The sequence below is a fragment of the Arthrobacter sp. A5 genome (assembly GCF_051131705.1).
Lineage (GTDB): Bacteria > Actinomycetota > Actinomycetes > Actinomycetales > Micrococcaceae > Arthrobacter_M.
Genome location: NZ_CP180316.1, coordinates 3,080,783 through 3,196,125, shown reverse-complemented (window position 1 = coordinate 3,196,125; position 115,343 = coordinate 3,080,783). Strand labels below are relative to the sequence as shown.

Sequence of the window (115,343 nt, the reverse complement as noted above, 5' to 3'; positions counted from 1 at the left end):
GGCGGTGTCGGCGATTTCATCCATCGCGGTGCCGTGGTAGCCGTTGGCGACGAAGACTTCCTGGGCGGCGGCCAACAGCTGGGCGCGCCGTTCATCGCGGGGGAGCCGGGCCAGCCGCGGGCGACCGCCGGCCCGTTGCGGGCCATGAGGATCCTGGGTCATGCCGTGGCGCCTTTCCGGTTCGCGCCCCACCGGAGCGTATCGATCCACTCTACCGGCCGGTAATATGACTGCGCTCACGCCAAGGGCATAGATTAATGTTTATGGTACCAACATTGCGGGCAAGCACCGCGCAGCGCAGTTCCGATTCCCCGGCCCTCCCAGCCCTGGTGGAGCCCGGTCCGGAACTGAGCCGGACGGAAATTGAGCGGTATTCGAGACACCTGATCATCCCCGAGATCGGCACCGAGGGGCAGCGTCGGCTGAAGAATGCCCGTGTTCTGGTGATCGGGGCCGGCGGTCTGGGCTCGCCGGCACTGCTGTATCTGGCCGCCGCCGGCGTGGGGACCATCGGGATCGTGGACGACGACGACGTGGACCTGAGCAATCTGCAGCGGCAGGTGATCCACTCGGTCGCCGATGTGGGCCGAAGCAAACTCGAATCCGCCAGGGATTCCATTGCGGCGTTGAATCCGCTGGTGAACGTGCGGCTGCATCCGCTCCGGCTGGATTCATCCAACGCGCTGGAAATGTTTGCCGATTACGATCTGATTCTGGACGGCGCGGACAACTTCGCCACCCGCTATCTGGTTAACGACGCCGCTGCGCTGCAGGGCAAACCCTATGTTTGGGGCTCCATCCTGCGCTTCGATGGACAGGTCAGCGTCTTTTGGGAGAAGTTCGGCCCCAGCTACCGTGACCTGTACCCGGAGCCGCCGGCCGCAGGATCCGTCCCCTCCTGCGCCGAGGGCGGGGTGTTCGGGATGCTCTGCGCCGCCGTCGGCTCCATGATGGTGATCGAAGCCGTGAAGCTGATCACCGGCGTAGGCCGTTCCCTGCTCGGCCGCCTTTTGATTTTTGACGCCCTGGGCTCCAGCTGGCGGGAAATCAGCATTTCCAAGGACCCGGACGCGGTGCCCGTGGCCGGCCTCGTGGACTATGCGGACTTCTGCGGTGTACCGGCGGCCGCGGCCGGGACAGACACAACGGACACCATTTCGGCCCGCGGTCTCGCGGCACGGCTTGCCGCCCGGGATCGCGGAGAAGACGGTTTTGAGCTCATCGATGTCCGCGAGCCGGGAGAATTCGGCATCGTGCGCATCCCCGGATCCGTGCTGATCCCGCTGGCCGGGATCCAGACCGGCAGCGCGCTGCCACGGATCGCGCGCGACGTGCCGCTGGTGCTGCACTGTAAGTCCGGCGCCCGCTCGGCCCAGGCGCTGGCGAGCCTGCAGGCGGCCGGTTACGACGACGTCGTCCATTTGGATGGCGGCATACTCGCCTGGGTGCGGGACGTGGAACCGGACAAACCCGTCTACTGACCGGTCACTGACCCCTAACTGACTCTTGACTGACCCGTTACCAGGCTGCCGATCGACCTGAGGTGCTCATTTTGCAGCTAGGGAGAGCCGATTGCCCCAGAATACGCACCCATATTCGACGATGCCCAGAACAGGAAGAGCTTATGGACACCTCCGCAGAACATGTCACCTCGGCAGAACAAATGACATTGCAGCATAAGATCAACTCCGGCTTCGGGGCACGCTCCACCGCGGAGGAGGTGCTTCAAGGCCTTGACCTGGAGGGAACCACCGCGATGGTGACGGGCGGTTATTCAGGACTGGGGCTGGAAACCACGAAGGCGCTGGCCGCGGCGGGTGCATGGGTGGTGGTTCCGGCCCGCCGGCCGGATCATGCTCAGGAGGTCCTCGGCTCCGCCGGCCTTTATCCGGACCGGGTGGCCGTTGATGCCCTGGATCTGGCGGATCAGCACAGCGTAAAAGACTTCAGCGCCCGCTTTCTGGATTCCGGGCGCAGCCTGGACATCCTGATCAACAACGCGGCCATCATGGACAGCGCGGAAAAACGCGTGGTTTCGGGCTGGGAGTCGCAGTTCGCCACCAACCCTTTGGGCCATTACACCTTGACCAATCTGCTGTGGCCGGCCCTGACCGCCGGCGGCGGTGCGCGTGTCGTCGCGTTGTCCTCCACCGGGCACAAGCTCTCCGGTATCCGGTTCGACGATCCGCAGTTCAACACCGGCTATGACAAATGGCAGGCGTATGGACAGGCCAAGACGGCGGACAGTCTCTTTGCCGTCTGGCTGGACCGGCGCGGACGCGGCGCGGGGGTGCGGGCCTTCGCCGCACATCCGGGCGGCATCATGACCGAACTGCAGCGCCACTTGCCCCGTGAAGAGATGATTGCCGCCGGTTGGTTGGATGCGCAGGGCAAAGTCGATCCGCGGTTTAAATCACCGGAGCAGGGCGCCGCGACTTCCATCTGGGCCGCCACGGCGCCCGTGCTGGCGGAGATGGGTGGAGTCTACTGCGAGGACTGTGATATCGCCGAGCCGACCGACCCGGATTCGCCCACGTCCCGGCTGGCCGGCGTCGATGCGCACGCAGTGGACCCGGATGCCGCGGCCAGGCTCTGGGATCTTTCCGCGGAGCTCACCGGCATTAACGTGTTCGCTTAGGTGTCGCTGCTCTCCGCGGACGGCTGGACGGACACGCTGGTCGGTGCGATCACCCGAGGAGCGCCGCTGGATCCCGCCGGCCCCGTGCTGATAATGATTCTGGCCGCCGCCGTGGTACTGGCGGTCCCCGGTATTGTGTGGCGGCACTTCGGCATTTATGTCACGGTGGTCCACGAACTCGGCCACGCCTTTGCCGCGCTGCTGACCGGGCAGCGGCTGACCGGCATTCGGATCCGGTCCGACCAGTCCGGAACGACGCATACCCTCGCGCGGGGACGGTGGCCGGCGGTCTGGTCCGGCTTCTGGGGCTATCCCGCGCCGGCCGCGGTTGGCGCAGCGCTGGTGCTCGCCGCGTTGACCGGCTGGCAGAGCGCGGCACTCCTAGCGGGCGCCGTTGTCATGCTGCTGTCCCTGCTCTTTGTCCGCAACTGGTTCGGCGCCCTGGCCGTGCTGGTCTGCGCCGCGGTATCCGTGGCGCTGCTGTACCTGGCGGACGGGCGTGTCCAGGGCCATGTGCTGCTGGTGCTCGGCGCGGCGCTGCTGCTGGGAGCCGTGCTGGCCTGGTTCAACGTCATCGCGGTGCACCTGACGCGGCGGAACCGGCTGGCTTCCTCGGACGCGTACCTTTTGTACCGGCGGACGGGGATTCCGTCCGTCGTGTGGCTGCTGCTGATGGGCACGGTGATCGCGGCATGCGCGTGGGCCGCGGTCACCGCAGTGCTGATAGCGGGCTGAGAGGGGCACCGCTCCCCGACAACGGGGCCGAGCCGCGACAATCCGCTCCGCGTAAGCGGGGCCGAGGCCGGGGCCATGAGAACGGCGCCTGATTGGGCTGCGAAAAGGCCGGCCGGGGCCGTGAGAACGGCGCCGGATTGGGCTGCGAAACTGTGGCCGGACCGCGGGGACGGGGCCGGACCGCGAGAACGGTGCTGGGCAACTGCGTTTTCGCGGGGCAACTGCGTTCTCGGCGGGGAGGCGTGGGCCGGTACAGCGGGGCCGGGCACCGGACGGAGTTCAGGCCGTGTCGGCCGAGCGGTCAACCGGGCATTCGAGCGGAGAAACGGCAGCCGGCTGATCCACCGTGATGCCAAAAAGAGCCTCGAGGCCGGCCAGGTAGCTGTCCTGCTCGCCGGCGGCCGCCAATTCGCGGGCCCGGACCGTCGGGATATGCAGCAGCGACTTGACCATCCGGCGCATCGCGAATTCCACTTCCTCTGCCGCGGCGGTGCAGCCGTGCTGGGCACGTACGCGGGCGATCTCGGTATCCAGCACGCCCATGGTGTGTCGGCGCAGTGCCACGATGGCGCTGTCCATGGAGCGGACGCTCTGCTGATCTTCGAAGCTGCGGGCGGCCTCGGCAACGATGCTGCTGGCGTGCGCCATCGATTCCGTCTGCTCCGTCGGTGCGGCCAGCCGGACGGATTCGAGCGTCAGCAGTTCGACGCCGTCCAGTTCCGCCACGGCCGGATCGAAGTCGTGGGTCAGCGCCAGATCAACAATGACCAGCGGGCGCGCCAAACGGCGGCGCAGGCGGGCAATTTCTGCCGCGTCGACGCGATGGTCCGATCCACTGCAGCCGATCAGGATGTCCGCGGCGGCGACGGCGCCCTGGAGACTCTCGGCTGTCAGCGCGGTCCCGCCGCGCGTTGCGACGAAAGCCGCTGCCCGGCCGGAGGAGGAGAAGACCGAGATGTCCCGGCAACCGCGTTCGGTGAGCCTGGCCATGGTGGCGCCGGCGTAGGCTCCGGTGCCGAAAATGACGGCCCGTGAGCCGGAGAAGTCCCCGCCGGTACCCTCCCGGCTGACCCAGTCGCCGGCGGCATGGGTCCCTCCGTCAGCGGCAGGGGTCCCGCCATCAGCGGTAAGGCGTGCGGCGGACATGGCCGGCCGTGCGTCGCCGAGTTCGGCAGCCAGATCCAGTGCCACCGAGACGATGGAGAGCCCACGGCTGCCCAGCGCGGTCCGCGCGCCAACATCTTTGGCGGCCTTGGAGGCGGACTGAAACAGCCGGACCAGGGCGGGGCTGGCGGTCGAATCCTGCTGGGCGCCGGTCAGGGCGCGCCGGACCTGGCCGGCAATTTCGCGTTCACCGACGACGGCGGAATCCAGTCCCGCGCTGACGGCAAACAAGTGCCGGCTCACGGCCGGTCCGCTGCGCGTTTCGAACGCACGGGAGACGGTGTGTTCGGAGAGCCCGCTGGTCTCGCTGATCCGGCTGATGACCGCGGAACGTGCCGCTTCGACGTCGTCGTCCGTCTTTGTCTCGGCGTAAATCTCATACCGGTTACAGGTCGCAAGCGCCACCGCGCCGAGGATTTGGGGGTGGCTATCGAGCACGGACAAAGGGACCTCGGAGGCGCCGGCGCTCAGGCGGGCAACTGTCTCGAGGTCAATATCGGCGTGCGACGCAACAAGGGAGAATAGGACCACAACCCCTCCATAGTACCGACTTCTTGGCCAGATAGAACAAGCAAGGGGAGCCATAGCTGAATTCTGACCGGTGATCTTCGTTACCTCGGACGGATACAGCCCGGCGCCCGCGCACGGTCCTGGCGCGGTTTTGACGCCATGCGGCCGGATGACCGGCCGCCGTTGCCTCCCCGAAGCCGGAGCCGGAGCCTGGGCCTGGGGCTGGGGCTGGGCCTGGGGCGGCAGTTGGGATGGGAGCCGGAACCAGCACAGCGGCACTGCGGTTATCCAATTGGGCAGATCTTCGGCAGAATCAGAGCCATGACACTTAGCCAGACACATCCGCTGATGGATGGCCGCACCGCCGATTCGCCGCTGATCACCGCCTACCGCGGGGGGAAGCCGTCGCGGCGGCCGGTGTGGTTCATGCGCCAGGCCGGGCGTTCACTGCCTGAATACCGGGCGCTGCGCAAGGGCGTGGCGATGCTGGAGTCCTGCCTGAACCCTGAACTGGCCTCGGAGATCACCGTGCAGCCGGTCCGGCGGCACGACGTGGACGCAGGCATCTTTTTCTCCGACATCGTCATCCCGCTTAAGCTGGCGGGCGTCGGCGTCGACATTGTCCCGGGCGTGGGTCCGGTGCTGGATGCGCCGATCCGCACGGCCGCGGATGTGGGCGCCCTGCCCACGCTGACCGACGAAGCGCTGGAGCCGATCCGCGAGGCCGTCCGGCTGACGGTGGCCCAGCTCGGAAAGACGCCGCTGGTCGGCTTTGCCGGGGCGCCGTTCACGCTGGCCGCGTACATGGTGGAGGGCAAACCCTCGCGGGATCATCTGGGCCCGCGCACCATGATGCATGTGGATCCGGCTGCCTGGCAAGCACTGACCCGGTGGGCGGCAGACGCGTCCGGGATGTTCCTGCGCGCCCAGCTGGAAGCCGGGGCCAGCGCCGGCCAGCTCTTCGACTCCTGGGCAGGTTCGCTGGGGCTGGCCGATTACACCCGCTACGTGGCCCCCGCGTCCTCACGTGCACTGGATCATGTGCGCGATCTGGGGGCGCCGCTGATCCACTTCGGTACGGGGACATCCGAGCTGCTCGGGGCCATGCACGACGTCGGGGTGGACGTGATCGGGGTGGACTACCGATTGCCGCTGGATGAAGCCAACCGCCGGCTGGGCGGAAAGGTGCCGCTGCAGGGCAACATCGATCCGGCTCTGCTGTCCGCGCCCTGGGAGGTGCTCGAAGCCCACGTGCGCGAGGTCATCACTGCCGGTGCCGCCGCGCCCGGGCACGTGCTGAACCTGGGGCACGGTGTGCCACCGGAGACGGATCCGGCCGTCCTTACCCGGGTCGTGGAACTGATCCACTCGATCCAGCCGTGATGTCGGCAGGGGAGCCACAGTCACGGCCGCAGCCGCGTCCACGATCGAAGCCGCGCGCGGTCGTCGTCGGCGGCGGAATCTCCGGACTGGTGGCGGCCCGTGACCTCGCCGCGGCCGGCCATCGGGTCACCGTGCTGGAAGCCGGGCACGCCTTCGGGGGCTGCGTGGGCTCGCACGGGGTGGCAGGCCTGCTGCTGGACAGCGGCGCGGAGTCTTTTGCCACGCGTTCGACGGCGGTCGCAGACCTGGCGGCCGACCTCGGGCTGGGCGGCAGCATCGTCTCGCCCGACCCCGCCGGCGCCTGGGTGCAGTTGCCGGACGGCCCGTTGCCGCTGCCCAGGACCGGAGTACTGGGAATTCCTGCCGATCCGCACGCGCCGGAAGTCCGCCGGGCGCTCGGTTTCGCCGGTTCTCTGCGCGCAGCGCTGGATGCCCGGCTGCCCGCGTCGGTGGGGACGACGGCGGAAGAGTGCAGCGTTGCGGCGCTGGTGCGGGCCAGGATGGGCCGGAAGGTGCTGGAGCGTCTTGTGGCCCCGGTGGTGGGCGGCGTGCATTCCGCGGATCCTGAACTGATCGACGTGGACGTGGTGGCGCCTGGGCTGCGCAAGGGGATCCTGCAGCATGGTTCACTGGCCGCCGCGGTGTCGGCCCAGCGTGCATCCGCCAAGGCTGGATCCGCGGTGGGCGGGCTTGCCGGCGGGATGTTCACGCTGGTCTCCGCCCTGACGGCGGCCTTGCGGCAGGCCGGGGTGGAACTGCATGTGGGGCATCCGGTGACTGCGATTTCGCGCAATGCGCCGGCGGAATCTGTTACGAAAGCGCGGGGCGGGGCCAATAGATCGTTTGCCGCAGGAGCGTGGACCGTGTCGGCCGGGGACTGGACCACTCAGGCGGATGTTCTGGTGGTGGCCACCGACGGACCGGCGGCTGTGCGTTTGCTGGGGCCAGCCGTTCCCGCACTCGCCGAACACGCTCCGGCTGCCGGGCCGGATGTGCGGTTGGTGACGCTGGTGCTGGATTTGCCGGAGCTGGACACGAAACCCCGCGGCACGGGCATTCTGGTGGCCCCGCAGACCTCTGGCATCCGGGCAAAGGCGCTGACGCATGCCACCGCAAAGTGGCAATGGCTGGCCGATCTCGCCGGCCCCGGTAGGCATGTCCTCCGGCTCTCCTACGGCCGCGCCGGGACGGAACCCGCAATGCCGAGTCCTGCCGGGCCGAGCCGCGCCGGGACGGAACCCGCCACCGATGAGGAGCTGCTCGCCGCAGCACTCGCAGACGCGTCCACCCTGCTAAGTCAGACGGTCAGCCGCGGCGTGCTGGTGGACTGGGACGTGGTCCGGTGGCCCGGTTCATTGCCGTTTGCCGCCGTCGGGCACCGCAAAGAGGTGGCCGAGGTCCGCGCCATTGCGCGGCGGCAACCCGGGCTGCTGCTGCTCGGCGGCTGGCTGGCCGGGAATGGCCTGTCCGCCGTGGTGATGGATGCCCGAGCCGCGGTGGCGCTCCTGCTGTCGGACTGATGCAGCCGCACTTCGAAGACGGCCACCACTAGGCTTCGTGGCCTGTGAGTTTCGCAACTTCTACCGGCTGTAGAGGTCGTCGGTTTCAACTTTCGGGTCCGGAGGGGCAAACTGGTAACCATGAGCCACACTTCTGCGGAATCTGTCACTAAAACTTCTGATCCGGAAACGTTCGATACGACGCCGGTTACGAGTCCGTTTACCCTCTGGACGGTCTTCAAACGCGTTGGGCTGCCGGGTGCGGGCAGCGAACAGCGCGTCGCCGCTTTTGAAGAACTGGTAGCCGGCTTGGCAACAGAGCACATCACCTTGCGCGGGGCCTACGACGTCTCCGCCATGCGCAGCGACGCCGACGTGATGATCTGGCTGATCGGTCCCAGCGCGGACGGACTCCAACAGGCCGTCCGGCAGATCCGCCGGAGCGATCTGTTCACCGGTACGGAGATTGCCTGGTCGGCTATGGGCGTGCACCGCGAGGCTGAGTTCGCCAAGAACCATGCCCCGTCCTACATGTCCAAGACAGAGCCCAAGGACTGGGTCTGTGTGTACCCGTTCGTCCGCTCCTACGAGTGGTACATCCTCCCCCCGGAGGAGCGCGGCAAGATGCTGCGCGACCACGGCATGCTGGGCCGGGATTTTCCGGGAGTACTGTCCAACACCGTCTCGTCCTTCGCCCTCGGTGACTGGGAATGGATCCTGGGACTGGAAGCCGACGACGTGCTGGACCTGGTTGATCTGATGCGCCATCTGCGCGCTACGGAGGCCCGCACGCATGTCCGCGAAGAAATCCCGTTCTACACCGGCCGCCGGATCAGTGCCGGCCAAATTGCCGAGGTTTTGCGATGACGCAGGAGGCAAAGGGGGCCGTTTCCGTAGTGAATCCGGTCACCGAGGCCGGCCGGAAGGCACCGAGGAACTACGACGCCGTCCTGCTCGCCTCGTTCGGCGGACCGGAAGGCCAGGATGACGTGATTCCGTTCCTGCGCAACGTCACGCGCGGACGCGGCATTCCGGATGAGCGCCTCGAAGAGGTCAGCCAGCATTACCGCGCCAATGGCGGCATCAGCCCAATCAACGCGCAGAACCGCGTGCTGAAAACGGATCTGGAAGCCGAGCTCGCCTCCCGGGGCATCGGCCTGCCGGTGTTGTGGGGCAACCGGAACTGGGCGCCTTATATCGCGGACACACTGCAGGAAGCCTACGACGCCGGCCACCGCCGGCTGCTGATGATCACCACCAGCGCCTATTCCTGTTACTCCAGCTGCCGGCAGTACCGGGAGGACATCGGCGTCGCGCTGACCGACACCGGGCTCGACGGCAGGCTGGCCGTGGACAAGGTCCGCCAGTATTTTGACCACCCCGGTTTTGTGGAGCCCTTTATTGAAGGTACCGCCGCGGGACTGGCCAAGGTGCGTGCCGATCTGGCCGCAGCTGGCACCCCTGATGCGCCGGTGCACGTCCTTTTTTCCACGCACTCCATTCCATTGCGCGATGCGGAGGCGGCCGGACGCTCCGAGGATGAGCCACGCCGCTTTGCCGAGGGCTCCGCTTATGTGGCCCAGCACCTGGCCAACGGAGCCGAGGTAATAAAGCGGGCTGATGCCGTCACCGGTGCGGCCGCACCCACCCCGTGGTCACTCGTCTACCAGTCCCGGTCCGGCGCGGCGCACGTTCCGTGGCTGGAACCGGATATCAATGATGCGTTGGACGAGCTGGCCGGGCAGGGCGTCAAGGGCGTGGTGGTAGTGCCGTTGGGCTTCGTCACGGACCACATGGAGGTTGTCTGGGATCTGGACACCGAAGCCAAAGAGACCTGCGAAAGACTGGGACTGGCCTTTGACCGCGTCCCGACACCGGGCACACACCGGAAATTCATCGCCGGTCTGGCGGATCTGATCTGCGAACGGACCATGGCGAACTACATCACGGACCGTCCGGCCATGACGGATCTCGGACCGTGGTACGACGTCTGCCGGCCGGGCTGCTGCGCTAACTTCCGCGGGGAAACGCCCAGCATCGCCGGCGCGGACAGCACCGTTGGACGGTAGCCGGGTGGACACGGTAAAAGTAGGCACCCGGGCGAGCAGGCTGGCGCTGACCCAGACGCAGCAGACCGCTGACAGGCTCGCCGCCGTCGGAGGTTTTGCCGTCGAGCTGGTGCACGTAAAGACCGACGGCGACGTCCTGACCGGACCGCTGTCGCAGATGGGCGGCACCGGAGTTTTTGTGACCGCGCTCCGTGACGCGCTGTTGACCGGACGCTGCGACGTTGCCGTGCATTCGCTCAAGGACCTCCCGACAGGGGCCGCGGAGGGGCTCAAATTAGCGGCAATACCCGTTCGTGAGGATGCCCGGGACGCCCTGTGTGCGCGCGCCGGACTGACGTTCGATGACCTTCCCGCAGGCGCGAAGGTGGGGACAGGCTCGCCGCGCCGTGCGGCCCAGCTGCGCGCCGCACGGCCGGATCTTCAGATCGTCGATATCCGCGGCAACGTCGATACCAGACTGGGTCGCGTCGCAGGGCTGCCGGGTAACGCCGACGTACCCATTCTGGAGGGCAAATCCGGCGACCTGGACGCTGTCGTGCTGGCGGCAGCCGGGCTTGGACGAATCGACAGGCTTGATGTGGTCAGCGAGTTCTTCAGTCCCGACATCATGCTCCCGGCGGCGGGGCAGGGCGCGCTGGCCGTCGAGTGCCGCAGGGCCGATGCCCCCGGAAGCTTTGGTCCGGTGACCGGAACCGCCAGCGGTGTGCCCGGAGAGTTGGCGCGGGCATTGGCCGCGCTGGACGACCGCGACACCCGGCTCGCCGTCACTGCCGAACGGGCTCTGTTGGAGCGCCTTGAGGCCGGCTGCAGTGCTCCGGTCGGGGCCCTCGCGCTCCGGAAGGGCAGCATGTTGTATTTGGACGCGGTGGTCTGTGCCGTGGACGGCACGGCATCCGTGCGCCGGAAAAAGGCAACCGACGGCCTTACCGAAGTCGGTGCCACGCTGCTCGGCATCGATCTGGCCGAGGAACTGTTGGCCCACGGCGCCGGGGATCTGGCCGACCTGGCCGGCAGCGGGAAATGATTCCGCGGGAACAGGCACCGCGGTCAGGTATGTCGGCCGGCTCCGCTCTGGGCGGACTCCGGGTCGCCATTACACGGAGCCCTGACCGCGCGGACGCGCTGGTACATGCCCTGCAGGACCAAGGGGCCGTCCCGTTCCTGGTGCCTCTGATCGATTTTGAGCTTGCCCCCGATCAGGACTCGTTGTCAGGGCGCCTCGCGGCGCTGGCGGCCGGGGAGTACGACTGGCTATTGGTCAGCAGCATTACCACGGTGCGCGCGCTGAAGCAGTGGTGTGCCGAACGCGGAACCGAGCTGCCGGCGCTGGTCCCGGCCGGGACACGGGTTGCCACCATCGGGCCTACGTCGCGACGGGTGCTGGAGGCCGAGGGACTTACCGTGCAGCTGGCCCCTGAGGACGTGCAGTCCGCTGCCGGTCTGGTGGCCTTGTGGCCGGCCGGAGCGGCACGGGTCCTGCTGCCGCATTCCAACCTCGCCGACCCGGCCCTGGCGGCCGGCATGAGCCGGGGCGGGGCCGCGGTCGACTCGGTCACGGCATACGTGACGGTTGACTACCCGGCCCGGACGGAGCAGCGGCTCACCGCCGTGCTGGCTTCCGGTCAACCAGGCGCCGCGGCGCCGGTCAATGGCCTCGTCAATAACGGTACGGCCTGCGACGGCCGGGCCAGTTACCGTGCGCCCGCCCCAGCGCTGACGCCGGCGCAAGCGAAGGTGCTGATCAGCGGCGGCGGGCTTGACGCCGTCGTCGCCGCGTCAGCAAGCGCGGCCCGGAGCATTGCCCGCCAGCTCGCGCCGCTGCCCCAGCGATGTCTGCTGGTCGCCATCGGCGAACCGACCCGTGACGAAGCTGTCCGGCTGGGCCTTGCCGTCGCGGCCACGGCGAAGAAACCAACGCCGGCCGGAATTGTGGAAGCGCTGGTACAGGCCGTGAAAGACGCCGCGGCCACCGAGCCGGCCGTCCGCGCATCCGTAACCGCGGCTGCCGATCCGAAGGAGTCCTCATGAGTTTCCCCCACCACCGTCCGCGCCGGCTGCGCGCCACCAACGCGCTTCGCCGCCTCACGACCGAATTCCGGCTGGATCCGGCCGAGCTGATTCTGCCCGCCTTTATCCGCGAGGGTCTGAACAATCCGTTGCCCATCAACTCCATGCCGGGCGTGGTCCAACACAGTACCGAATCGCTGAAGCGTGCGGCGGTCCAAGCCGTGGAGCACGGGGTGGGCGGGATCATGCTCTTCGGCGTACCCGCCGAGCGCGATGCCACCGGCTCCGCCTCGCTGGACCCGGACGGCGTGTTGAACAAGGCCATCCGCGATGTCCATGCGGAGGTCGGCGATGATCTGGTGGTCATGAGCGATCTCTGTCTGGACGAGTTCACCGATCACGGCCACTGCGGCGTGCTTAACGCGTCCGGCGGCGTGGATAACGATGCCACGCTGGAAATTTATGCGGACATGGCCGTGGCACAGGCGCGGGCCGGTGCTCAGGTGCTGGCGCCGTCGGGCATGATGGACGGTCAGGTAGCGGTCATCCGGCAGGCGCTGGACGCCGCCGGATTCGAGGAAACGTCCGTGCTGGCGTACGCCGCGAAGTACGCGTCGGCGTTCTACGGTCCCTTCCGGGAAGCCGTTGATTCCCAACTGACCGGGGACCGGCGGACCTATCAGATGGATCCGGGTAACCGGCGGGAGGCCCTGCTGGAGGTAAAGTTGGACCTCGCCGAGGGCGCTGACATGGTGATGGTGAAACCGGCCATGAGCTATCTGGATATTTTGGCCGACGTGGCCGCGATGTCCCCGGTTCCGGTCTCCGCCTATCAGGTGTCCGGCGAATACGCGATGATCGAAGCCGCGGCCGCGAACGGCTGGATCGACAGGCGCCGCGCCATCGAGGAATCCGTGCTCAGCATCAGGCGGGCCGGCGCTTCCATGGTCCTGACCTACTGGGCCACCGAACTGGCCGGCTGGCTGAAAAACCCCTAAGCCCCTCACGGCCTGAAAGAATGGACCTATGATCAGCACAGACATTTCAGCTTCACTCTTCGACCGGGCCAAGTCCCTGATGCCCGGCGGCGTCAATTCCCCGGTACGCGCCTTCGGCTCGGTGGGCGGGACGCCGCGTTTCATGGTGTCCGCCAAGGGCGCCCATCTCACGGACGCGGACGGACGCGACTATGTGGACCTGGTCTGCTCCTGGGGGCCGGCCCTGCTGGGACACGCCCACCCGGACGTTCTGGCGGCGGTGCATGCCGCCGTCGACCGCGGACTGAGCTTCGGGGCCTCGACGCCGGCCGAGGCGGAACTGGCGTCGCTGGTGCAGCAGCGCGTGCCCGCCGTCGAACGGCTACGCATGGTCTCCACCGGTACCGAGGCGACCATGACGGCGGTCCGGCTGGCCCGCGGGTTCACCGGACGTAACCTGATCATCAAGTTCGCCGGCTGCTACCACGGGCATCTGGACTCGTTGCTGGCCGCCGCGGGCTCCGGCCTGGCCACCCTGGCGCTGCCCGGCTCGGCCGGCGTCACCGCTGCCACCGCCGCGGAAACGCTGGTGCTGCCTTACAACGATCTGGGCGCCGTTGAGGCGGCCTTTGCCCGGCATGGTCACAGCATTGCCGCGGTCATCACGGAGGCCGCGCCGGCCAATATGGGCGTGGTGGCTCCGGGCGAGGGCTTCAACGCCGGGTTGTCCCGGATCACCGCCGGGCATGGCGCGCTGCTGATCCTCGACGAGGTGCTGACCGGATTCCGCACCGGACCGGCCGGCTACTGGGGGCTGACCGGCGGAGCGCTTGGCGGGACGTCCGGGGCGCCGGTCGGGGGGACAACAGGGAGCTCAACAGCTTCGGGTCCGGAGTGGACGCCGGACCTGTTTACCTTTGGCAAAGTGATCGGTGGGGGACTCCCGACGGCGGCGCTGGGCGGCCGCGCGGAGGTCATGGACTACCTGGCACCGGTGGGACCGGTCTACCAGGCGGGCACCCTCTCCGGGAATCCGGTGGCCATGGCAGCCGGTGTCGCCACGCTGACCGCGGCGACGGCGGACGTCTATGCAACCGTAGATGCACGGTCGATGGAGCTGTCCTCGGCGCTGTCCCAGGCTTTGAGCACGGCCGGAGTGGACCACAGCATCCAACGCGCCGGCAGCCTCTTCTCCGTCGCCTTCGGCACGTCCGAACGGGGCGTGCACAACTACGAGGACGCCCAGGGACAGGAGACGTTCCGTTACGCGCCGTTCTTCCACGCGATGCTGGACGCCGGTGTCTATCTGCCGCCGTCGGTCTTTGAGGCGTGGTTCCTTTCCGCGGCGCACGATGACGCGGCGATGAACCGTATCGTGGACGCGCTTCCTGCTGCGGCGAAGGCCGCCGCAGCCGCCTAACTAGGACGCCGGCCGGGTACACCCGGCCGGATGCCGCTGAAATGGACCGGTGCCGTGGGAATCTCCACGGCACCGGTCCATTTGTCTGGCATTATGCCGTCCCGGGATGGCTGCCCACCGGTTCTCGGACTACAGAACGTCGGAGAGGAAGCCCCGCAGCCGGTCCGTCTCGGGGGCGGTGAAGAGCTGATCAGGGGATCCGGTCTCCACCACGACGCCGGCGTCCATGAAAGTCACCGTATCCGAGACATTGCGGCAGAAGCCCATCTCGTGGGTCACAACCACCATTGTCATACCCGACTTCGCCAAATCTGCCATCAACGCGAGGACCCCCTTGACCAGCTCCGGATCCAGGGCCGACGTGGCCTCGTCGAAGAACATGACTTCCGGCTGCATCGCCAGCGCACGGGCAATGGCCACGCGCTGCTGTTGGCCGCCGGAGAGGTTGGCGGGGCGTGCGTCGGCCTTGTGCCGAAGCCCGACAAGGTCGAGCTGTTCCAGCGCTTGGACGCGTGCCTGATCTTTGGGGACTTTGCGCAGCTTCCGCAAGGCCATCGAGACATTTTCCACCACGGTCTTGTGCTGGAAGAGGTTGAATTGCTGGAAAACCATGCCGATCCGCTGGCGCAGCTGGTCCGGATTCTCCGTCAGGACGGACTTCCCGTCGAGCAGGATGTCACCCTGATCGGGTTCGATGAGCCGGTTCATCACGCGCAGCAGTGTGGATTTTCCGGAGCCGGAGGGGCCGATCACCGAGGCGGTGGTGCCCTTTTCAACGTGCAGATCAATCCCCCGCAGCACGTGGTTGGGGCCGAAGGACAGGTGCAGATTCTTGCCGGTCAGAGTGCCGGAGCTGATCTCAGCCATGGTTACGCGCCCTTTCCGACGACGGCGGCGGCTTCATCGGGCTGGAGTTTCTCCGGCCGGCCGGTGCGGAGCCTGTTGTCGATGAAGTTCACCAGATGGGTCAGCGGTACCGTCAGCACCAGGTAAAGGATGCCGGCGGCCACCAGGGGAGAGAGGTTTCCGGAGTTGGCGGCCGCATCATTGCCGACCCGGAAGATCTCGCGCTGACTGGCCAACAGACCAAGCAGATAGATCAGCGACGAGTCTTTAATTAGGGAGATCATCTGGTTGACCAGCGCCGGCAGCACGCGCCGGATACCCTGCGGCACCACGACCAGCTGCATGGAAGTCCCATAGCTGAACCCCAGGGCACGGGATGCTTCCAGCTGCCCCTTCTCCACGCTTTGAATACCCGATCGGAAGATCTCACCTATGTAGGCGGCCGCCATCAGGGAGAGCGCCAGAACACCTAACGGGAACGGATTGGTGGAGCCGGTAAGCTGGCGGACGGAGGGGCCCAGACCGATGCCGATCAGCAGGATCGTCACGATGGCAGGCAGACCGCGGAAAATGTCCGTGTAGATCCGTGCGATCCATCGCCACAAGGGATTGCGCGAGATGCCCATGATCGCCAGGATCATGCCCAGGACGGACCCGATAATGCCGGCCGAAACAGCCAGAATCAATGTATTGGGCAAACCAACCGTGAGCAGGTTGGGCACTACGGCGCCCATGGCCTTCCAGTCAAAGAATGTTTTGAGAAGTTGCTCAAATGCGTCCATAATCGGCCCTACGGGAGGGTGACTGCCTTGCTGCCGGGCTTCCACGTCTTCGGGGTCTCGCGGGTCGGGTACCACTCCTTGACCAGCTTGGACCAGGTCCCGTCGGTGATCACAGCGTCCAGGCCGGAGTTCAGGGCGTCGATGAGAGCCTGGTTCTTGGAGTTCACCGCGTAGGCGGTGAAGTTCTGGGTGTTAATGACGGTCTCCGCAATCACGGTGCCGTCGCCGTCCTTGACCTGGCCGGTTGCCTGCTGGGAGGGCGCAACCCACGCGTCAACCTGGCCGTTCTTCAGATTGGCGTACAGGGAATTGTAGTCATTGAAGCGCACCGGCTCGATCTTGAGCGTATTCGTGACGTAATCATCCTGGATCGACCCTTGGACAACGCCGATGCGATCGTCCTTGGTCAGGTCCTTGAATGACTTAATTCTGGAGTCGGTCTTGGCGACGACGGCCATGTAGCCGAAGTCGTAGCCGTTGGTGAAGCCCACGTTCTCACGGCGTTTGTCGGTGGTGGAGATGGAGGAGGATCCAACGTCGAACTGCTTGTTCTGCACCTGGGCCAACAGGGCGGAGAAATCCGTGGAGGCAAACTCGACCTTCAGCCCTAGCTTATCCCCGACGGCGCGAAGCAGCTCGTTGTCGAAACCGGTGAACTTGCCGGACTTGTCCAGGAAAATGTTCGGCGGGGCATCAGAGAGTGTGCCGACGCGCAGGGTGCCGTCAGTGATCAGTCCCAGCGCGGACTTGTCGATCTGGTCCAGCGGCGTCACGGTTTTCGTCGTGTACTTGTCCAGAGCCTGCTGGTCGCTGCCGGCCAAGGCATCGGTGGGCGAGGAGCCGCTGTCAGCGCTGCCACCGCAGGCGGAGAGTGAGACGGCCAGGGCGACGGCGACTGGAACGGTGGTTAACCACTTGAGGGCTTTGGTTTTCATCCGGCAATCACTTTCATAGAGGTCCGTACCGCAGGGCACGGCGGGAGGGGAATTCGGGTGGGCAGGGAGCCGGTGTGCTGGCGTGCAATAAGCGCCTTAGCAGAAACTCAACTTGCCGAACTAAATTATGTCATCCGGGTTGATTCGCAAGCCGGAATGCACAAGTGACGCCAATCATCGCTGTTCAACGAAGATAATTTGGTCACTCCTCCTACCCGACCTTCGGTTGCGGGGCTGGTGCGGCGCGGAGTGAATTCCTGCTGGCACTCGGTGGCCCCGCAGCCTTTATCGGGTCGTGTGAGATATGTCCCAATAACCGCCGGTGCGAATCGTCGGCGCGGATCGCTAGGGGAGCAGCGGCCAGTGTCCCTCGATAACGGCCGCCGGATTCTTCCGGCGCAGATAGCTCTGAAAGTCCGCCGCCTGGGCGGCGGCCCAGCCAACCTGGGAAGCGTGCAGCGCAGCGGCTTCGAGCCGCAGCTCGGGAAAGCGGAGTGCCAGCGCATCCGCGAGCCGGATGGTGGCAAGCGCATCGGCGGCGGAGGTGTGCGCGTCCTTAAGGCGGACGCCATACTCCGCGCACAGCGCCCCCAATGTCCGGCTGCCCTTACGGTATTTGTGCACCTGTTTGTTGCAGATGTACGGATCAATGACCGGCAAGGCACCGATCGGCAGCACGTTGTGACGGACGGATTCGCGGGCCAGAACGGTGAAGTCATAGCAGGCGTTAAACGCGATGACGGGGATACCGGCGGCGAATAGCCCCGTGAGCACCTGGGCCACCTCCGTTGCCGCCCGGGCGGCCGGAATGCCGTGCGTTCGGGCCCGCTCCGTCGTCACCCCGTGAATCGCCGTTACTTCAGCCGGAATCTCGATGCCGGGATCGGCAAGCCACTCGTGCTCGGCCGTCACCGTCCCGCCGCCGTCGACCACCACAATCGAAGCGGTGACCAGCCGCGCCTCGCGCGGATCGCGGCCGGTTGTCTCGACGTCGAACGCTGCCCTGGGGAGTGTGTGCCAACTGCTCATAAATCCACCGTACCGGCCGGCACCGACACTTCTTTCAACGCCCGCCGTGGGGTGCGACTCCCGTTTTGCCGCCATTGCGTCGCATCCTCCCGTTAGGCTGGAGAATATGCGTGCCGAGTTCATAAATGCGGTGCTGGAAGTGGTGGACCTTATTCCCTCCGGTGCCGTCCTCTCCTATGGAGATATTGCCGTGCTGCTGGACGACGGCGGCCCGCGGCAGGTGGGGTCCGTCATGTCCCATTACGGCAGTTCAGTGCCTTGGTGGCGGGTGGTAAGGGCCGGCGGCCAGCCGCCGGTCTGCCACGACGCGCGCGCTCTGGAGCACTACCGCGCGGAGGCGACGGCGCTGAAAGGGAGTGGGGGCTCCGGCGACGCGCGGACGGCTGGCGAGTCCCGGGCCGAGGAGGGCTGGCGGGTGGACATCGGCGCGGCACGCTGGCAGCCTTCCAACGACGATTTTGTGCTGCTCGACGGCATCCGGGACCGGTTGGCGGCGGGTAAAATGCCTGAGGCTCGGAAAATGTCAGAGCCTCATGATGAAGTTGTTTCATGATGCAGACGCCACTTCTCGAGCTGGTGCGCCCGGCCGCGGTTTCGGTTCAGGCGCCGGAACTCAGCGCCGACCAGGCGGCGGTGGTCGGGCTGGCGTCGGGAACCGGCCCCGTGCTGATCTGGGGTGCGCCGGGGACCGGTAAATCGACCGTGCTGGTGGAAGCGGCCGTCAAACGGATAGAGGCCGACGGCGTCGACCCCGCGGGTGTGCTGCTGCTGGGTCCCTCGCGGCTGGCCGCATCCGGGCTGCGCGACCGCCTGAGCGCCCGGCTGGACCGGAGCCTGAGCACCTCTCCGGCCCGCACCTGGGCTTCTTACGCCTTTGATGTGCTGCGCCGCGCGAAGGTGGAGGGCCGGTTGCCGCATCTGGAGCGGGCACCGAAGCTGCTCAGCGGCCCTGAGCAGGACCTGATCATCAAGGAACTGCTGGACGGTCACAGGCTGGGGATCGGCCGGGCACCGGCATGGCCGGAGGATCTGCGGGAGGCGCTCGGCACCCGCGGTTTCCGGCAGGAAATCCGGCAGCTTTTTGACCGCGTGATCGAGTACGGACTGGCACCGGAGGAGTTGGCCGCCCTGGGTGTGTCGAACGGCCGGCAGGACTGGATTGCCGCCGCGGACCTGTATGGCGAATACCGGGATGTTGTGGACTGGGGCAAGTCGGGCTCCTTTGACCCCGCCGGCATCATCACAGCCGTCATCGGGCTCTTCGAATCGGATACGGAGTATCTCGACCGGGAGCGGGACCGCCTGCAGCTGATCCTGGTGGACGATATCCAGGAAGCGAACCAGGCCGTGCACCGTCTGCTCGAGCTGCTGGGCCGGGGCAAGGACGTCCTGATCACAGGCTGCCCGGACACCGTGGTGCAGGGCTTCCGTGGTGCGCGTCCGGACCTCGCAGGGAAGATCCGCGAGCGTCTGGCCGGCAGTGGGGGCGTCACGGAGGCCGTGCTGAGCACCTCGCATCGCCTGAATCCGGAACTGGCGCGGGCTTGGGGGGCTGTTGCCGAGCGGATTTCGCTCAGCAGGGGAGGCCATAAGGCGCGGATCCTTCAGGGGAAGCCGGGTCCCGGGAGGTGTCCTGCTGCCGATGCGGATACTGACACCGGTCCGGATGCGGGCCCGTACGCACGTACGCATGCGGGCGTGCGCGAGCCGACGGAGTCTGCGGCGGCTCTGACCGCACACCTGGTGGCCTCGGAGATCCATGAACTTCGGTTGGTGGCGGAACGAATTCTTGATCTGCAGCATTATGGGAAGCGACGGCTCGCAGACATCGCCGTGATCGTCCGGACCGGTTCCCAGCTGGCGCAGCTGCAGCGTTATTTGAGCGGCCAGGGTATTTCCGTCAAGGTGCCGGTGGCGGAGAATGCCGTCCGCGACGAAGCAGCAGTGCAGCCGCTGCTGGATGCCTTCCGCGTGGTGCTGGACCCGGAGCGCCTTGATGCCGAGCTGGCGGTCTCCCTGCTGACCTCTCGGCTGGGCAGGTCAACGGCGATCAGCCTGCGCCGGCTTCGCCAGGCGCTACGGCGGGAAGAGCTGATCGGTGGCAGTGGCCGGGCCAGCGATAGTTTACTGATCGAGGCGCTGCTGCATCCGGCCGCGCTCTCCCAGCTTGGCTGGGAAGGGAAGAACGCTGCCCGGATGGGCCGGATGCTGGCCGCCGGGCAAAAGGCTTTGGAGGATCCCGGGGCCAATGCGGAAACGGTTCTGTGGGCCCTCTGGGAGGAATCCGGCTGCTCCGATTACTGGGCGGCGCAGGCCCTGGCCGGCGGTCCGGCGGGCATACGTGCCGATCGGGATCTGGACGCCATCATGGCACTCTTCCAGACAGCCGAGCGCTACGTGGATCAACTGCCGGGATCAAGTCCGCGGCAGTTCTTGGAGTACCTGCTGAATCAGGAACTGCCGATGGACACGCTGGCGGCCCGGGCCCAGCGCAGCGACGCGGTGGAAATCCTCACACCGGCCAGTGCAGCCGGGCGCGAATGGCCGGTGGTGATCGTGGCCGGGCTGCAGGAAGGCATCTGGCCCAATACACGTCTGCGCGGTGAATTGCTGGGCAGTCAGCTGCTCGTGGATGTACTGGAGCGCGGTGCGGCGGCGGCCCACCAGCTGGGCCCCGCCGCCCGGTTGCGGGAGATCCGCTATGACGAATTGCGCAGCTTCTCCACCGCCATTTCCCGCGCAAGCGAACGGCTGATCTGTACGGCGGCGTCCTCCGCGGATCTCCAGCCGTCGCAGTTCCTGGACATCGTTGCGCCGTGGGAGCCGCGGCCCGGCAGCAGCATGCAGACCCGCCCGGTGGAACAGGTCAGCCGGCCCATGACGCTGCGCTCGCTGGTGGCGGAACTGCGCCAGGAATCGGAGACAGCTGCGGATCCGGAAGCAGCCAGGGTGCTGGCCGTCCTCACCGAGGCCCGAGCGCCCGGCGCATCACCGGAGACGTGGTGGGGACTCGCACCGCTGACGTCCGAGGCCGCCATTGTGCCGGGCGATGAACCGGTCAACGTCTCACCTTCCCGGATGGAGGCGGTACTGAAGTCTCCGCTCAACTGGTTTATCCAGGCCGCAGGTGGAGAGGCCGCGACCGACTTTGCCCGCAGCCTGGGCACCCTGGTGCACTCGATTGCCCAGGAACACCCCGATGCGGGCGGCCATCAATACATTGCCGAACTTCAGCGCCGCTGGCCAACTTTGGGGATGAAAGACACATGGGAGGGAAAGCTGGACCTTAAACGCGCGGAGGAAATGGTCCGCAAACTGGCCCTCTATGTCATTCAGATGCGCTCCGAGGGACGCAGCCTGCTGGCTGTGGAACAGGACTTCAGCGTGGACATTCCTGCAGACGACATTTTTACTGAGGCACCACCCGCGGGAGACCCGCCGGCAGTCAGCACTGCCGCCACGGACCCGGGGGCCGCAGACGACGTGCGGCAGCGAATGGTCAGGCTCCGCGGTCAGGTGGACCGGCTGGAAATTGATGGCGAGGGAAACCTCGTGATCATCGATCTTAAGACTGGACGGCGCAAGCCGAAAGCTGCCGAGCTGGCCGATCATCCGCAGCTCGGTGCCTACCAGGCCGCCGTGGCTGCCGGCGCCTTTACCGGACTGGACGGCGTTCCCGCAGGCGCGGGCACCGGCGGGGCCCGGCTGGCCCAATTGGGGGACGGTACCAGATCGCTGAACGTGCAGGAGCAGGAGTCCTTGGAGGCCAAGGCCGACTGGGCGACCCCGCTGGTCCGCAGGGCCGCAGGCCTGATGTCCGGATCCACCTTCATGGCAATCCATGATCCCAAGGGCGGCAGCTTCAACGGCAGCTGCCCGGTCCCCGAAGTCTGCCCCCTTTGCAGTGCAGGAAAGCAGATCACCGAATGAGCACCGACCTCACTGAAGTCCCCAACAGCCCGAGCGGAGTCACCACCGGTCCAAGCAGCACCGATGCTGGGAGCAGGCCCGCTGCTGGGAGCAGCCCCGAGGTCGGGGGCCGCACAAATGCCGGGAGTGGCACCGGTGCAACCTATTCCACAGGCGCTGCGGCGGTCGCGGGCAGCGGGGTTCCGGAAAAGACGGACATCTCGCCATATGAGCTCGCCGAACTGCTGGGCCAGTTTCCACCCACCGACGAACAGGCCGTCATTATCGCGTCGCCGCTGGAGCCGTTGCTGGTGATCGCCGGGGCCGGGTCAGGGAAGACCACCACGATGGCCGACCGGGTTGTCTGGCTGGTGGCCAACGGTTACGTTCTGCCGGAGGAAATCCTGGGCGTGACATTCACGCGTAAGGCAGCGGGTGAACTTGCTGGGCGGATCCGCCGCCAGTTGACAAAGCTTGCCGCACTGTCGCGGTCAGGGAAAATTGCGGACTCCGGTGCCGCTGCTGGGGATGCACTCGAGCCGAAGGTCTCCACTTATCATTCCTATGCCAGCGGCATCGTCACCGATTACGGTCTTCGGCTGGGGATTGAGCGCGATGCGGTGGTACTCGGAGCCGCCGAATCCTGGCAGCTGGCCAGTCAGGTGGTCGAAGGCTATGACGGCGCCTATGAGCATTTTTCCGCCGCCAAGTCGACTCTGGTCAAAGCCGTGATGGATCTGGCCGGTGAATGTGCCGAACACCTGCAGGACCCGGAATTTGTCCGTGCCATGGTGAAGGCCTACGCAGACCAGTTGGCTGCCATGCCCTATCTGGACGGGAAGATCCGGGCCTCGACCAAGGGGGTAACGGATCTGATCGATGTGCTGCGGACCCGGGGAAGTGTCGCGGAGATGGTCGGGCGGTACGCGGCCGCCAAGCGCAACCGCAACGCCCTCGATTATGGAGACCTGGTGGCGCTCGCGGCCCGGATTGCCGATCAGGTGCCGCAGGCAGTAGAGCTGGAGCGGCAGCGGTTTAAGGTGGTGTTGCTGGACGAATTCCAGGACACCTCGCACGCCCAGCTCCAGCTGTTCGCCAAGCTTTTCGGCGGTGGCCATCCGGTGACAGCGGTCGGGGATCCGCACCAATCCATCTACGGCTTCCGCGGGGCATCGGCCGGCCAGCTCTTCCGTTTCCCGGACATATTCCGTAGGGCCGGGGGTGGGTCCGCGGCAACGGCGGAACTGACAACGGCGTGGCGGAATTCCATCAATATCCTCAACGCAGCCAATGTCATGTCCGAGGTGCTGAATTCGGCCCAGCGCCGCCGGGCGGCCAGCCGCCGGGCCACCGTCAGCCGGGTCCCGGGGCCTGCGGTGAGCGTATCCCCGCTGCGGCAGAAGACCGACGCCGGGGTGGGCAGGGTGCTGTTGGCGCGTTACGCCACCGTGGTGGACGAGGCGGACGCGGTCGCCGAGAGCATTCTGGAACAGAAGGACTTCCGCAGCGTCCGAAGCCCGGCGGCCGGCCGGAGCCCGGCCGCGGCGGAACAAGAGCCGACGACGGTAGCCGTTCTGTGCCGCCGTCGTGCGCAGTTCGCTCCGCTGCAGACTGCCCTTGAATCGAATGGAATCCCCTACGAGATCGTGGGCCTCGGCGGCCTGCTGGGGACTCCCGAGATCGTGGATCTGGTCGCAACCTTGCGGGTGCTGGCCGATCCGGGTCGTTCCGACTCGCTGATGCGGCTGCTCACCGGGGCGCGCTGGCGGCTTGGCCCGGCGGATTTGATGGCGCTGGCAGACTGGTCCCGATATCTGGCCCGGCAGCGCGAATACGGTGCAAGTCCCGCTGCGGGACCGGACGCCCCGGATGTACCGGACGCAGCGGACGCAGGAACGGATCGGCGGGACAAATTGGCTCAGGAGGGGACCCCGCAGGAGGATGTGACTGTTGAACTTGACCTGGTGGACGGCTCCAGCCTGGTCGAGGGGCTGGACCAACTGAAACGCGATTTCTGGCCCGAACGGCTTAACCGCACCCTGACAGATGCCGGTTTGGCACGGCTGCTGGCACTGCGGGACGAACTCCGCTACCTGCGCGGCTTTGTCGGCGATGACCTGACCACCTTGCTGGGGGAGGTGGAGCGGACCATGCTGCTGGACATCGAGCTCGCGGCCAAGCCGAATTCCAGCATCCACCATGCGCGCCGTAACCTCGACGCCTTTCAGGATGCGGCAGCCGACTTCATGCAGGCCGCCGAGCGGGTGGACCTGATGGCCTTTCTGGGCTGGCTCGAAACGGCTGAATCCGAGGAAGGCGGACTGGAAATGACTCAGCCCGAGGTCAACCTGGATGCCGTCCAGCTGCTGACCGTCCATGCCTCCAAAGGACTGGAATGGGACGTCGTCTACGTTCCCGGACTTAATGAGGGCGCTTTCCCCAGCGGCAAGGCGGACCGCTGGTCGCAGGGAGCGGCATCCTTGCCGTGGCCGCTCCGCGGGGACCGGGACGACCTGCCGGAATGGGATCTGTCCTGGCCGGATCAGAAGGGCTGGCTGGACAGCGAGAAGCTCTATGCGGAGGATGTCAAGGCCCACGGTGAAGAGGAGGAACGGCGTCTCGCGTATGTGGCCTTTACCCGCGCCAAGAACTTCCTGATGTGCTCCTCCACGGCATGGAGCGCCGGGCGCGCCAAACCGGCCGGTGCGTCCGCCTTCCTGACCGAGCTGCTGCCACTGACAAAGCTGCATCCGGCTCAGGCTGTCCTGGGCCCCTGGTTGGCGGACTGTGAACCCGGCGAAGAGAACCCGCTGACGGCGGGACTGGAAACCGCGCAGTGGCCCTATGACCCGCTGGAAGGTCCGGACATCCAGGGCCGCCCGGGGTCAGCACGGAAGGCTGGCCGGCGTCGCGCGGTCGAGGCGTCCGCGAGCGCCGTCATGCTGGAGCTGCACACCCTCGCGGACCACTCGCCCGGGAGAGACTCTCGTCTGCGGACGGCGGATTTTCTGGCGCGGAATCCACGTTGGGGCAAGGAAGCCGCTCTGTTGCTGGCGCAGCGCCGGCTCGCGTCGGATGTGGAGCGGGTGGAGCTGCCGGCCCACATCTCAGCGTCCCTGCTCGTTGATCTCGGGGACGACGCGGCCGCGGTGACGCGGGCCCTGCGCCGGCCCGTTCCGCGCAAGCCCGGAATGGCCGCACGGAAAGGCACGGCGTTCCACGCCTGGGTGGAGGAATTCTTCGGTCAGGCCGGTCAGCTGGACCTCGATGAGGTCCCTGGCGCGGACAGCCATGTCGATGAAGCTTATGGGCTGGGCGACATGCAGGAAACCTTCCGGGCATCCGCCTGGGGGCACCGCACACCGGAAACGCTGGAGGTGCCCGTCGAGACGCGGGTCGGAGACGTTGTAGTCCGCGGGCGGATCGATGCGGTGTTCCGAGACGACGACGGCGCCTGGGACCTGATCGATTGGAAGACCGGGCGGGTTCCGTCCGCCACTGGGCTGGGCGCCCGTTCCGTGCAGCTGGCCGTCTACCGGTTGGCGTGGGCCAGGCTCAAGGGGGTCCCCGTGCAGGACGTCCGGGCGGCGTTCTATTACGTGGGGCAGGATAAACTGATCCGCCCGCACGATCTGGCGGGCGAGGCCGAGCTGGAACGCATCGTCAGCTCGGCCTATACGGCCGATGGCTCAGACTGAATGCAGTGGAATAACCTTCATCGCGGTGGTGCTGGTGTCTTCGGCGCTGGTCTTTTCGGCGCTGGTGCCTTCCGGTGTGCCGACGGCGGTATCCCCGGCGGCTGAACCGGGAAGGACGGTGGCAGCGTCGCCGTCATCGCCCGGCTTAGCATCCTCTCTTCTGTCCTGTCCGTTGCCCGGGCTGGGAGCAGGGGCCGTGGCCGTGTCCGTCCCGGAGACAGCGTCGGCCGGAACGGGTTCCACACTGATACTCGCCGCTGGGATCGTAGCTCCGGCGATTTTTCCCACTGTCACCTTGTGGCTGGCCTCGGCGTTGCTGCTCACCTCGGCAACACCGGCGCTACCGGCGGCGTCGTCGTCGTCGTCGTCGTCGTCGTCGTGACGACCATCCGTCTCCTTTGCGTTGGATGCGGGTACCGACCCCGTGACGGGCGCGGTTCCCGTGGCCGGCGTGGCAGGAATCTCGGGTTCGGTGCTGATCGGCTGGCCACCGAACGTCGCGATATCGTTTTCCAGCGTACGGAGCATCTCCTCCGCCTCCGCCACCATCCGGGAGTCGTTGGCGGCGACCCCCTTGACCAGCCACTGCGCCAAGGCAAATTCGGCGGAAAGGGCCGCCCGTCGCAGCAGGTGACGGTCCGGGGATTCCTTGCGCGCCGCCGCATAGGCTTCCTGAACGGCGTCGACGAACGGCTGGTCATTAATGGCCACCAGCCAGGCAAAATCGTCCGCCGGGTCGCCGACCCGCAGATCAGTCCAACCCGTGACCGCCGTGACCCGCCGGTTCTCCACCAGCACGTTGTCCTCATGCAGGTCGCCATGCACCACGCAGGGACTGAAACGCCACAGTGCCACGTCTTCGAGCGCGTGCTCCCAGCGCCGCAACAAAGTGGCGGGAATTTTGCCGGTGGTAGCAGCCTGGTCCAACTCGTTCAGCCGGCGCTGGCGGAATTCATTGGCTGTATAGCTGGGCAGATCCGCGTTGTTCACGAGCCCGGGCGGCAAATCGTGGATGGCCGCCATCGTGGTCCCGATTTCCTTTGCCAGCGTGGTCCCACCGCCGGCCAGCTCCTCCACCGACCGCGGAGCACCGGATAAATGGGAATAGACAAAGGTGGTCAGCTCGCCGCGACGGACAGTCCCGGCCACGGTGGGCATCAGGAAGGGCAGTTCGGCGCGGATGCCTGGGGAGAAAGCCCGCAGCACCAGCAGCTCGGTTTCGAGCCGGGCGCTGGCCTCGGGATGTTTGGGGGACCGGACGCGCCAGCGCTTGCGGCCGGAATCAAGCAGCATGGCCGAATCGAAGTCGGCTGCATCATCCGGCTCCGGGGCGCAGGCAACGGGAGCCAGGCCGGGCACGGCGGCGGTCGCTACGGCGGCCAATTCGATGGGTGTCATTCGTCTCACCTCTCCACCGTAGGCGGACAGGCGGGGAACACGCTGTTGCGGCACGGCGAGTCGCGTGATCCGTTATTCTTCCCACACCATATTTGCCGGCGCGGAGCCGGTCGGGAATGTCAATTGTCTGTGCAACTGCGTACGGTAGATCTATGATCCAAACCGAACCGTTGCCGTGGGCCGAAACCGTCCTGGACCGGGCCTGCGGTCGCCGGTCGGCGCCTGGTTTTCTGGAGGAGTTGCTGGTCCGCCGGGAGGGAAAATGCATGGTTCTGATCGGCGGAAGAGCCCTCGTCCATCAGGACAGCATTGTTTTTTTGGATCCGAATGAGCTTCCGGCCCCCGAGCTGACCGTCTATTTGGGACGGACGACGGCGGCGGCAGACGACGGCGCAGCGCTCCCCGCCGCGTTCCCAGCGGAGCTCCCCGCGGAGCATGCGGGGGGCGACATGCCGGTCATCGCACTGGTCAACGCGCAGTCCAACGTACCGGCCAAGGTACCGCCGGTCGGCGCTCCGCTGAGGTATGGGCAGCTGGCGTTGGGCACCGACGTCCTGGTCGTGGTGCTGCCCGACGAGGCCTCCGGGGAAGCGCTGACCCAAGCTCCGGAGGGCAGCCGGCTGGCGGGGTACCGTGAGGTTGCCCTGAACCTGCCAGCCGCGGATGCCGGCATCTTCATCGAGGCGAGCGCCATCACCAATTGGCACCGGACCCATCAGCACTGTCCGCTGTGTGGCACGGCTACTGAGATCGAGGTGGCCGGCTGGGTGCGCCGCTGCCCGGCGGATAATTCGGAGCACTTTCCCCGCACCGATCCGGCCATTATTGTCGCCGTGGTCGGCCCGGATGACCGCATTCTGCTGGGGGGCGGGAGCAGCTGGGAGACAAACCGCTACTCGACCCTCGCCGGATTCGTCGAGCCCGGTGAGTCGCTGGAGCAGGCAGTGGTGCGGGAGATTGCAGAGGAGGTCGGTGTCCGGCTGCATAGCCCCCGGTACCTCGGCTCACAGGGCTGGCCCTTTCCCGCCTCGCTGATGCTCGGATTCACCGCCCAAACCGAGGATACGGTGGCAACGCCGGACGGGGTGGAAATCAGCCGCGCCCGCTGGTTCAGCAGGGCCGAAATCCAGCAGGCGGTCACCGCTGGCGAGGTGGTGATTTCGACCCGTACCTCCATTGCCAGGGCGCTGATCGAGCATTGGTACGGCGGCACGATCCAGGACGCCGCAGGGACACCGGAGCCGGCCGTCCAACCGAAGAGCGCCATACAGCGGGAGCACGCCGAAGGCAAGGCGGCCGGCGCATGACGGATGGAGCAACGCCCGTCATCGACGAGCGCACCCTCGAGGAACGAATCCTGGCCGGGCTCGATGACGAACAGCGCACCGTAGCGACGACGCTGACCGGGCCGATGTGTGTCCTGGCCGGTGCCGGCACCGGCAAGACCCGGGCCATCACGCACCGGATTGCCTACGGAGTCCATAGCGGCGTGTACAACCCGCAGCGGCTGCTCGCCGTGACCTTCACCGCGCGGGCCGCGGCGCAAATGCGGACCCGCCTTCGCGACCTCGGCGTCGGCAGCGTCCAGGCCCGGACCTTCCACGCCGCCGCGCTGCGGCAACTGCAGTTTTTCTGGCCCCAAGCCGTCGGCGGGGCCATCCCCGGCCTGCTTGATCATAAGGCGCAGCTCATTGCCGAGGCTGCCCGCCGGTTGCGGCTGTCCTCCGACCGTGCCTCTATCCGTGACCTTGCCGCCGAGATTGAGTGGGCAAAGGTTTCCATGCTTACCCCGGAGACGTACCTGACGCAGGCACAGGACCGCGGCGAACCCGGCGGGCTGGACCGGACCGCCGTCGGCCGTCTTTTTCAGGCCTATGAGGATGTAAAGACGGACCGGAACGTCATTGACTTTGAGGATGTTCTGCTGATCACGGTGGGTATCCTGCAGGAGGATCCACGCGTCGCTGCCACCGTTCGGGAGCAATACCGGCACTTTGTCGTGGACGAGTACCAGGACGTTTCGCCGCTGCAGCAGCGCATGCTGGACCTGTGGCTGGGCGGCCGAGAGGACTTGTGCGTCGTCGGCGATGCCAGCCAGACCATCTACTCCTTCACCGGCGCCACTTCGCGGCATCTGCTGGACTTTCCCGCCCGCTATCCCAAGGCGCAGCTGGTCAAGCTGGTCAGAGACTACCGGTCAACGCCGCAGGTCGTGCAGCTGGCGAATTCCCTGCTATCGGCCCGGCGGAGCGCCGGCCCTGTGGCCGACGCCGGCTGGTCCGCCCCGCTGCGCCTGGTGGCGCAGCGGCAAGAGGGTCCGGTACCGGAATTTGTCGAATGCAGCGACGACGAGGCCGAGGCCGCCGCCGTAGCGGCCCGCATCAAGGTGCTTATTGACAACGGGACACGGGCCAGTGGAATCGCGGTGCTGTTCCGGACCAACGGGCAGTCACAGGCCTATGAGCAGGCACTGGCCTCCGTCGGCGTCGGCTACCAGTTGCGCGGCGGTGAACGTTTCTTTGCCCGCAAGGAAGTCCGGGACGGCATTCTCCAGCTCCGGGCGGCCTCCCGTGCGGCCGAGAATGAGCCGGTGGGGCAGCTGGTCCGGGACGTGCTGGCCACCCTCGGCTACACCCATGATGCCCCACAGACCGGCGGCGCCGTCCGGGAACGCTGGGAATCCCTCGCCGCGCTGGTGGCGCTGGCCGATGAGCTGGTGGCCGTCCGCGGGTCCGCCGAGGGTGGCTTCAGTCTGGCCGACTTTGTGATGGAACTGCAGGAACGGTCCGTCGCCCAGCACGCTCCCACGGTCCAAGGCGTGACGCTGGCGTCGCTGCACGCCGCGAAGGGGCTGGAATGGGACGCGGTGTTCCTGGTCGGTTTGAGCGAGGGGCTGATGCCGATCTCGTTCGCGGACACCGCGGAGACAGTTGATGAGGAACGCCGTCTGCTGTACGTGGGGATCACCCGGGCCCGGGAATTCCTGGCGCTTTCCTGGTCGACCGCCCGGACGCCGGGGGGGCGGGCGAACCGCAAGCCATCCCGCTTCCTGGACGGGCTGCGGCCCAATTCCGCACGCCGGCCCGGGAGCTCGGGTACAGTTTCGCCGTCGAGCCCGGCGCCCCGGAAGAGCAGAAAATCCGCTTCTCCATCGACCTGCCGGATCTGCGGCAAGATGCTTTCCTCCGGCGCTGAACGCAAGGTGGGCCGCTGCGCGGACTGCCCGCCCAGCTATGAGGAGGCAACGTTTGACGCGCTCCGCCAATGGCGGCTGTTGGAGGCCAAGCAGGCCGAGATTCCGGCCTTCGTCGTCTTCACCGACGCAACGCTGGTGGCCATCGCGGAGGCACGGCCGCAGTCCGCGGACGAGCTCGCAGGGCTCCCCGGTGTGGGCCCGGCAAAACTGGAACGCTATGGTGCATCGATCCTCGAAATTCTGACGACGGACGCTTCCAGCTGACGGTCCCGCCACCGAGTCGGGGAAGCCAACATACTGGCGCTATCTCCGCATCCCGTGGCACGTGCGCTGATGCCGACACGATCGCTCCCGGGTGCGGGCCGGCCGTTGGTCTGGAGCTGGCGTTGGAACTGGCAGCCGCATTCCGGATGCGGGGGATAGCTGCGCTGCAGCCACGCACCATCTGAGGCACGCAGCGTCAGCACGGCCGACCAACTAGCGGGGCGGTTGATGCAGTCCAGATAGAGCAGGGCCTGGCGCGCGGCAGAACCGGCGGCGCACAACGCCATCGAACTCTCTTCCACAGCTGTCGCCTGACTGCGTGTGGCGGGGTCCGTCAACTGCCCACAGATCTGCGGCCATTGCGGGTCTGCCGCGGCGCGGTGCCGTTCCACGCATTCACCGCACGCTGTCTCACCTGGAATCACCAGCGGTCCCACGGTGGCATCCTGTTCGCGCTGCAGCACGATCAGATGCGGTTGGTCGCGGCTCATCAATTGGGCCGAGGCTGCCGGGTCGACGGCGTCATGCCCCGCGTAAATCACCAGATCGAGGGTCTGGAAGTCCGAACCGCCGTTCTGCATCGAGCGGACCACGTGTGACTGGCAGCCGGGGTCCAGGCTCAAGAGCTGACGTCGGAGCGCTGCCGCGCGGTTCATTCCGATATCGGTCAGCCTGTAGGCTCCCGGACCGATATCCGCCGGCGCCACCGGCGCAGCGTCCTCAAGCAAAATGGTGCCGACGCCGGCTCCCACCAGCCCCTGCGCCAGGGCTGCACCGGTTCGCCCCAGACCAATAATCCGCAGTACCGCGTTTCCGCGTCCGGCCAGCGGACGCAGGGCCGCGGAGCCGTAGACGGCGGCGGCCAGGGCGGCATCTCCGGCGAGCCGCTCCCCCCGGAAACCCGGCGGCGCCAGGGGTACCGTGTCGTCGAACAGCACGGTGGACAGCGAACCGATGATCTGTTGTGCCCGGGGTGTGGCCAGCCGTGCCCGGGCCGCGGTGTCCGCCACCGTTGTGCTGCCGGTGCCCTCGCGCAGCAGCCGGATAAAGGCACTGTCTGCTGGGGTGAGGCCTTCGAGAATAACACCGCCGGGTCCCAAGCCGACCTGCAACATATGGGTGTCTCTGGAAACGATCCGCAGACCGGGATTGATTTTCATGATTCCTCCGGCGTTCCGACGGGGACCGGAGGAGCCGTGTGCCATCCGGATAGCACGATCGTGGCACAGCACGGCGGCCGCCGTGCGGTTATCCACAGGCGCGGAGCCGAATGGAATGTTGTCAGCCACGGGTTGTAACGTCGGAGTATGTCTTCCGACCGGACACCCGTTCCCCATCTCACTGCCGGCGGTGCACCGGTGCTTGTCCGGAGGTCGGCCCGGCGCCGGCGCACCGTGGCCGCATTTTGGGAGGGCGGGACAGCCGTGGTGGCAATTCCCGCGCATTTCAGCTTGGCCCAGGAACGGCAGTGGGTCGCCAAGATGCTGGCCAAGCTGGACGCCAAAGGCTACGCTCCCGGGGCGCCCGGGGAAGCCGGGAACGGCACCTTCGAAAAACGCCGAGGCGGGTCCGACGGGGAGCTGATGGCACGCGCCGCAGAGCTTTCCGGCCGGTACCTGGAGGGCAAGGCGATTCCGGCCACCGTCCGTTGGGTTACCAACCAGAATTCGCGCTGGGGATCCGCAACCCCCGCAGAGCGGACCATCCGCTTGTCGGACAAGGTGCGCGGGATGCCCGGCTGGGTGGTCGACTATGTGCTCCTGCACGAGCTGTCACATCTGCTGGTGGCTTCCCACGGACCGGCATTCTGGGCACTGCTGCAGGGGTACCCGCAGCTGGAGCGCGCCAAGGCATTCCTCGATGGCGTCGCCTACGCAACATCCCGCGGTCTGCAGCCGGGCGGGACAGGCGATGAGGGCGAAGCCTGTACGGAGTCGGGTGGCGATGGGTAGGCCTACAGCGGTGAAGCCCAGCAAGGATGAAACCGGCGCCAGCAGCGCCGGAGCGTATTCGTTTGCCCGCCGGGTCGGATTCGATTTTGTCGGGCGGTGGCTGTCAGCCAACCGGTACTGGAATCCGCCAGCCGGTAACTCCCGGCCGGTCTGCATCGTCGGCCGCGCATGGCCTTACCTGCCGCGCTATGGCGGCAGGTAAGATTCGTCTGCGGTCGAAGCTGTCAGCCAGCCCACGGCAGAGCATGGCCTTCGCCGCCGCCGAGGACGGCAGCGGGCTAAGTCTGCGGGCGCGGACCTTCATCCGGCTCGGTACCGCCCGAATCGGTACCGCCCGGCTCGGTACCGCCCGAATCGGTACCGCACGGCTCGGTACTGCCCGGCTCGGTACTGCCCGAATTGGTACCGCCCGATTCCCCGGTATCCCTAGTGTCCGCTGCCTGTTCGCCCTGCTCCGGGGGCGTGTCCTGCGCCGCTGCGTCGGCATTTTGTTCAAAGTCCCCGGCGAGCAGCTTCTGCAGTGCGGCGTCGACGTCGGAATCGGAGGCATCCAGCAGCTTCCGGCGTTCGCCGAAACCCGAAGGGTCGTCGAGATCTTCAGCGGTCGGCAGCAGATCCGGATGTTGCCAGATCGCGTCACGGCCGGCGATTCCGCGTTGTTCCTTCAACGCAGCCCAGAGCGTAGCGGCTTCGCGCAGCCGCCGCGGACGCAGCTCCAGTCCCACCAGGGCGCCGAAGGCGTGCTCTGCCGGACCGCCCGTTGCCCGGCGGCGGCGCACGGTTTCGCGCAGCGCCGCGGCGGAGGGAAGGTTGCTGGCCGCTTCGAAGCTGAGCTCGTCCACCCATCCTTCAACGAGGGCCAGCGCCGTTTCCAGCTTGGCCAGAGCCGCATCTTGCTCCGGAGTGCGCTGCGGCATGAAAACGCCCTCGGACAGAGCGGCCTGAATGCCTTCCGGGTTACTGGGATCGAGGTCGCGTGCCAATTCCTCCATCCGGGACATGTCGATGTGAATTCCGCGGGCATACGATTCGATCGCCCCCAGCAGGTGTCCGCGCAACCACGGAACCTGGACAAAGAGCCGGGCATGCGCCGCCTCGCGCACCGCCAGGAACAGCCGCACATCCCGTTCCGGCAGGTCCAGCCCGGCACCGAAGGCGGCAACGTTGGCCGGAAGCAGTGCCATCTGCAGATCCGCAAGTGGCACGCCGATGTCGGTCGAACTGACCACCTCACGCGCCAGCGCACCCACGGCTTGACCCAGCTGCATGCCAAAGAGCGCCCCGCCCATGTTCTGCAGCATCGAGGACGCGCCGCCCATCATGGACTTCATTTCCTCCGGCAGCTGTTCGCCGAGGGTGCTGGAGAGGGCGAAAGCAATACTGTTGGCCACCGGCTCCGTGAGGCGCTTCCACGTGCCGAGCGTCTCTTCCACCCATTCCGCCCGCGACCATGCCCGCCCAATCAGGCCTGTACTCGGCAGGTCTGTGACCGGATCAAGCCACAGCTCCGCCAGCCGCAGCGCCTCGTCGACTTCGCGGGACTGTGCCGCTGTCACCGAGGGATCCCCGCCGGCCACGGCCTGCCGCGCGTTGTCGTGAGCCAGTTGCCAGTTCACGGGTTCATCACTCTGATTGCTCATCATCGCCTGAACCTGGGCGAAGAGCTGGGAAAGGACGTTCGGATCGTCCGGGAGACCGGCGGCTTTGGCCAGCGCCGCCGGATCAAAGCCCTCGATGCCTTGGCCGCCCATCAGATTGGCCAGCATTTCGGACAGCGGGTCCTTAGGTGTTTCGTCGTCGTTATTTGCTGGGTTCGAAGTCATCTGCGGCCGTTCCTTGGTGGATTTACTTCTTAACTTCACGTTACCGCCGCCCCGGTTCCTTGTCTGCCCGCCGCGTCCACCGTTCGCTACCGGCAAAGCCCAGTACGACGACGGCGGAACGGCGCCGCGCTCCCGTGCAGTTCCGCTGTGGTTCCCGTGCGCTTCCCTGGGGTTCGCTGGGGTTCCCTGCGGTTCCGCCGCGGTTCCCAAGGCGTTCCGCCGTGCTTCCCGTGCGGTTCCCTCTGGTCGCAGGCTGGCGGACCGGGGCCCCGATGCTTCCCCGAGCGCGAGGCCCGGCAATGGCCGCCAAACCGTTACAGCCGAACCCCTATCCGAGCACGTAGGCTAGGGGTTTGGACAAGTCAGGCAACGTGGCGGCAATTTCCGCAAGAGAGGTACAGGTTGTGAGCGATCCGAACACCGGGGGGCCCACCCAAGGGCAACCCATCGGAGGGCCCGCCGCTGCCTGGTCCGGTCCCTCCACTGTGCCGGCACCGCAGAGGCCCCGTGACGGCCGCTTCATCACGATGATAGTTTCCGGAGTACTGGCCGTCGCCCTGTGCATCGTGGCACTGAGCTTGCCGGTGCCGTATGTGATTGAATCCCCGGGGCCCACCTTCAACACCTTGGGCAAGGATAGCGGCAAGCCCGTCATCCAGGTCAGCGGGCATCAGACGTTCCCGGCCGACGGGCAGCTCGATCTCGTGACCGTTTCCGTCAGCGGCGGTCCGAACAGCAACGTGAACGTCGTCGAGGCGTACCGAGCCTGGCTGGACAGCAGCCGCTCGGTCATCCCGGAAGAGCTGCTGTACCCGCCGGGGACCAGCCAGCAGGAGATCAGCAGCCAGAACGCCGTCGCCATGACGACCTCGCAGGAAGACGCGACGGCGGCAGCCCTGACCCAGCTGAAGATCCCCTTCGACACCACGCTGGCGGTGGCGGCAATTCCCGAAGGCTCCGCCTCGCAGGGCCAGCTGGAGCCCGGCGACGTCCTGGTGTCCATCGACGGTACCCCGATCACGGACATCAAGGTCATCCAGGATGCTTTGGCCGGCGGCAACGGCAAGGCGATCAGCATGGAGGTGCGCCGCGGTTCCGATCTGCTGACCAAGACCATAATCCCGCAAAAGAGCACGGCAGGGAAGTATCTGCTGGGCATTGCGCTGCAGAACAACTTCAAGTTCCCCTTCGACGTCAACATCTCGCTAAGCAACGTGGGCGGCCCCAGCGCCGGAATGATGTTTGCCTTGGGCATAATCGACACCGTCACCTCCGGGGACCTCACCGGCGGTAAGCACTTCGCCGGGACCGGCACCATCGATCCGGCGGGTAACGTCGGAGCGATAGGCGGCATCGCCCAGAAAATGATCGGTGCCCGGCAAAGCGGGGCCACCGTCTTTCTGGCCCCGGCTGCGAACTGCGGCGAGGTGGTGGGGCACGTGCCCGCCGGCCTTCAGGTGGTCCGGGTAGCGACCCTGCAGCAGGCCGAAGATGCCGTGGCCCAGATCGCCGCCGGTCAAAACGATCCCGCACTGCCGACCTGCACGGCAGGTTGAAACCGCCATGACATAATCCTGGAATTTACAGCACAAAATGACATCATCACTCCCACCACCGACTAAACAGAGGTAAGCGTGACTTCCCGTCCTGCCAGTCCGAACAGACCCGCCAACATCCGACGCCGGCGCGGGCCGCTGCTGCCCACACTCCTCGTGGTGGCAGCTCTGGTCGTCGCATTCGTCTTCTTCGCTAACGTCTACACTGACGTCCTCTGGTATAACCAGCTCGGCTTTTTGGAAGTCTTCTGGCGTGAAAACGCCTCGCGCCTGCTGACCTTCCTGGTCGGGTTCCTGATCATGGGCGGTGGGGTTTACGCCTCCGTTAAAGTCGCCTACCGGGCCCGTCCGGTCTATGCCCCGGACAGCCAGGTCCAGGACAACCTGAACCACTACCAGGCTCAGCTGGAACCGGTCCGTCGGCTGGTCATGATCGGTGTGCCCGCCGTCTTCGCTTTGTTCGCCGGCACCGCTGCGGCCGGCCAGTGGCAGAAGGTATTGCTGTTCTTCTTCCAAGTGCCCTTCGGGCAGAAGGATCCGCAGTTCGGACTTGATCTGAGCTTTTACCTCAACACTCTGCCGTTCCTCGGATTTGTCATCGGGTTCCTGATCAGCGTGGTGCTCATTGCGGCCATCGCCGGCATCATGACGCACTATCTGTATGGGGCCATCAGGCTGCAGGAGCGCGGACTGTTCACCAGCCGCGCCGCACAGATCCACCTGGCCGTCCTCGCCGCCGTCTTCCTCGTTCTGCTGGCGATCAACTTCTGGCTGGACCGCTTCACCACGCTGCAGGACAACAGCGGTCTGCGGTCCGGCGCGATGTACACGGATGTCAACGCCGTCATCCCGACCAAAGCCATCCTGGCCGTTGCCGCGGGCCTGGTCGCGGTGTTGTTCATCGTGACCGCGGTCATCGGCCGCTGGCGGCTGCCGATCATCGGGACCGCGATGTTGATCATCACCTCGCTGCTGGCCGGCGGCATCTACCCCTGGGCGGTGCAGCAGTTCCAGGTCAAGCCTTCGGAGCAGTCGCTGGAGTCGGCGTATATCCAAAAGAACATCAACATGACCCGCTCGGCGTACGGTTTGGATAACGTCGAGGTGACCCCGTACAACGCGACGACGGACGCCACCCCGGGTGCGCTGCGGCAGGACGCGGAAACGGCAGCGAATATCCGCCTGCTGGATCCGAACCTGATCTCCACCACCTTTGGCCAGCTGGAACAGTACCGCCCGTACTACAAGTTCCCCAGCACGTTGAATGTGGACCGCTACACGATTGACGGCAAGGTCCAGGACACCGTCATCGCGGTGCGCGAACTGAACCCGAACGGCATCCCCACCGCCCAGCAGACCTGGTACAACAATCACCTGGTCTACACGCACGGCTACGGCGTGGTGGCCGCCTACGGAAATACGGCCACCGTTGATGGCAAGCCGGTATTCATGCAGTCCGGTGTGCCGTCGGTCGGCAAGCTGGGCACCGATACCAGCTACCAGCCGCGGATCTATTTCGGCCAGTTTTCACCCGATTACTCGATCGTGGGCGGCAACGCCGACGGTACACACGTTGAACTGGACCGGCCGCAGAGCTCGAGCGGAGGCACCGATTCCAACTCAACCTTCGCCGGCAACGGCGGACCGAACGTGGGTAACTGGTTCAACCGGCTGCTGTACTCCATCAGGTTCCAGTCCTCGGACCTGCTGCTGACCAATGGGGTCAACGACAAGTCCCAGATTCTCTATGACCGGACGCCGGAGGAGCGGGTTGCCAAGGTCGCGCCCTATCTGACCATCGACGGGAATCCGTACCCCGCCGTCATCGACGGGCGGGTCAAATGGATCGTGGACGGCTACACCACCAGCTCCGCGTACCCGTACGCGCAGCAACAGCAGCTGGAATCCGCCACCACGGATTCGCTGACGTCCAAGAACGGAACGGGCGCGCTGCCGAACAGCTCGATCAACTACATCCGCAATTCGGTCAAGGCCACAGTTGACGCCTATGATGGTTCGGTTTCCCTCTATGCCTGGGACGATCAGGATCCGATCCTCAAGGCCTGGCAGAAGGTGTTCCCGACGACGATCAAACCGTTTACGGAGATGTCCGGCGATCTGATGAGCCATGTGCGCTACCCGGAGGATCTCTTCAAGGTACAGCGCGAACTGCTGGGCCGTTATCACGTGACGGATCCGGGGAAGTTCTACCAAAACACCGAGGCGTGGAGCGTCCCGAACGATCCCACCTCGCCCACGGACAACGTTAAGCAGCCGCCGTACTACCTCTCCCTGCAGATGCCGGGCCAGGACAAGACGGCGTTCTCCCTGACCACATCCTTTATCCCGCAGTCCGTGCAGGGCACAGACTCACGGAACGTGCTCTACGGCTTCATGGCAGCGGATGCGGACGCCGGGAACGAAAAGGGGGTGAAGGCGGCCGGTTATGGCAAACTCAGACTGCTGGAGCTGCCCACGGAGACCCAGGTCCCCGGGCCCGGGCAGGTGCAAAACACCTTCACCTCCGACCCGTCCGTCTCGCAGCAGCTGAACGTGCTCCGGCTGGGCCAGTCCACCGTGATCAACGGTAACCTTCTGACCCTTCCGGTCGGCGGAGGACTCCTGTATGTACAGCCGGTTTACGTGAAGTCGAACGGTGAGACCTCGTATCCGACCCTGCAGCGCGTGCTGGTGGCATTCGGCAACAAGATCGGTTACGCGGCGACCCTGAACGAAGCGCTGGACCAGCTCTTCGGTGGTAATTCGGGTGCAGCGGCGGGCGACTCCCAAAAGCCCACCGGCACGGCGACGCCGGGAAGTTCGGGGACCGGCGGGACCGGTGGACCCGCCGTGGCTCCCGACCCGACGGCGCAGGCTTCGCTGACCCAGGCGCTGCAGGATGCCAACCAGGCAATCCAGGATGGACAGGCCGCGCTGGCCAAGAGCGACTTCGCCGCCTACGGTGCCGCCCAGACGAAGCTCAACGCGGCGATCGCTGCCGCGCTCGCGGCAGAGGCGAAGATGACGGGAACGCCGGCGGCCACGCCGTCAGCCGGCCCTTCGGGCGCCGCAACCGGTTCGCCGTCGTCGTCAGCCACCCCGTCCAAGTAGGCCTGGTGATCTGAGCTTAAAGCTTGGGAATTCGGGACGGATTCAACGAAACCGTCCCGAATTCCCGGGCCATGGTCCAGCAGGGAACATCTCGGCGGTCCTGGCCGATTTGGCCTCACCACGGCGCACAGGTAGAGTTGGTGATGCGACGCGGGGTGGAGCAGTTCGGTAGCTCGCTGGGCTCATAACCCAGAGGTCACAGGTTCAAATCCTGTCCCCGCAACCATGAAAGAGGCCCTGATTGGCGGAAACGCCGGTGAGGGCCTCTTTCTTTTACCTCGCGGCGTGGGTGATCCAGCTTTTAGCCGGCGTTTTCAGTCGACACCGTGACGCTGGTGGCGTCCATGGCAGGCGAAGGCTCCCAGCCCGGACCCTAGGCCTCGAGGATTCTCCTGGTGTCCGACTCGCAAATGCACCCTTCCGCTCCGCTAAGATGGCACGCCGGTGCGCCTCTGACTTCCCTTGCGGTCCCGTAAACGCCGGCTCGTCCCCGTACAGTCGAGCAGGTCGGCGTCCGGCGCCCAATGACGGGAAGGGAGGCAACGAGAACCTCCACCTCGCCGAGCGAACGGTTCGACGCGCAGGCAACCGGCGATCGAGGACGCCCTGAAAGAGCGCAGCTAAACGACGGCACAATGTCTGATGGCACGGATAAACCAAAGGCGTGACTTTCTGCATGTCGACGTCGCTCCGCACAGAAGGCGGGTGATCCGCTGTGCTGACGAAAATTACTGTAGCGGGGCGCCTCAGAACCGTCAGCCGTTCGATCCTTCCAGTTCACTCCGTTCGTCCGGGGTATTGCGGCGCCCGCTGATAAGGTTCACCCGGGCCGTTACGGCGTACAAAATCTAGCTGGAGGTAAGATGAGCACCGTTAAGAGCCTGTGGGCCATGGCCCAGGGAGACCCTACTTTCATGCGACGAGTCAATGGGTGGCTCGCGGTCTTTTGGCTCGTGATGATCCCGTTCTCGTTGTGGATGGGTTGGTTGGACTCGGTCATTTACGTCTCGGCACTTTCCCTTTGGGCACTCGTCTCGGGTCATTGGTCTGCCTGGCAGGCGGCACGCGTGGAGGTTCAGCAACAAGAAGATGCCAAGGCTCGCGAGAAGGAAGACCTGGTATCCGAGGTCGTTGCCGCCATCCTCGCCAAAACCAATCTGGAACGCGCACCCCACAATGCGCAAGCATCCGATGCTTCCCTGAATTGAACGCGCTTGCGCCGCACCGCGATTGCCGTGTCCCGGGAACCGACCTTCTTCCCCGCCTTGTCGCTGTCTGACGGGAAGCGACCGCCCCTGCCCAAGACAGGATTGCATCGATTAATTCACCTGCTTCCCGAAGAACGTCTGCGCTTGAACAGCGGCCGGGTAAATCCTGTACGATCAGCGCATGGGAATAGTAATTACACTGATAATTGTTGGAGTCGTCCTCCTCGTTTTGGGCATTGCCGTCAAAGCTGCGATGTTCCTGCTGTGGATCGGGATCGTAGTGCTTGTAGTTGGAGCCGTCATGGGGGTAATGCGTAGCGTGCGAAACCGCGCCTAACACACCGGTTCGCCCCTTACGATCGCCTGTTGGGGCCATGCCAAAGAACACCGAGAAGATGTGAAGTAAGTACGGGCGGCGTAATGTCGTCGCGGGTGGGTCGCGTCATGAGAGCCACAGTCACCGGAACCCCAACGCGGGCGCTTTTTGGGCTCTCCTGACACATCCGTGGGTCATTTCCGTCCCGGGAGCACCGGTTTACGGCCACCCAGGCTGAGCATGGCCAGGCTGATCAGGGCCTCGGGGGACTTGAACCCGAACGCCACCCGGGTGATCAGCCTGATCTTCGTATTCATGGATTCAATCCGTCCGTTCGACAGCCCGTGTTCGATGGATGCCAGGATGCTGTCGCGGTGCTTGACGATGGCCTTTTGGAGTTTCACGAAGGAGGGGATCCTGGATCTCCTGGCCCAGGACACCCATCGGTCCAGGGCCACCACGGCTTCGGCATAAGGGAGCTTGAAGACCGTGCGCAGCCCTTCCTTCAAGTAGTAGGCCCGGCCCAGGACGGGGTCGGTCTGCACGATCCAGGACAGCTTCGCCTGCTGCTTTTCGGTGAGGTCCTCGGGGTTCTTCCAGAGTGCGTAGCGGCTGTTCTTCAGCTTGGTGGCCCGCTCACTGTCGGGCCTCTCCGGCGCGACCTTGGGTGGTCGTCCGCGGCCACGGGCCGGTTCGTTCTCCCGGGCCGCTTTCCGTGCCCGGTTCCAGGCGGTGCGCCGCTCTGCATCCAGGGCGTCGGTGGCCCACATGACGATGTGGAACGGGTCGGCCACGCGGACCGCTTGGGGGCAGCGCGCGGCCACGACGGTGGCGATCCACTCGGCCGCATCCGCGGATACATGCGTGATCTCGGTGCACCGTTCGTCCCCCAGAGCGTCGAAGAACTTGCCCAGGGTGGCCTTGTCCCGTCCCGGCGAGGCCCAGATGAGCCGGCCCGAATCATGGTCCACGACCACGGTGAGGTACTTGTGTCCGCGCTTGTAAGAGATCTCGTCAATGCCAATGCGTGTCAGGTTCGCGAACGGGTCGAAGGTCGCGGCGGTGTCCTTCCAAACCCGATCGATGATCGAGCCCACGGTGCGCCAGGCGATGCGCATCAACTGGGTGACAGCGCTCTTGGAAGTCTGGGTGGCCAGCCAGGCGATCTGCTGGTCAAAGATCCTGGTGTGGCCAGCCTGGTGCCGGGCCCACGGGACGGCGGCGACGGTGACCCCGTGCTCGGGGCAGCGCACCCGCGGTGATTCGGCGACCAGGTAGGTTTCGATGGTTCCCAGATCCAGGGTCCGCCATCTCCTGGGACCACCGCCGCGGTCGTATCGGCGGCACCGCCTGGAACAGATCCCGCACCGGTTGCGCATGGACTTCATGGGGCTCACCAAGGCGATGAAAACACCGGTGTCCTCCTCGAAATCCAGACCCCGGACAATCGTTTTTTCGACACCCAGCAGGGTGCACCATATGCTTGATTTCTGCACGCCGTTTTCCAACCTCGATTTTTGTACCTTTGACAGTCAAAAATCCTAGGTAGAAAGCGGCGTGTGGTCGTTAAGGCGCGCAGGTCACGCCCACGGATATGTCACAAGAGCCGCTTTTTGCCTGTTTTGGGGTTCCGTTGTCTTTGCACAGCCCTCGGCTACGGTTCTTCCTTCCGGCTACAGGGGGTCCGGCGGAGTGGGTGGATCGACGAAGTCGCCGGAACCGCGCCGAAACTGCGCCAACGTCTGGACCAGACGTGTCAGGTCATCGGGCGGGATGCCAAGGCTGCGGAAGACATGTTCATTGAGACTGGCCGTGGCATCCTCCACCATGGCCCTGCCGAGGTCTGTCAGCAGCACCAAGGTGGCGCGTCCGTCCGTCGGGTGGGCGGATCTGCGCACCAGGCCATCCCGCTCCAACCTGTCCACCACGTTCGTCACGCTGGTCGGATGGACCTGCAGCCGGGCGCTCGCGCTTGCCATGGGCAGCAGCCCGTCCCGGCTGAAGCTGAGCAACCGCAGCATTTCAAAGCGCGCAAACGATAACCCAAGCGGCTTGAGTGCGGCATCCACGCGGGACAACATAATCTGTTGAGCGCGAATGATCGATGTGACGGCGGCCATTCCGTCGGCCGCGTCGGACCAGCCGTGCGAAATCCACAGCCGCTTGGCCTCGGCGATTGGGTCCATCGGCAACGGCGTTGCTGGGGGCACGTCGAAAGTCCTTTCACGAACGATTCCCGCCGGCACCGGGCGGGCGGCAAACACCGAGCCTCATCACAAAAAATACTCGGGACACATAGTAAATACTAGTAGTTCCTAGTATTCTCAGTGGTGAAGCATCAGTCATTGTGCATCAAAGGATTTTGCGCCGCAGGATTTTGCAACAAAGGAGTTGTTGAATGAAGATCGTCGTACTCGTAAAACAGGTGCCGGATACGGCGGAAGAGCGAAAGCTTGATCTGACGACGGGTCTGCTGGACCGTGATGCCGGCGACAGCGTTGTTGATGAGATCAACGAGCGGGCCCTTGAGGTGGCGCTGCGGGTCAAGGACGCGAATAAGAGTACCGAAGTGGTTGTCATGACGATGGGGCCGGACGGGGCAACCCAGGCATTGCGCAAGGCGCTTTCCATGGGTGCGGACTCCGGCGTGCACATCCTCGACGACTCCCTCGCGGGCGCGGACACCAAACGTACCGCGGCAGCACTCGCGGCTGGGCTGAAGGTCACCGGGTTCGACATCGTGCTCGCCGGCAACGAATCCACCGACGGCCGCGGCGGCGTTGTCCCGGCCATGGTGGCCGAGCACCTGGCCCTGCCGCTGCTTGGCTCATTGGTTTCCGCCGAGATCACCGAGGGAGCTGTACGCGGTGTTCGCCAGGGTGAGGGCGGCACATTGAATGTCCATGCGGCACTGCCCGCCATCGTGACCGTGACCGAAAGCTCCGCAGAGGCCCGGTTCCCGAATTTCAAGGGCATTCTGACCGCCAAGCGCAAGCCTGTCACTACACTGTCTGTGGCAGATCTGGGCAGCGCCGACCTCGGCAGCGCAGAGTTGGGCGGCGCAGGCCTGACGGGCTTCGGACCCGGTGCGGATGCCAGGGTCGGCAGCACGGTGGTTGTGTCCACCACCGAACGCACGGCCCGCGCTGCGGGCAGGAAAATCGTCGACGACGGAACCGCAGCCACCGAGCTGGCCGAGTTCCTTGTTGCAAACCGTCTGGTCTGAGGGAGGAAAAGAATGTCGAACGTTCTGGCACTTGTGGAAATGTCCCACCGCGGCGAAATCGCCGGCTCCACCCGCGGATTGCTTGCCGCAGCCGCGAAGTTGGGCACGCCGGTCGCCGTGGTTGCCACCGCCACGGCATTGACGGACGACGACGTCGCCCGGCTTGGCGGGCTGGGTGCGGCACAGATTTACGCTGCGGTGACAGCGGCGGCCGGTGCCGTTCTGGTGATCCCGGCGCTGGAAGCGTTGAGTGAGGCCGTCCGTGCTCTGCAGCCGTCCGCGGTCGTGCTGGCCAATTCCGTGGACGGGCGCGAGGTGGCCGCCCGGTTGGCTGTGCGAACCGGCGGCGGTCTGCTGGCCGACGCCGTGGACGTGCGCGCCGACGCCGGGAAAGTCGTGGCCCTGCACTCGGTTTTCGGGGGTGCGTACACCGTTGAATCCGCAGTGGACGTGGGGCTGCCCATCATCACCCTCCGTTCAGGTGCCATCGACGATCACGCACCCGCAGCCACCCCGGAGGTCAGTGCGGTTTCCCTGACGGTCGAACAGGGAAACGCTGCCGTCATTGACGGATTCAACGACGAAGCCGCCATTTTGGCCCGGCCGGAACTGCGCGGCGCGGCCACAGTGGTGTCCGGCGGCCGCGGCTTGGGTTCAGCGCAGAACTTTGTGCTGGTGGAGCAACTGGCCGACGCGTTGGGGGCCGCCGTCGGAGCCTCGCGCGCCGCCGTCGACGCCGGTTTTATTGGCCACACGGCGCAGGTCGGACAGACCGGTGCCAGTGTGTCCCCGCACCTGTATATCGCCTTGGGCATTTCTGGTGCCATCCAGCATCGGGCCGGCATGCAGACCGCCAAGACCATCGTGGCCATCAACAAGGACGGGGACGCACCCATCTTTGACGTGGCGGATTTTGGCATTGTGGGAGACGTCTTCACGGTGGTGCCGAAACTCATCGACGCTCTCAACGCCCGGACCAGCTGACGAACGGTGGAAACAGCTGCGTCCGTGCCCGCCACACTTCGCCGAGAGGTTCCTTAGAAGATGCCCACAGCAGTGAAGAATTCGTCATCGACGAAGAGTAAGTGGTCCAGGTTCATTTGGATTGTGCCGGCAGTGGTCAGTGGCCTGCTGGTTGTGGTGTTGCTGGCCAAATGGTTCACGGGTTTGTCGGGTGTGCAGTCCTTCCTGACCGACTATCCCGGGCAATCGCGTCTGCCGGACAGCGCCCCCGTGGGCTTTCCGGCCTGGCTGGCCTGGCAGCACTTCCTGAATGTGTTCTTCATCGTACTGATCATCCGGTCCGGCTGGCAGGTGCGCACCGCCAAGCGGCCGCCGGCGCACTGGATCAGGAACAACAAGGGCCTGATCCGGACCAGGAATGCGCCCGTCAAGATGAGTTTGGACCTGTGGTTCCACCTGAGCCTGGACGCTCTGTGGGTGCTCAACGGCCTCATCTTTGTGATTGTGTTGTTTGCCACCGGACAGTGGATGCGGATCATCCCGACCAGGTGGGACGTGTTCCCGAACGCCGTCTCCGCCGCCCTGCAGTACGCGTCCCTTAGCTGGCCAATCGAGGACGGCTGGGTCAACTACAACGCACTGCAGCTGCTGACCTACTTTGTGACAGTGTTCATTGCCGCACCCTTGGCCATCATCACCGGGCTGCGCATGTCCTCGGCCTGGCCAAAGAAGGCGGAGAAGCTGAACAAGGCATACCGCATCGAGGCCGCCCGGTCGCTGCACTTCCCGGTCATGCTGTACTTCGTGCTGTTCATCATCGTGCACGTCACTTTGGTTCTCGCCACCGGGGCGCTGCGCAACCTCAACCATATGTACGGCAGCAGCGACGACATCAATTGGGTGGGGTTCGGCATCTTCGCAGCTTCCCTTCTGGTGATCGTGGCCGCCTGGTTCCTGGCCCGGCCGCTCTTCCTGCGACCGGTGGCGGCCTTGTCCGGAACCGTGAGCAAGTAGTCCCCGGAACCCTGAGCAAGTGGTCCCCGGACCGTAAGCAAGTAGTCTCTGGGCATCATAAGTACCTACCGTCCTCAGGAGTAAGTAGTTAACGGAACGGCGAGTAGATAGCTGTCCAATCAAATGGTTCCACAGCAGGCCAGCCGTCCAGCCAGACAAAGGAGCGCCCATGTTTGAACGCACGGAGGACCAGCAAGCCATGGTGGCGATGGTGCGCGACTTTGCCGGCGGGGCCATTTCCCCGCACAGTGCATATTGGGATGAGACGAAGCATTTCCCGGTGGACGTCCTGCGCGAAGCGGGCACGCTGGGCATGGGCGGAATCTATGTGAGCGAAGAGTACGGCGGATCCGGGCTCACGCGCACCGATGCCGTGCTGATTTTTGAGGAGCTGGCCAAAGCTGACCCCACCATCGCGGCGTACATCTCCATCCACAACATGGTGGTGTGGATGATCGACGCCTTTGGCAATGCCGAGCAGCGGGCCAATTGGGTGCCGCAGCTGGCGTCTATGGAGGCGTTGGGGAGCTATTGCCTGACGGAACCGGGGGCCGGTTCAGACGCCGCGGCGCTGAGCACCCAGGCGGTGCGCGACGGCGACGATTACGTTCTGAACGGGACGAAACAGTTCATCTCCGGCGCCGGTGCTGCCGGCTTCTATCTGGTCATGGCACGGACAGCCGACACGGGCAGCCACGGCATCACGGCCATCGTGGTACCGGCAAACCTTCAGGGTCTGTCGTTCGGGCCGAACGAAAAGAAAATGGGGTGGAACGCACAGCCCACCCGCCAAGTCATTTTTGAGGATGTTCGCGTCCCCGTGGCCAACCGGCTGGGGGCCGAAGGCAGCGGATTTGGCATTGCCATGAAGGGACTCAACGGCGGCCGGATCAACATCGCCGCCTGCTCCCTGGGCGGTGGCCAGGCCGCCCTGGACAAGTCCATCGCGTATCTGAAGGAGCGCACGGCCTTTGGCGGAACCCTGATCAGCAAGCAGGCCCTGCTTTTCGAGATTGCGGACATGGACACCGAGCTGGAAACGGCGCGGACCCTGGTGCTGCGCGCCGCCGAAGCCCTGGATCGCGGAGCCGCAGACACCGTGAGGCTGTGCGCGATGGCCAAGCGTGTGGCCACGGACGCCGGCTTCAACGTGGCCAACAAAGCCCTCCAGCTCCATGGCGGCTACGGCTATTTGGCGGAGTATGGCCTGGAGAAGATCGTGCGGGATTTGCGCGTCCATCAGATCCTGGAAGGCAGCAACGAGATCATGCGCTTAATAGTGGGCCGGCTGGCAGTGGAGACTAAGAAATGAACAATGACGACGTTCTGGTGCACCGAGCCGGTCACCTGGGCCACCTGATCCTGAATCGGCCCAAGGCCTTGAACGCCCTGACGCACGGCATGATCGCCGCGGTCGCCGACTCCCTGGATGCCTGGGAAAATGACGACGACGTCAGCACCGTTCTGATCTCCGGGTCCGGTGAGCGCGGCTTGTGCGCCGGCGGTGACATCGTGGCGATCTATCGTGACGCCCGCCTTGGTGGCACGGAAAGCGCCGCCTTCTGGCGCGACGAATACATTCTCAACGCCAGGATCAAACGTTATCCCAAACCGATCGTGACCTTGATGGACGGAGTGGTCCTGGGCGGGGGAGTGGGTATTTCCGCGCACGCCGCCATCCGCGTTGTCACCGAACGCTCCCGGGTGGGCATGCCGGAAACGGGCATCGGTTTTGTCCCGGACGTCGGCGGCCTGTATCTGCTCTCACGCGCGCCGGGCGAGTTGGGCACGCACGCAGCCCTGACCGCCGGCATGATCAACGGCGCCGACGCCATGGCGATGGGCCTGGCCGACCACTTTGTGGACTCCGCCGACCTGCCCGCGCTCATCGGTGGGCTGGCCGAACGGCCCGCACGCGCCGTCGTCGGCCGTTACGCGCAGGTGACGCCGGAATCGCCGTTGTCTCAGCAGCGGGACTGGATCGACCAGGCCTATGACGGGGACGACGTCGGCACCATCCTTGAGCGGCTGGCCCACCTTGGGCAGCTGGAGGCTGCGCGCGCGGCCGAAGCAATCCGGGCAAAGTCGCCCACCGCGCTGAGCGTGACGCTGGCGGCGCTGCGGCGCGCCAGGAGCATGGACAGCCTGGAGGCGGTGCTGAATCAGGACTACCGGGTATCTCTGCACGCGCTGAGTTGGCCCGACTTTGCGGAGGGGATCCGCGCACAACTGGTCGACAAAGACCGCAATCCGGCGTGGGACCCCGCCACCTTGGCGGATGTGTCCGCGGCGGACGTGGAACATTCCTTCCAGGACTTGGGCCCGGACGAGCTCGGTCTAAGCTTCGTCCCGGCACGATCGGAGGCAGCATCATGAGCAGGGCAATCGCGTTCATCGGGCTGGGCCATATGGGGGCGCCGATGGCCGCTAACCTTGTCCGAGCCGGGTACTTGGTCACGGGTTTCGATGTTGTACCGGCGGCCGTGGACGCGGCCCGGACCGACGGCCTGACGATCGCCGAGTCAGGCGCGGAGGCGGTCACGGGGGCCGAGGTGATCATTACCATGCTGCCGGCTGGCCAACACGTCCTTGCCGCCTATCAGGGGTCCGACGGGCTGCTGGCCGCGGCGGCACCGGGGTCCCTATTTTTGGAATGTTCCACCATTGCCGTGGCCGATGCCCGCGTCGCTCACGACATGGTCCTGGCAGCAGGACACCGTGGGCTGGATGCCCCGGTGTCTGGTGGAGTGGCGGGCGCCGAGGCCGGGTCGTTGACGTTCAGGGTGGGCGGGGATGCCGGCGACTTTGCCGACGCCGCGGAGATTTTTGACGTGATGGGCAAGCGGATTGTGCACTGTGGCGGCCCCGGCGCCGGGCAGGCCGCGCAGGCGCTCGAAGCGACCGGCGTGGTGGCGGAGCTGGGCAGCCGGGCCGAGGAGATCCACCGCCGGTTCGCCGAGGGCGCCGGCGCCGGGACCGACTTCTCCGGAATCATCAATGACATCCGCGCCGCAGCGCAGACCGCAGGTCGGAACACAGGGCACGGCACGGCGCAGAACCCAGCACAGAACAGGACGCAGGCATGAGCGACTATCTTTCGATCCTTACCGAGCAGCGTGGCCGGGTCGGCATCATCACGCTCAACCGGCCGGAGGCCCTGAACGCACTCACCGACGACATGGGCCACGAAATCGTTGCGGCGGCGCGGGCCTTCGACAAGGATCCGGGCACGGGTGCAATCGTCATCACCGGATCATCCCGTGCCTTTGCCGCCGGTGCGGATATCAAGGAGATGGCCGGGAAGTCCCTGGTGGACATGTACCTGGCTGACTGGTTCTCCGCCTGGGACGAACTGGCGCGGGTCCGGACGCCCATGATTGCCGCCGTCGCCGGTCACGCACTGGGCGGGGGCTGTGAACTGGCCATGATCTGCGACTTCATCATTGCCGCGGACAACGCCAAGTTCGGACAGCCCGAAATCAAGCTCGGCGTGATTCCCGGGATGGGCGGCTCCCAGCGGCTGACCCGCGCCATCGGTAAGGCCAAAGCCATGGAAATGGTGCTGACCGGCCGCGTCATGGGTGCCGAAGAGGCGGAGCGGTCCGGGCTGGTGGCCCGGGTGGTGCCGGTGGACGACCTGCTCGCCGGCGCCATCGCCACGGCCGAAACCATTGCCGCCATGTCCAAGCCGGCGACAATGATCGCCAAGGAAGCCGTCAACGCGGCATTTGAAACCTCTCTGGCAGAAGGCGTGCACATGGAGCGCCGGTTCATCTACGCCTGCTTTGCCACCGAGGACCAGAAAGAGGGCATGACGGCGTTTATGGAAAAGCGGGCGGCCGACTTTAACCACCGATAACGGGCCGCCCCTCGCCCGGTCTCCCCGCTGCTCCCCGGATGCAGAAAGCCCGCCGGGCTTGGCCAGGAAGAATGAGGTTCCTGACGTCCCGGCCGCGGCCGCGCTGGAAACGAGAATGTTCACGGCTTGGAAACGGCGTTGAGGAAATCTTTGATCTTCTTGGCCATAGCAGTAGACTCCGACCAGTGGGGATAGTGACCTCTCCTGAGCGCGACAATTTCGTGGCGTTTCACTTTGCTCAGCTGACGCTCATGGAGGTCGAGCCATTTCGGATTGCTGTCCAGCGAGTCGTGCGCAAGGAAGGTGAGGACCGGCATCGTGTCGGGTAGCTGACACCGGCAAGCTTCGCGGCGTTGCTGCTAATCCGGTCCTCAACCGACGCCTGGCACTGGTCAGTCGGAGGACAGCCGGTACCCCATGCCCCGCACGGTGCTCAGCGTTGAAAGCCCGAAGGGCACATCGATCTTTCGGCGCAAGTAACCGATGTAAACCTCGACAACGTTATCTCCGCCGTCGAACATTGGATCCCAGACGTTATCCAGAATCTCCGCCTTGGAGACCACCTCGTCCGGATGGCGCATCAAAAACAACAGCAGCCCGAATTCCCGGGCCGTAAGGGCGATCTGCGTCCCGTCCCGGGAGACGGACCGCTTCAACGGATCCAACAGCAGAGTGCCCACGGTGAGGGTCACCGGCCGCTCTGGCGCGCCTCGCCGGATCAGGGCGCGCAGTCGCGCCACCAGGACAAGGAAACTGAACGGCTTAGTCAGGTAGTCATCGGCGCCCAGATCGAAAGCATCCGTCTGGTCGTACTCGCCGTCCTTGGCCGTCAGCATCATCACCGGTGTCCAGATCTGCCGTTCCCGCAGTTCCTTCAGCACCGCGTAGCCGTGCTTGCCCGGCAGCATCAGATCCAGTACGACGACGTCATAGGGGTTTTCGGTCGCGGCCCACAGCCCGCTGATCCCGTCATGGACGACGTCGACGACGAAGCCTTCGCCGGTCAGGCCGCGCCGGATGGTTTCGGCCAGCAGTTTCTCATCGTCGACCAGCAGAACACGCATACCGACATCCTTCCACTCCCAACTGGCCTGATGGAGGTAATTGATGCCCATGTCCGCCCGAGGCCTGTGAGAATACTGAGGAGTCGGTGGGAGATCGCATCTGCCGCTCGACCCGGGATCCGCCGAATGGCGATGGCCGACGAGGCGAAGTGGTCAATCTTCCGCGGAATAGCGGGTATAGTTGAGCAAGCGACGCGGGGTGGAGCAGTTCGGTAGCTCGCTGGGCTCATAACCCAGAGGTCACAGGTTCAAATCCTGTCCCCGCAACCACAAAGAGGCCCTGACCAGCGGAAACGCCGGTCAGGACCTCTTGCTTTCCAGTCGATTATGCCTCTCTCTTTATTCGCCGGTTACATCGTGTCTCCCGCCGGTTACATCGTGCTCAAAAGCCGGCTACCCCATGTGGCACGTAGTGTTCCTCCAGGGTCGATAACTCTTCGGCGCTGAGACTGATCTCCAGGGAGGCCACGGCGTCGTCCAAATGGCTGAGCTTCGTCGCGCCGACAATCGGCGCGGTCACGGCGGGATTCGACGAGACCCAGGCCAATGCCACCTGCGCCCGGGGCACGCCGCGGGCGCCGGCCACCGCCGCCACGGCTGAGGAAACCTTCCGGTCCGCGTCTTCGGCCTGCCGGTACAGGGACTTGCCGAACTCATCGAGGCCCGCACGGGTTGTCGCCGCGTCCCAATCCCGCGTAAGCCGCCCGCGGGCCAACGGACTCCACGGAAGGACACCGATTTTCTGGTCCTGGCACAGCGGATACATTTCCCGCTCCTCCTCCCGGTTGATCAGGTTGTAGTGGTCCTGCATCGTGATGAACCGTGCCCAACCGTTTGCTGTCTGCGTGTGCAGCGCCTTGGCGAACTGCCAGGCATACATGGATGACGCGCCCAGATAGCGGACCTTGCCGGACCGGACGACGTCGTTCAGTGCTTCCAGCGTCTCCTCCAGCGGCGTCTCGGGGTCCCATCGGTGGATCTGGTAGAGATCGACATAGTCCGTCCCGAGCCGGCGCAGACTTTCATCGATCTGCCACAGAATCTGTTTGCGGGACAGTCCGGCCCCGTTGGCCCCGGGGGCCATGCGACCGTGGACTTTGGTGGCAATTACCAGTTCTTCTCTGCGTCCGTAATCGGTGAGGGCACGGCCTAGGATTTCCTCGCTGGAGCCGTTCGAGTAGACATTGGCGGTGTCAAAGAAATTGAAGCCGAGCTCAAGGGCCTGCCGGATGAAAGGACGCGATTGATCCTCGGGCAGGCTCCATCCGTGGTTCCCTCGCTGCGGGTCTCCGTAGCTCATACATCCCAGCGCAAGCGCCGACACGTCCGTTCCAGTGTTTCCAAGTTTGACGTATTTCATAAGTTATCTCCTGTGCTGGCCGTTAACTCCACTTTTTCCGTCGCTGGTTCTCTCGACCCTGTCCGCTTTCACGCCTCCCGCGTGCCCGGGGAAGTGGTCAGGGCCGGATCCCGCTGGCCAGCGCCCCGACGGTGTCGTCAATTTTGGCCAGGAGGCCGGCATCGAGACGGACTCCCGCTGCCTTGACATTGGAGCTCACCTGCTCCGGCCGGGATGCACCGATGACTGCGGATGCGACATTCTGGTTCTGCAGTACCCAAGCGATGGCCAACTGCGCCATGCTCAGACCAGCATGGTCGGCGATGGGTCGGAGCTTTTGCACCGCGTTGAGAACCTCCGGAGACATCCAGCGTTTGATGGTGTCCGCTGCGCCCTTTTCGTCCGTTGCCCTAGCCGAGTTCCTTTGCCAGCGCGTGGCCATCCCGGATCTGTTGCGCGGTCAACTCGCTGACGCCGATGTACAGCGCCTTGCCCTGTCGGACGACGTCGGCAAAAAGCCTGCAGCCGCCGGAGCGAGCCGTCGATTGACTCGAGGATGTGCTTCCGGGAGAGCCCGACGTCGTTGTGCCCCTTGGGCCCGGTCGGACCGAATACTTTGGTGAAGATTTCCAGAGACTGGCGCCGCTCGCCTTTCAGAGCAGCCCCGGGCACTGTTTCGGCTACCGTGTTGGCATAGACGTCGGCCGTGTCAAAGGTGCTGACGCCTGCGTCCAGGGCGGTCCGGACGCCGGCTGTGGCGGTATCATTCTCCACCTGCGATCCGTGCGTAAGCCAGTTGCCGTAGGTAATTTCGGATACTTTGAAACCGCTGTTGCCAAGATATCTAAAGTCCATGTGTCCGATGCTATCCGCCGCGACTCAGGCCCGTATAGGGCGGATCCAATATCGGGACGAGGTGATCACCAGCATCCCGCTTCCCTCACTGTTCCACTTGTTGCGCTTCCAGGGACAGAGATGTATTGCTGGCTGTCCGCGTGACTGAGGGCGTCAATCCTATGCTCCTGGTCGCGAAGGCGCCGTTGCCGGCTGAGAATTGGGCTCGTCAGAAGGGTGGTGGGAGTTCGGGGTTGTTGGGGTAGACGCGTCCGGTGGGTGAGGTGTGGATGAAGACGCCAGGGGTTGGTTGGGAGACGGTCCAGCCGGTGCCGGGGTCGTCTTTGAGGTGGTGGTCGAATGCGCAGAATGCGCCGAGATTGGTGTCGCTGGTTTCGCCCAGTGGCAGGGGTGTGCCATCAGGGGCGTAGGTCTGCCGGTGGTAGGGGATGGTGTGGTCGATTTCACAACTTCTGGCGGGTTTATCGCAGCCGATGCCCCGGCAGGTCTTGTCCCGATTGATGATCCAGCGGCGCAGGTCCGCCGCGGGTGTGTAGGCGTTGCGTCCGATGGAGAGGATGGTGCCGGTTTCGGGGTCGGTGAGGAACCTGAGCCAGGAGGTCGCCAGGCCGGCGAGTTCGCGGGCCTGGTCGGCGGGGATGGGGCCGTACCCGTCGAGGTTGCCGGGCCGTTCGTCCAGTCCCATCAGCGTCAGGACGGGGACGGTGACGGCGACCTGCGCCGGCGGGTAGCGGCGGGTTTTCCTACCCCGGCCCCCGCTGGCACCGACACCGGTACTGCCCGCGCCGCTGCCGGTACTGGTACTGGTGCTGCTGCCGTCGCCGTCGCCGTTGCTGCCGTCGCCGTCGCCGTTGCTGCCGTCGCCGTTGCCGGTGCTGCCGTTGCCGGTGCTGCCGTCGCCGTTGCCGGTGCTGCCGTTGCCGGTGCTGCCGTTGCCGGTGGTGTTGTTGGTGGTGTTTTGGGGGTCGGGGTCCAGGGCGAGGTCGAAGAGGTCCATGAGGACGTCGGCGCGGTATTCAGCGATTGCACGGGAGGGTTTCCCGCCGGGGGTGGTGCCGGTGGAGGGTTCGCCTTCGTGTTGGGCGTGGTGGGCCCAGGCGTCGATGGTTTCGTAGAAGCGCCGGGCGTCCACGGCGGGGAGGAGGGCACCGATTTCGGCCATTCCGTCGGGTTGGGCGAGGAACCAGACGTCTCGGTGGGTGCGGGCGCGTTCGTGCCGGGCGGCGAGGGGTTCGGGGTCGAGTTTCTCCGCTGTTTCCCTGGCGTATCTTTCCAGCGCCCGCGGGGTCAGGGACGGGGCGAGGGCGGTGATGGCGGCTTCGACCGGGCCCCAGAGCGTGGCGGGGGTGGTGCCGAGTCCGTAGAGGACGGCCTGGACGCGGGCCCGGTCCAGGATGCCTTGTTCCTGCAGTGCGAGGGTGACCGGGAGGAATATGGTGAGGTCTTCGCTGTTGTTCAGGAGGCGCTGGGCGCTGTAATGGCTGGTGTGCAGGGCGGCGCCGATCTCCGCGGCGGCCCATTTGGATTTGTCCGCCAGCCACTCCCGGCGCCCGGGGATACGGGGGTTGCGGGGTGTTTCGGCCGGCAGCGGGGGGCGTTCTGCGGCGAACGCGGCCACGGCCCGGGCCTGGATGGCCTGGGCCCAGGACATCATTTTCCCGGCCGCGGCCGCGTAGTCCAGGTTCTGGCCGGCGTCCCCGCCTGTCGGGTCGGTGAACAGCAGGGCAGCGGCTGCGCGGAGCGGGTCCAGCGGGTCCGGGTCCTCTTCACGGACCAGGGCGGCCAGCAGTGCCCGGCGGGCGGATTCGTCCTGCAGGCCAGCGAGCCGCACATCCGGGGACGCCAGATCACTCTCTGGCAGCACCGGTGGCTGCACATCCGCGGGCTGCACCGGTCGATGCACATCCGCGGGCTGCAGGTCAGTATCCGGCAGGCCGGGGTCCGGCAGGTCACTGTCCGCCGGTGGCTGCAGGTCCGCGGGCTGCAGGTCAGTATCCGGCAGGTTATTCTCCGCTGGCGGTTGCACATCGGCGGCCCGTGGATCGGCCGGCGGGTCATCGATCATCCGGCCGTCGGCAACTCGATTATCCGCAGCGGTGATGTCCAGGGCGGGTCTGTTCATCAGGGAGTGCCGGAGGTCCTCGTCGGTGACCGGACGGCTCGGTCCCCATATCAATTCCGGGAGAAATGGGACCGCGGACACCGCAGTCAGAGTGCCTTGGGCATGGCCGGGACGGGCGTGTTCGGGTCTCCCGAGGTATTCCTCGAGGAGTGCTTCGAAACCGGGTTCGCCGTTCATGCTACTAGTATATTCTAGTTATGCTACCATGGCCATAGTTAAATCGAACATATATCTTAGCCTGTATCGTCGTCTCCCCGTCGGCGCCTGACCGTATCAGTGTGGAGTTGCGGTCGTGGTCAGACGGTGTCCGACTGAGCACACCGGCGGGAGTTGTGGTCAGTCAGCCCGCGTCCCAGACTGTCCGTGCGCGGGCTCTCCTCTGCCTGACCGTCCACCATGTGCGGGCAGCCTCCGCCGGTTGAATAAACTTGACCAATGAGTGCAACATTGGTGGCCAAGGACCTTTCCGGCGGCCACGCCCACCGGACACTGTTCGCCGATCTCAATCTGACTGTGGCACGAGGGGACGTGGTGGGTGTCGTGGGTGCCAACGGTGCCGGCAAATCAACGCTGCTGCGCATCCTCGCCGGGGTCGAAGGCCCCTTCGCGGGCACGGTCAGCACGGCGCCGTCGGATGCCTTTGTCGGCTGGCTCCCGCAGGAACATGAGGGTCGTCACGGCGAAACGGTGACCGGCTACATCGCCCGCCGCACCGGCTCGGTCCAGGCAACCGCAAGGATGGAAGCTGCCGCGGACGCGCTGAGCTCGGGAACCACCTCGGCCAATGATGATTACGCCGCGGCGCTGGACCATTGGCTCGCCTGCGGTGCGGCGGATCTGGAGGACCGGATCCCCGCCGTGCTGGCGGAGCTGGAGCTGGGAACGGGTCCGGACGCGCAAATGACCGCCCTTTCCGGCGGCCAGGCGGCCCGGGTGGCCCTGGCGGCGCTGCTTCTCAGCCGCTTTGACATTGTCCTGCTGGACGAGCCCACCAATGACTTGGATCTGGCAGGACTGCAGCGGCTGGAATCCTTCGTTCAGGGGCTGCGCGGGGGCGTGGTCCTGGTTTCGCACGACCGCGAGTTCCTGGCCCGTTGCGTTACCTCCGTGGTTGAGTTGGATCTGGCGCAGAACCAGGTGACCGTTTACGACGGCGGCTATGACGCGTATCTGCAGGAGCGGGCGACCGCGCGCCGGCAGGCACGTGAGGCCTATGACGAATTCGCCGACAAAAAGTCGGATCTGGTCGCCCGCGCCCGCACTCAGCGCGAATGGAGCTCGCAGGGCGTGCGCAACGCGATGAAGAAGGCCCCGGACAATGACAAGATCCGGCGCCGCGCCAGCACGGAGTCCTCGGAAAAGCAGGCGCAGAAGGTCCGGCAGATGGAATCGCGCATTGCGCGGTTGGACGAGGTGGCCGAACCGCGCAAGGAGTGGCATCTGCAGTTCGCCATCGGGGCGGCGCCGCGCTCAAGTTCTGTGGTGGCCACGCTGAATCAGGCCGTCGTTCGGCACGGCAACTTTACGCTGGGACCGGTGTCGCTGCAGATCAATGCGGGGGAGCGGATCGGGATCACCGGGCCCAACGGCGCGGGCAAGACGACGCTGCTGCGGCTGCTGCTCGGACATGAGGCGCCCGACGGCGGCATGGCGGCTCTGGGCGCCAATGTCGCGGTGGGCGAAATTGACCAGGTCCGCGGAGGGCTGGCCGAGGCCGATGGTCTCGGCGATGCGTTTGAGAGCCAGGTCCCGGAGCTGAACGGCGCGGAGGTGCGCACCCTGCTGGCCAAATTCGGGCTCAAAGCGGACCAGGTCAGTGCCGCCGTCGGCAGTCTCTCACCGGGAGAGCGCACGCGTGCCGCGCTGGCCCTGCTGCAGGCCAAGGGCGTCAATCTGCTGGTGCTGGACGAACCCACGAACCACTTGGATCTGCCCGCGATCGAGCAGCTGGAGGAGGCGTTGGAAGGTTACGACGGCACCCTGCTGCTGGTCACGCACGACCGGCGGCTGCTGGAGAAAGTCCGGCTGGACACCCGCTGGGACGTCAGCGGCGGCCGGGTTTCAGTCCGTTAGCGGCGCCCGCCGGGCCCAAGCCACAAGCCCACCCGACAACGCCATGAAGTCCCGGTCGACGGTCTGCGCTTCGGGGTGCGCGTCGTGCCAGCCGATGATTTCCCGTGCCCCCGCGGAGTACGGAATGTCCGCGCGGTATTCGGGCACCAGGGACTTGATCTTGGCGTTATCGAAAATGACCGAGTGCGCCTTGTCCCCGAGCAATCCGGGGCCCAGCGACGGCGCATGCGCGGCAATTGTCTCCGAGGACACATGCACCAGCTCGGGCTCCGAAACGCCTGCTGCCTTGGCCAGCAGGCGGTAAATCTGATCCCAGGGCAGGAATTCGTCAGAGGTAATCGTGTAGCTTTCGCCGACTGCCTGCGGGCGGCCCAGCAGGGCGGTGAAGGCGACGGCAAAGTCCCTGCTGTGCGTCAGCGTCCACAGCGAGGTGCCGTCGCCATGCACCAGCACCGGCAGGCCGCTCCGGAGCCGATGAATGTCCGTCCACCCGCCCAGCAAGGGCAGGGACGTGCGGTCATAAGTGTGCGAGGGGCGGACGATCGTCACCGGGAAGCCCTCGTCCCGGTAGGCCTGCATCAGCACGTTCTCGCAGGCGATCTTGTCCCGTGAATACTGCCAGAACGGGTTGCGCAGCGGCGTCGATTCCAGGACGGGCAACCGGGCCGGCGGTTTCTGGTAGGCCGAGGCCGAGCTGATGAAAACGTACTGACCGGTCCGCCCAAGGAATCGGGCGATTCCGGCGGCTGCATGCTCGGGGGTGAACGAGACGAAGTCCGCCACGGCATCAAACCTGCGATTTCCCAAGGCTGCCTGCACCGCGGCACCGTCGCGGACATCCGCCTGCAGGACTTCGGCATCCTTCGGAGCCGGGCGCAGAGACGAGACGCCGCGGTTCAGTACGGTGACCCGATGTCCCTGGGCGACGGCGCGTTCCACCGCGGCCGCGCTGATCACACCAGTACCACCGATGAAGAGAATGCTGGGCGCGGCGGCGAACCCCCGGACGCTCACCATGCGTAGTCTTCCGGCGCGCTCCGGTGGCCGGGGAAGATATCGTCGAGCCGGTTGAGCGCGTCGTCTTCCAGCCTGACATCCAAGGCGGTAATGGCGGCGTCCAATTGCTCCTGGGTCCGGGGCCCCACGATCGGAGCGGTTACAGCGGGCTGGTGCAGCAGCCAGGCCAGGGCTACGTTGCCCGGTTCCTGACCGAGTTCATCGCAGAAGTCCTCGTACTGCTGGATCTGATCCCGATGGTTTTTGAGGGTCTCCTGGGCACGGCCCTCAGTGCGCCGGACGCCGCCGCGCTCCTTTTTCATTACTCCGCCCAACAGGCCGCCATGCAGCGGCGACCACGGAATCAGTCCCAGCCCATAGTGCTGCGCTGCCGGAATGACCTCGAGTTCCACGTTCCGGGTGAGGAGATTGTAGATGGACTGCTCGCTGATCAGACCGTTGTAATGCCGCCGTGCGGCAGCCTCCTGCGCGTGTGCGATGTGCCAGCCGGCGAAGTTGCTGCTGCCCGAATACAGGATTTTGCCCTGCTGGACGGCGACTTCGACGGCCTGCCAGACCTCCTCCCAGGGCGTGTTCCGGTCCACGTGGTGGAACTGGTAAACATCGATGTAGTCCGTCTGCAGCCGCTTCAGGCTGGCGTCCAGCGCCCGCCGGATATTCAGCGCGGAAAGTTTCGACTCATTGGGCAGGTGCGTCATGGTGCCATACAGCTTGGTCGCCAGCACGGTATGTTCGCGGCGGTTGCCGCCCTGGGCAAACCAGCGCCCGATGATCTCCTCGGTCCAGCCCCGATGGTGTTCCCCACCGTAAACATTGGCGGTGTCGAAGTAATTTATCCCTGACTGATGGGCCGAATCCATGATGGCGTGGGAGTCAGTTTCCTGGGTCTGCGGTCCGAAGTTCATCGTCCCGAGGCACAGACGGGACACTTTCAGACCAGAGCGGCCCAGCTGGGTATATTCCATTCCTCCAGTCTGCTCCAAACGCGTCTAGGCTGGGAAGAGGCCGGCGGAACTTCCCGCCGTCGGCATGACAGCGTGGAAAGGCAAACATATGTCTACTGAGCCGAAGGTTATCGTGCCCGAGCTGACTCTGAACAACGGGGTAACCATCCCTCAACTGGGGTTCGGTGTTTTTCAGGTCCCGCCGGAGGAAACCCAGAGAATCGTCGAGGACGCGCTGGCAGCCGGTTACCGCCACATTGACACCGCCGCTGCCTACGGCAACGAGGCCGGCGTAGGGGCTGCCATCGTCGCCTCGGGGATTCCGCGCGAAGAGCTGTTCATCACCACCAAGCTTCGCAACGGTGAACAGGGGAGTGCCGCAGCCGCTTTCGAGAACAGCCGCAGGGCGCTCGGTGTGGACATTGTTGACCTGTATCTGATTCACTGGCCGGTCCCATCACAAGGGCTGTTCGTGCAGGCCTGGAACGCAATGGAGAAGCTATACGCCAAGGGCGCGATCCGGGCCATCGGTGTCTCCAATTTCCTCCCGGCCAATCTGGAGACATTGCTGGCCGGTGGCAGTATGACTCCGGCGGTCAATCAGATAGAACTGCATCCCACGTTCCAGCAGGAGGACGTTGCGGCCAAAAGCCGCTCCCACGGGATTGAGATCGAGGCCTACAGCCCACTGGGCCAGGGAAGTGATCTGTCTGCCGAAACGGTACGGACGCTGGCACAGAAACACGGTGCCACACCGGCGCAGGTCGTGCTGGCCTGGCACCTGGGCCGAGGGACTATCGTGATTCCCAAATCCGCGGATTCATCACGCATGCGGGAAAATCTGGCCGCCGTCACCCTGACGCTCTCCGCCGAGGAGCTGGCAGCCGTCGGCTCCTTGGAGGCCGGCCAGCGGATCGGTGCGGATCCGGCGACGGCGGCGTTCGCCCAAATGTGAGGCATGGCCGTCAGCGCAGCATCGGAAGGCACAGCAAGCGGGTAGGGCAGCCGCAGGTACAGTACGGGCATGCACAGCAGCAGTACAACGCCGCGGCCGACACGGACTGCGCCGCTCCAGCAGGGAGGCACGATGGCACGGTTGCCGAAGCATTTCGGCCGCGTAGCTGCTGGCTGTGTGGCGGGTGTCCTGGTCGGTACCGGTCTGTCTTTTGTGTCGTTGGAAGGTGCCGGGTCCGGCGCGGCGGCCGGATCTCACGACGGTGCCGCCAGGTACCGCGGCGCCGGGGCGGACAGCCGGGCTAATGTAGACCGCAACGGACAGGTCAACGGAGGCAATTTAGCCGGCGGGGCCAAACCCGGTGGCACGCCCGGCGGCGGCACGCCCGGCGGGGCCAAATCAGGAAGCGGGACGCCCGGGATTGGCTCGACCAGCGGCGGCACGTCTGGCAGCGGTTCGTCCGGCGGTGGCACGCCCATTCCTGTGGCCGCCGCGCCGCAGGGGCTCTGGCAGTCGCTTCCGCCCGATCTGCAGTCGACGGTCAGCAATTTCGCTGCCGATCAGGGTGCCGCCGGGGTAGCCGTCGGGATTGCCACCGCGCGGGGCCGGTTCCTCTCGCTGAATGGCTACGCCGATGTTGACAACGAAACGTTCCTTCAGGGAACGGATCTATTCGCTTATCGGAGCATCACCAAAACCTTTGTGGGCACCGTGATCCTCCAATTGGTTGCCGAAGGGAAACTGCGGCTGGACGACCCGGTGTCAGATTACGTGGCCTCGGTTCCGTCCGGTGACACCATATCGGTGCGGATGGCGCTGGAGATGCGGACCGGGCTGGCTGAGTATTCCGATACTCAGGACTTCTCGGACCAGATGAACTCCGGGGACGAGTACATCTGGACGGATGCGGACCTGCTCGCAGATTCTTTTGCACAGCCGCTGGTTTTCGACCCCGGCACGGACTTTGGCTACAGCAATACCAATACCGTGCTGTTGGGAACGATCATCAGGGTGCTCACGGGCCAAACCTGGGACCAGCAGGTGAGGACCCGGCTGCTGGATCCGTTGCACCTGACCTCCATCGTGTATCCGCCCAATGCTGCGTTGGGTGCCGTGCTGGAGCCGCCCGAGGATACGTCTGCGGATGGTCCGTCGGGCCTTCAGCCGCCCAGCGATACGCTGTACAGCGCGGCGGGCGGACTGTTCGGAGATATCGGTGATCTGCTCAGTTGGGGGACCGAACTCGGGTCGGGGACGCTGCTTCCCTCGGACCTGCAGGCTGCCCGGATGACCTCGGTTTCGGATCCGCAGAACAGCGACTTCACTCCATCGTACGACGGATATGGATTGGCGCTGGGGGAGCTCGACGGTTGGTGGGGACACACCGGTGTTGGATTCGGCTACGAATCTCTGGTCATGTATGACCCGGTGAGAAAAGCAACGGTGGCAATCCTGATCAATACCGCGCTGGCTGACCCGAACGCGGCCGCCGACCTGTTCCGCGAACTGGTTCCCCAGCTCGGCCGGCTTTGAGCCCGGCCTGCTTTGAGCCCGACCTGCACGGCGGAATCAAGGCCGTGCAGGTCACACGTCGGCGCCTCGGCCGTAGGCCGCTGGGATAAGGGGCTACTTGGCCGGGAACTTTGCATGCTCGGCGTGCGCCCGGCGGACCAGCTCGCGGATCTCATCCACATCCTTGGCTTTGTCCCGGTGCTTCAGGGGCATTTTGCGGATGTCCTGCTCGGCCGCCGTCATCAGGGTGTAGACACGCTCGCGCTCGGTGAGGTCCACCGTGTAGGTCAGGTCCAAGTACTCGGTGGCATGGTGCCGGATGCCGAAACCGCCGCCTGCACCTTGCCCGCCGGGCTGAGCAGGGAGGCAACCACAGTCACTGCCAGGACGCCGATGATCACGGCCAGTGACAGGCCGGTGCTGATTTCCAGGACCGGCACGGACTCCCCGCCATTGACGAAGGGGAGGTTATTTTCATGCAGTGCGTGCAGTACCAATTTGACGCCGATGAAGGCGAGAATTGCGGCGAGGCCATAGGAGAGGTAGATCAGCCGGTCCAGCAGTCCATCGATCAAAAAGTACAGCTGCCGAAGGCCCATGAGGGAGAAGGCTGTGGCCGTGAAAACAATATAGACGTTCTGTGTCAGACCGAAGATCGCGGGAATCGAATCCAGGGCGAAGAGCAGATCTGTTCCTCCGATGGCCACCATCACCAGCAGCATCGGCGTCAGTACGCGTTTCCCGTCTTCCTGCGTGAACAGCTTGTCGCCGTCGTAATGCTCGGAGGTGTGGAAAAACTTGCGGGCCAGTCGGATGATGAAGTTATCCGCGGAGCCCTCGTCCTCCTTTTCCGGCTTGAGCAGGTTGCCGGCGGTGATCAGCAGGATCAGCCCGAAGATGTAAAAGACCCAGGCGAAGGAATTGATGAGAGCGGCACCGAGGAAAATGAATCCTGTCCGCGCCAGCAAGGAGAAGACGATGCCGAAGAGCAGTACCTTCTGCTGGTCCTCCCGGGGTACCCGGAAGCTTGCGATGAGAATCAGGAACACGAACAGGTTGTCGACGGAAAGTGCTTTTTCGGTCACGTATCCGGCAAAGTATTCCGTGCCCATTTGCGTGCCGCCGAAAATCCACAGCCCGACGCCGAACAGCAGTGCCAGACCCACGTAGATGCCGGACCAGAGGGCGGCCTCTTGGAGCTTGGGCACATGCGCCTTGCGGATGTGGAAGAAATAATCGAACGCCAGAAGTCCGAGAATCAGGACAATGGTCAGGCCCCAGGTGAGGGGGGATACAGTCATGATGGCTGCTTTCGTAGGGTGGTGACGGCATAAACGATCACCATAAGTCTCTCCAAACAGTCTCATATGACTGCCCGCTGCACCCGGCGGAGCGACATTGCTCCACGTGTTGACGTATGCAGCGTAACGGATACTCCCCTACGTGGGACTCACACTACAGGTCAAAGGGCCCCGGGGCGAATCCAAGTTCCGGAAGGTAGCGGCGCAGATACCGGCCCTCGCAGTCGAACTTTTGCTGTGGGTCACAGGATTGAAAATCCGGAAATAGGGTGGGGCATCGGCACCGGAGCCCGCCACCCACTGCCAATTGGCGGGGTTGCTGGCCGCGTCTGCGTCCACCAGTGGATAGCCGATGTACCCTGCTGCCACGATTTCAGCTCGGCCGCGGATACCGGTTCCCAAGGGAACCCGTCGAATTCCGGGCGGTAGTTCACGGTCGCGAGATCCGGGTTGAAGTGCAGCAGCCGGGAGCCCGGTCCGGCCGGGATGGGCGCAGATCCGAGCTGGCCAGGGTGTCCGTGCGGGCGTGCAGCCCGTCGATCCGAGCTGGAGCCCAGAACGGCTGGCGAGGCTCAGCGGCGTCGGGCTGCCTCCAGCGCCGGGTTGTCTGTTAACCTCAAGTCATCGCGCAGTCATAGAATGCTCGGTCCCATTCGCCCAATCTACCGGCTGCACCTCGACCCACGCTGCCGTTTCCACCGGCCCCCTGCCGGCTTAGGGGCCCGCTTCCGCGGACCCCCTGCCGTGTCGAACTGCGTCGACGAGTTATCAGATCAGACGAGAAACCTGATCAGAGGTTTTCGAACTCGGCTTCATCCACGCCGGCGGTAGCCTTTGAGTCCTGGGATCCTGCCTGGATCGCGGCCGGCGCGGTAGTGTTCCCGGACTTCAGGGCAGCGAGTCTCGCTTCAATCTCGGTCTGCTCGCCCAGATCCTCCAGACTGTTGAATTGGGCATCCAGGCTGGAGGCCGCCAGCTCAGCCTGGCCGCGGACCTTGGCTTCTTCGCGGCGGATCTTTTCCTCGAAACGGCTCACCTCGCTGGTGGGGTCCAGGATGTCGATGCTCTTGAGCGCGTCGTGGACTTGCGTTTGTGCTTCCACCGTTTTTGAGCGGGCAATAAGCTCATTGCGCTTGGCGGAAAGCTCACCGAGCTTGCCCTTCATCTGGTTCAGCCCGGTCTTGAGCTTCTCCACGACGTCAGACTGGGCTGCGATGCTCGGCTCGGCGGTTCTGGCCTCGTTCTCGGAGGTCATCTGGCGCTGCAGCGCAATCTTGGCGAGATTGTCGAACTTCTGCGCGTCTGGGTCATTTCCCCCGGCGCGGTATTCATCGGCTTTGCGGCTGGCTGCCAGGGCCTTAGTGCCCCAATCCCGTGAGGCCTTGATGTCCTGCTGGTAGTCATCCTGGAGCATCCGCAGATTACCGATGGTCTGGGCCACCGCTGATTCAGCTTCGGCAATGTTGTTGGTGTAGTCACGGACCATCTGATCGAGCATTTTCTGCGGATCTTCGGCCTGGTCCAGCAACGCGTTGATGTTGGCCCTGGCCAACTGTGAGATACGGCCAAAAATGGACTGCTTAGCCATCGTGTTACCTTTCGTCCTGCTCTGGGTCCCCGTGAGGAATGGGCAAACCTGATATCGCTGAATGTAGCCTGTCAAAAACCATAGTCTGGCTTCCTCCGGTACTGCGGCCGCTCACCGCCCCGCCGTCGTCGACCCAGACGGTCCCGCGGCCGTCGGAGTGTGACGTTCCCTGCGCTGTGGTCGACGTCAGAAGTTCCCGCCGCCGCCGCCGAAGCCGCCCCCACCGCCTCCGCCGCCGAATCCTCCGCCTCCGCCGCCGCCGAATCCTCCAAATCCGCCGCCACCCCAGCTGCCGCCGTCCCTGCCGCCGCCGGAAATCATTCCGCCGAGGATACCGCCCAAAATCGCGCCGCCGAAGCCACCACCGCCGAAGCCGCCCCCTCCGTAACCGCCGCCGCCGCGGAAGCCGGAGACATCGGACTGGGCAAGCTGGGCGGCCTGTTGGGCCAACGCGCTGGCCTGCTGCGCATAAGTCAGCGCCGAGACGGGATCGCTGCGTTGGATGGACAGCGCGTAATCGAGGTTCCGCTGCGCTTCGGCGATGCGGGTCCGGGCCTCGGATCCGACGCCGCCGCGGCGGGCGGCAATGTAATCCTGCGAGGAGGAGATCTGCGCCTGCGCGGCCCTGATGGTCTGGGCCAGCGACGCCAAGGCCCGGGCGGCCTGCTGCTGCTGGTCCCGGATGCCAGCAAGCATGGCATCGATACCGCTGTGGGCCTTTTCCAATTGGGCAAGGATGGAGACGGGGTCCAGCCGGTCGGCCGCAAGCTCCTGCTGTGCCTGATCCAGCACTGACTCGGCCGCGGCGATCTGGCCGGTGAAGTGCGGATTCGTCCCCGAGGAGGCCAGAGCTTTGGCTTGATTCAGATCGGAGCCAGTTTCTCGTACGGACTCCCGCAGCGCCGAGAGCGCCTGATCGAGGCCCTCGGCGACCTTGCCCACTGCGTCAAGCAGCAGCTTGGCCTGATGCAGACTTTCCTCCGCCGCCCGCACAGCCACGGCGGCGCCGCTGGCGTCCGAGGCGGAGATTTTCTCCTGTGCCGTCTGCGATGCGGTCTGGACAAATTCGAGCCGTTCCTGCGCCTGGCTGATGTTGTCCCCGATGGTGGAGAGAGCCGATTCCGTGTACCGGCTCTGCAGGGCCGTCAGGTTGGCCTCCGCCGCGGCGACCCTGGCTTCCGCCTCCTCGCGGCCGGCCGCCACAGTGGCCAATGCCTCCGGGGCATTCTTTTCCAGCTCCCGCAGTGAATCGAAGTTTTCCTTCTGCTCTTCCAACGACGCGTTGGCGGCTTCGCAGCGGCGGATGATCTCCCCGTACCAGGCGCGTTGTTCCCCGACTGTATCCGGGATGGCATCGTCGAGCTGCTGTTGGAGTTTAAAGGACTCCTGCAGATGGCCTTGGGCCTCGAACAGGGCCTTCTGAAACGGTTTCACGGCCTCATCGCCATAGGCGGCCTGGGCGAACCCTACCTCTTGTTCACTGGATTTGATGGCGTCATCGGCCGCAATGAGGAGGGAGCCGGCCCGCTGGCGCAGCTCGGGAATGCTGACTCCCGCCAGAGGGTCAAGCTTTTCGCCGTCGGGTCCGTAGCCGGACTCGGTGGCAGCCTGAGCGGTCTTCCGTCGTTTGCTGCGGATCGCGAGGGCCGTGCCGGCCCCACCGAGGACGACGACGCCACCAATACCGAGGGCGACGTAACCTCCGGTGGGGTTCGGAACGGTGCCGCTGCCGCCTCCGGCCGCGTCGCCCAGGGCGGCGGCCGCGTCGATCGCGGCCTGCGCCCAGTTGTGGCCGCTGAGCTGGGGCTTGATGGCCTTACCGATGATGTTTTCGCCCTGTTGCGGCGTCAGGGTCGTGTTCTTTCCGCCAAGAAACGTGAAATGGCCCTCGTCCGTTGCCACAGCGAGAAGGGCATCGTGGCTGCCCATGCTCTTGCTGTTGACCACGGACTGGCCCCATGCCTGTGGATCCATGGAATCGAAGGACTTCACGTACACCACGAACAGGGTGTAACCGTGGTCCCGGCTCAGCTGTGTGAGGGCGTTTTTGACGTCACCGGCTTTGCTGCCGAGAACTCCGGCAGCATCCACCACGTACTGGCCGGCCGGAATGTTCACGGGCGGTTCGGCATTGGCCGCTGTCCCGGGGAGGAGCAGCAGGGCGGCGAGTCCCGCCGCGGCAAGAAGGCGAGTGAACAAACTGAGACCGGACCGCATATGAAACCCTTCGGTGCGTTACCTGCGAACCCGTTAGTGGAAGACCCCGGCCGGGGCGCACTCCGGGCAAAGAGCCCCGGCGACCCAGCAGCGAAGTGCCGAAGCGAGCCGTGGCAGCTGGTTTTGATTCTATGATGCGTCCAGATGCCAGTCCATATTGCAGGATATGCCGCTAGCGAAAACAAGCTGTCCGGCGGAGACTTTAGAGGGACCGGCCGAATCTGGCCGGCCGAATCTGGCCGGTGCTGCCGGTATAGGTTGGATTGTCGGTCCATGGGTGGAGAATGTCAGTTCACAGGAAGCTTCCAGCAAACGTTCGCGAAGGCTCCAGTTCCGGCGTCCATAGTGGAACTACCGATAAGGAAGGAAAGACCAATGACCGAGCACAATGGCGGCGAGTCCGGCTTTGGCAGCGATGCCGTCCCCACTGACAGCCGCACACCTGAGAACGGCACGGCAGGGACGGGCAGGGGCGGCAGCACCGCTGCGGCAAGCACCCCGGAGCGGTCCGGCAGCGGACAGCCCAACGAGGGGCAGCCGGACGCCGGGGACAACCAGATTTCGGACAACCATGTGTCGAACAGCCATGGTTCGGACAGCGGCTCGGAGTGGACCAACACGGAGCGGATCAGCGACGGCCCTGTTCCGGCCGAGGGCATTAACCCCACCTTGCCGATGCATGAGTGGTGGAACCGGCGCCACGACGCCGGAGAGTCCTCCGCGTCGACGGCTCAGGAGCCGACCGCGGCCCGGCACGGGTCGTCCGACGATGCTCCAGTTCCGGTGGTTTCCCCTGAACAGACGTCGTCAGACCAGACTTCCCCGATGCAGACTGCGCCGGAGCATGTGTCCCCACACGCAGCCCAGTCCGGAGCACACTCCGGTTTCGGCCAGCCCGGTGGAACACAGCCCCAGTATGGTCAATATGCTCAGACCTCTTTCGGCACTCCGGCGCCTCCGCCGGACTACCCGGCCGGTTCACCGTCGTTCTCCCACAGCGGTTCTTCACTAGGCAACTCCGCCCAGGACAACGCAGGACATGGCCACCCAGTCTTTGGCCAGACGCATCCGCATGCCGGAGGGCCGGGGTATCCGGCCGGCCAGCGGCCCGGCAAAAGGCGCGAGAAGAAGAGGGTCGGCGCCGGCATCTTCGTAGCTGGCATGGTTGCCGCGGCATTGGTCGGCGGCGGGACAGGGGCCGGCGCCTCGCTCCTGCTGGGCAATCCGACCTCAGCCGTGAGCAGCAGTCAGGCCGCGCCGAACATTCCCCTGATTGTGAACAACACCAACGACGTCAGCGCGGTAACGGCAGCAGCGCAAAAGGCAACTCCGAGCGTGGTTACGATCTCTGCAGCATCGGGGAATTCCGGCGGAACCGGTTCCGGCGTCATTCTTGACACGGCCGGGCACATCCTCACCAACACCCACGTGGTGACGCTGGATGGCGCGGCCGCCAATGCAACGCTGGAGGTCCGGACCAGTGACGGTAAGGTGTATCCGGCCAAGGTCGTCGGCACCGATCCGCTGTCCGATCTGGCCGTCATCAAGATCAACGCCCCCGGTCTTGTTCCGGCGACGCTCGGAGACTCGGACAAGATCAATGTCGGGGACACAGTCATTGCCATCGGTGCTCCGCTTGGGCTGAGCGGTACCGTTACGGACGGCATTGTCTCCACGCTCAACAGGACCATTCAGGTGGCCTCCTCTGCAGTGCCGAAGTCACAGAGTGATTCGTCCGGATCGGGTAACGGCAACGGCTTCAATTTTGCTCCACCGGACGGCTCCAGCGGCTCGAACAGCGCGACCACCGGTACGGTCAACCTCAACGTGATTCAAACCGATGCGGCGATCAACCCCGGCAACTCGGGCGGCGCACTGACGAATACCAAGGGTGAGATCATAGGCGTCAACGTGGCCATCGCGTCGGCTGGATCCTCATCCAGCTCGAGCAGCCAGTCAGGTAACATCGGCGTCGGCTTCTCTATCCCGATCGACACCGCCAAGCGGATTTCCCAGGAGATCATTGCCAACGGTAAAGCCACCCATGGTCAGCTCGGGGTCTCGGTCAAGCCCAGCGCCGCCGGCAGCCAGGCCAACTCCGGCTCCTTCTCAAATGGTGCCGTTGTTGCCTCGGTGGTTTCCGGATCGGCTGGGAACAAGGCCGGATTCAAGGCCGGTGATGTCATCACCAACTTCGGTACTCGGGTGATTGACGATGCCTCAGCACTGACGGCGGCAGTCCGTGAACAGGCGGCCGGTGCTACGGTCAAGGCCACCTTCCTCCGCGACGGCAAGCAGCAGTCCGTGGACGTAACCCTGGATGCGGCGAGCGAGTAGCAGCGGAGCATGCCAGCGGCGCTGCGTGAACAGGTCAGGGCAGGGCGAGAGTAGTGCATAAAAGCAGGGCATGACCGCCGCAGGGCATGACCGCAGGGGCGGTTCCGGATCAGCGGAACCGCGCCTGCTTGTGACGTCGTTCGCCCGCTTCCAGTGGCGTTTGGGCCGCTGTCCGGCCGGTCGGCGATCACCATCCGACGCAGCGAGTGTGCCGGGGCCGGTTGCGCCGAGGTGCTGCCCGGCGCCGCTGCCGATCGTCACGCTGCGCAGCATAAATGCCTGTCGCCGACGACGACGCACTAAGCTCGATGAGGATAGCTTGGGGGAAAGAACAGCCAGGTGCGATGACCGTGAATGTGCCCCGACCGGTGGGTGCGGCAACCGGTTTGGGTAACGACTTGCAGGATGAAGGGCAGCAATGGAAAATTCGGCACTGAACATAGTGGTTCTGGTCAAACACGTACCGGACGTCCAGTTAAACCGGCACCTGACCGGCGAAGAAAACACGGTAGACCGCTCGGACAGCATCCTTTCCGAACTGGACGAGTATGCTCTCGAGGCGGCCCTTCAGCTGGTGGAAGCGCGCGGCGGAGTGGCCGCGGGAAATAATGTCGTCGCCGTCACAATGGGCCCCGCGGGAGCCGTGGCCGCGGTGAAAAAAGCGCTGCAGATCGGCGCCTTCGAAGGTGTCCACCTCAGCGATGAGGCGCTGGCAGGCTCCGACGCCGCCGCCACGTCCCTGGCGCTCGCGGCTCTGATCCGTCACCTTTCGTCCTCCCGGCCGGTGGATCTGATCCTGACAGGGATGGCATCTACGGACGGGGAAACGTCCCTGCTTCCAGCACAGCTGGCCGCTCGTCTTGGGCTGCCTCAGCTGACTTTCGCCGCGTCGCTGGAGGTGACAGACGACGGCGGCGTCCGCCGGGCGGTTATCCGCCGGGACGGTGATAGCCAGTCGGAGGTGGTCCAAGCCACCCTGCCGGCCGTGATCTCGGTGACGGACCAGATCAATTCGCCGCGCTACCCGAATTTCAAGGGCATCATGGCCGCCAAGAAGAAGACGGTGACCACACTGACGGTGGCCGATATCGCCGTCGACCCGGCGCAGGTCGGCCGGGCAGGGTCTTGGACCGTCGTCGAGTCTGCGCAGGTCCGGCCGCCGCGGACGGCAGGCACCATCATCACCGACGAAGGGAACGCCGGCCTATTGCTGGTGGATTTCCTCGCCGCCCAAAAGCTGCTCTGAGCCTGAAGGACCCGCCATGTCTGCAGTTCTCGTTTTTGTTGACCAGCCTTCCGCACATGGGGGCGCCGCCGCTTTGCCCCAGAGCACCCAGGAGTTGCTGGCCCTGGCCCGCGCGGTGGGGGAGCCCGTGGTGGTGCTGGCCGGATCCCTGTCAGGGGAGGTTCTGACCGCACTGGGTGCGCACGGAGCCAGCAGGATTTACCAGTGTGAGCAGAGCGAACTTTTTGAATACTTGGTGGCTCCCAAGGCGGATTTCCTCACCCACGTCGCCGCACAGCTGCAACCGGCGGCCGTGCTGCTGGAGAACAGCGCCGAGTGCAAGGAAATCGCGGCGCGGGTGGGCATCGCTCTTTCGGCCGGCGTGATCTCCGACGCTGTGGGGCTCGACGCGGGGCTGAACGTGCAAAAATCCGTTCTGGCAGGTTCATATACTGTGACGGCCAGAGCGACGACGGCGACTGCGGTCATCACCGTCAAGCCGCACAGCGTCCATGCCGAAGAAGCGGCTGTACCGGCCTCGCCGGAGGTGGAGGTCGTATCCGTGATTTTCGGTCCGGCCAGCCTTGCCGCGCGGATCATTGACCGCACGGGCAAGCCCGCCAGCGGCCGTCCCGAGCTGACAGAGGCACGGATCGTCGTGGCGGGCGGACGCGGCATGGAGGGTAATTTCGGGCCTGTGGAGGAGCTCGCCGACGTCCTCGGCGCTGCCGTCGGCGCATCCCGGGCCGCCACCGACGCAGGTTGGATCGAACACTCCGCGCAGGTGGGACAGACGGGCAAAACGGTCTCCCCGCAGCTGTATATTTCGGCCGGGATCTCGGGGGCCATTCAGCAGAAATCCGGGATGCAGACATCCAAGGTCATTGTTGCTGTGAACCGGGACGCCGAGTCACCGGTGTTTGACATCGCGGACTTCGGCATCGTCGGAGATTTGTTCACCGTGCTGCCGCAGGCCACCGAGGAAATAAAGCGCCGCAAGGGCTGACTCCGGTGCCCGCCGAGGCAACGGGCGCCCGACGCCCACCGAGCCGGGCGCTAAGCGAGGTTTCCGGCGGCGTAGGCCGTGATGGCCTCAAGCAGGAACTGCGTGTCCACACCGGCGGTCTCGTAGGCGGCACGGAACCGAGGTTCGTCGATGTACATCCGGCCCAGACCCACATACTGCTGAGCATTCGGTGTCCAATGGAAACAGACCCACCGGTAGTGTCGCCCGACGACGGTCTGGACAGCGTCGTCGTCGGCGGCCAACCCGGCACGCTGGTAACGGGCCAGGTCGGCGTTGATAGCGGCGGATTCGTCCGCCATGCCCTGCTTGGCGTCCGCGGACAGTGCCGCGTACTTAGCGTTGCTCCGTCCGACGGCGTCCTTGCCCCAGCGGGCAATGGCTTCCTCTTCGTAAGGATTTTCTTCAAATCCGGTGAACAATTCGTTGGCGTTCATGGTTTCTCCTCGTCTCAATGCGTTGATGGTCGAATCGACCGTCGCGGCCATCCGCGCCATCCGGTCACGTTCGGCCAACAGCCAGCCGTGCTGGGTGCGGAGCGCTTCGAGTTCATCCGTTTCGCCCGCCAGGACCGCTGCAATGGTGTCCAGTGCCAGGCCCAGCCCACGCAGCAGTAGAATTCGCTGCAACCGACGAAGTTCCGCCGGTCCGTAGTGCCGATGGCCGCTGGGATCCGTCCTGGCCGGAGTCAACAGCCCGATCGCGTCATAATGCCGCAGTGTCCGCGAGGAAACCCGGGACATCCTGGCCACGTCCGAAATGGGCCAGTCGGATCCCGTAGCGCCTGCCCCGGCCGTTAGGATGGTCCGCGCTGCTCGGGTATGGACCGAATCATGCGCCTTCACAGCAGGCTCCCTTTCACGCCGGTTTCCGCCGCCCTGCAGGGCCGCTGTGCCCTGATCCGGGCATACGATCACTGTAAAACTTGACGCTGCGTCAACGTCAAGGGTCGCCCGAGAACGTGCTAGCTGTTGAGCGGGAGCGATGCGACCGTGGGCATCGTTGGGCCGACGGAGCCTCCCGCGGGTTCCACTGTGATGGCAAACGCGGACGAGCTGTCCACGCCCTTGATGGTTGTTGCCTTGGACAATGCTTCTGCGTCCACGGTGCCCTGGGAGACCGGCGCGGTGCCATTTTTGGGGATCAGCCACATCTGGTAGACCTTGCCGGCCGGCGGGTCGGGAACGTTCTCCATGGTCACCACCGCGGCGTCCTTTGACCCCGAAATGGCCAAGGTGGCCGTTCCACCTGCCGGAAATTCAATCTTCTTGGTCTGCAGATCGGCGGCGTTAAGTATCTGCCGGGTGGGATCCTGGCTGTTGAAAATATTTGTTCCTACACCCACACCGCCGATGACGATGGCTGCCGCCGCCGCCACACCGATCAGCCAGCGCCGCCCGGAGGAGAGACCGCGCCGAGCGGCTTTTTGCTCCCGGCGGGCGGACAATTCATCGGATGTGCCGGCGGTGTAGGAAGCATCCGCCCCGGTGTCAGACGCATCGGCGCCGGGAGCCGGAGCCTCCGACGCGCCGGCTGCCGCGGCAGCCGGCGGCAGCTGAGCCAGGATACTGTCCAGCAGCCCTACCGGCGGTTCGGCTTCGTCCGTGGCGTATGCGGCGGCGAGGGCTTCGCTGGCCTGCCGGACCCGGTCTTCAAAGCCGTGCCGGATTTCGTGGGGTGCGGATGAAATGTACCCGTCAATTTCCGCCCGCTCAGCGTCGGTCACGGCGTGCACCGCGTATATCTCCGCCAGCTCCATAACCCTGCCCTGGGCGAGGTCCGTCGCGATATCCTCAGCGAACTGATTGCTGTTGATGGCTTGTCCGTTCATCTCAACCCACCTCCAGACAGGTTTTCAGCCGTAATAGTCCGTCCCGGATGCGGGACTTAATGGTGGGCACCGCGGCGCCAAGTTTTTCGGCGACTTCCCGATAGGTCAGTCCGCCATAGTAGGCCAGTTTCACGGATTCCTGCTGTGTAACAGTCAGGGTGGCTAAGCACTTCACCACTGACTCGGCGTCGAGCCGCTCATTAACCGTGTCGACGACGTCGTCGTGCTCGATCACATGGCTGGTGGCGCCGTAACGGGCCTCGCGGTCCGTCGCGCTCTGCGTCGATCGCACTTTATCAACCGCCCGGCGGTGCGCAATCGTCATCAACCACCCCAAGGGACTGCCCGCGGCAGGGTCATATTTGGCGGCAGACTGCCACAGCTGAAGGTAGACCTCTTGGGTGGTGTCCTCAGCCAAATTCGCGTCAATCAGGACGCGCCGTGCCATCCCGTAAACGCGCTTCGCGGTGAGCTGGTAGAGCTGCGCAAAGGCGCTCTGATCACCGGTCGCGGTCAGCGAGATGAGCCGGGCGAGGTTGTCCCGCTCGGAGTTGCCGGCATCGTCGGGTGTCTGCAGTTGCCGGGGCGGATCGGGCAGCCGTGCAGTTCGTGGAGTATCCATTAAGGTCAAGCATAATGGCCAACGGGGTCGACCCGGGGGATGAGAGGCCGTGAGGTGACTGCGCGCGTGTGGGTGTGCGGAACCTGGCTGCGATTTGCGCCGCTGAAGATCGGCCGACATGCGCTTGCCTCGATTCCGGTGCTCGCCGGATCAGCTGTCCGGATATTTTTGCTTCCGGTAGTTATTCGGAGCCGGAGCAGGTGCGGATGGGAGCACATTATCCGCAGACGCCGGCAGGGTCGCCGGTAGACACAGCGGCCCGCACCGACGCGCGGCTAGGGACGGTATCCCACACCAATCAGCGAATCCGAGTTCATTTCCACCTGCGGCCCCACCGAACGGACAAAGAGCTTCCGGACCCGTTCGATGGCTTCCGGGTCCCGCGGCAGGTAGGTCCGCCAGCCGCTGCCCATAACCAACGTCCACGCCATCTCGTCGTCGACGGTCAGGGACAATGTGCGCTCGGTGACGGTGACATCGGTAAGGCCGCGGTCCTGCAGCCAGTTCTTGAGGGCGTCGGCCGAAGAGACCTTATCCATGTTCCGGTTGGGCCGGGGGAGGATGCCTTCCAGCCGCGGACGTTCGGTGACGGCGGCTTGGAGGATGCGTCCGGCAAAGGGTTCCAGCGCACCGGCCAGCCAAGTGCTGGTGACAAACCGGCCGCCCGGGCGGAGCATATCGGCCAGATGCTCCACTCCGGCCTCCATGTCTGAGAAGAAGAACATGCTGTAGGAACAAAGCACGGCATCGAAAATCCGGTGCCCGCGCCATTGCGTGACGTCCGCTTCGGTCAGCGTGGTGTTCAGCAGCTTTGCCGCGCCGACGCGGGCGGCGGCGAGGCGCAGCAGACCGGTGGAAAGGTCGACGGCGTCGACGGAACCTTGGGGCCCGACGGCGGCCGCGGCCGGGACTGTTGCGGCGCCCGTGCCGCAGCAGGCGTCGAGGACCCGCTCACCGGGCTGAAGCTGTGCTGCCGATGCCAGGGCGTACCCCATCGGATCCCACAGCTGATCGGACCAGGCCTCGAACTGCAGGGCACCGTCGGTGAAGGCCAGGCCAGGATCACGTGCGGACATGAGAATACCTCCGTTTGATGGATTGCGGGTTAATGCGTCAGCGGCCGCGGAATCAGCTCACCGGGTCAGAGCTGTGCCCCGGCGAAGTCATGCTGGCGCCACGCTTCGTAAACGGCGATCGACGCGGAATTGGCAAGATTCAGCGAACGCAAAGTCGGCAGCATCGGCAGCCGGAGGCGGGCGGTGACGTGGGCATCCTGTTTCACACTCGTCGGCAGCCCGACGGATTCCGGTCCGAACAGCAGAACATCGCCCGCCTGGTACTCGATCCGCGTGTAGGAGCATTCGCCGTCGGAGGTAAAAGCGTAAACACGTTCGGGGGCGAGCGCCTGCCAGGCGTCCTGCAGATTCTTATGCACGTGCAACACGGCAAGGTCATGGTAATCGAGGCCTGCACGGCGGAGTTTGGAATCTTCGAGATCGAATCCCAGCGGTTCCACCAAATGCAGCTCGGCGCCGGTTATTGCGGCCAGCCGGATCGCATTGCCGGTATTGCCGGGAATCTCGGGTCTATAGAACAGTATGCGGAACACCCCTCTATCTTAGGTGCCGCTGCGTTCGCTTCATGATCGGGCTGGCTCTGTACTTGGCCGTTGGTCGTGGCTAGGGTCAGTGGCATGGGACGTTATTGCTTTTCGTCCCGGGCAGGAATGATGCGGAGGACAAGATGGATCATTTGACCAGAACCCAACTCGAAGAGCTCAGCGGGCACGATCAGGGCGGCATCTACGTGTCTCTTTACATGCCGACGCATCGTTCCGGCAGCGGCATGGAAGCCGATCCGTTGAGCTGGAAGAACCTGGTGGCCGGTGTGACATCGGCGCTGACGGACAAGGGCCTGCGCAAGACCGAAATTGACGCGCTTCTTGCCCCGGCATGGGCGCTGCACGAGGACGGCAGGGCCTGGCAGTACATGAGCGACGGTCTGGCGGTTTTCCTGCGCCCGGGCTGGCACCGCGAATTCCGTGTTCCGGTCCATGTGCCGGAGCTGGCAACCGTGGGGGACCGCTTCATCATAAGTCCGCTGCTGCCGGTGATTTCCGGTGATGGCGGCTTCCTGCTGCTGACCATCAGTCAGCGCCAGATCCGGTTGCTGGAGGGAACCCGGGACCGGGTCTCGAACATGGATCTCGGTGAAATTCCCGTCAGCCTCCGCGATGTTTCGGAGCCCCGGGCGCCCCGCTCGGGCACGGTGGCGCGCTCGCTGTCCGGCGGTCCCTCCGGGGCAGCAGTCTTCTTCGGCCATGGCGGCACTGAGGACGATTTCAAGACCGATGAGGTGCGGCGGTTCCTGCAGCTCGTGGGAAAGGGACTGCATGACATTCTGGCGGAGCTGGATCTGCCGATGGTGGTCGTGGGGCTGGAAAAAATGCTCGGGATCTACCGCGAAGTGCGGACCTACCCGCACGTGGTAGGGGCGGTGCGGCAAAACCCCGATCAGCTTTCCGACGAGAAGCTCCACGCAGCGGCATGGCCGGTGATCGAAGAGCATCTGAGCGGGCTGAAGCGGAGGGCGATCGACGGGTTCGGGCAGCTGCAGGGCACCGGCCGGGCTTCGATGGACGAGGAGATGATCGGTCAGGCTGCGGTGGACGGAAGGGTGGAAACGCTTTTCCTGGATCCGTGCTGCTGGCAGCGCATCGGCGCGGACAGCCCCGCGGTCATCAGTCTCGGGCAGGACACTGAGTACCTCTCCTGCGAGCAGCTGGATCTGGCCGCCGTCGGCACGCTGTCCGGAGGTGGGCAGGTGCATACGGTCGACGACGGCGATCTGCCCGGCGGCGGCCCGGTCGCCGCCGTCTTCCGCTACTGACAGGGTCAAGGCGGAGTATTTGCGATGACGGCGACGATGGGGGCGCAGTTCGCGGACATTGGTGTCTGGATCCGCAGCAATGGTCTGGAAATCGTCCTGCTGATTCTCGGGGCCATGCTTTTGGCCCGTTTCATCACCTGGTCCGGCGACGGAATCACCGACCGGATCGACGCGGTTTCGCCCGACGCGGATGACCTGGTGCGCTCCGAGGTGAGCAAGTACCGGCATTCGGTCGCGCAGATCCTCGTCTGGCTGAGCATTGCGCTGGTCTGGTTCATCACCGGATTGCTGGTCCTGGCCCGGTTTGGCATCCCGATCGGGAGCCTTGCTGCGCCCACCGCGCTGATCGCGGCGGCCATCGGATTCGGCGCGCAGCAGGTGGTGCGTGATTACCTTGCCGGTTTTTTCATTTTTGCCGAACGCCAGTACGGCTTTGGTGACCTGGTCCGCATCTCGGCGGCGGGATTTGCCGAGGGCGCAACCGGGACCATCGAAGATGTGTCGCTGCGGGTCACCCGGCTGCGGACCGTCAACGGAGAGGTCGTTGTGGTTCCGAACGGTCAGCTGGCCCAGGTCACCAACCTGTCCCGTGGCTGGGCCCGGGCCGTGGTGGATTTTCCGCTTCCCGCCGGTGTGGATGTGCTGCACGCCAACGACGTGCTGCGGCGCGTGGGCTCGGCGGCCTTCGCGGATGAGCAGCTGCGGCCGCTGCTCCTTGACGAGCCGACCGTGATGGGAGTTGAAAGCATCGAAATTGACCGGGTGACGGTGCGAATGGTGGCCCGCACACTGCCGGGCAAGCAGTTCCAGGTGGGTCGGGAGCTTCGTGCCAGAGTGGTTATGGCATTCAACCGGGAGGGCCTCGGCGCGGCTGCGGTACTCGCGGCAGCCATACCCGCAACCGCGGCCCCCGGGGAGGGGCCGCCTGCAGGTGCAGCCGGCGCAGCCACCGAAACTGGTGACGGGACATCCGCGGCGGGCACCTCAGGCGGCCCGGGCCGGGGACGCTGATGCCCCGGAGTCTGCCCGCCACGGTCCTCGGCGGCCGGGTCCGGACCTCGACAATACTGCTGGCCCTGCTTTTCATGGGGGTGCTGGTCCTGTACCTCTTTGTCCGTCCCGTCCCTGCAGGCAGCGTCAGCACGGATCAGCCGCAGCCGGCGGTTCCGGCGTCGCACGCACCCGTGCCTGCACCCGTGCCGAGCACGGCGACGTCGAGTTCGACGCCCCCAACGGCGACGGAGTCCGCTCCCGCCGGAACCGCGACCGGAACGCCGTCGACCCCGGTGTCCCCGCCGTTGCCGGCCCCGTCCGCTTCCCCGGCGCCGACGATTTCCGGGCCGGGTTCCGGGCCGGGTTCCGTGCCGGGGCCTGTGCCGGGGCCTGGGTCAGCGCCGGCGAATGAGCCGCCGACCGGCAGCCCTGGTCCGTGACGTACGGTACCGGGACCGCGGGTCTGCCGCGCGCTTCCTTTGGACACCGCCGTCGCTCGCGCGTCTGAGCATTTCCCGGCGCGGGCGGTCGAATGTGCACCCTTGCCTGGCCCACTGCCGTCGGGCGCGTTCCGGAACCGCGTCAGTACATGCCGCCCAGCAGCCGGCTGAGCACGGAAAGATCGACCACATTAGGAGCCGGGCCGGCGGCCAGGAAATGCCGGACCTCGCGTACCAGCCGGGAACCATTGACCGCGTTGACCAGGTGGGAGCCGTCAGGTTCACAGCCGCGCGTGTAATCGATGACCGGCTGATATAGGTTTCCGTCCGGGCTGTGGACGCAGATCCAGCCGGTGACATTGCATTCCGGGAACAGCTGCGCCATGGCGCGCACCGCGGGGAGTATTCGAGGCGGCTCGACAGTCTTTCCGCCGTGCAGCAGGGAGGTCCCGTTGAAGCGGTACGCGCCCTCGGGCAGCAGCATCGATCCGATCAGCACCATCCGATAGCCGGCCAGCAGAACGTGGTCGATATAGCCGTTGTCCGCGGGAGAGGTCAGCCCGTTGACCATCCTCGACGACGGAATGTGCGGGAGGATCTGCTGCATCGCCAGCGCGATGGTTCTCGCCTCCCGCGCCAGCCGGGCCTGCGCACCGAACAGCCCGCGTTTGCGTGGAGCGCCATGGACTTGCTGGGCCGCCCGGGAAAGCGGCAGCAGCGGTTCCGCTCCCGCGGGGAGGTCCGTGAACGGCGGAACGTACATCGCGGGATCGGCGGCAGAAACCTTCGGCTTGCGGAGCGGGGCGCCGGTGCCGGTGCTGAAAGCATCCGCGGTCCGGGAGTGGGTGCGGAATCCCGGCGGCGAGGAGTGCTGGTACCAGCCGGGCTGGCGCTGCGAGCCGGCACCGTAGGAGCGGTCATAGGCGGCCCGGCGCTTCGGATCGATCAGCGTTTCATAGGCCGCCGTGACCAGCAGGAAAGCCGCGGGATCGCCGCCATGGTCCGGATGTGCCCGCCGGGCGGCCTTGCGGTACGCGGCCTTGATCTCCCGCTCCGTCGACGTGGCCGGGATCCCGAGCACCTGATAGTGCGTGAGGAACTTTTCGCTCACTGAGGGGCCCTTCCGTGTCGGCGATGCGTGCGTCCGGCAATTCTATCGAGGCGTTGTTCGAGTGCGTGCTTCCTTCACCGGTGCCTGCGTTTGTGGCTGCGCTGTCCGTGGCGGGGCTGTCCGTGGCTGCCCTGCCGCTGGAAGGGATCCTCAGCCTCTAAGGTAGCGCAGGAACAGCATGTCCCCGCCGGTGAGCACATGCGCCAGCCGCATCTTTTCCGGTGCGGCCGCCGCCGTTCCGCTGACTCCGGCGATGCTGGCGCTGATCCGGGGCCCCTGCCCGCCGACCAGCAGTGGGGACAGCGACAGGCACAGCTCGTCGACGCGGCCTGCTTCCTGGAACGAACCGAACAGGTGCGGGCCGCCTTCGGAGTGTATCCCGGGCAGTCCGCGGGCAGTCAGTTCGTCGATGATCGCATCCACGTCCAGCACCTGCTGTCCGGCCGTCACCACGTCGGCCACCGCCTCAAGGGACCGGCGGCGGCTGGCGGGTGCAGCCCCGGTGGTGAAAATCAGCGGGCGGACGGGAGCGGCGGTGAAGAATCTGCTCTCCGGGTCCAGCCGCAGCGACCCGGACACGATGGCGACGGACGGATGTGCCGGTTTGCCGTGCCGCACACGCCAGCGCTGCGCTTCGTCATCGAGCAGTTCACCGGCATAGCCCTCGGCCCGGACCGTCTGGGCGCCCAGCAGGAGCACATCCGCGTGGCGGCGCAGCAGTTTGAAGATGCGCTGATCCGCCGCGCTACCCAGGCCTCCGGACCGCCCGTCAACCGTGGCCGCACCGTCCAGACTGGAGACAAAATTGAAACTGACGCGGGGCGCACCCCTGTCCGGGCCACCCTCCGGCGGTCCGGCGTACCAGCTCAGCAGCTCGGCGTCCGTTGCCGCACCGGACGGGTGAGGGAAAATCGGGGTGATCGGCGCGCCGGCAGTTCCGCCGGCCGGGGCGCCGTTGGCCGGGCCGTCCATCGAGCCGTGTATCGGGCCGGTCGTGGCGTCGCTCATGGAACCACCGTTTCATTGCTCGGGCCCATATTGTGTTTTTGATACGCTGGGCTGCGCCAACCGAGCACCGACTCGGTGAGCCTGACGGCGGAATGCGCGGCGGCGACATCGTGCATCCGCACCACCCGGGCTCCGCCCAGAATGCAGATCACCGCGGCCGCCAAGGATCCCTCCGTCCGGTCGTGTTTTTCCTGATCGAGGGTCTCGCCGATGAAGTCCTTGTTGGAGACGGCGGCCAGCGATGGGAATCCGAGGGTGGCGATTTCCCTGAACCGACGTGTGAGCTCCAGGGAATGCATCGTGTTCTTGTTCAGATCGTGGCCGGGATCGATGAGGATTTTCTCCGGCCGGATGCCCAGCTCCAGCGCGTACTCCGTTTTCCTCCGCAGAAAATCGGCAACCTCAGAGACCACATCCGCATACTCCGGACGAGGGAACACGGTGCGCGGGCGGGCCAGGCTGTGGGTGATGACCAGATGTGCTTCGCTGGCGGCGACGACGGCGGCCAGTTCCGGATTCTGCAGGCCGGTGGTGTCATTGATGACGTGGGCGCCGGCGGCGATGCTCAGCTCCGCGACCTCCGGCAGAAAGGTATCGACGGAGATGATCACATCGCTGCGGGCTGCGACGGCCTCGATCACCGGGATTACGCGTTCCCCTTCTTCCCGCGCGCTCAGCGCCGGCCCGGGGGAGAACGGGACTCCGCCGATGTCCACCCAATCGGCGCCGTCTTGGACGGCCTGCAGCGAAGCGGCCACCGCCGCATCCAGCGCGAACGTCCGGCCGCCGTCGTAAAAGGAATCCGGGGTCCGGTTGATGATCGCCATCACGGCCACCTGCCGCCGGAAGTCGAGGATCCGTTCGCCGAATCCGTGGATCGGGTACAGCAGCGGCGGGTCGTAAAAGGGCTGCGCCGCTGCGGAAGCTGCCCGGGCCACGTCGGAGGGGGCGGCCATCCGCATCACATCGCGTCCAGGGAAATCTGCGGGTCAGCCAGACGCCCAGCGTCGACAGGACGGGCGCTGCTGATGAGCTCCTTGATGGCATCCTGAACGTCCCAGACGTTGACATTCATCCCGGCCACCACCTTCCCGGCGAGCACCCAGAAGGCGATGAATTCGCGCTTCTCCAGGCTGCCGCGGATGACGAGCTCGGCGTCCTTGGTCAGTGCGGCGTAACCGGAGTATTCCATGCCCAGATCAAACTGGTCGGTGTAGAAGTAAGGGATCTCCGCGAGTGCGGTGTCCTGACCCAGCATGGATTTGGCCGCGGTTTTTCCGCCGGCTATCGCGTTGGCCCAGTGCTCGCTGCGCGCGTGAACGCCGGTCACGGGATGAAATGCATTAGCGACGTCCCCGGCAGCCAGGATGTCCTGCGCGCTGGTGCGCAGCCCGGCGTCCGTGACGATTCCGTTGCTGACGGTCAGTCCGGCAGCAACGGCGAGGGCGGTATTGGGGACCACGCCGACGGCGACCACCACCAGGTCCGCCGGGAGCGCCTCGCCGGTGCTGGTGACGACGGCACTGACCCGTCCGTCGCCGTCGCCCTTAAGCGCACCCGCGGAGGCCGGCAGCCGGAAGTGCACGCCGGCCTCCTCCTGCCGGCCGGCGAAGACCCGTCCAAGTTCTGCCCCGATGGCGGTGCTCAGCGGGACTTCCTCCAGTCCGAGCAGGGTGACCTCGTTGCCCAGTTCCCGTGCGGTGGCGGCGACTTCCATGCCGATCCAGCCGGAGCCGATCAGCACCAGGTGACGGCCGCCGCCGGCCAGCTCGCTGTGCAGGCGGACGCTGTCGGCATGGGTGCGGAAATACTGCACACCCTTCAGCTCGACCCCCGGCAAAGGGATCACGCGCGGGGCGGCTCCGGTGGCCAGAAGCAGCTTGGCGTACCTGAGCACCCGGCCGCTGGCGAGAGTCACCATGTGGGCCTCAGGGTCCACGGCGACGGCGGCATCCGAGAGGATCAGCTCCACCTTGTTGTCGGCATACCAAGCGTCCGTATTCACCAGCAGCGATTCCTCGCTGTCCTTGCCGGCCAGGAAGCCCTTGGACAGCGGCGGACGCAGATAAGGAACCCTGCCCCCCGCCCCCACCAGGATCACTGGACCGGCGAAGCCTTCGGAGCGCAGAGTCGCGGCGGCGGTGCCACCAGACAGGCCCGCCCCAATGATCACCATCGCGTCGCGGCCACCGGAGCTGTGTCCGGCAGAGCTGTGGCCGCTGGAGCTGTGCGCGGGGGCGCCTGCGGGGACCGTGACTTGGCTGCTGGCGGGATTTGCTGGATCAGCGGGATTTGCTGGATCAGCGGGGTGTGCGGAGCTGGCGGGGTCTGTCATGATCTGCTCCTTTCGAACGAAGGTAAGCTGCGGGAAGTCGGCTAGTTCGGGAACTGGTCTCGCAGCGGGCCGGCCGCGCCCAGCTCGCCGTAGAACGTGGACGTGCGGGTCACGGTGCCGCTGCTCAGGACTCCGCGAAGGGACATGCACAGGTGTTCGGCCTCCAGGACAACGCCCGCACCCCGCGGATTCAGCGTCTCCCGCAGCCAATCCGCCACCTGCGTGGTGAGCCGTTCCTGAACCTGCAGATCCCGGGCGAAGAGCTCCAGCCCACGCGCCAGTTTCGACAGGCCTAAAAGACGGTCTCCGGGCAGATAACCGATGTGGGCGACGCCGCGGAAGGGCAGGAGGTGGTGTTCACAGAGGGAGTGGAAGGGGATGTTTTTCACCAGGACCAGCTCGCGGTAACCCCCGTCGTTGGGGAAGGTGGTCCAGTTGGTTTCCCGTGGAGTGAGCATCTCGCGGAAGGCCCCTGCCACCCGGCGTGGAGTTTCCGCCAGATGCGGTTCACGGACGTCACGGCCCAGCGCACGGAGGAAATCGGCGATGGCACGCTCGGCGGCTGGCAGATCGACGGTACCAGGAGAGCGGGCCGGAGCTTCGACCGCGCCGGCATCCCCTTCGATTAAACCGGCGCCCCTTCCGAGCGCGCCGGTGCCGATCCTGACCGGCGCGGACTCCAAAAAGCCGCCCTCAAATGGATCCTCGGTTTCCAGCAGCCGACTGGCCGCATTCGTCTGCGTCAACATGATGCCTTGCCCTTCTGATACCTGGGGGCTTCTAAATCTTGTATTTTTGACTTTAGAAGCGCACACTCGAAATGTCAAGGATGTTACCAACGCAGACGGGGCGTGCCATGCAGGAACTGGATCAGAACGGTCGGCTCCAAGCCGTGGCCGCTCTAGGGGACCCCGTCCGAAGGTCTCTCTACGAACTGCTGCGCCACAGTCCGGAACCGCTGAGCCGGGATCAACTGGCCGGATCCGCCGGCATTCCGCGCAGCACCGTCGCCGTCCAGTTGGAAAGGCTCGTGGACAGTGGCGTGCTCAGTGTGGAGTACCACAAGCGCGGCGGCCGCAGCGGGCCCGGGTCCGGTCGGCCGGCGAAACTGTACCATGTGGTGCGGCCGGAGGTCGCGGCGTCGGTGCCGGAACGCGCCTATGATCTGGCGGCGGGGCTGATGGCCGCCGCCATTGATAAATCGGACGCGGACGGCTCACCCGTCCGCGAGGCACTCTCGGAGGTGGCCTTCGACACGGGGCGCCGGCTCGGTGCGGCGGCCGGGACGATCGAGGGGATGCTGGCGCAGACCGGCTACTCTCCGGAGCCGGATGGGCAGGGCGGTTATCTGCTGTCCAACTGCCCGTTTCATCGGCTGGCCCGAAGCCACACGGAGGTGGTCTGCGGACTTAACGGGGCGCTGCTCACGGGCGCACTGCAAGGATGTGCCGACAGCGTGCACCAGGTGCAGCCGGATCCGGACGGCCCGTACTGCTGCGCCCGCATCCCGCGGCGCAGCCCCTGACCACTCCGTGACCCCTTGCGACCTCGATGAGCGCACTGTGTTGCGCAGTCTTCGGGGCCTGCGCGGATCGGGCCGGAACGCACTCGCGCTGCAGCGGGGCATTGAGTCCCTCCGCAACGGACCCTCCAGCGGCGCGGTAGAATTGTCCGATGCCCGTGTATCTTGACCATGCGGCAACCACGCCTATCTCCGGGCCCGCGTTGGCCGCACTAATCCACGAACTCAGCCGCAGCGGCAACCCCTCGTCGCTGCACGGCTCCGGTCGGCGTGCCCGCGCCGTGGTGGAGCAGGCCCGGGAAACCCTGGCCGCGGCCGCCGGTGCCCATCCGTCCGAGGTCATTTTTACGTCCGGCGGGACCGAGGCGGACAACCTGGCCGTCAAGGGGCTTTTCTGGGCCCGTCGTGCTGCGGATCCGGCCAGGACGCGGATCTTGGTCTCCTCCGTGGAGCACGCCGCCGTGCAGGACACGGTGGCATGGCTGGAAAAGCATGAGGGCGCGGAGGTGGTCTGGCTGCCGGTGGACGGCGACGGCGTGCTCCGCCTGGATGCGTTGAAGGCAGAGCTCGACGGCGGCGCGGAGTCCGTGGCGCTGGTCACCGTGATGTGGGCCAACAACGAGGTGGGCACGGTCCAGCCGATCGCGGGGGTAACGGCGCTCGCCGCCGGGCACGGCATTCCGGTGCATTCAGATGCCGTACAGGCCTTCGGCTCGATCCCGGTCGGCTTCGACTCCTCGGGACTCGCCGCGATGTCCGTCAGCGGGCATAAAATCGGCGGACCCGTCGGGGTTGGCGCCCTGTTGTTGGGTCGTGCGGTTACATTGGTGCCGGTCCAGCACGGCGGTGGCCAGGAGCGCGACGTTCGGTCCGGCACCCTGGATACCGCGTCGATCGCTGCGTTCGCGGCGGCGGCCCAGGACGCCGTCGGGCATCTGGCCGCCGAAAGTGCCAGGATCGCTGCCCTCCGCGATGCGCTGATCGCCGGCGTGCGGGCCACCGTCCCGGATGCCGTGCTCCGCGGTGTGGATCCGGCCCTTGCTCCCGAACGCCGACTGCCGGGCAACGCGCACTTCACATTTCCCGGCTGTGAGGGCGATTCGCTGCTGTTCCTGCTGGACATGGCCGGGATCGAATCCTCCACCGGGTCCGCCTGCACGGCCGGCGTTCCCCGGCCGTCGCATGTGCTGCTGGCGATGGGCCTGAGCGAGGGGACGGCCCGCGGTGCCCAGCGCTTCAGCCTGGGGCATACATCTGGCCCAGTCGACGTTGAAAAGTTCATAGCCGCCCTGCCGGACGCTTATGCGCGGGCAAAACAGGCCGGCATGGCCTCCCATATGTCGAATATTCAAACAGCCAGCACCCAGCGGTGAGCCACTTTGCCGCTGGCTGCGACCGCTGGCCGGGACCCAATGGCCGCGAGCACTGGTCATGACCCAATGACCGCAACAACGCCCGGCGGCGGTCGGTATCGACCGGCTCAAGCACCAAACCACCAATTGGGAGGGACCTAATGCGAGTACTAGCCGCCATGAGCGGGGGAGTGGACTCGGCTGTAGCGGCCGCGCGGGCCGTTGACGCCGGGCACGACGTCGTCGGCGTTCACCTCGCACTCTCCCGCATGCCCGGAACCCTGCGGACCGGCAGCCGCGGCTGCTGCACGGTCGAGGACTCCAACGACGCCTGGCGCGCCTGCGACAAGCTCGGCATTCCGTATTACGTCTGGGACTTCTCCGAGCGGTTCAAGGAGGACGTGGTCCAGGACTTCATCGACGAGTATGCCGCCGGCCGTACCCCCAATCCCTGCATGCGCTGCAACGAACGGATCAAGTTCGCCGCCCTGTTGGAGAAGGCCCTCGCGCTGGGCTTCGATGCCGTCTGCACCGGGCACTACGCCAAAGTGGTCGACGACGGGAACGGCAACAAGGAGCTGCACCGCGCCGCGGACTGGGCCAAGGACCAGAGCTACGTGCTCGGTGTGCTGACCCATGAGCAACTCCAGCACTCGATGTTCCCGCTGGCGGACACCCCGTCCAAGGCCGAGGTCCGTGCCGAGGCCGAACGCCGTGGCCTGTCCGTGGCGAAGAAGCCGGACAGTCATGACATCTGCTTCATACCCGACGGCGACACGGCCGGTTGGCTGGCCGAGAAAATCGAGATGAGCACCGGGGACATTGTCGACGAGTCCGGGACCAAGGTCGGCGAGCACCCCGGTGCCAATGCGTTCACTGTGGGCCAGCGCCGCGGCCTGAAGCTGGGCACACCGGCCGCGGACGGGAAGCCGCGCTTTGTGCTGGAGATCCGGCCCAAGGAGAACAAGGTGGTGGTGGGGCCGCAGGCGTTGCTGGCGGTCGACGAGATCCGCGGCATCAAGCTGTCCTGGGCCGGCGTGCCGATCCCCGCGGCCGTTCCCGGCCCGGTGGCTGAGCCACGTTCCGTGGTCGACCCGGTGGGGGATGAGCCCGTGGGGCATGAGCCAGCGCGGACACGGGCTGACGGGACAACGTGCGGGTCGGTATCTGAGGAATTTGACTGCTACGCGCAGGTCCGCGCGCATGGCGACCCCGTTCCGGCCCGTGCGTGCGTCGAAGTGACGGCCGACGACGACGGCGGGTTGCGTGAGGAGCTGCTGGTGACGCTGATCGAGCCGCTGCGCGGTGTTTCCCCGGGACAGACGGTCGTCCTGTATCAGGGAACCCGTGTGCTGGGCCAGGCGACCATCGATACGGCGCGCTCGCTGGCCCGACCGGCGCTCTAGCCTGATGTTAACGGCCGGGTCCGGCCTGAGGAGGCTCTTGTGCCGGTGATTGGGACGGGTGCCGTGGGAATTTTCCTGGCGCTTGTCCATATCCACGGCATGGCAGAGTCCGGCCGGGGATTTCGGCTAGCCGGGATTTTGTTCCGGGGGATAAGTCACCGTGGTGCCTTCGATCCGGGCGAACGAGGTCAGGGCGTGCGGTTTGGCGGATTTTCCGCTCATGATGTCCAGCACTTCGATGCCGCGCACCAGCAGCGCATCACCGATCAGTGACCGGTGGCAGCGCCAAGGAACGGCTTCCGCGCACATGACGGCTGTCGGAGCCTTGTCCGCCATTGTCATCAGCTTTTCGAGGCCCGCGGCAAATTCATTGGTCTGCATGTAGTCCGCGTAGCCGCGGAATGAGGCGTTGCGCCAGGCGCCGTTGATTCCGGTCGCACTGTCTTTCCTGGCGTGGCGCAGGCCGCCGAGAGCTTCCAATCGGTGGTATGCGATCCCGTTCTCCGGAAGGCTTGCGGCCAGTGCTTCCGAGATGAATTGCGGGTTGTGGCGGGACCTGGGCACGGTGCGGACATCCACCACCATTTCGACTCCGTGCGAGTTGAGCAGCGCGACAAACTCTTCGATCGGATGCGTTGAATGGCCGACCGTGAAGATCTGTTTCTTCTTGATGGGACTTCCAACTTTCGGGTCGGCTCGGCTGGTGGCCGCGGCCCCAGTCTGTCGCTTCGATGTCTCCTGCGACCCTATCCAGAATCGACGGTTCCGGCCAGCCCCCCTCCGGCCAGCCCGCCCCTCCGGCCAGCCCGGCAGGACAATCAGGGGGACTCCGTCCTGGCAGCTGTTGTCCGCAGTTGAGGACCGCATTTCCTGTGGCTCGCCAGCCAGCGCTGCTTCGCGAGGATAACCATCTGGTTGCAACTTTTGTTGTTGGGGGAAAAACTCCTTCCGGTCTGGTAGAAACGAGGGATCACGATTGTGCGCTCCCTCACAGGCAAATCCTCACGAAGGTGTTGGGCCGCGCACTGCACTTCCGACAAGAAAGATCCCACATGGCTAAGAAAAAGATAGGCCTGCGCTACCTCATGGCCTTCGCCGGAGTCTCCGCGCTGGCACTGACTGCCTGCACTGGACCCACTGCCGGTACCTCCGCAAGCAACACGGCAGGCTTCAGCGGGGCGCCCATCTCCTTCGGCACCACGGACAAGGTGACCTTCCTTGATCCCGCCGGTTCATACGACAACGGTTCCTTCATGGTGATGAACCAGATCTACCCGTTTGTGCTCAACTCCAAGCCCGGCAGCGCAGATCCACAGCCGGACATGGCGGAGTCGGCGTCGTTCACCACGCCTACCGCCTACACCGTGAAGCTGAAATCCGGTCTCAAGTGGGCCAACGGCGATACCCTTGATTCCACCGACGTGAAGTTCAGTTTTGACCGTCAGCTGAAGATCAATGATGCCAACGGTCCCGCCGCATTGCTGGGCAACCTGGCCACCGTGGACGCTCCCGATCCCACCACCGTGGTCTTCAACCTCAAGAAGGGGAACGACCAGACCTTCGCCCAGGTGCTGTCCAGCCCTGCCGGACCGATTGTGGACCACAAGGTGTTCCCGGCGGACAAGGTCATGAACGATGAGGACATCATCGCGGCGAAGGCGTTCGCCGGCCAGTACACCATTGAGACATACAAAAAGAACGAACTGATCAGCTTCAAGGCCTACCCGGATTACAAGGGACTGCTGGGCAAGCCCGCGACGGACAACGTCACGGTCAAGTACTACGCGGATTCCAACAACCTGAAGCTCGATGTACAGCAGGGCAATGTCGATGTGGCATCCCGGAGCCTGACGGCCACCGACATCGACAGCCTAAAGAGCTCCAACAAGGTCAACGTCGATGTCGGCCCCGGCGGTGAGCTGCGCTACATCGTCTTCAACTTCAACACAATGCCGTTCGGTGCCACCACGCCCGAGGCGGACCCCGCGAAGTCCCTGGCAGTCCGGCAGGCCGTGGCGGACTCCGTTGACCGGCAGGCGATTGCAGACCAGGTCTACAAGGGCACCTACCTGCCGGTGTACTCCTACGTCCCGCAGGGCTTTGCCGGAGCGATCGAGCCGCTGAAGGAGATGTACGGCGACGGGAGCGGCAAGCCCAGCGCGGATAAGGCCAAGAAGGCGCTGTCCGATGCCGGCGTCAGCACCCCCGTGTCCCTGAACCTGCAGTACAACCCGGACCACTACGGAACCTCGTCCGGAGACGAGTATGCGGCGGTCAAGGACCAGTTGGAGAAGACCGGGCTGTTCAAGGTCAATCTGCAGTCCACAGAGTGGGTCACCTACACCAAAGACCGGGTCAAGGACGCCTACCCGCTGTACCAGCTGGGTTGGTTCCCGGACTACTCCGACGCGGACAACTACCTGACCCCGTTCTTCGCCGGGGATGCCTCCAGTTTCCTGAAGAACCACTATGCCAACCCCGCCGTCGCGGACCTGATCAGCGAGCAGGTCACCACCGTCGACAAGGCAGCGCGGCAGAAAATGATCGAGCAGATCCAGACGGATGTCGCCAAGGATCTTTCCACCCTGCCCCTGCTGCAGGGCGCACAGGTCGCGGTATCGGGCAAGGACGTTAAAGGTGTCGCCAGCACGTTGGACGCATCGTTCAAGTTCCGTCTGGGCGTGCTGTCCAAATAGTCCCTGGCAGGGATAAACCCTGAAATAAAGTACGGACTGCCGGTTGGGGAGGCGGGGTGGCCACCGGCGCCCCGCCTCCTTGCATGAGGGCCGGCGTGGCGCCTACCGGCGCCCCGCCTCCTGGCATGAGAGCCGGAGCTCCGCAGAGGCGGACCGCCGCGGGCAGGCGGACACAACAGAACTGGGTAGTTATGACAACGTTGATTGACGCACCGCCGCAAGAGGAAGATGGGCTTCTTCCTGCCAAGAGATCCAAAACCGGCGGCGGGCTTGGCAAATATTTGGTCGTCAGGTTTTTCCTGATCTTCCCCACGATTTTCATCCTGATCACCATGGTCTTTTTCCTGATGCGGATCACCGGCGATCCGATCACCGCGGCGCTCGGTGGGCGCCTCCCACCCGACGCCCTGCAGGCGAGGATCCACGAGGCCGGCTATGACAGGCCCATCCTGGTGCAGTACATCGAATATCTGGGTCAGATCGCTACGGGCAATTTCGGCCGCACCATCTCGGACAACCTCAAGGTCACGGATATGCTCGCGACCTACGGGACCGCGACCCTGGAACTGGCGATCAACTCACTGGTGGTGGCGTTGATCATCGGCATTCCGCTGGGCATGGTGGCCGCCAAATACCGCGACAAATGGCCCGACGCGGTCCTGCGGGTCTTCGCCATCCTCTCCTATGCGACCCCTGTTTTCTTCGCCGGCCTGCTGCTGAAGCTGATTTTTTCCGTCGGATTGGGCTGGCTGCCCGTCGCGGGCCGGGCCAAATCGGGCAATGAGATCGCCCTGACGGCGTTGGCGAATCCCTCGGGAATTTACTGGCTTGATGCCATCCGCAGCGGCAACATGGCTGCGCTGGGAGATGTGATGGCGCACGCCGTACTGCCTGCCATCGCGCTTGGCCTGCTGACCGGTGGCGTCTTCCTGCGCCTGGTCCGGACCAACGTGATCGGCACGCTGAGCAAGGACTATGTCGAAGCAGGCCGGTCCCGCGGTATCCGGGAATTCCGGCTGGTGACCAAACATGCGTACAAGCCGGCGCTGATTCCCATCATCACCGTGATGGGCCTGCAGATCGCCTTGCTGCTCGGCGGCGCCGTGCTGACGGAAACGACCTTCGAGTGGAAGGGCCTGGGCTTTCAGCTGGCCCAGTACCTCACGGCGCGCGACTTCGTTGCGGTGCAGGGGATCGTGGTCCTGCTGGCAGTGATAGTGGCGCTGACCAACTTCGTCGTGGACGTCGTCGCCGCCCTGATCGATCCCCGAGTGAGGTACTGAAGATGAGCAGAAAAGACGGTTCCCTTATCCAGCGCCTGCCCGTGATCTCCCACCTGCGCAAGAGCGTGGGGCTGCAGCGCGGCATGTTGGTCACCGGTCTGATCATCAGTGCGTTGTTCCTTCTGACGGCGGCGCTCGCACCGTTGATCTCCCCCTACGGCTTTGCCCAGCACTTCGACACCCAGCAGCCGCCGTCGTCCGCACACCTGTGGGGCACGACGTCGGGCGGTTACGATGTGCTCTCCCGCGTGGTCTGGGGGACGCAGACCGCGGTCCTCGTCATTGTCGTTGCCGTGATTCTGTCGATTTTCCTGGGCGTCGCCCTCGGCCTGGTCTCCGGCTACATCGGCGGCTGGCTGGACCGGATCCTGGTCGTAATTGCGGATGCCATCTACGCCTTCCCCACCCTGCTGCTTGCCATCGTCATGTCCATTGCGATCAGCCAGGGCCGCTCCAGCATGCTCGGGGGCATTATGGCGGCGGCCATCTCCATTACGGTGGTGTTCATCCCGCAGTATTTCCGCGTTATCCGGGCGGAGACCATCAGGCTCAAGGCGGAGCCGTTCGTGGAATCAGCCATGGTGGTGGGCGCCTCATCAGTGCGGATCATGGCCCGGCACATCTACAAGAACGCCACCCGGACGCTGCCGTTGATCTTTACCCTGAACGCCTCCGAAGCCATCTTGACCCTGGCCGGCCTCGGATTCCTGGGTTTTGGGATCGAACCGTCCTCCGCCGCCGAGTGGGGTTACGACCTGAACAAGGCCCTCTCCGATACCACCGCCGGCATCTGGTGGACGGGTGTCTTCCCGGGAGCGGCCATCGTTCTCACCGTGCTGGGCCTGACCCTGGTGGGCGAGAGCATGAACGATCTGAACGATCCACGGCTACGCGGCCGCCGACGTGCCGGCAAAACGGCTCCCACTGCCACAGCCGGCCCCACCGCGAACAGCACCCCTGAGAACGAGGTAACGGTATGAGACGCCATGCAGAGCAGCTGGATGAGGTCAGCGACGTGAAGGACGGCCCGGTGCTGAGCATTGAGCACCTGAAGGTCACCTTTGCCACGGACACCGGCGACGTCAAAGCGGTCGACGACGTCTCCCTCAACGTAGCGCCCGCCGAAATCGTCGCCATCGTCGGTGAGTCAGGATCGGGCAAAACGGTTACCGCGAAAACCATCCTGGGGCTGCTGCCGGAGACGGCCATCAGCTCCGGGGCGGTGCTGATCAGCGGCAACAACGTGATCAGCGTGACGCCGCGGCACCTGCGCCAGATCCGCGGTCAGGAGGTAGCCATGGTGTTCCAGGAGCCCTCCACGGCGCTGAACCCGGTGTTCACCGTCGGCTGGCAGATTGCCGAGGGGCTGCGCGCGCACGGAAAGGTCAGCAAAAAGGCCGCCCGGGCCCGGGCCATCGAGGCGCTGGGCAAGGTGGGCATCCCGGAGCCGGAAAAACGGGTGGACTACTATCCGCACCAGTTCTCCGGTGGGCAGAAACAGCGGGTGGTGATTGCCGCGGCGCTGGCGCTCAATCCCGGGCTGATTGTCGCGGATGAGCCCACCACGGCGCTGGATGTCACGGTCCAGGCCGAAATTCTGGAGCTGCTGCGGGACTGCCGCGACATCTTCGGCACGTCAATCGTCCTGATCACGCACAATATGGGCGTGGTGGCGGATCTTGCGGACCGGGTGGTGGTGATGTATCAGGGCGATGTGGTGGAGGAAGCCGACGCCATAACGCTCTTCGCCTCACCGAAACAGGATTACACCAGGAAGCTGCTGGCGGCCGTCCCTCATCTGGGCCGCAATTCCGCCTCGGCGGGGCTGACGGAGCGGGCGCATCAGGATTCGGAGGTGCTTGTGCAGGCCCGGGATCTGGTCATCGAGTACCCTGGCCGGCTCGGTACTCCGGCGTTCCGGGCCGTCGACAGCGTGAACTTCAGCATTTCCGCCGGTGAAGTCTTCGGCCTGGTGGGGGAGTCCGGTTCCGGGAAGACGACCATCGGGCGGGCCATCGCCGGGCTGAACAAGACCACGGGCGGATCGCTGAAGGTCCTCGGCTACGAAATGCTCAATTTCCGTGAGCGGAGCTTCCGGCCGCTGCGCAAGGAGATCGGCTTCGTGTTCCAGGATCCTGCGGCCTCCTTCAACCCGCAGCTGTCCATCGGTGAATGTGTCGCGGAACCGATCCTGATCCACGAAGACCGGTCACCCCAGGACGTGGACAAGCGTGTTGCCGAACTGCTGGAGGCGGTTCAGCTGCCCAAGACCTACGCGGACAGATACCCGCATGAGCTCTCCGGCGGCCAGCGGCAGCGCGCGTCATTGGCCCGGGCGCTGGCGCTGAACCCGAGGCTGCTGATCGCCGACGAGCCCACGTCGGCGTTGGATGTTTCGGTGCAGGCCAAGGTGTTGGAGCTGTTCAAGGAGATTCAGGCCGAGTTCGGGTTCGCTGCGCTCTTCATCAGCCATGACCTCGCCGTGGTGGATATCCTCTCACACTGGGTTGGCGTGTTGTATAAAGGCAAGATGGTGGAGCAAGGGATCGGCAGCGAGGTGATGTGCCGTCCGCAGGACGACTACACGAAGCGGCTGATCGCGTCCCTGCCGGTGCCGGATCCGGCGGAGCAGGCGAAACGGCGCGAAGCACACAGGGCCCTCCTGCTCAGCTGACACCCCTGCGGGCGGCCTTGTACCCCGGCATTCCTGCCGGGGTACAAGGCCGCCTTGGGACTCTGGCATACTTTGAGAGTTATTTCCCGGTCCGCAGTAGGGCGCCGGCGGCTGGCTGGGAATCCGATTGTGCCTGCCCGATTCTGCGGACCGTCCGACACAAGGAATACAGGTCTCATGAATAAGCACACCGTGCGACGCTCAGCCGTGTCCGCCGCCACCCTGGCGGCGCTGGCTATGCTGGTCCTCTCAGCACCGTCCGCCGTTGCTGGGCCCGCACCGGTCGCCAAGGAAATGCGGCCAGCAGTCGTTGTACCCGCCTCCCTGTACAGCGACAGCTTTGCCAGACAGGTGTTCGATTTGATGAACGCCAAGCGCGCGGCGGCAGGTGTTGCACCGCTGAAGTGGAACCAGAGCATCGCGGATGTTTCGCAGGATTGGTCAGACCATCTCGGCGTGGTCACCCGCGACCCCAATTTTGACTTTGCCACCATCCACAGGCCAGCTGGCACGGGCAAGCAGATACCGCGCGGGGCCACGTGGTACAGCGAAATCATCGCCTTCAATTTCACCCCCGCGGCCGTGGTCAACTGGTGGATGGATTCGCCCTCGCACAAGGCTGCGATGCTGGATTCCAGAGTGACCGATGCCGGGCTCGGCATCACCGTCCCCACCGCAGGCCCCTATAAGGGCTGGCGCCTCGTCGTGTCCAATCTCGCCGGATATCCCGGTTCCAATCCGCCGCCCGCTGCCAGCGGCAGTCCCGCCACGGGGGCGGCCCCGATTCAAGCAAAGGCGGCCGCTAACCCGGGCCTCGGCTCTGCAACCGCGGGCGTCATTTGTGGACTCGTCCGCGGGGGCTGCTACCAGAACTACCGGAATGGCGTCATCATGTGGTCACCGGCTACCGGAGCCCGGATTTCGATGGGCGGAATCCGTGGACAATGGGCCGCCACGGGTTTTGAGAACGGGGGGCTGGGTTATCCGACCACTGACGAAGTCGGTGGTTTGCGCGCCGGCGGTGTATACCAGAACTATGAGGGCGGCGCCATCATCTGGTCGCCGGCTACGGGAGCCCGCATTTCGGTCGGTGGCATTCGTGCTGCATGGGCTGCGAGCGGTTTTGAGAACGGCCGTTTAGGGTATCCGGTCACAAACGAAGTTGTCGGTCTGCGCGACGGCGGTGTGTACCAGAATTACCAGGGCGGGGCAATCATTTGGTCACCGGCTACCGGTGCCCGCATTTCGATCGGCGGCATCCGTAAGACATGGGCGTCCACGGGGTTCGAAAACGGCCGCCTGGGTTACCCGACCACGAACGAATACTCGATCGGCCGAGGAAACGTGGCCCAAGACTATCAAGGTGGCCGCATTTCCTGGACGCACGGAACGGGGGCGTCCATTAGATACCGCTGATCACCTGACGGACAGTGGCAATCACGTCTGATTGCCGTGCCTGCACTGCAATCAGACTTCCAATGGCCTCCGTCTGTTCAAGGCCACCCGGCGCGTCGGTTTCCCGGAGGCACACCGCGCGCTGCTGCACAGCCGGTGCACGCACCGGAACATCAGTCCGAAAAGCACTGCCGCACCGACTGGATCGGGCACCGGATCCTTCCGGTCAGGAGACGACCCTGAAATTGAAACTGGCGTGGCCCAGGTTCCCCATCAGCCTCAGCCAGAGCGGCAGGTACATTTCCATCCCCCGGGCGCCGTCCAGGCCGCCGAGATCACGGATGTGCCCGGGCTGCCAACCGATCTCCTGCAGCAGGCCGACGACGACGGCCTTCGCGTCGTCGTCGTTCCCGGCAAGAAAAACGTCATGGTCCCCGCCGGCCACCAGTTGAGGGTCCACCATGACGGGCGCTGCCATGGTGTTCAGCGTCTTCACAACCATGGCGTCCGGAAAGACGCGCTGGATGGATTCAGCCAGGCTGTCGGTATTGAGAACCGACAGCGACGGCGGGAATCCGGCGGAAAAATCCAGCGCGTTGGCGACATCGATCAGCACCTTACCCGCCAGATTCCGGGCGCCGCAGGCGTTAAGTGCCAGCAGCGACGATGCGCCGGCCGTGGCATTGACGATGACGTCCGACCCTTCCGCGGCGCCGGAGAAACTCGCCGCTCGGGCCTTCGCACCGGCCGACACGACCCACTCGGCCGCTGTCGGATTGGCGGCGTCGCGCGAGCCCATGGCCACAGTGTGTCCGAGGGCGGTAAATTTGCTCCCCAGCGTCCGGCCGACCGGTCCTGTGCCGAGGACTGCAATCTTCATGATGGCTCCTTCGCCGGTGCCGCGCAGCCGGGTACTCGGATTGTCTCAGCAGCGGCGGCTTCCTACATGTCAACTACAGCACAGGCGGCGGCGCTGTCAACAGCTGCGGGACCCCGGGACGAATCCCTGCGGGCGGCCACATTGCTTGTGACGACGGCCCACCACTTAGACTAAAACAATGACCGAACCGACCCATCGGCACGAGGCCGTACCGGATTTTGACCCGACCGCCAGCTCGCTTGCCGGCCATGTTGCCCCCGAGGTTATGGCCGAGCTGCTCTCGATGCGCTCCAGCATCGACAATATAGACGCGACGTTGGTGTATCTGCTCGCGGAGCGGTTCAAGGCCACCCAGCGGGTCGGTTTCCTGAAGGCGCAGCACCGGCTCCCGCCGGGGGATCCGGGACGGGAGGCCGCGCAGATCGCGCGGCTGCGGGCGTTGGCCGAGTCGGCGCATCTGGATCCCGCCTTCGCGGAGAAGTTCCTGAACTTCATCATCAGCGAGGTGATCCGCCACCATCAGGCCATTTCGGAGAGCCATTCCGAGGCCCTGCGGACCGGGGCGACGCCCGTTGTGAACGCCAACGGCACGCACTCCGCGGCGGGAACAGCGGCCGACGACGGCGGCTCAGCCGCGCGGTGAGTGCCCCTTTGGACACCGGTTCCGAGCCGGCAGAGCCGACGACCCGATCCGTCACCGCCACCGCCCTCGGCAGCTGGCCGGGAACAGACCCGGTGGAGGCTGCCCTGATCACCCGCGGTGAACTCGGCGATCCGCATCTGCCGTATCTGGTGCAGCTGCCGGACCGGGGGATAGGCTCCGACGCGGTGGGACGGACCGCTGCGGTGCTCATCGAGCTGCCGGTGGACGTGCAGCCCTTCGGCTGGCGGCTGGTGGACCGGTCCGGCGCCGATCAGCGCCGGGCGGTCTCGGCGCTGTCCACTGATATTAACGTCCTGGCCGACGTCGTGGGCGCGGAGGAGCAGCCCGGGCACGAGCTGAAGATCCAGCTGTGCGGACCGTGGACCATGGCCGCCTCGCTGTATACGCATTACGGCGAACGCGCCCTCCTGGATGTCGGGGCGCGGCGGGAAATCACTGAGTCCCTGGCGGCCGGCATCGCGGAGCATCTGGCCCGCGTGCGCTCAGCCGTTCCCGGGGCGCAGCTGACCCTGCAGCTCGATGAACCGGAGATCGCCCGGGTCCTGGCCGGCACCATTCCCACGGCCAGCGGTTACCGAACCTTACGCTCCATCGCCGCGCCGGAGGTTTCCCAGGGCTGGGAGCTGGTGTTCGCCGCGGCGAAGGCCGCCGGAGCGGGTCAGGTGGTGCTTGCGCTGCCGGGAGCCGACGCCCCGATTGGTGCGGCGTTCACCGCGGGGGCCGACGGTGTCGCGCTGGCCTTGAGCGCGCTGGCGGCGGGAGACTGGGAACAGCTCGCCGGTGCCGTGGAAAACGGGAAGCAGGTGTGGGCCGGCGTCATCGCGTCCGCGGACCACGCCGCGGAACTGCCGCAGGTGTCCCGGCTGGTGGAGAGGGTCATGCGGCCGTGGCGAGGGGTGGGGCTGCCGGCACGTCAGCTCTCGGCACTGCGCCTGACGCCCGCGGCCGGCTTGGCCGGCCATACGCCGTCGTCCGCGCGTGCGGTCCTGACGCGGCTGACGGATGCCGCCCGCGCGCTCAACGACGTGCGCACCGAATAGGCGCTACCCGTCAGACCCTGGCTTCCCACTGGGCCGGCTGGGCGTAGGAGGGCAGCGACCCCAGCACGCCGTGGGCGGCGGCTTCGTGGGCCGGGTACGGCACCAGCGTGTAGTCGAAACTGCCGGCATAGACCAGCACCACACCGAGCTGGGGCTGGATCACCTTCACCTGGATCCGGTGGCGTTCCGTTCCACGGTCCCACCATTGCTGCGCATACGCCCTGGCATCCAGCAGGGCCGGAAGCGGCAGCCGGACCTTGCCCGCCAGCAGCCGGGACCGTTGTGAGACACCGCGCAGCAGGCCGTCCGGGGTGACGCTCACGTTCAGGTCCGTCACGAGCCGCCGGTACTTGCCGACATAATCCACCAGCGTGTTCCGGCTGCCGGTAGTCTGCAGGCTTGTGGTGTCCTGGAACAGCCGCGTCACATGCGGGAAGCTAATCTCGCGGCGGGCAGTCAGGCTGGCGCGCCCGAACGGGTCCAGATGCGCATGGTTTTCGATCCGGAAGGGAACCGCGGTGCCATATTCGGGAAAGAATGCCTCCTCGCCGGTGCTCAGTTTCAGCAGCGGACGGAGCCACGGCTGCGGGCAGCCGGCGACGTCGAAGGTGCCGTTTCCTACGCCGTAGCTCCCCGAGCCGGGTTCCAGCGAGAAGTAATCCTGGACCTCGGGCTGGAGCCGGCGGAAATCCTCGCCCAGGGCCTGTTCATAAATACCGCTCATGCGTTAACCCTACTGCCCCATGGCGGGCCACCGAGGCGGGCTGGCCGGGAGGCGGGCTGGCTGGGGCGACGGGCTGGTCGGGAGAGCGGGTTGGAGGGGCGACGGGCTGGCCGGGAAACTGCTGGCTGGGGAGGCTGCTGGCTCGGAAACTGCTGGCTGGGAGGCTGCTGGCTGGGGAAGCCGGTTGACCGGACGGGCTCGGTACCGGGATGGATGTCCGGCCCGGATGTACGCAGGCGGCCCGGTCAGAGCCGGCCGGCAGCCTTGAGCCGGATGTACATGTCCGCCAGCCTCGGCGGAAGCTCGTGCGGGTCCTCGTCCACCACCTCGACGCCGAGCGTTCGGATCAGCGCACTGAGTGCTTCCCGGTCCAGCAGCGCGCGCTCGGCGGCTGCCGCACGGTAGACATCCGACGCCGTCGTCCGTTCAGCACGCAGCCGGCCCAGCAGCGGGTCCCGTACCGCGGCCACCACGACGACATGGTCGGGTGCCAGCTGGGCCAGCATCGGCAGCAGGCCTTCCTCCGCCGCCCCCGAGTCGAGCGCGGTCAGCAGGACCACCAGGGAGCGGTGGGCGGAGACGGCGCGGATCCGGCCGGGAATCTGCTGCCAGTCCATTTCTATCAGCTCGGAGCGCAGCGGGGCCATCGCCTGGACCAGGGCGCCGAGCAGGTTGCCCTTCGTCGTTGACCCGGCCTGCGCCCGGATCCGGCGGTCGAAGGCCAAAAAATCCACCCGGTCACCGCCTCGCTCGGCCAGTACCGCCAGCAGCAGGGCGGCCTCGATCCCGGTATCGAGCCGCGGCTCATCCTCGATCCGGGCAGCGGAGGTCCGGGAGGTGTCTAGCAGGATGACGACGCGCCTGTCCCGCTCGGGCCGCCAGGTTCGGACGACGACGCCCTGCCGCCGGGCGGCGGCCCGCCAGTCAATGGAGCGCACGTCATCACCGCGGACGTAGTCGCGCAGGGAATCGAATTCGGTGCCGGCACCGCGGATCTGGACGGCCGCCCTGCCATCGAGTTCGCGCAGTTTCCGCAGCCTCGAGGGCAGATGCCGCTTGGAGTTGAATGGCGGAAGGACCCGCAGGCGGCCCGGTGCAGCGATCGTCAGCTGTCGGGCGGCCATCCCGAGCGGGCCGTAGGAACGAATGGTGGTGTGCGGGGTGTGCAGGTCACCGCGCCGGGTGGGCCGCAGCCGCACGGTGATCCGGGACCGTTCGCCCGACGGAATGAGCACCCGCTGGCGCGGGTTCAGCGCGTTGGCCGAGGGTTGCCACGCCTCGCGCACCAGCGCGCGCATCCTCCGGCGGGAACCGTTGGCGATCGTCAGGACCGAGCTGGTGCTCTCACCGAGCCGGACGCTGTCCGGCAGGGTGCGGCGCAGCACCACTGTGCGCGCCGACGCCGCCAGGACGAGATCCATCGCCAGCACCACCGCCAGCAGCAGCAGCCATAGGAAGATGGTTGCTGCTGCCGGGAATAGCAGCAAGGGGATCAGGCCCGCCAGCGCCAGCAGCACAAACCTTCCGGTAATCGCCATCGCAATCCCCGGTCAGCGCGGCACGGGGACGGTGGCCAAAATATGCGCCAGCACGTCGTCCACGCTGACCCCGTCCATCTGCGCTTCGGGCCGCAGGCCCACGCGGTGACGGAGTGCCGGCAGCGTGAGGGCCTTGACGTCGTCGGGCGTGACAAAACTCCGGTCTGATAGCCAGGCCCAAGCGCGGGAGGTGTTCAGCAGGGCGGTCGCGCCACGGGGCGAGACACCGAGCTGAAACGACGGCGCAGCCCGGGTGGCCCGGACCAGATCCACGATGTAGGCGAGCACTTCGGGGGAGATGCCGACCTTGTTCACCGCATTTCTGGCCCGTTCAAGCTCCGCGGCCCCGGCCACGGAACGGACTCCGGCCGCCGCGAGATCCTGCGGATCGAACCCGAGACTGTGCCGGCGGACTACCTCAATTTCGTCGTCGCGGCCCGGGAGCGGCATCGTCAGCTTCAGCAGAAACCTGTCCAACTGCGCCTCTGGCAGCGGATACGTGCCCTCATATTCGACCGGGTTCTGGGTGGCTGCCACCATGAACGGTGCCGGCAGTTTTCGTGATACGCCGTCCACCGAGACCTGGTGTTCTTCCATTGCCTCCAGCAATGCGGCCTGGGTTTTCGGAGGGGTCCGGTTAATCTCATCGGCGAGCAGAATATTGGTGAAGACCGGGCCTTCACGGAAGCTGAAATTAGAACTGTGGGCATCATAGATCAGCGAGCCGGTCACATCGCCGGGCATCAGGTCTGGCGTGAACTGGATGCGTTTGGCATCCAGGCTCAGCGCAGTGGAGAGGGTGCGGACCAGCAGCGTTTTGGCCACGCCCGGGACGCCCTCCAGCAGCACGTGGCCCCGGGCCAGCAGTGCGATCAGCATGCCCGTGACCGTTGCATCCTGCCCGACGACGGCCTTGGCGACTTCCGTGCGCACGTTCAACAACGCCTGCCGCACCGGATCGAGGCTCCGGGGCTGGTGCCGCGGGGCCGCGCCCGCCAGCGGGCTGCCCGCCGGCGGGCTGCCCGCGGGGCGGCCGGGTTCCGCGGTTTCCGCCGGACCGGCCGGCGGCAAAGGCTGTGGCTGCGGCGTGAACGGCTGCGTGGCTGCGTACTGGGCTGCCAGGGAGGCCAAATTGGGGGCAAATTGCTCCGGCACCGGTGCAGATGGCAAACCCACAATGGGCTGTCCGTCGGGATACTGTTCGCTCATCTGGAGGTGACTTCTTTCTCTAGTACGTCGAGGTCCCGTGCCCAGCGCAGCAGCGCCGCATCGGTGCCCGGCTTGGCCTGAATCAGCTGCGTCAACTCTTCGGCGGACCGCCCGGTTTGGGCGCTGATCGAGGCGACAACATCGTCTCTGGACGCCCCGGGACCCAACCGAAGATGGTGTGCCATCCGTAGCAGCGAACCCGCCCGCAGGCTGGCGGCCGCAGTGCCGACAGCACCGGCATCTTGGTAAAGACGGGCGCGCCCGGCGGCCGTTTCAGAAGCCTGCACCACAACCGGCAGCGGTTCCGGCACCAAGGGCCCGTCGCGGCGGCCCTTCCAGAGCATGCCGAGAACGGCCACGATCAGCAGCCAGATCCCGGCCGGGACCCGCCACTCGGGGGTGAGCTGGGCGAGGTCTTTCGGGGTTTCGGCCTGGGCTAAATCCTGCAGCGACGGTGTATACCAGAGCAGATTCCTGGCCTTGCCAAGGGTGCGCAGGGCGAGGGCGGCATTGCCGCTGGTGCCCAGCTTGTCATTGCTGAGGACCGCACGGTTGCCGAGGACGATGGTGCGCCCATCCGCGCTAGCTGCGTAGAGTCCGGCGCGATCTCCGCTGTCAGCGGGACCACCGACAGGGGAGCCAGCGCCGTCGGGCGTGCCGCCGCCGCCGGCGCTGGCGGGCGTGCGGCCCGTGCCGCCGTCGGGCATGGCTCCACCGCCGTCGGGCGTGCCCCCGTCCGGAAAACAGGTCACCGGGCCGCGGTAAACCGTGCCGCCGTCGGCGCTGATGGCCCCGGCAGCCTCGGCGTCCGCCATGCCGCAGGCGGCTGCGGCAGTGGCGGCCTGGAAGGATGCCGCGCCGGCTACGGTGATTGAACCGCCGACCCCGGCCAACGTTAGCGGCCCGGGTTCCACCAGCACCAAAGTGCTGCCGGTTCCGGCCAGCCGCTGGAGCTGATCGTGGTCGAGCAGGCCTGACGGATCGAAGAGCAGGACCGTCGTAGCGGCGACCCCGCCCTTCTGCACGGTGCTAAGCGTCGCCGCGAGGGTGTCCGTTGCGGTGACGCTGACGCCGCGCTGCCGCAGGATCTGTACCGCGGCCATGGCGCCCTCGGGGGCCGGATTGTCCGCAGCGAGTTCGCCGGCGCTGCGCTGCTCCCGGCTGCCAAGTACGAAAAGAGTCAGGGTCACCAGCACGAACAGCGCGCCGACAACCAGCCAGAAGCGGTGCTTTCCCAGGGTTGCACGGAAGCGTCCCGAGCCGGTGGAGAGGCCACCGCGGTAGAGGTCACCGCCGGAGGGGCCACCGGTTGAAGCGGATTCATGGATGTCGGCTGCCTCATTCCGAACTCCAGACAGGGCGTTTCCCTGGCCTTCGCACCCGGTCACCGGCGGCGCCTCGTGCGCGGCCGCCGGGACGGCGCCGGGCGGCTGAAAGGGAGTGCTCATCGCCGAGCCACCGCCGAAGCGGGGCCGTCGTCGTATTCCGGAGTTTGCTTCACTAAAGTCTGCTCCAGTGCGAGCAGTCGGTCATAGTCCGCCGCCGCGGGGACCGCCTTCCCGTAGCGGACGCCGTTAAACAATCCCGCCGAAGCGAGCAATTCATCGCGGTGCCCGGCGAAGGCGCCGACGAGCCGGGCCGTGACTTCATCCGCAGTCCGGCCAGGCTGCGGATCAAGGACGGCGCGCTCCTCGGACGCGCGGACCAGCGCCCTGAACTGTTCGGCGACGGCGCCCGCATAATCGCCGCCCCCTGCGGCCTGCGCTGCCAGCTTCCGGTGTTCAGCCGCGGTGCGGGGCACATCGTTTTCGAAGATGTCGGCGGCGGCAACTTGTTTCCGGTTCAGTCGCGGCCGAACCAGCCACACAGCGATCGCGGCCAGTACCAGCACCAGCAGGCCCAGCAGCACCAGGCCCAGGTTACCGTTGATGGCGGAGAGCCCATCCAGCAGATCCCGGAAAAATTTGACGATCCGCTGCAGGATCAGCTCCGCCAGACCGGGCCTGGCGTCTTGGTAGACCTTCTTGGACAATTCCTCTTGGGCCCATCTGCGCGCCTCATCGCCGCCCGGGATGACCGGTACGTCGGCGCGCACTAAGGCCGGATACGGGCCGCCGGAGACTATCATTTTGGAGCTGCGGGCCATGTCCTGGCTGCCGGTACAGCGCCGGGGATGCCATCCGGATCGCTTCCTGGGCCGCCTTCGTGCTCCTTCATCAGCACAATGTCGAAGCCTTCCGTGCGCATCCGCAGGTTCACATAGATCAGGGCCAGCACGCCGGCTTGGAACGCCAATGCGACAGCGCCGATCATGCTGGAGACAAGCAGGGATATCACCTGCCCGACGACGGCCTGCAGAATCAGCTGCTCTTCGGTGGGATTGGCGTTGATGAGCATAGTGACGATGCTGACGACGAAGCCCACGGCCGTGGAAATGCCTCCGGTGATGGCGCCGACGATCAGGCTCGCGACGATCGAGGTGCCGAAGGTGCGCCACCAGTTGTTGCTGGTCAGCCCCCAGGACCGCGCAACGGCGTGGAAAATGCCGAGATTCTCCACGATCATGGCGGCCGGAGCCACGAGCAGCTTGGTGCCGATCCAGATGAATCCGGCGATCATGGCCAGCACCAGGGCTACGGTGATGAGGGCGCCGCCGACGCCCAGATTGGCGACGAGCAGTACTGCGACGAGGACGACGATTGCGATCACGACGCTCGCGCCTAGCATATAGAGCAGGGACAACCCGATCAGCGAACCGATGCGGCGGCGGGCCAGCGACCACATTTGTTTGAAGGTGGTGGTGCGGTTGAGTACGGCGCGGGACACCGGGATCACCAGGACGCCCTGCAGGATCATCTGGGTGAGCGTCTGGAGCAGGACCGCTATCAGCACGGTGGCCCCGGCGCCGACAACGAAAGAGACTATCTGGCTTCTGGACGCGGTTCCTTCGATCAGCGGCTGATACAAGGTGCGGCCGCTGAAGAATACCGCCAGCAGGACGACGGTCAACACAGCGGAAAAAGCTTGGACCAGCAGTGCCGAACCGAACATCGCCTTGCCGTTGCGCCGCGCGGCTTGGAATGCGCCATCGAGGATCTCACCAAGTCCGAGTGGCCGCAGCGGAATGACACCGGGCTTCGGCGGCGCAACATACTGCTGGTAAGCGGGGAACGGCTGTTGCGGCCCGGGCTGGGGCGGCCCTCCCGGCGGCCCGTATTGACCCCATTGTGGGGCCTGCCCCCATTGGGGTGCTTGGCCCCATCGGGACGGCTGGTCCCATTGCTGGTTGGGCCCGGGCTGGTCGGGCCCGCTGGCGCGACCCCCGGTCGGTTCGTCCGGTTCCTGCGTCATGATCTTCTCCCCATCTGAACGCAGCCAATCTCCCAATGCGCCGGCGGTAAACCGGTGCCGGATCCTGACTCTCGGTTCAGCCTATCGGCACCAGCCGCCGTCGGCCATTATTGGGCTTTGGCATCGGCTCCTCCCTGGACCGCTGCCAAAGGTAAGGAACCGGCCGGTTTTCGTTGGGACTGTTTCGCCACCGAGGAATCTCACGGCGTGACCAGCGGTAGTTAGTGATCTCGCGCCACGGGGGAAGGTGCGGGCGACCTCGGACGGGGGCAAACAAGACATTGGTGAAGGGATAGGCGAACATATAACTATGAAGGCACGCATTCTGGTAGTTGATGATGACGAAGCACTGGCGGAGATGATTGGCATTGTGCTGCGCAATGACGGGTTTGAACCGTTCTTTTGTGCCGACGGAGCGCAGGCACTGGCCGCATTCCGTTCGGCCAAACCAGATCTGGTCCTGCTGGATCTGATGCTTCCGGGCGTCGACGGGATCGAGGTATGCCGTCAGATACGGGCCGAATCCGATGTGCCCATCGTGATGCTGACGGCTAAGGCCGACACGTCCGACGTCGTCCGCGGTCTCGAATCCGGTGCCGACGATTACGTGCCGAAGCCTTTCAAACCGGCGGAACTGGTGGCTCGGGTGCGGGCACGGCTGCGTCCGGGCGATCAGAAGGCACCGGAGACGCTGGCGATCGCGGATGTGACGATCGATGTCGCCGGACATGTGGTGCGACGGGCGGGGCAAAAGATTTCCCTGACCCCGCTGGAATTTGATCTGCTGGTGGCGTTGGCCCGCAAACCGTGGCAGGTATTTACCCGCGAGCTGCTGCTGGAACAAGTCTGGGGATACCGACATGCGGCCGATACCCGGCTGGTGAATGTCCATGTCCAGCGGCTCCGTTCGAAGATTGAGCAGGATCCCGAGGCCCCCGAAGTTGTGCTGACGGTCCGCGGCGTGGGCTACAAGGCCGGGCAATAGAGCGGCGATCCGGCAGGCGCGGATGACTAACGTTCAAAACCACAGGGCGCACGACGAGGCCGTGCCCGGCGCACCCGTCGGCGGTATCCTCCGTGGCACTGCTGCCGACGGCCGCGACGCTGTGCGCGGGGACCGGAATGCTGTGCCGGGCGGCCGGAATGCTGTGCCGGGCGGCCGGGAGGCTGTGCCCGATCCGGACATATCCGGCCCGGGCAGCGCCCCCGGAACCGGCGCCGTCGCGCCCGACGGTCCCGGCGCCGTCGTCCGCACGCTGGCCGTCGTTCGCCGCATCCCGGGGTGGCTGCGGCTGGCGTGGACCGCGGTGCTGCCCGTGCTGCGGCCGGTCGGGAGATGGCTGGATCGGCGGCGGCTCTCGGTCCGCCGCCGCTGGCGCACCTCATTGCAGTTCCGCACCGTACTGGTGACCCTGCTGATCGCATTTATCGCGTTGGTCGGTGTGGGTGCCTACCTGTCCAGCCAGATTGCCAACGGTCTCTTTCAGGAGCGGCTGCAGCAGGCCAAACAGGAATCTTCCCGGGGCATTACGCAGGTCCAGGAAAGCTTTGACAATGCGCAGCTCAGTGACGTGCCAGCCGCATCCACCTATGTCAGGGACACCTTGAAACTGCTGGAAGTTGGCGGCGCGGACGACACCCGGAAGTACCTGATGGTGCTGGTGCCAGGGCAAAGCAATTCACTGTTCGTTGCCACCGTGAGCTCCGGCGGGATCACGCCCGCCATTATTCCGGACGGGCTGCGCAAGGCGGTTCAGGAAAATTCCGGTCAGTATTGGCAGTCAATGTCTCTGAGCGCCGGAAGCAGCGAGGAGCATCCGGCCGTGGCGATCGGCAGTAATGTCAATCTGCTCGGGACCAACTACGAGCTGTATCTGATCTACGACCTCAACAACGCCCAGTCCACGTTGAACTATATTCAGTCCGTGTTGTGGCTGGGTGGGGGCATCCTGTTGCTGTTGATCGGTGGCATTGCCCTGTACGTAACGCGCAACGTTGTCCTCCCGATCAGTCAGGCCGCGGCGGTCTCGGAAAAACTCGCGGCCGGCGAACTGCAGGAGCGCATGGTGGTCAAGGGTGAGGACGAAGTGGCGCGCCTGGCCACCTCATTTAACCGCATGGCCAACTCGTTGCAGGAACAGATCACGCAGTTGGCCATGCTTTCGCACATGCAGCAGCGTTTTGTCTCTGATGTGTCGCATGAACTCCGAACTCCGCTGACCACGGTGCGGATGGCCGCGGAGGTACTCTTCGACGCCCGGGCAGCCTTTGACCCCGTGAACAAACGCTCCGCCGAGCTGCTGCACCACCAGGTTGAGCGCTTCCAGGCGCTGCTGTCGGATCTGCTGGAAATTTCCCGCTTCGATGCCGGGGCCGCCGTGTTGGACGCGGAGCCCGGCGACATCTACGCGGTGATCCACAACGTCCTCGAGGGAGCCCAACCGTTGGCGGAGCAATGCGGTTCCACCCTCACCGTTATCGACAGTACCGAGGAGTACGGCAGCGTGGTGGACATGGACCCCCGACGGATTGACAGGATCCTGCGGAATCTGGTGGTCAATGCCCTCGAACACGGGGACGGGCTGGCCGTGGAACTCTATCTGGCCTCGGACGCGGACACCATCGCCGTTGCCGTCCGCGATCACGGCATCGGCATGTCCGCCAGCGACGTGGCACGCGTTTTTGACCGTTTCTGGCGCGCCGATCCGGCCCGCGCGCGCACCACCGGGGGCAGCGGACTGGGCTTGTCCATAGCCACGGAGGACACCCGACTGCACGGTGGCTGGCTGGAGGCCTGGGGTAAGCCGGCGGCCGGTTCGTGTTTCCGGCTGACCCTGCCGCGCCGCAGCGGAGTCGTGCTGGATCGTTCTCCGGTGGGCCTTCCGCCCGGGGGCGACGACGACGCTACGGGTAACCTGCACCTCACCGGGCCGGCCGTGACGGCCGCGCAGTCCGAGTCGACGGTAACGGGGGCCATTTCGGTCCAGGGCAAGGCGGTTTTGTGATGAGAATCCGGTCCCTGCTGCGTCTTCTGGCTGCCGTCGTCGCGGTTCTGCTGTGCGCGGCCGGCTGCGCCGTTATTCCCAGCAGCGGTGCCGTAGGCAAGAGCGATCCGGTGGCCGGACGGAGTAATCCGATCAACATCGACTTCCGGCAGAACGCCCCTGTTCAGGGGGCAAGCCCCACGAGCATCATTGAAGGCTTTATTGCGGCCGGAACCGGCGTCACGGACGACTTTCAGGTGGCACGGCAATACCTGGCACACAAAATTTCCGGCACGTGGCGGGCGGACGCGCGCACGCTGGTGTACAAGGAGACCTTCAAGGTCGTCAGCACGGGGACGGATTCGGACTTCAAAATTGATTTTTCGACCGAGTCCATGGTGGACGCGAACGGAATTCTCACACCCGCGGAGGCGGGTGCTGTGGAAACCGTGAAGTTCGGTTTGGTCAAGGAGGACGGTGAGTGGCGCATCAGCAGCGTGCCGGACGGCATCATGCTGCAGTCAGCCAACTTTGCCACACTGTACAGCCCCTATTCGCTGTACTTCTATGACCCGTCGTTTGCCTATGCCGTGCCGGACATCCGCTGGCTGGCCGGTAAGGCCACCACCCGGGCAACGTCGATCGTGCGGGCCATGCTCAATGGCCCCGCGCCGTATCTCAAGGGCGCCGTTGCCAGCGCCTTCCCGGACGGCATCAGGCTGGTGCGGGACTCGGTCCCGATCAACAATGGAGTGGCCCAACTGGATCTGACTGCGCAGCCGCTGCTGGACGCCACCGTGAAGGCCCGCCAGCAGATGCAGGCGCAGCTGCTGCTGACCCTGCAGCGCAACCTCAACACGGTCACCTCGGTCACGCTCCGCGCGGATACCCGCGAAATTGACCTGGGGCCGCAGGAGTCGGGGCAGCCTGCTTTGGTGGTCAACCACCAGGTGCCGCACACCCAGGTCGGCATTTCCAAGGGCGAGCTGGTGCACTTCGACAACGGGCAGACGACGGCGATAGTCGGGCTGGCGTCGATGGCCAAGTACGGCCCGTCCCACCCGGCACAGTCCTATACCAAGCCGCAGTATGCCTTCCTCAATGCCGATCATAGTCAACTCTTCAGTGTGGTGCCCGGACAACTGGAGGAGGCCGGCGCCACCGGGCCTAACCTCACGGCGCCGTCGTTTTCGCCGCAGGACTGGGTCTGGACGGCAGCCGGTGACGGCGGTGGGCAGGTCATCGCGTTCCACCCGGACGGGAGCAAAGCGGGACAACCGGCTGCCGCAGTCGTGCTGTCAGTGCAGTGGCTGACAGGGCGGACGGTGACAAGCTTCCGGGTCTCCCGCGACGGCAGCCGCGCCCTGATCATTTCCGAGCAGAACGGTGTCAGCAGCGTCCAGATCACCGGCATCCTGCGCGCCGGCGACGTGCCCAAGGACCTCACACCGCCCATCACGGTGGTGAGTTCCGTGAATCCGAGCTTCGGTGCATGGGTCAGCGAGACCAGCATGGCAGTCATGCGGCCATCCGCGACGGGCCCCGTGGCGGTGGAAATTCTGGACCTGAAATCCGATCCGCAGCAGCTGGCGCCAATGGACGGTATGCGCTGGCTGAGTGCCGGCAACAGCTGGCTGGACCTGTACGCCCAAACGGATAAGGATATCTACGCGCGGCTGGGGAACGGTTGGGTGGTCCAGGCGAAGGACGTGACGGACGCGTCCTTCGCCGGCTGACCCAAGCTGATGCCGGAGCGTTGGCGGCCGGCGCATTCGTCCGCTGGGGCTGAAGCTGCCATCCCGCGGCGTGTTGTCCTGCACACGCCATCCCCGGTCTCTTGACATCCACATCCGCGTTTTGCCTCCCTCGCGGAACCGCAACCCCCGTAGACAATGGGCAGATGGACAGTGATAAGGGACAGCGGCACCGGGATGGCGGCACGAATGGACACTGAATTGAACGGATCGGCACGGCCCGACGGTGACGCACACGATGCTTCCGGACGGGGCAGGCCCACGGGATCTCCCGCGCCGACAGGATCCCATCGTGCCCGGGCGGGAGCGTGGTGGCTGCGGTTGGTGCTGTGGCTGACCGCCGCGGGCCAGGAGCTGGCCGCCCTGCTGCTGCCCGCGGACTGCGTCGTCTGCGGTGCCGAGGACAGCTCGCTGTGCCGGGACTGTGCGCGGACCATGCGCACAGCGACGAACCGGCCCTTCCGCTCGGAAGAGAGCGCGCCGGCACTGATGGATGTGGACGGCACGGTGCTGCTGCCGTCGGTGGCGGCCGGCAGCTACCGTGACGAGCTTGCCCAGGTGCTGCTGGCCTTCAAAAACCACGGACGGACCGATCTGGCCGCCAGGCTGGCCGGCCCGCTTGCTGGGGCCTTGTCTGCGGCGGTGGGCGACTGGCCGTTGACCGCTGACCGGCCCGTGCTCGTGGTGCCGGTGCCGACCAGCGGCAAGGGATTCCGCAAGCGAGGCTACGACCCGGTGTGGCTGCTGCTGCTCACCCTGCGCCGGCGTTCGGCCTTTCCACCGGGAACAACGACATGCCGGGCCTTGAAGCTGAGGTTCCGGCCGCCTTGGCGGCAGCTGAGCCAGAAGGGCTTGGGTCGCTCGGCGCGCCGGGCGAACGTGCGCAATTCCATGTATGTCCGCGGCAGGCCTGGATCGGCTCGCGCCCGGGCGTTGGAGGGCCGCCGGGTGCTGATCGTTGACGATGTGCTGACCACTGGTGCCACCGTCGCGGAGGCCGCACGCGCGCTGCGGTCCGCCGGGGCCGTAGTCGGCGGATCCGTGGTGCTGGCGGCAGCCGGAGGTCCGACCCGCGATGGCTCCGCACAGCTCACAGCCACTTCAAGGAAAGAAATGCGTGGCTAAAAGACGAATATCGGGGATACGTGGACTAGCGTGGTTAAACGGGTACCTCATAGAGGTTGACCACCCGTCGGCGGTCAAGCAATGGCTGGACGACATTGCGGGCCGTCGTGTCACCGAAGTCATTTGGAGGGCACCATGGAGTTCTTGATCAGCGGCCGTAACGTCACCGTTTCGGACCGCTTCCGCGAATACGCCGGCGAAAAAATGTCGAAGATTGAACAGCTCGGAGACAAGGTCCAGCGCATCGATGCAAAGGTTTCGAAGCAGACGAACGCACGTGCCGCGGATGCCCAGCTCACAGTCGAACTAACGGTTCAGGGCCGCGGCCCGGTGATCCGCGCCGAGGCATCCGCCGGGGATAAATTTGCGGCTTTTGACACGGCCTACAACAAGCTACTGGAAAGACTCCGCCGCGCAAGGGACCGCAAGAAGGTCCACCACGGCAGGCATGCTCCGATTGGAGTCAACACGGCTACGGCTGCGCTCCCCACCGTGAGCGCATCGGAACCCATCTACGCCCAGTCAGCCACTGCCACGACGGACGGTGCTGCGGAAGAACGTTCCCGCTTCGATATTGAAAATGACATTCCGGCCGGTGATTCTCCTGTGCTGATCCGGCGGAAGGTCTTCCCGACGGCGTCTGTTTCGCTCGATGACGCGGTGGACAATATGGAACTGGTGGGACACGACTTCTATCTCTTCATCGACTCGGCAACCGGGTCGCCGTCCGTGGTGTATCGCCGGGAGGGTTGGACGTATGGTGTGATTTCATTGGATTCGGACCGCGCCGGCATTGAGTCTGCTCCGGCCGACGAAATCATCGCCTACCGCTCGCCGGATAAGGCGGCTATCGCATAGACCAGGAGGGTTCCGTGGCGGCCGATCTGAGTCTTTCACAGGCCCGTCGGATCGCATTGGGAGCCCAAGGACTGGCAAAGGAACGGCCCGCCGGCCCCGTCAACGCACGGGCGGTGGGCCGGACCTTTGGCCGGCTGCAGCTGGTTCAGATTGACTCGGTCAACGTGCTCTCCCGCAGCCATTACCTGCCATTCTTTTCCCGGCTGGGCAATTACGACCGGGACCTTCTGGACCGGATCTCCGGAGCCCGGCCGCGCACCATGATGGAGTACTGGGCGCATGAAGCCAGCTTCATCCGGCCGGAACATTTCCGGGACCTGCGGCTGTGGCAAAAGCGGCAATGGGTGGGCGCCCGGGCACTGGAGCCGGAACTTCGCAGTTCGCTGGAAGCCAGGATTCTTTCCGTGCTGGACGAAGGGATTCCAATGACGGCCCGGGAAATCACCGGGGCCATTGACCACCGGCAGGCAAAGGTCACTGATAACTGGGGTTGGAACTGGAACGCGGCCAAACGAGTGCTGGAGGATCTTTTCGAACAAGGAACGGTCGGCACCGCGGCGCGCACGGCCCAGTTTGAGCGGCGGTACACGCCGATCGGTTCCGTGCTGCCGCCGCCGCTCCTTGCCCAGACGTGCACACCCACCGATCCGGACGCGTCCCTGCGCCGTCTCGTCGAGGCTGCGGCGGCGGCGCACGGTATCGGCACCGTCAAATGTTTCGCTGACTATTTCCGGCTGCCGGCCAAACCGGCCGCTCAGGCAGTTGCGGAGCTGGCAGAGGAGGGCATCCTGCAGCCGGTCAGCGTGCGCGGCTGGGACGGACCGGTCTACCGGCATGTGCAGGCAACGCTGCCGCGGCGCGCTGCGGGCCGGGCCCTGTTGAGTCCGTTTGATTCGCTGGTTTTTGAACGTCGCCGGCTTCAGGAGCTCTTCGGGTTCCACTATCGGATCGAGATTTACACCCCGGCGGCGAAGCGGCGCTACGGCTACTACGTGCTTCCGTTTCTGCTCGGTGAGCGATTGGTGGCGCGGGTGGACCTCAAGGCCGACAGACTCCGCGCAGTGTTGCTGGTCCGCAGCGCCTTTGCCGAACCCGGGAGTCCACCGGAAACCGCCTCCGAGCTCGCTGCGGAACTGCAGCTGATGGCCGCTTGGCTCTCGCTGACTGACGTCGTCGTCGAACCCGTCGGCACGCTGGCCGCGGAACTGGCGGCCGCCGTCCGCGCCGGCTGACCGTCGCTCCAGCGCCCCCGCGCGCCGTCGCACCCCCCACCCGCGCCCGCCCGTTCATCGATGTCGCATTTCACGCCCATGTCAGTCATCGGCATCGGCGCGAAATGCATCATCGATGTCAATTTATGCAGCCGGCAGCGGATCCGGGGAACCGGGGCGGCGCGCCGTTCGTCTGTTCACGTAGACTGAAAAGGCCAGTTTTAGGCAGCCATAGATTGGGAGCTACACCCGTGCCATCACTTCTCGAGCGAGTCCTCCGTACCGGTGACCGCAAGACACTGAAGCGCCTTCATGTCTACGCGGACGCCATCGAGAGGCTGGAGGAGCCGTTCCAAACCTTCACTGACGCCGAGCTCCGCGAGGAAACGGACAAGCTGAAGGCGCGCCATGCCGACGGCGAGCTGCTGGATGAGCTGCTGCCAGAGGCCTTCGCGGCGGTCCGCGAGGCGTCGTCGCGCACCCTTGGCCTGCGACACTTCCGCGTCCAGCTGATGGGTGGTGCGGCCCTGCATCTGGGCAACATTGCCGAGATGAAGACCGGTGAAGGTAAGACGCTGGTCGCCACGGCTCCGGCGTATCTCAATGCTCTGGGCGGCAACGGCGTCCATGTGGTCACGGTCAACGACTACCTCGCCGAGTACCAGTCCGATTTGATGGGCCGCGTGTACCGGTTCCTGGGGCTGACCAGCGGCTGCATTCTCTCCAATCAGGATCCAGCCGTGCGCCGCCAGCAGTATGAGGCGGACATCACCTACGGAACCAACAACGAGTTCGGCTTTGATTACCTTCGCGACAATATGGCCTGGGCCTCCGATGAACTGGTCCAGCGCGGCCATCACTACGCGATTGTTGACGAGGTGGACTCCATCCTGATCGATGAGGCCCGCACCCCGCTGATTATTTCCGGTCCCGCCTCGGGGGATGCGAACCGTTGGTACGGCGAATTCGCCAAGATGGTGCTGCGCCTGAACGGCGAGGACGACTACGAGGTGGACGAGAAGAAGCGCACAGTGGGTGTCTTGGAGCCCGGCATCGAGAAGGTCGAGGATTACCTCGGCGTCAGCAACCTGTACGAATCCGCTAATACGCCGCTGATCGGTTTCCTGAACAACGCCATCAAGGCCAAGGAACTGTTCAAGCGCGACAAGGACTACGTCATTTTGGACGGCGAGGTCCTGATCGTGGACGAACACACCGGCCGTATTCTGGCGGGTCGGCGCTATAACGAGGGCATGCACCAGGCCATCGAGGCCAAAGAAGGCGTGGAAATCAAGGCGGAGAACCAGACGCTTGCCACGGTGACGCTGCAGAATTATTTCCGGCTGTATGAAAAGCTTTCCGGTATGACCGGTACCGCCGAGACCGAGGCCGCCGAGTTCATGGGCACGTACAACCTCGGCGTCGTGCCCATCCCGACCAACATGCCGATGCGCCGCACCGATCAGCCGGACTTGGTGTACAAGAACGAAGTGGTGAAGTTCGAGGCAGTCGTCGAGGACATCGCCAAGCGCCACGCCAGCGGGCAGCCGGTTTTGGTTGGTACGACCAGCGTGGAGAAGAGTGAATACCTCTCCAAGCAGCTGGCCACGCGCGGCATCAAGCATGAGGTCCTGAACGCGAAGAACCATGCCCGCGAAGCCGCCATCGTGGCCCAGGCCGGGCGCAAGGGATCCGTCACCGTGGCCACCAACATGGCTGGCCGGGGTACCGACATCATGCTCGGCGGGAACGCGGAGTTCAATGCTGTTGCAGCCTTGGCGGCCCGCGGATTAGACCCGGAGGAGACGCCGGAGGACTACGAGGCGGCCTGGGCCGAAGCCTTCGAGGATGCCAAGAATGCCGTGTCGTCCGAGCATGACGACGTCGTGGAGGCCGGCGGTTTGTACGTGCTGGGTACGGAACGTCACGAGTCACGCCGCATCGATAACCAGCTGCGCGGCCGTTCCGGGCGCCAGGGCGATCCGGGCGAGTCCCGCTTTTACCTTTCGCTCACTGACGACCTGATGCGCCTGTTTAACTCGGGAGCAGCGGAACGTCTGATGTCCCGGTCTGTCATGCCCGACGATGTCGCACTGGAATCCAGGTTGGTGTCCAAGGCGATCGCCTCCGCCCAGGGCCAGGTGGAGGGCCGCAACGCCGAGCAGCGCAAGAACGTCTTGAAGTACGACGACGTCCTGAACCGACAGCGCGAGGCCATCTACGGGGACCGACGTCGAATTCTGGAAGGCGATGATCTGCATGAAAAGGTGCAGTTCTTCCTGGAGGACACCGTCACCGAATCCATCGACGCTGCGACGGCGGAAGGCCACAGCGGCGACTGGGATTTCCCGGCGCTGCTGGGTGGCCTGAAAACCCTGTACCCCGTCTCCGTGACCGCGGACGAGCTGGAAGAAGAGGCCGGCGGTGAAGGCCGGATCACGCCCGAACTGCTCAAAACCGAGCTGCTATCGGACGCGAAGCTGGCGTACCAGGACCGCGAGGAAAAGCTGGGCTCCGAGACGATGCGTGAGTTGGAGCGCCGGGTGGTGCTTTCAGTGGTCGGACGCAAATGGCAGGAACACCTCTACGAGATGGACTATCTCAAGGAGGGCATCGGGCTGCGCGCCATGGCCCAGCGTGATCCGCTGGTGGAGTATCAGCGTGAGGGTTTCACCATGTTCCAGGCCATGATGGGTGCGATAAGGGAAGAAAGCGTCGGGCTGCTGTTCAATCTGGAGGTCCAGGTTGAAGAACCGGCAGCAGCCCAGGTAGGAGTGATGGCCGATCAGCCGGAGTCCCTGCTCAGGCGGGTGTCGGATGCCTCCTCCGACGGTGAGAAGGCGCAGCCGGCGGAGGAGCACGCCGCCGTGAAGTTCAAGGCTCCGGGCCTGCAGGCTCCGGAGCAGCCGGCCCAGCTGCAGTTCACGGCTCCGGATGTATCCGGTGAAGCAGAGACGCACACTGAACGCCGCTCCAGCGGTAGCGGGTTGCCGCCGTCGGCGAAGAAGGCTGCCGCGACGAAGACCAATACTGCGAAGACCAAGAAAAAGAAGCGGCGGTAGCGGACGAGACCGGCCCTTTCGTGTCACTGGCGCGCCAAGTAGGGACCCTGGCGGTCCCGCCCTTAGTGGGACCGGGCCCGGACCTTGGTTAACCGATTTCCAGTGCGGTCACCTTCCAGACGCCGTTCCGTTCCTCCATGCGCATGGCCAGGGCGCGGACGTGCTGCTGTTCAGCGATGACCAGCGAAGCCTCATAGACCCCGGGTCTGACGGCACAGCAGTGCACCGACCTGACCGACGGGTTGCGGTGCAGTTGATGGACATTGCTGTGTCCGCCGCTGTGATCCAGATTCCGCTGTACCGACCGAGTCAGTTCTGCGCGGATT

General features: G+C 65.5%; 90 protein-coding genes, 2 tRNA genes and 5 pseudogenes (2 of these 97 running past the window's edge). 54 read left to right on the top strand and 43 right to left on the bottom strand.

Annotated features, from left to right (window positions below; translation table 11 throughout):
• Window positions 1-162, bottom strand: partial view of a TetR/AcrR family transcriptional regulator gene (locus ACLLJI_RS15000; protein WP_434613765.1) — the 5' portion only. The gene continues 477 nt to the left of window position 1, outside the view; only the first 162 of its 639 coding nucleotides appear in the window; it begins with the start codon at window positions 160-162; its stop codon lies beyond the left edge, outside the window.
• A gap of 101 nt (window positions 163-263) precedes the next feature.
• Between ACLLJI_RS15000 and moeB the strand changes: the two genes are divergently transcribed.
• From moeB to ACLLJI_RS14985, 3 genes are all read left to right on the top strand, one after another.
• The gene (moeB, locus tag ACLLJI_RS14995; RefSeq protein ID WP_283559524.1) at window positions 264-1,481 is read left to right on the top strand and encodes a molybdopterin-synthase adenylyltransferase MoeB; all 1,218 of its coding nucleotides are present in this window, start codon (window positions 264-266) and stop codon (window positions 1,479-1,481) included.
• A 143-nt stretch (window positions 1,482-1,624) separates the two neighbouring features.
• On the top strand, window positions 1,625-2,638 hold the full coding sequence (locus ACLLJI_RS14990; RefSeq protein ID WP_434613762.1) for an SDR family NAD(P)-dependent oxidoreductase: 1,014 nt from the start codon (window positions 1,625-1,627) through the stop codon (window positions 2,636-2,638).
• Window positions 2,639-3,373 (top strand): M50 family metallopeptidase, encoded by a 735-nt coding sequence (locus tag ACLLJI_RS14985; protein WP_434613759.1) that lies wholly within the window; start codon window positions 2,639-2,641, stop codon window positions 3,371-3,373.
• Window positions 3,374-3,652: 279 nt separating this feature from the next.
• On the opposite strand, the pseudogene ACLLJI_RS14980 reads toward ACLLJI_RS14985, so the two are convergent.
• Window positions 3,653-4,420 (bottom strand): annotated as a pseudogene (locus ACLLJI_RS14980) (glutamyl-tRNA reductase); the annotation flags it as partial.
• A 237-nt stretch (window positions 4,421-4,657) separates the two neighbouring features.
• Window positions 4,658-5,122, bottom strand: a pseudogene (locus ACLLJI_RS14975) (glutamyl-tRNA reductase); the annotation flags it as partial.
• A gap of 246 nt (window positions 5,123-5,368) precedes the next feature.
• Here ACLLJI_RS14975 and hemE point away from each other — a divergent pair.
• The 8 genes from hemE (at window position 5,369) to hemL (ending at window position 14,402) form a co-directional block, all read left to right on the top strand.
• Window positions 5,369-6,430 (top strand): uroporphyrinogen decarboxylase, encoded by a 1,062-nt coding sequence (gene hemE, locus ACLLJI_RS14970; RefSeq protein WP_434613756.1) that lies wholly within the window; start codon window positions 5,369-5,371, stop codon window positions 6,428-6,430.
• Window positions 6,430-7,950, top strand: coding sequence for a protoporphyrinogen oxidase (hemG, locus tag ACLLJI_RS14965; protein ID WP_434613753.1), 1,521 nt, complete (start codon window positions 6,430-6,432; stop codon window positions 7,948-7,950). The genes hemE and hemG overlap by 1 nt, the downstream gene beginning before the upstream one ends.
• Window positions 7,951-8,070: 120 nt before the next feature.
• A complete protein-coding gene (gene hemQ / locus ACLLJI_RS14960; RefSeq protein WP_434613750.1) occupies window positions 8,071-8,796 on the top strand; it encodes a hydrogen peroxide-dependent heme synthase in 726 nt (241 codons plus the stop codon).
• Complete coding sequence (locus tag ACLLJI_RS14955; RefSeq protein WP_434613747.1) at window positions 8,793-9,998, top strand: ferrochelatase; 1,206 nt, start codon at window positions 8,793-8,795, stop codon at window positions 9,996-9,998. The genes hemQ and ACLLJI_RS14955 overlap by 4 nt, the downstream gene beginning before the upstream one ends.
• 4 nt (window positions 9,999-10,002) lie before the next feature.
• Entirely contained in the window at window positions 10,003-11,022 is a 1,020-nt protein-coding gene (gene hemC, locus ACLLJI_RS14950; protein WP_434613744.1) for a hydroxymethylbilane synthase, read from the top strand.
• Window positions 11,023-11,051: 29 nt separating this feature from the next.
• Entirely contained in the window at window positions 11,052-12,026 is a 975-nt protein-coding gene (locus tag ACLLJI_RS14945; protein WP_434613741.1) for a uroporphyrinogen-III synthase, read from the top strand.
• The gene (gene hemB / locus ACLLJI_RS14940; protein ID WP_283559428.1) at window positions 12,023-13,003 is read left to right on the top strand and encodes a porphobilinogen synthase; all 981 of its coding nucleotides are present in this window, start codon (window positions 12,023-12,025) and stop codon (window positions 13,001-13,003) included. The genes ACLLJI_RS14945 and hemB overlap by 4 nt, the downstream gene beginning before the upstream one ends.
• Window positions 13,004-13,031: 28 nt before the next feature.
• Complete coding sequence (gene hemL, locus ACLLJI_RS14935; RefSeq protein ID WP_434613737.1) at window positions 13,032-14,402, top strand: glutamate-1-semialdehyde 2,1-aminomutase; 1,371 nt, start codon at window positions 13,032-13,034, stop codon at window positions 14,400-14,402.
• Window positions 14,403-14,531: 129 nt separating this feature from the next.
• Here hemL and ACLLJI_RS14930 read toward each other — a convergent pair whose 3' ends face one another.
• From ACLLJI_RS14930 to ACLLJI_RS14915, 4 genes are all read right to left on the bottom strand, one after another.
• Window positions 14,532-15,269, bottom strand: a complete 738-nt coding sequence (locus ACLLJI_RS14930; RefSeq protein ID WP_283559426.1) for an amino acid ABC transporter ATP-binding protein — start codon at window positions 15,267-15,269, stop codon at window positions 14,532-14,534.
• Between the two features lie 2 nt (window positions 15,270-15,271).
• The gene (locus ACLLJI_RS14925) at window positions 15,272-16,030 is read right to left on the bottom strand and encodes an amino acid ABC transporter permease (RefSeq protein WP_283559425.1); all 759 of its coding nucleotides are present in this window, start codon (window positions 16,028-16,030) and stop codon (window positions 15,272-15,274) included.
• An 8-nt stretch (window positions 16,031-16,038) separates the two neighbouring features.
• On the bottom strand, window positions 16,039-16,965 hold the full coding sequence (locus ACLLJI_RS14920) for a substrate-binding periplasmic protein (protein WP_434613732.1): 927 nt from the start codon (window positions 16,963-16,965) through the stop codon (window positions 16,039-16,041).
• A 345-nt stretch (window positions 16,966-17,310) separates the two neighbouring features.
• Window positions 17,311-17,994, bottom strand: coding sequence for a 3'-5' exonuclease (locus ACLLJI_RS14915; protein ID WP_283559423.1), 684 nt, complete (start codon window positions 17,992-17,994; stop codon window positions 17,311-17,313).
• Between the two features lie 106 nt (window positions 17,995-18,100).
• Here ACLLJI_RS14915 and ACLLJI_RS14910 point away from each other — a divergent pair, with 106 nt between their 5' ends.
• From ACLLJI_RS14910 to ACLLJI_RS14900, 3 genes are read left to right on the top strand one after another with little or no spacing between them, the layout of a single operon-like run.
• The gene (locus ACLLJI_RS14910) at window positions 18,101-18,547 is read left to right on the top strand and encodes an MGMT family protein (protein WP_434613729.1); all 447 of its coding nucleotides are present in this window, start codon (window positions 18,101-18,103) and stop codon (window positions 18,545-18,547) included.
• Window positions 18,544-21,924 carry an ATP-dependent helicase gene (locus ACLLJI_RS14905; RefSeq protein ID WP_434613726.1) on the top strand — a complete coding sequence of 1,127 codons (3,381 nt, stop codon included), beginning with the start codon at window positions 18,544-18,546 and terminating at the stop codon, window positions 21,922-21,924. Before ACLLJI_RS14910 ends, ACLLJI_RS14905 begins: the two co-directional genes overlap by 4 nt.
• Entirely contained in the window at window positions 21,921-25,601 is a 3,681-nt protein-coding gene (locus ACLLJI_RS14900; RefSeq protein ID WP_434613723.1) for an ATP-dependent helicase, read from the top strand. Before ACLLJI_RS14905 ends, ACLLJI_RS14900 begins: the two co-directional genes overlap by 4 nt.
• On the opposite strand, the gene ACLLJI_RS14895 is transcribed toward ACLLJI_RS14900, so the two are convergent.
• A complete protein-coding gene (locus ACLLJI_RS14895) occupies window positions 25,593-26,999 on the bottom strand; it encodes a macrolide 2'-phosphotransferase (RefSeq protein WP_434613720.1) in 1,407 nt (468 codons plus the stop codon). The genes ACLLJI_RS14900 and ACLLJI_RS14895 overlap by 9 nt on opposite strands.
• A 152-nt stretch (window positions 27,000-27,151) precedes the next feature.
• Between ACLLJI_RS14895 and nudC the strand changes: the two genes are divergently transcribed.
• Window positions 27,152-28,306, top strand: a complete 1,155-nt coding sequence (gene nudC / locus ACLLJI_RS14890) for an NAD(+) diphosphatase (RefSeq protein ID WP_434613717.1) — start codon at window positions 27,152-27,154, stop codon at window positions 28,304-28,306.
• On the top strand, window positions 28,303-30,459 hold the full coding sequence (locus tag ACLLJI_RS14885) for an ATP-dependent DNA helicase UvrD2 (RefSeq protein ID WP_434613714.1): 2,157 nt from the start codon (window positions 28,303-28,305) through the stop codon (window positions 30,457-30,459). The genes nudC and ACLLJI_RS14885 overlap by 4 nt, the downstream gene beginning before the upstream one ends.
• On the opposite strand, the gene ACLLJI_RS14880 is transcribed toward ACLLJI_RS14885, so the two are convergent.
• Window positions 30,411-31,619: a ThiF family adenylyltransferase gene (locus tag ACLLJI_RS14880; RefSeq protein WP_434613712.1), complete on the bottom strand. Its 1,209-nt coding sequence runs from the start codon at window positions 31,617-31,619 to the stop codon at window positions 30,411-30,413. The genes ACLLJI_RS14885 and ACLLJI_RS14880 overlap by 49 nt on opposite strands.
• Before the next feature lie 147 nt (window positions 31,620-31,766).
• Between ACLLJI_RS14880 and ACLLJI_RS14875 the strand changes: the two genes are divergently transcribed.
• The gene (locus ACLLJI_RS14875; protein WP_434613709.1) at window positions 31,767-32,411 is read left to right on the top strand and encodes a M48 metallopeptidase family protein; all 645 of its coding nucleotides are present in this window, start codon (window positions 31,767-31,769) and stop codon (window positions 32,409-32,411) included.
• 278 nt (window positions 32,412-32,689) lie between these two features.
• On the opposite strand, the gene ACLLJI_RS14870 is transcribed toward ACLLJI_RS14875, so the two are convergent.
• The gene (locus ACLLJI_RS14870; RefSeq protein WP_434613706.1) at window positions 32,690-34,234 is read right to left on the bottom strand and encodes a zinc-dependent metalloprotease; all 1,545 of its coding nucleotides are present in this window, start codon (window positions 34,232-34,234) and stop codon (window positions 32,690-32,692) included.
• 404 nt (window positions 34,235-34,638) lie between these two features.
• Between ACLLJI_RS14870 and ACLLJI_RS14865 the strand changes: the two genes are divergently transcribed.
• The 4 genes from ACLLJI_RS14865 to ACLLJI_RS14850 all read left to right on the top strand — a co-directional run bounded on the left by ACLLJI_RS14865 (window position 34,639) and on the right by ACLLJI_RS14850 (window position 40,109).
• The gene (locus ACLLJI_RS14865; RefSeq protein ID WP_434613703.1) at window positions 34,639-35,790 is read left to right on the top strand and encodes a YlbL family protein; all 1,152 of its coding nucleotides are present in this window, start codon (window positions 34,639-34,641) and stop codon (window positions 35,788-35,790) included.
• A gap of 78 nt (window positions 35,791-35,868) precedes the next feature.
• Complete coding sequence (locus ACLLJI_RS14860) at window positions 35,869-38,901, top strand: UPF0182 family membrane protein (RefSeq protein WP_434613700.1); 3,033 nt, start codon at window positions 35,869-35,871, stop codon at window positions 38,899-38,901.
• Between the two features lie 149 nt (window positions 38,902-39,050).
• Window positions 39,051-39,127, top strand: a tRNA-Met gene (locus ACLLJI_RS14855).
• Between the two features lie 637 nt (window positions 39,128-39,764).
• Entirely contained in the window at window positions 39,765-40,109 is a 345-nt protein-coding gene (locus ACLLJI_RS14850) for a hypothetical protein (protein WP_434613697.1), read from the top strand.
• A gap of 510 nt (window positions 40,110-40,619) precedes the next feature.
• Here the strand turns inward: ACLLJI_RS14850 and ACLLJI_RS14845 are convergent.
• Both ACLLJI_RS14845 and ACLLJI_RS14840 read right to left on the bottom strand, forming a co-directional pair.
• A complete protein-coding gene (locus tag ACLLJI_RS14845) occupies window positions 40,620-41,921 on the bottom strand; it encodes an ISL3 family transposase (RefSeq protein ID WP_434613694.1) in 1,302 nt (433 codons plus the stop codon).
• A gap of 177 nt (window positions 41,922-42,098) precedes the next feature.
• Window positions 42,099-42,611 carry a MarR family winged helix-turn-helix transcriptional regulator gene (locus tag ACLLJI_RS14840; RefSeq protein ID WP_283559523.1) on the bottom strand — a complete coding sequence of 171 codons (513 nt, stop codon included), beginning with the start codon at window positions 42,609-42,611 and terminating at the stop codon, window positions 42,099-42,101.
• 212 nt (window positions 42,612-42,823) lie between these two features.
• Here ACLLJI_RS14840 and ACLLJI_RS14835 point away from each other — a divergent pair, with 212 nt between their 5' ends.
• The 7 genes from ACLLJI_RS14835 (at window position 42,824) to ACLLJI_RS14805 (ending at window position 49,487) form a co-directional block, all read left to right on the top strand.
• On the top strand, window positions 42,824-43,651 hold the full coding sequence (locus tag ACLLJI_RS14835) for an electron transfer flavoprotein subunit beta/FixA family protein (RefSeq protein WP_434613691.1): 828 nt from the start codon (window positions 42,824-42,826) through the stop codon (window positions 43,649-43,651).
• A gap of 12 nt (window positions 43,652-43,663) precedes the next feature.
• Window positions 43,664-44,635, top strand: coding sequence for an electron transfer flavoprotein subunit alpha/FixB family protein (locus ACLLJI_RS14830; protein WP_283559409.1), 972 nt, complete (start codon window positions 43,664-43,666; stop codon window positions 44,633-44,635).
• 60 nt (window positions 44,636-44,695) lie between these two features.
• Complete coding sequence (locus ACLLJI_RS14825) at window positions 44,696-45,628, top strand: cytochrome b/b6 domain-containing protein (protein ID WP_434613688.1); 933 nt, start codon at window positions 44,696-44,698, stop codon at window positions 45,626-45,628.
• Between the two features lie 169 nt (window positions 45,629-45,797).
• Window positions 45,798-46,940, top strand: coding sequence for an acyl-CoA dehydrogenase family protein (locus ACLLJI_RS14820; protein WP_434613686.1), 1,143 nt, complete (start codon window positions 45,798-45,800; stop codon window positions 46,938-46,940).
• Window positions 46,937-48,004: an enoyl-CoA hydratase/isomerase family protein gene (locus tag ACLLJI_RS14815; protein WP_434613683.1), complete on the top strand. Its 1,068-nt coding sequence runs from the start codon at window positions 46,937-46,939 to the stop codon at window positions 48,002-48,004. The genes ACLLJI_RS14820 and ACLLJI_RS14815 overlap by 4 nt, the downstream gene beginning before the upstream one ends.
• A complete protein-coding gene (locus ACLLJI_RS14810; RefSeq protein WP_434613680.1) occupies window positions 48,001-48,714 on the top strand; it encodes an NAD(P)-dependent oxidoreductase in 714 nt (237 codons plus the stop codon). The genes ACLLJI_RS14815 and ACLLJI_RS14810 overlap by 4 nt, the downstream gene beginning before the upstream one ends.
• On the top strand, window positions 48,711-49,487 hold the full coding sequence (locus tag ACLLJI_RS14805) for an enoyl-CoA hydratase (RefSeq protein WP_434613677.1): 777 nt from the start codon (window positions 48,711-48,713) through the stop codon (window positions 49,485-49,487). The genes ACLLJI_RS14810 and ACLLJI_RS14805 overlap by 4 nt, the downstream gene beginning before the upstream one ends.
• 119 nt (window positions 49,488-49,606) lie before the next feature.
• Here ACLLJI_RS14805 and ACLLJI_RS14800 read toward each other — a convergent pair whose 3' ends face one another.
• A complete protein-coding gene (locus ACLLJI_RS14800) occupies window positions 49,607-49,804 on the bottom strand; it encodes a hypothetical protein (RefSeq protein ID WP_434613675.1) in 198 nt (65 codons plus the stop codon).
• A gap of 75 nt (window positions 49,805-49,879) precedes the next feature.
• A complete protein-coding gene (locus tag ACLLJI_RS14795) occupies window positions 49,880-50,551 on the bottom strand; it encodes a response regulator transcription factor (RefSeq protein ID WP_283559403.1) in 672 nt (223 codons plus the stop codon).
• 193 nt (window positions 50,552-50,744) lie between these two features.
• On the opposite strand from ACLLJI_RS14795, the gene ACLLJI_RS14790 reads away from it, so the two are divergent.
• Window positions 50,745-50,821 (top strand) — tRNA-Met (locus tag ACLLJI_RS14790).
• 112 nt (window positions 50,822-50,933) lie between these two features.
• Here ACLLJI_RS14790 and ACLLJI_RS14785 read toward each other — a convergent pair.
• The 3 genes and pseudogenes from ACLLJI_RS14785 to ACLLJI_RS14775 form a co-directional block, all read right to left on the bottom strand.
• Complete coding sequence (locus tag ACLLJI_RS14785) at window positions 50,934-51,911, bottom strand: aldo/keto reductase (protein ID WP_283559402.1); 978 nt, start codon at window positions 51,909-51,911, stop codon at window positions 50,934-50,936.
• A gap of 68 nt (window positions 51,912-51,979) precedes the next feature.
• Window positions 51,980-52,745, bottom strand: a pseudogene (locus ACLLJI_RS14780) (aldo/keto reductase).
• Between the two features lie 208 nt (window positions 52,746-52,953).
• On the bottom strand, window positions 52,954-55,044 hold the full coding sequence (locus ACLLJI_RS14775; RefSeq protein ID WP_434613670.1) for a DUF222 domain-containing protein: 2,091 nt from the start codon (window positions 55,042-55,044) through the stop codon (window positions 52,954-52,956).
• A 258-nt stretch (window positions 55,045-55,302) separates the two neighbouring features.
• On the opposite strand from ACLLJI_RS14775, the gene ACLLJI_RS14770 reads away from it, so the two are divergent.
• Complete coding sequence (locus tag ACLLJI_RS14770) at window positions 55,303-56,940, top strand: ABC-F family ATP-binding cassette domain-containing protein (protein WP_434613667.1); 1,638 nt, start codon at window positions 55,303-55,305, stop codon at window positions 56,938-56,940.
• Here the strand turns inward: ACLLJI_RS14770 and ACLLJI_RS14765 are convergent.
• Window positions 56,929-57,957, bottom strand: coding sequence for an SDR family oxidoreductase (locus tag ACLLJI_RS14765; protein ID WP_434613664.1), 1,029 nt, complete (start codon window positions 57,955-57,957; stop codon window positions 56,929-56,931). The two genes, ACLLJI_RS14770 and ACLLJI_RS14765, sit on opposite strands and share 12 nt — an antisense overlap.
• Window positions 57,951-58,922: an aldo/keto reductase gene (locus ACLLJI_RS14760; protein ID WP_434613661.1), complete on the bottom strand. Its 972-nt coding sequence runs from the start codon at window positions 58,920-58,922 to the stop codon at window positions 57,951-57,953. The genes ACLLJI_RS14765 and ACLLJI_RS14760 overlap by 7 nt, the downstream gene beginning before the upstream one ends.
• Before the next feature lie 88 nt (window positions 58,923-59,010).
• Here ACLLJI_RS14760 and ACLLJI_RS14755 point away from each other — a divergent pair, with 88 nt between their 5' ends.
• Both ACLLJI_RS14755 and ACLLJI_RS14750 read left to right on the top strand, forming a co-directional pair.
• The gene (locus tag ACLLJI_RS14755; protein ID WP_434613658.1) at window positions 59,011-59,856 is read left to right on the top strand and encodes an aldo/keto reductase; all 846 of its coding nucleotides are present in this window, start codon (window positions 59,011-59,013) and stop codon (window positions 59,854-59,856) included.
• Window positions 59,857-59,988: 132 nt separating this feature from the next.
• Window positions 59,989-61,389 (top strand): serine hydrolase domain-containing protein, encoded by a 1,401-nt coding sequence (locus ACLLJI_RS14750; RefSeq protein ID WP_434613655.1) that lies wholly within the window; start codon window positions 59,989-59,991, stop codon window positions 61,387-61,389.
• A 93-nt stretch (window positions 61,390-61,482) separates the two neighbouring features.
• Here the strand turns inward: ACLLJI_RS14750 and ACLLJI_RS14745 are convergent.
• The 4 genes and pseudogenes from ACLLJI_RS14745 to ACLLJI_RS14730 form a co-directional block, all read right to left on the bottom strand.
• A pseudogene (locus ACLLJI_RS14745) lies at window positions 61,483-62,669 on the bottom strand (TerC family protein).
• 154 nt (window positions 62,670-62,823) lie between these two features.
• Window positions 62,824-63,133 (bottom strand): annotated as a pseudogene (locus tag ACLLJI_RS14740) (FAD-binding domain-containing protein); the annotation flags it as partial.
• 326 nt (window positions 63,134-63,459) lie between these two features.
• Window positions 63,460-64,257 (bottom strand): PspA/IM30 family protein, encoded by a 798-nt coding sequence (locus ACLLJI_RS14735; RefSeq protein ID WP_434613652.1) that lies wholly within the window; start codon window positions 64,255-64,257, stop codon window positions 63,460-63,462.
• Between the two features lie 186 nt (window positions 64,258-64,443).
• Window positions 64,444-66,456: a TPM domain-containing protein gene (locus tag ACLLJI_RS14730; RefSeq protein ID WP_434613649.1), complete on the bottom strand. Its 2,013-nt coding sequence runs from the start codon at window positions 66,454-66,456 to the stop codon at window positions 64,444-64,446.
• Window positions 66,457-66,849: 393 nt separating this feature from the next.
• Between ACLLJI_RS14730 and ACLLJI_RS14725 the strand changes: the two genes are divergently transcribed.
• From ACLLJI_RS14725 to ACLLJI_RS14715, 3 genes are all read left to right on the top strand, one after another.
• Window positions 66,850-68,811: a trypsin-like peptidase domain-containing protein gene (locus tag ACLLJI_RS14725; RefSeq protein ID WP_434613646.1), complete on the top strand. Its 1,962-nt coding sequence runs from the start codon at window positions 66,850-66,852 to the stop codon at window positions 68,809-68,811.
• 418 nt (window positions 68,812-69,229) lie between these two features.
• Window positions 69,230-70,057 (top strand): electron transfer flavoprotein subunit beta/FixA family protein, encoded by an 828-nt coding sequence (locus ACLLJI_RS14720; protein ID WP_434613643.1) that lies wholly within the window; start codon window positions 69,230-69,232, stop codon window positions 70,055-70,057.
• 16 nt (window positions 70,058-70,073) lie between these two features.
• Entirely contained in the window at window positions 70,074-71,042 is a 969-nt protein-coding gene (locus ACLLJI_RS14715) for an electron transfer flavoprotein subunit alpha/FixB family protein (protein ID WP_434613640.1), read from the top strand.
• 50 nt (window positions 71,043-71,092) lie between these two features.
• Here the strand turns inward: ACLLJI_RS14715 and ACLLJI_RS14710 are convergent, their stop codons facing one another.
• The 5 genes from ACLLJI_RS14710 to ACLLJI_RS14690 form a co-directional block, all read right to left on the bottom strand.
• Window positions 71,093-71,905 carry a MerR family transcriptional regulator gene (locus tag ACLLJI_RS14710; protein ID WP_434613637.1) on the bottom strand — a complete coding sequence of 271 codons (813 nt, stop codon included), beginning with the start codon at window positions 71,903-71,905 and terminating at the stop codon, window positions 71,093-71,095.
• Window positions 71,906-72,024: 119 nt separating this feature from the next.
• Window positions 72,025-72,891: an anti-sigma factor gene (locus ACLLJI_RS14705; protein ID WP_434613634.1), complete on the bottom strand. Its 867-nt coding sequence runs from the start codon at window positions 72,889-72,891 to the stop codon at window positions 72,025-72,027.
• 1 nt (window position 72,892) lies between these two features.
• Complete coding sequence (sigK, locus tag ACLLJI_RS14700; protein ID WP_434613631.1) at window positions 72,893-73,513, bottom strand: ECF RNA polymerase sigma factor SigK; 621 nt, start codon at window positions 73,511-73,513, stop codon at window positions 72,893-72,895.
• A gap of 275 nt (window positions 73,514-73,788) precedes the next feature.
• Window positions 73,789-74,589 (bottom strand): class I SAM-dependent methyltransferase, encoded by an 801-nt coding sequence (locus ACLLJI_RS14695; RefSeq protein WP_434613628.1) that lies wholly within the window; start codon window positions 74,587-74,589, stop codon window positions 73,789-73,791.
• A gap of 65 nt (window positions 74,590-74,654) precedes the next feature.
• Entirely contained in the window at window positions 74,655-75,122 is a 468-nt protein-coding gene (locus ACLLJI_RS14690; RefSeq protein ID WP_283560322.1) for a tRNA (cytidine(34)-2'-O)-methyltransferase, read from the bottom strand.
• 134 nt (window positions 75,123-75,256) lie between these two features.
• Here ACLLJI_RS14690 and ACLLJI_RS14685 point away from each other — a divergent pair, with 134 nt between their 5' ends.
• Together ACLLJI_RS14685 and ACLLJI_RS14680 are read left to right on the top strand one after the other, a co-directional pair.
• Window positions 75,257-76,402 (top strand): hypothetical protein, encoded by a 1,146-nt coding sequence (locus ACLLJI_RS14685; protein ID WP_434613624.1) that lies wholly within the window; start codon window positions 75,257-75,259, stop codon window positions 76,400-76,402.
• 24 nt (window positions 76,403-76,426) lie between these two features.
• A complete protein-coding gene (locus ACLLJI_RS14680; protein ID WP_434613621.1) occupies window positions 76,427-77,413 on the top strand; it encodes a mechanosensitive ion channel family protein in 987 nt (328 codons plus the stop codon).
• Window positions 77,414-77,549: 136 nt separating this feature from the next.
• On the opposite strand, the gene ACLLJI_RS14675 is transcribed toward ACLLJI_RS14680, so the two are convergent.
• The 6 genes from ACLLJI_RS14675 to folE all read right to left on the bottom strand — a co-directional run bounded on the left by ACLLJI_RS14675 (window position 77,550) and on the right by folE (window position 83,038).
• Window positions 77,550-77,882: a hypothetical protein gene (locus ACLLJI_RS14675; protein WP_434613618.1), complete on the bottom strand. Its 333-nt coding sequence runs from the start codon at window positions 77,880-77,882 to the stop codon at window positions 77,550-77,552.
• A 95-nt stretch (window positions 77,883-77,977) separates the two neighbouring features.
• Window positions 77,978-78,946, bottom strand: a complete 969-nt coding sequence (locus ACLLJI_RS14670) for a J domain-containing protein (protein WP_283560318.1) — start codon at window positions 78,944-78,946, stop codon at window positions 77,978-77,980.
• Window positions 78,947-79,096: 150 nt separating this feature from the next.
• Window positions 79,097-79,954: a pyrimidine reductase family protein gene (locus ACLLJI_RS14665; protein ID WP_434613614.1), complete on the bottom strand. Its 858-nt coding sequence runs from the start codon at window positions 79,952-79,954 to the stop codon at window positions 79,097-79,099.
• A complete protein-coding gene (gene folP, locus ACLLJI_RS14660) occupies window positions 79,951-80,916 on the bottom strand; it encodes a dihydropteroate synthase (RefSeq protein ID WP_434621561.1) in 966 nt (321 codons plus the stop codon). The genes ACLLJI_RS14665 and folP overlap by 4 nt, the downstream gene beginning before the upstream one ends.
• Window positions 80,916-82,289, bottom strand: a complete 1,374-nt coding sequence (locus tag ACLLJI_RS14655) for an NAD(P)/FAD-dependent oxidoreductase (RefSeq protein ID WP_434613611.1) — start codon at window positions 82,287-82,289, stop codon at window positions 80,916-80,918. The genes folP and ACLLJI_RS14655 overlap by 1 nt, the downstream gene beginning before the upstream one ends.
• 41 nt (window positions 82,290-82,330) lie before the next feature.
• Window positions 82,331-83,038: a GTP cyclohydrolase I gene (gene folE / locus ACLLJI_RS14650; protein ID WP_434613608.1), complete on the bottom strand. Its 708-nt coding sequence runs from the start codon at window positions 83,036-83,038 to the stop codon at window positions 82,331-82,333.
• A gap of 107 nt (window positions 83,039-83,145) precedes the next feature.
• Between folE and ACLLJI_RS14645 the strand changes: the two genes are divergently transcribed.
• From ACLLJI_RS14645 to mnmA, 3 genes are all read left to right on the top strand, one after another.
• On the top strand, window positions 83,146-83,814 hold the full coding sequence (locus tag ACLLJI_RS14645) for a helix-turn-helix transcriptional regulator (RefSeq protein WP_434613605.1): 669 nt from the start codon (window positions 83,146-83,148) through the stop codon (window positions 83,812-83,814).
• Between the two features lie 149 nt (window positions 83,815-83,963).
• Window positions 83,964-85,184, top strand: coding sequence for a cysteine desulfurase family protein (locus ACLLJI_RS14640; RefSeq protein WP_434613602.1), 1,221 nt, complete (start codon window positions 83,964-83,966; stop codon window positions 85,182-85,184).
• A 140-nt stretch (window positions 85,185-85,324) separates the two neighbouring features.
• Window positions 85,325-86,569 carry a tRNA 2-thiouridine(34) synthase MnmA gene (gene mnmA, locus ACLLJI_RS14635; RefSeq protein WP_283560311.1) on the top strand — a complete coding sequence of 415 codons (1,245 nt, stop codon included), beginning with the start codon at window positions 85,325-85,327 and terminating at the stop codon, window positions 86,567-86,569.
• Window positions 86,570-86,695: 126 nt separating this feature from the next.
• Here the strand turns inward: mnmA and ACLLJI_RS14630 are convergent, their stop codons facing one another.
• Window positions 86,696-87,436, bottom strand: coding sequence for a DUF488 domain-containing protein (locus tag ACLLJI_RS14630; RefSeq protein WP_434613599.1), 741 nt, complete (start codon window positions 87,434-87,436; stop codon window positions 86,696-86,698).
• Window positions 87,437-87,621: 185 nt separating this feature from the next.
• On the opposite strand from ACLLJI_RS14630, the gene ACLLJI_RS14625 reads away from it, so the two are divergent.
• The 5 genes from ACLLJI_RS14625 to ACLLJI_RS14605 all read left to right on the top strand — a co-directional run bounded on the left by ACLLJI_RS14625 (window position 87,622) and on the right by ACLLJI_RS14605 (window position 94,638).
• Window positions 87,622-89,265 carry an ABC transporter substrate-binding protein gene (locus tag ACLLJI_RS14625; RefSeq protein WP_434613597.1) on the top strand — a complete coding sequence of 548 codons (1,644 nt, stop codon included), beginning with the start codon at window positions 87,622-87,624 and terminating at the stop codon, window positions 89,263-89,265.
• Window positions 89,266-89,456: 191 nt separating this feature from the next.
• Complete coding sequence (locus ACLLJI_RS14620; RefSeq protein ID WP_434613594.1) at window positions 89,457-90,548, top strand: ABC transporter permease; 1,092 nt, start codon at window positions 89,457-89,459, stop codon at window positions 90,546-90,548.
• 2 nt (window positions 90,549-90,550) lie between these two features.
• Window positions 90,551-91,528, top strand: a complete 978-nt coding sequence (locus tag ACLLJI_RS14615; RefSeq protein ID WP_283560308.1) for an ABC transporter permease — start codon at window positions 90,551-90,553, stop codon at window positions 91,526-91,528.
• Entirely contained in the window at window positions 91,525-93,222 is a 1,698-nt protein-coding gene (locus ACLLJI_RS14610) for an ABC transporter ATP-binding protein (RefSeq protein ID WP_434613590.1), read from the top strand. The genes ACLLJI_RS14615 and ACLLJI_RS14610 overlap by 4 nt, the downstream gene beginning before the upstream one ends.
• A gap of 177 nt (window positions 93,223-93,399) precedes the next feature.
• On the top strand, window positions 93,400-94,638 hold the full coding sequence (locus ACLLJI_RS14605) for a CAP domain-containing protein (RefSeq protein WP_434613587.1): 1,239 nt from the start codon (window positions 93,400-93,402) through the stop codon (window positions 94,636-94,638).
• 205 nt (window positions 94,639-94,843) lie between these two features.
• Here the strand turns inward: ACLLJI_RS14605 and ACLLJI_RS14600 are convergent, their stop codons facing one another.
• Window positions 94,844-95,497: an NADPH-dependent F420 reductase gene (locus ACLLJI_RS14600; protein ID WP_283560305.1), complete on the bottom strand. Its 654-nt coding sequence runs from the start codon at window positions 95,495-95,497 to the stop codon at window positions 94,844-94,846.
• Window positions 95,498-95,675: 178 nt separating this feature from the next.
• On the opposite strand from ACLLJI_RS14600, the gene ACLLJI_RS14595 reads away from it, so the two are divergent.
• Together ACLLJI_RS14595 and ACLLJI_RS14590 are read left to right on the top strand one after the other, a co-directional pair.
• On the top strand, window positions 95,676-96,140 hold the full coding sequence (locus tag ACLLJI_RS14595; protein ID WP_434613585.1) for a chorismate mutase: 465 nt from the start codon (window positions 95,676-95,678) through the stop codon (window positions 96,138-96,140).
• Entirely contained in the window at window positions 96,137-97,201 is a 1,065-nt protein-coding gene (locus tag ACLLJI_RS14590) for a hypothetical protein (RefSeq protein WP_434613582.1), read from the top strand. The genes ACLLJI_RS14595 and ACLLJI_RS14590 overlap by 4 nt, the downstream gene beginning before the upstream one ends.
• Before the next feature lie 10 nt (window positions 97,202-97,211).
• On the opposite strand, the gene ACLLJI_RS14585 is transcribed toward ACLLJI_RS14590, so the two are convergent.
• From ACLLJI_RS14585 to ACLLJI_RS14560, 6 genes are all read right to left on the bottom strand, one after another.
• Window positions 97,212-97,925 carry a DUF4166 domain-containing protein gene (locus tag ACLLJI_RS14585; protein ID WP_283560302.1) on the bottom strand — a complete coding sequence of 238 codons (714 nt, stop codon included), beginning with the start codon at window positions 97,923-97,925 and terminating at the stop codon, window positions 97,212-97,214.
• Window positions 97,926-98,170: 245 nt separating this feature from the next.
• Window positions 98,171-99,463 (bottom strand): DUF58 domain-containing protein, encoded by a 1,293-nt coding sequence (locus ACLLJI_RS14580; protein ID WP_434613578.1) that lies wholly within the window; start codon window positions 99,461-99,463, stop codon window positions 98,171-98,173.
• A gap of 12 nt (window positions 99,464-99,475) precedes the next feature.
• The gene (locus tag ACLLJI_RS14575) at window positions 99,476-100,672 is read right to left on the bottom strand and encodes an AAA family ATPase (protein WP_434613575.1); all 1,197 of its coding nucleotides are present in this window, start codon (window positions 100,670-100,672) and stop codon (window positions 99,476-99,478) included.
• Window positions 100,669-102,120, bottom strand: a complete 1,452-nt coding sequence (locus ACLLJI_RS14570; RefSeq protein WP_434613572.1) for a DUF4350 domain-containing protein — start codon at window positions 102,118-102,120, stop codon at window positions 100,669-100,671. The genes ACLLJI_RS14575 and ACLLJI_RS14570 overlap by 4 nt, the downstream gene beginning before the upstream one ends.
• A complete protein-coding gene (locus ACLLJI_RS14565) occupies window positions 102,117-102,818 on the bottom strand; it encodes a DUF4129 domain-containing protein (RefSeq protein WP_434613569.1) in 702 nt (233 codons plus the stop codon). The genes ACLLJI_RS14570 and ACLLJI_RS14565 overlap by 4 nt, the downstream gene beginning before the upstream one ends.
• Entirely contained in the window at window positions 102,797-104,023 is a 1,227-nt protein-coding gene (locus ACLLJI_RS14560; RefSeq protein ID WP_434613566.1) for a hypothetical protein, read from the bottom strand. The genes ACLLJI_RS14565 and ACLLJI_RS14560 overlap by 22 nt, the downstream gene beginning before the upstream one ends.
• Window positions 104,024-104,333: 310 nt before the next feature.
• Here ACLLJI_RS14560 and mtrA point away from each other — a divergent pair, with 310 nt between their 5' ends.
• The 7 genes from mtrA to secA all read left to right on the top strand — a co-directional run bounded on the left by mtrA (window position 104,334) and on the right by secA (window position 115,017).
• Window positions 104,334-105,008 carry an MtrAB system response regulator MtrA gene (gene mtrA / locus ACLLJI_RS14555; RefSeq protein ID WP_283560296.1) on the top strand — a complete coding sequence of 225 codons (675 nt, stop codon included), beginning with the start codon at window positions 104,334-104,336 and terminating at the stop codon, window positions 105,006-105,008.
• A gap of 22 nt (window positions 105,009-105,030) precedes the next feature.
• Window positions 105,031-107,028 carry an MtrAB system histidine kinase MtrB gene (gene mtrB / locus ACLLJI_RS14550; protein WP_434613562.1) on the top strand — a complete coding sequence of 666 codons (1,998 nt, stop codon included), beginning with the start codon at window positions 105,031-105,033 and terminating at the stop codon, window positions 107,026-107,028.
• Window positions 107,028-108,743 (top strand): LpqB family beta-propeller domain-containing protein, encoded by a 1,716-nt coding sequence (locus ACLLJI_RS14545; protein ID WP_434613560.1) that lies wholly within the window; start codon window positions 107,028-107,030, stop codon window positions 108,741-108,743. Before mtrB ends, ACLLJI_RS14545 begins: the two co-directional genes overlap by 1 nt.
• A 207-nt stretch (window positions 108,744-108,950) precedes the next feature.
• Window positions 108,951-109,886, top strand: a complete 936-nt coding sequence (locus ACLLJI_RS14540) for a ComF family protein (RefSeq protein ID WP_434613557.1) — start codon at window positions 108,951-108,953, stop codon at window positions 109,884-109,886.
• Window positions 109,887-110,021: 135 nt separating this feature from the next.
• A complete protein-coding gene (gene hpf, locus ACLLJI_RS14535) occupies window positions 110,022-110,744 on the top strand; it encodes a ribosome hibernation-promoting factor, HPF/YfiA family (RefSeq protein ID WP_283560292.1) in 723 nt (240 codons plus the stop codon).
• 14 nt (window positions 110,745-110,758) lie between these two features.
• Window positions 110,759-111,976, top strand: a complete 1,218-nt coding sequence (locus ACLLJI_RS14530; RefSeq protein WP_434613553.1) for a winged helix-turn-helix domain-containing protein — start codon at window positions 110,759-110,761, stop codon at window positions 111,974-111,976.
• 230 nt (window positions 111,977-112,206) lie between these two features.
• Window positions 112,207-115,017 carry a preprotein translocase subunit SecA gene (gene secA / locus ACLLJI_RS14525; protein ID WP_434613550.1) on the top strand — a complete coding sequence of 937 codons (2,811 nt, stop codon included), beginning with the start codon at window positions 112,207-112,209 and terminating at the stop codon, window positions 115,015-115,017.
• Window positions 115,018-115,105: 88 nt separating this feature from the next.
• On the opposite strand, the gene ACLLJI_RS14520 is transcribed toward secA, so the two are convergent.
• A protein-coding gene (locus tag ACLLJI_RS14520; RefSeq protein ID WP_283560289.1) for an Rv3235 family protein crosses the window boundary here: on the bottom strand, window positions 115,106-115,343 show its 3' end. The gene runs 434 nt beyond the window's last position; the window shows 238 of its 672 coding nt (coding positions 435-672); the start codon falls outside the window, past its right edge; it ends in the stop codon at window positions 115,106-115,108.

Bases quoted from the DNA above. Each gene is read 5' to 3' on its own strand.
- moeB (WP_283559524.1), top strand. From the start codon at position 264: ATGGTACCAACATTGCGGGCAAGCACCGCGCAGCGCAGTTCCGATTCC.
- ACLLJI_RS14990 (WP_434613762.1), top strand. From the start codon at position 1,625: ATGGACACCTCCGCAGAACATGTCACCTCGGCAGAACAAATGACATTG.
- hemE (WP_434613756.1), top strand. From the start codon at position 5,369: ATGACACTTAGCCAGACACATCCGCTGATGGATGGCCGCACCGCCGAT.
- hemG (WP_434613753.1), top strand. From the start codon at position 6,430: ATGTCGGCAGGGGAGCCACAGTCACGGCCGCAGCCGCGTCCACGATCG.
- hemQ (WP_434613750.1), top strand. From the start codon at position 8,071: ATGAGCCACACTTCTGCGGAATCTGTCACTAAAACTTCTGATCCGGAA.
- ACLLJI_RS14955 (WP_434613747.1), top strand. From the start codon at position 8,793: ATGACGCAGGAGGCAAAGGGGGCCGTTTCCGTAGTGAATCCGGTCACC.
- ACLLJI_RS14945 (WP_434613741.1), top strand. From the start codon at position 11,052: ATGTCGGCCGGCTCCGCTCTGGGCGGACTCCGGGTCGCCATTACACGG.
- hemB (WP_283559428.1), top strand. From the start codon at position 12,023: ATGAGTTTCCCCCACCACCGTCCGCGCCGGCTGCGCGCCACCAACGCG.
- hemL (WP_434613737.1), top strand. From the start codon at position 13,032: ATGATCAGCACAGACATTTCAGCTTCACTCTTCGACCGGGCCAAGTCC.
- ACLLJI_RS14930 (WP_283559426.1), bottom strand. From the start codon at position 15,269: ATGGCTGAGATCAGCTCCGGCACTCTGACCGGCAAGAATCTGCACCTG.
- ACLLJI_RS14925 (WP_283559425.1), bottom strand. From the start codon at position 16,030: ATGGACGCATTTGAGCAACTTCTCAAAACATTCTTTGACTGGAAGGCC.
- ACLLJI_RS14920 (WP_434613732.1), bottom strand. From the start codon at position 16,965: ATGAAAACCAAAGCCCTCAAGTGGTTAACCACCGTTCCAGTCGCCGTC.
- ACLLJI_RS14915 (WP_283559423.1), bottom strand. From the start codon at position 17,994: ATGAGCAGTTGGCACACACTCCCCAGGGCAGCGTTCGACGTCGAGACA.
- ACLLJI_RS14910 (WP_434613729.1), top strand. From the start codon at position 18,101: ATGCGTGCCGAGTTCATAAATGCGGTGCTGGAAGTGGTGGACCTTATT.
- ACLLJI_RS14905 (WP_434613726.1), top strand. From the start codon at position 18,544: ATGATGCAGACGCCACTTCTCGAGCTGGTGCGCCCGGCCGCGGTTTCG.
- ACLLJI_RS14900 (WP_434613723.1), top strand. From the start codon at position 21,921: ATGAGCACCGACCTCACTGAAGTCCCCAACAGCCCGAGCGGAGTCACC.
- ACLLJI_RS14895 (WP_434613720.1), bottom strand. From the start codon at position 26,999: ATGACACCCATCGAATTGGCCGCCGTAGCGACCGCCGCCGTGCCCGGC.
- nudC (WP_434613717.1), top strand. From the start codon at position 27,152: ATGATCCAAACCGAACCGTTGCCGTGGGCCGAAACCGTCCTGGACCGG.
- ACLLJI_RS14885 (WP_434613714.1), top strand. From the start codon at position 28,303: ATGACGGATGGAGCAACGCCCGTCATCGACGAGCGCACCCTCGAGGAA.
- ACLLJI_RS14880 (WP_434613712.1), bottom strand. From the start codon at position 31,619: ATGAAAATCAATCCCGGTCTGCGGATCGTTTCCAGAGACACCCATATG.
- ACLLJI_RS14875 (WP_434613709.1), top strand. From the start codon at position 31,767: ATGTCTTCCGACCGGACACCCGTTCCCCATCTCACTGCCGGCGGTGCA.
- ACLLJI_RS14870 (WP_434613706.1), bottom strand. From the start codon at position 34,234: ATGACTTCGAACCCAGCAAATAACGACGACGAAACACCTAAGGACCCG.
- ACLLJI_RS14850 (WP_434613697.1), top strand. From the start codon at position 39,765: ATGAGCACCGTTAAGAGCCTGTGGGCCATGGCCCAGGGAGACCCTACT.
- ACLLJI_RS14840 (WP_283559523.1), bottom strand. From the start codon at position 42,611: ATGGACCCAATCGCCGAGGCCAAGCGGCTGTGGATTTCGCACGGCTGG.
- ACLLJI_RS14835 (WP_434613691.1), top strand. From the start codon at position 42,824: ATGAAGATCGTCGTACTCGTAAAACAGGTGCCGGATACGGCGGAAGAG.
- ACLLJI_RS14830 (WP_283559409.1), top strand. From the start codon at position 43,664: ATGTCGAACGTTCTGGCACTTGTGGAAATGTCCCACCGCGGCGAAATC.
- ACLLJI_RS14825 (WP_434613688.1), top strand. From the start codon at position 44,696: ATGCCCACAGCAGTGAAGAATTCGTCATCGACGAAGAGTAAGTGGTCC.
- ACLLJI_RS14820 (WP_434613686.1), top strand. From the start codon at position 45,798: ATGTTTGAACGCACGGAGGACCAGCAAGCCATGGTGGCGATGGTGCGC.
- ACLLJI_RS14815 (WP_434613683.1), top strand. From the start codon at position 46,937: ATGAACAATGACGACGTTCTGGTGCACCGAGCCGGTCACCTGGGCCAC.
- ACLLJI_RS14810 (WP_434613680.1), top strand. From the start codon at position 48,001: ATGAGCAGGGCAATCGCGTTCATCGGGCTGGGCCATATGGGGGCGCCG.
- ACLLJI_RS14805 (WP_434613677.1), top strand. From the start codon at position 48,711: ATGAGCGACTATCTTTCGATCCTTACCGAGCAGCGTGGCCGGGTCGGC.
- ACLLJI_RS14800 (WP_434613675.1), bottom strand. From the start codon at position 49,804: ATGCCGGTCCTCACCTTCCTTGCGCACGACTCGCTGGACAGCAATCCG.
- ACLLJI_RS14795 (WP_283559403.1), bottom strand. From the start codon at position 50,551: ATGCGTGTTCTGCTGGTCGACGATGAGAAACTGCTGGCCGAAACCATC.
- ACLLJI_RS14785 (WP_283559402.1), bottom strand. From the start codon at position 51,911: ATGAAATACGTCAAACTTGGAAACACTGGAACGGACGTGTCGGCGCTT.
- ACLLJI_RS14775 (WP_434613670.1), bottom strand. From the start codon at position 55,044: ATGAACGGCGAACCCGGTTTCGAAGCACTCCTCGAGGAATACCTCGGG.
- ACLLJI_RS14770 (WP_434613667.1), top strand. From the start codon at position 55,303: ATGAGTGCAACATTGGTGGCCAAGGACCTTTCCGGCGGCCACGCCCAC.
- ACLLJI_RS14765 (WP_434613664.1), bottom strand. From the start codon at position 57,957: ATGGTGAGCGTCCGGGGGTTCGCCGCCGCGCCCAGCATTCTCTTCATC.
- ACLLJI_RS14760 (WP_434613661.1), bottom strand. From the start codon at position 58,922: ATGGAATATACCCAGCTGGGCCGCTCTGGTCTGAAAGTGTCCCGTCTG.
- ACLLJI_RS14755 (WP_434613658.1), top strand. From the start codon at position 59,011: ATGTCTACTGAGCCGAAGGTTATCGTGCCCGAGCTGACTCTGAACAAC.
- ACLLJI_RS14750 (WP_434613655.1), top strand. From the start codon at position 59,989: ATGGCACGGTTGCCGAAGCATTTCGGCCGCGTAGCTGCTGGCTGTGTG.
- ACLLJI_RS14735 (WP_434613652.1), bottom strand. From the start codon at position 64,257: ATGGCTAAGCAGTCCATTTTTGGCCGTATCTCACAGTTGGCCAGGGCC.
- ACLLJI_RS14725 (WP_434613646.1), top strand. From the start codon at position 66,850: ATGACCGAGCACAATGGCGGCGAGTCCGGCTTTGGCAGCGATGCCGTC.
- ACLLJI_RS14720 (WP_434613643.1), top strand. From the start codon at position 69,230: ATGGAAAATTCGGCACTGAACATAGTGGTTCTGGTCAAACACGTACCG.
- ACLLJI_RS14715 (WP_434613640.1), top strand. From the start codon at position 70,074: ATGTCTGCAGTTCTCGTTTTTGTTGACCAGCCTTCCGCACATGGGGGC.
- ACLLJI_RS14705 (WP_434613634.1), bottom strand. From the start codon at position 72,891: ATGAACGGACAAGCCATCAACAGCAATCAGTTCGCTGAGGATATCGCG.
- sigK (WP_434613631.1), bottom strand. From the start codon at position 73,513: ATGGATACTCCACGAACTGCACGGCTGCCCGATCCGCCCCGGCAACTG.
- ACLLJI_RS14695 (WP_434613628.1), bottom strand. From the start codon at position 74,589: ATGTCCGCACGTGATCCTGGCCTGGCCTTCACCGACGGTGCCCTGCAG.
- ACLLJI_RS14685 (WP_434613624.1), top strand. From the start codon at position 75,257: ATGGATCATTTGACCAGAACCCAACTCGAAGAGCTCAGCGGGCACGAT.
- ACLLJI_RS14680 (WP_434613621.1), top strand. From the start codon at position 76,427: ATGACGGCGACGATGGGGGCGCAGTTCGCGGACATTGGTGTCTGGATC.
- ACLLJI_RS14665 (WP_434613614.1), bottom strand. From the start codon at position 79,954: ATGAGCGACGCCACGACCGGCCCGATACACGGCTCGATGGACGGCCCG.
- folP (WP_434621561.1), bottom strand. From the start codon at position 80,916: ATGCGGATGGCCGCCCCCTCCGACGTGGCCCGGGCAGCTTCCGCAGCG.
- ACLLJI_RS14655 (WP_434613611.1), bottom strand. From the start codon at position 82,289: ATGACAGACCCCGCCAGCTCCGCACACCCCGCTGATCCAGCAAATCCC.
- folE (WP_434613608.1), bottom strand. From the start codon at position 83,038: ATGTTGACGCAGACGAATGCGGCCAGTCGGCTGCTGGAAACCGAGGAT.
- ACLLJI_RS14645 (WP_434613605.1), top strand. From the start codon at position 83,146: ATGCAGGAACTGGATCAGAACGGTCGGCTCCAAGCCGTGGCCGCTCTA.
- ACLLJI_RS14640 (WP_434613602.1), top strand. From the start codon at position 83,964: ATGCCCGTGTATCTTGACCATGCGGCAACCACGCCTATCTCCGGGCCC.
- mnmA (WP_283560311.1), top strand. From the start codon at position 85,325: ATGCGAGTACTAGCCGCCATGAGCGGGGGAGTGGACTCGGCTGTAGCG.
- ACLLJI_RS14630 (WP_434613599.1), bottom strand. From the start codon at position 87,436: ATGCGGTCCTCAACTGCGGACAACAGCTGCCAGGACGGAGTCCCCCTG.
- ACLLJI_RS14625 (WP_434613597.1), top strand. From the start codon at position 87,622: ATGGCTAAGAAAAAGATAGGCCTGCGCTACCTCATGGCCTTCGCCGGA.
- ACLLJI_RS14620 (WP_434613594.1), top strand. From the start codon at position 89,457: ATGACAACGTTGATTGACGCACCGCCGCAAGAGGAAGATGGGCTTCTT.
- ACLLJI_RS14615 (WP_283560308.1), top strand. From the start codon at position 90,551: ATGAGCAGAAAAGACGGTTCCCTTATCCAGCGCCTGCCCGTGATCTCC.
- ACLLJI_RS14610 (WP_434613590.1), top strand. From the start codon at position 91,525: ATGAGACGCCATGCAGAGCAGCTGGATGAGGTCAGCGACGTGAAGGAC.
- ACLLJI_RS14605 (WP_434613587.1), top strand. From the start codon at position 93,400: ATGAATAAGCACACCGTGCGACGCTCAGCCGTGTCCGCCGCCACCCTG.
- ACLLJI_RS14600 (WP_283560305.1), bottom strand. From the start codon at position 95,497: ATGAAGATTGCAGTCCTCGGCACAGGACCGGTCGGCCGGACGCTGGGG.
- ACLLJI_RS14595 (WP_434613585.1), top strand. From the start codon at position 95,676: ATGACCGAACCGACCCATCGGCACGAGGCCGTACCGGATTTTGACCCG.
- ACLLJI_RS14585 (WP_283560302.1), bottom strand. From the start codon at position 97,925: ATGAGCGGTATTTATGAACAGGCCCTGGGCGAGGATTTCCGCCGGCTC.
- ACLLJI_RS14580 (WP_434613578.1), bottom strand. From the start codon at position 99,463: ATGGCGATTACCGGAAGGTTTGTGCTGCTGGCGCTGGCGGGCCTGATC.
- ACLLJI_RS14575 (WP_434613575.1), bottom strand. From the start codon at position 100,672: ATGAGCGAACAGTATCCCGACGGACAGCCCATTGTGGGTTTGCCATCT.
- ACLLJI_RS14570 (WP_434613572.1), bottom strand. From the start codon at position 102,120: ATGAGCACTCCCTTTCAGCCGCCCGGCGCCGTCCCGGCGGCCGCGCAC.
- ACLLJI_RS14565 (WP_434613569.1), bottom strand. From the start codon at position 102,818: ATGGCCCGCAGCTCCAAAATGATAGTCTCCGGCGGCCCGTATCCGGCC.
- ACLLJI_RS14560 (WP_434613566.1), bottom strand. From the start codon at position 104,023: ATGACGCAGGAACCGGACGAACCGACCGGGGGTCGCGCCAGCGGGCCC.
- mtrA (WP_283560296.1), top strand. From the start codon at position 104,334: ATGAAGGCACGCATTCTGGTAGTTGATGATGACGAAGCACTGGCGGAG.
- mtrB (WP_434613562.1), top strand. From the start codon at position 105,031: ATGACTAACGTTCAAAACCACAGGGCGCACGACGAGGCCGTGCCCGGC.
- ACLLJI_RS14545 (WP_434613560.1), top strand. From the start codon at position 107,028: ATGAGAATCCGGTCCCTGCTGCGTCTTCTGGCTGCCGTCGTCGCGGTT.
- ACLLJI_RS14540 (WP_434613557.1), top strand. From the start codon at position 108,951: ATGGACACTGAATTGAACGGATCGGCACGGCCCGACGGTGACGCACAC.
- hpf (WP_283560292.1), top strand. From the start codon at position 110,022: ATGGAGTTCTTGATCAGCGGCCGTAACGTCACCGTTTCGGACCGCTTC.